A 101,346-nucleotide genomic window follows, 5' to 3' on the forward strand; every position below is an offset into this window, starting at 1 on the left:
ACGTTGCCGCTGGACCGCGATCTCTGAGCGGTTATAATATCTGCGACGGCTGCATTCTTGTCGGCTTGGTTGCCGCTGGACCGCGATCTCTGAGCGGTTATAATCAAGCGCCTGATAAAGGCGGCGAAGGATGCGTTGCCGCTGGACCGCGATCTCTGAGCGGTTATAATCGCCGCGCCCGGTGGTGGAGAGGGCGAGGGTTGCCGCTGGACCGCGATCTCTGAGCGGTTATAATGCGCGCGGAACGCCTTATCGAAGAACGCAAGTTGCCGCTGGACCGCGATCTCTGAGCGGTTATAATTCCAGCAGAAAGTGACCGAAGTGGTTGAACGTTGCCGCTGGACCGCGATCTCTGAGCGGTTATAATCGCTCCGATCAGCCTTGGGGGCGCGGGCGGGTTGCCGCTGGACCGCGATCTCTGAGCGGTTATAATTTTTTTGCCAAATCCAACCTCACCTTGTCGGTTGCCGCTGGACCGCGATCTCTGAGCGGTTATAATACATGCCCCGAAGACCGCATGGACGATACGTTGCCGCTGGACCGCGATCTCTGAGCGGTTATAATGGTAGGCCGGGTGGAATGTTGCACCAACCTGTTGCCGCTGGACCGCGATCTCTGAGCGGTTATAATACGCGGAAAGCTGATGGCTGGCAATTCGGAGTTGCCGCTGGACCGCGATCTCTGAGCGGTTATAATGCCGCCGCGCCTGCCATGCTGGAGGCTTTGGTTGCCGCTGGACCGCGATCTCTGAGCGGTTATAATTCAGTCGGGTGCGGGGAGTTCAAGACGTTGGTTGCCGCTGGACCGCGATCTCTGAGCGGTTATAATTCGAACACTTCACGGCCCACCACCGGGCGAGTTGCCGCTGGACCGCGATCTCTGAGCGGTTATAATGAAGGCCGGGCCGCACCAGATCGGCCATGAGTTGCCGCTGGACCGCGATCTCTGAGCGGTTATAATGCCGCGCGACGAATTGGGCGCGCATGAATTGTTGCCGCTGGACCGCGATCTCTGAGCGGTTATAATCTTCGGCCTCTACGGCACCCGCAGCGGCAAGTTGCCGCTGGACCGCGATCTCTGAGCGGTTATAATTGGACGCGGCCACTCAGGCTATGCGTCAAGGTTGCCGCTGGACCGCGATCTCTGAGCGGTTATAATGGCCGACTTGGTATTGCCAACGCAACGCAAGGTTGCCGCTGGACCGCGATCTCTGAGCGGTTATAATAGATCCGTCGTTATCGCATTGAAAACCAAAGCGATAACGATGGATCGGCCGCCTTCAAAACGACCCGAATCGCTAAAACAAAGCCAACTGGTCGGGATTTTTCCTTTGCCGCCTGCGCCGCTGCCCTGAAAATCGCACGATATTCTCATATTGCCGGTCCGTGAAACTGAGGATGTGAACGTCGCCATTGTCGGGAAGCTTCGCTTCGACTCGCCGCATATAGGTTTCAAACTGTTCCTTGCCGTTGCAGAAACGAGCATAGACGGAAAACTGACTTTTTTCAAAACCTTCGTCCAGCAGGAACTCGCGAAATTTGGTGGCGGCGCGAGCCTGTTCCCTGGTACCCACCGGCAGGTCGAACATCACGAAAATCCACATCAGGCGATATCCGCTCAGTTGGCTCGCGGTCACGGGAGCAGCGCGTCGAGCCCGGCCAGTTCCAGGGCAGAAGGCGGGACCGGAAGAATGATGTCGCTTGCCAGCCCGCTTTGAAACGCGCGCGCCAAGCTCTGGGCGGCGCGATTGGCGGCACCTGCCACCGTCGTCGTGCCGTCCGCCCCAGGCAGGTCGAGCGCGATCAGCCCGGCGAAGGCGCGCTTGGCTTCGGGCGTCACCCTGTCAATACCGCGCGCCGCCATCCGCACCGCCAGGCCATCGACAAGCGGCCGAAAAGGCTCGATCAGATCGTCCGCCAGGGCAAAGGCATTGGTCCGGTTGGCATGATGCACCCCGATCGAGGGATGCAGCCCCGACGCTACCACGGCGCGCGCGCACAGCGATCGCAGCACGGTATAGCCATAGTTGAGCAGCGCATTGATGTCCTCCGCATCGCGGTCACGACGAAAACTCTCGCCCATCAGCAGCGGCCAATAGCGGCGCGCGGCCTGCGCCTCGACATTGTCCGGGTCGCCCGACCCGACACGGCGCGCCAGCAGGTCGAATGCGGAGGCCGACACGCCATTGGCCTCCAAAATCGCCGCCTGCCAGCGGATCTTGGCGATGACGATCCGTCGCCATAGCTGTTTGGACAGCGGTTTGCCCGCCTCCCATTGCGCGCGGATGCGGCTATTTTGGGCATGATGCCCGTCGAGTGGCAGGCAGACGGCGACCGGCGCATGATTACTGCCACACAACAGCATGATCGCGCCCCGCTGCGCCAGCGCGACGATCAGGTTGGTGGACCAGCTTATGCCATGCGCATGGACGATCACGGCGGCGACATCGTCCAGCGGTATCCGGCCGATTTCTTCCCGATCCTGCGACACAATCAGGAAACCGCGATAGGCCGACAGATGACGGCCGTCGGTCGCAATATCGACGATCCGGTCCATGCCTGTCGCCGTGCCCGCTCAGCTCGGCTTGCGCGTCTTGCGCTGCTTCGAGCGCGCGGGAAAGCCGGGGTCGAGCACACGGCCCAACTCGTCGATCCGCACCTGGCGCGCGCGCAACGCTTTGAGCGTGTTGGGCGAGGGGTAGCTATATTTGAACGGATCGCCTTTATCGGCATCGCGTGCCTTCAGCGCCCCGCCTTCATTGGGTGGCGCGACCGCAAATTGCTTCTCGGAGAATTTCACGACACGCACCAGCTCACGTTCCGCGCCATTCCGTTCGATCGCCAGCACATCGTCGCGATGCAGGCTCAAAACCTTGCGCGCGGTGGGGTTGGCCGCGCGGATGGCGGATTGCCAGCCCGGCTGATGCGCATCGAACATGGAGACGACTTCATTCACCCACTTGCCTCCCGGCAATTCCCACACATCATATCTGTAGTTGGAATCGCCTTTATAGCCTTTGTAGATATGTCCATTTCGGTCACGAATGGGAATGACGCTCAGCGGTTCGGTCACACGCACACGGCGAACGCCGCCATAGGGATGCCATTCGCGAGTACCAAATTTGTCGATCGCCTCGCTGAAAGCCTTGCCCTCCAGCCCATCGAGATGCTGATAGAGCGCAGCTTTCAGCTCAGGGTCGCGAATACGGTCGAGATCGGCCAGCTTCTTGAAACTCGACAACGGCACGCGACGCACCACGATGCCGTTACCCTTGGCGTCGGTTTCCCCGGTAAAGCCATAGGCAGTGTCATTATGCAGCCGCCCGGCGGTCGCGTCCTTGCCCTTGGGCAGGCCCGCTTTCGACGCCGTGCCATGATCGGTACGATGGCTGACGGTAATGGCATTGACGGCCGTGCGCAGATCGTCGCGAAATCCGTCCCAGGGTTCGGGAATGATGATCCGCTCTCGCCCTTCCGCGCCTTCCTGACCGGACGCCCGCGCAATCCTGTTCAGCATCCCCCGATCCACGATCGCCACCACCACCGCGTCGATCGCATGATGGCGATGATCCAGCCTATTCTTGGCCTGATCCGCGCCGCCGCCGAAATTATGATCGGGTAACAGGTCGTTGAGGCCCAGCTTGCGCCGCACCATCTCGGTCAAGCGGCCGGGCGAAACCCAGATATGGCCGGTCCCTTCGCCCTTGTCGGGATAGAGCGTCGCCAGATATTCGCGCGACAGCCGGGCGAGATATTGGGTGTCAACCAAATGCCGAGCCTGAAACCCGCCCTCATCCTTGAACTTTTCCATCGCGTCCGGCTCGAACCGCCAGCGCTTGTTGCGTGGCAATTGCGCGGCGCGCGCGGCAATCTCTTCCCAGCGAGCCGTATGGCCCCATGCTTCATAGGGAGACCGCTTGCGCTTCTCCCGATTGGCTTCGCGCGTGCAGACGATCTTGTTGCCGTTGCTGTCGTCCAGCGTCGCGGTGAAGGGCAGGATATGATCAACCTCGACCGCGGCGGAAAACAGCATGTCGATGGAAATCTGCACACCGCTATAGATGCACCGCCGGTCCAGCACATTGGCGGGATTCAGTTCCTCCCATAATTTCAGCAAGGCCCGGTTCGCCCCGGTATCGGGCTTGCCGATCGCCAGCAGCTTTTCCGACCGTTTCTCCGCATCCAGCCGGTTGCTATTATTCTCCTTGTTGATCCGCTTCTTGTCCTCATCCGTCAGCTTCAACTCACGCGCCAGTTCGATCGCGATTTCGGCGGGCGGCCCGTAGGCGCGGATCAGCCGGTTGACGATCCGGCGCAATTGGTTGAGTCCGATATGGACGGTGGGATTGGTCAGGCGACCGACGCGCATTTCATCCGAATGGGATGGATCTCCCGTCCCCGGCATGATGTGCCGCTCCAGCGCCACGCCATAATAGGGCAATTGCGGCCGCCCATCCTCATCCTCGAAGACCTCGCCGGTGCGCCGGTCGCTATGATGGCCCAGGCCCGCCGCCATGACCGCCTCGCTATAGACCAGCACTCGGCCATCCTTCTCGCCGTCGCGCAGCGCGTCGATCAACTGGCGCGTCGCCGTCTCGCCGAACCGACCATAACCCTGCGGCAACGGCGCATTGGTGACGGCCCGTGTCTGTTCCGGCGTCAACTCGTAACGCTCGGCCAGCCAGGCGCGAAAAGCCGCATCCTCTGCATCGCTCTCGACATCGCCCAGCCGCTCGATCACCGCCCATTGTTCTTCGATCGACAGATGCACCCAGCGATTACCGAAGCGCGCTTTGCTTCCCATCACCGCCGCGACCTCATCGCCCTTCAACTCGGTGCGGTTCTCGCTCTCCTTGTTGAACCGCGCATCGGGGTCCAGTTTGAGCGTCTTGCGCAGGCTTTCGAAACTGACCTTGCTGCGATCCTTGAGCTTGAGGAACAACGTATCGCGTTCCTCGCGCGTCAACCGCTGCGCGACTTCGCCGGGCCGCACGATCATCAGCGCATTAAGTTCTTCCAGCAAGCGGCGGCGCTGGAACAAAGGATGCGCCTTGGGCAGCCGCCGGTCCCCCGCGATCAACGTACACATGCCGATCTGCGGTGCCCTTAACGGGCGCTGGTGAAAGACGATCTCGAACAGACGATTATATACGTCTTCGGTCAGTACATCGGGATGATGCGCCGCCTGTGCCTCCCAAATGGCCGCAAATTCCTCCTCCAGCAGGGCGCGGCCAGGATAAAAATCATACCCATCGCCCTTGGCGTCTTCGCCACTTTCAGGTCGCAGTCGCGTCCGCACCGGAGGAATGGCATTGGCGTCCGTTGCGCTGGCACGGCGACGGTGCAACCATTCGCCATAGGTGCGCGCGCCATTCTCGGCCATGGCCTCGCGCGCGCGATCGACGCCGATCGCGATCTTGCCCGCGTCGTCATCCGCCTTCCGATCGGCCTTCCGGTTGGATTTGAACCCCCGCCGCTGGTTGAGATGAAAGAGCGCCCGGCCCAATTCATGCAGCGACAGCGCCTCATCCAGCGCCCGCGCGCGGAGCGCATAGGGGTCGAGCGCCGCCAGCGCCTTGCGCTCACCTTCATCTTCCGGGAACAACCCGTCAGCTACGAGATATTTCAGTAAGGCCCGCTGCCGCTGCTGAAAACGATCCCGCCGCCGCCGCATCGCCCGCGCATCGCGACGGTCCACCGCGAGCGATGCGCCCGACTTGGGATCGCGGCCGTCGCTGAAAATACGGGAACCGGCAGCGAGGATGCCCTTCGGCTTACCATCGTCCAACGGATCAAGCTCGATCGCCGCCCAGCCCAGCGAATTGGCCCCAAGGTCAGCGCCCAAGCGCCAATATCTATGCCCTTTGCCTGTCATGACCATCCACCCCCAGAAGAGAAAATCCAATGGGCCAAGTTACTTGATTAAGGTCAAGGCAAATCCTGCGCCGAAATGGGTCTGTCGATCATTGTCACTATTGACGACGATGGAATCTTGTGCGACCTTAAAACCTCAGAGATCGCGGTCTGGCAGTTAACAAGTGTCAGTACGCACCAGATAAGGGCGACGCTCCGGCGTCGCCTTTTTTGTGCGCGTCACCCGTCAGCCTGCGCTGATCTTTCCACCTGCCGATCGGCAAATCGGAACACCGCATCATTGAACGCATCATTGGCGTCGCCCGCCACCATATGATGCGCACCGTCGATATGGACATAGTCGGCATGCGGCACCATTTCCATGAAAGCGCGCGCGCCTTCCTTGGTCACAATCCGGCTGCGCCCGCCCCGTATCAGCAGGGTGGGAATGGTCAGGCTCCGCGCTGCCGTCTCCAGCACGGCCGAACCTTCCGCCTGCTCATTGGTATCCATGTCCATCGTCATGAAGGCCGGGTCCCAATGCCAATACCAGCGCTCGCCCCGCTGACGCAGGTTTTTCGCCAGCCCCTGTATGCTTTGCGGCTTGTCGCGATGGGGAAGATAGGCCGATACCGCATTCGCCGCCTCCGCGATCGACGCGAAGCCTTCCGATCCGGCCTGCATGAAGGCGATCACTTCCTTCGCCCCTTCGACATTGATCGTCGCGCTAATGTCCACCAGCACCAGCGCACGGATCGCGTCGGCGTCTGCTCCAGCCACGATCATCCCGATGATGCCGCCCAGCGACGCGCCGACCAAGACCGGCGGCCGGTCCAACTGGGCCAGTACGGCGCGCAGGTCATCGGCAAAGATGGACAGGCTATAACTGCCGTCAGGCGACCAGTCGCTGTCGCCATGCCCGCGCAAATCCACGGATATGGCGCGAAAGCCGCGTCGCCCGGCCTCGGCCAGTGCCTTGCGCCAGCTTTGTCGCGTCTGCCCGCCGCCATGCAGGAAGAGGATCGGCGGGCCATCGGCGGGGCCGGTCATCTCGGCGGCCAGGCTTACATGCGCGCCCCGCAGCATCTGTGTCTCAATCGCTTTCATACCTGCCACTGTTACGCTTTTCTGATGACAGGCAAATCCACTTTTCTCGAAACGCCTACGGTGGTTGCCTGCGACAAAGCCTTTCCAATAGCTTTTCCGCAATCTTATTGATGGAGGTTAAAGACCAACATTTATATGCGACTTTCCCGCATCCGCGTCGTTGAGGGGGGTATCCGGTTGCCAATGGCGCCGGTTTTCATCTTTCAAGACGGGAACCATCATGTCCGACAACAGCCACGACATTTCGACCCTCAATGGCCTGATCGCCACCACGATCGACAGCGCCGATGGCTATACCGAAGCCGCCAAGGACAGCGAAGGCGGTCGCTTCGTGACGCTCTTCACCAGCCGCGCGGCCGAGCGCCGCGAAGTCGCCACCCGTCTGCAACAGGAAGTCGCCCGTCTTGGCGGCAATCCCGAAGATGACGGCACCATCCTCGCTGGCGCGCATCGCATGTTCCTCAACCTGAAGGCCATCGTCACCGGCCAGGATGACAAGGCGATTGTCAACGAAGTCGAAGCCGGCGAAGATCATATCAAGGCCAAGTTCGAAGATGCGCTGGGCGACATGAAGCTTTCGCCCGCCGTCCGCAGCGTGATCGAAAGCTGCTACAGCTCGGTAAAGGCCGGGCATGACCAGATGCGCGACATCAAGCATTCGATGCAGCACTAAGAAAAAAGCGGATCGGCGGGGGCAACCCCGCCGATTTTTTGTCCAGATGGGTCAGTCGGAACTTATGATCCGCGCCGCATCCACCTCTGCTAGGGTCGGCATGCGCACCAGACTGATCGCATCGCCCTCACGCGCGATCAATCCCGCCTTTTCGAAGGCGGCCAGCCAGCCTTCCATCGGCCATATCCCCCATTTCTGGCGAAACAGCCGCGCATTGCGCACGATATCGGTCAGATGTTGCAGCGGTGGATCGATCACATCATGATATTGATGAAACGCCCCGGTGCCTCCCAGGAACAGCAGCGGCAGGGCCGCCTCCCGCGCGCGAAAGCCGAAGTCGGTATCTTCCGCGCCATAGCCGGTAAAAGCCTCATCGAACCCGCCCAGTTTGACGAACTGCTCGCGTCGAATGCCGAAGATCAAAGACCAGAACAGCCCGGCATTATGTTCTTCGCGCAAGCCCGCGGCGGGAAAAGGACGAACCGGGTGCGGCTTCGCGCATTGCATCAAAACTGCCTCGTCCCACGCGCCGCGCGCGTCCTTGGGGCCAAGATAGAGCGCTTCCGCGCAGATCAGCGCATCCTGCTCCGTCAACGCTCGCGCCATCGCCGCCGTCAGGTCCCGCATCGGAATGCAATCGACATCCAGAAACAACAGCCTATCGCCCCCCGCCGCATGCGCCGCCGCATTGCGCGCTGCTGCCAGCGGCAGGCCCGGTTGATCGAGCCGTACGATATGCAGCGGAAAAGGCGTTGCCTCTACCTCGACGGGCGGATCGCTGCCCATATCGACGATCACCAGTTGGTCAGGCAGTGCCTCGCACCGCCCCAATCCCTCGATCAATTGCGCCAGATGCCCCGACCGATTCTTGACGATCGTCAGGACGCTCATTGTCATGCCGACATGCGCCACAGATCGAGCCGATATTGGTCGCGGCGTTCCGCTGTGACGACCTCCACCTGTCCCGGCAATGCGGCTCGAAACTTCTCGACCGCCTCGTTGCCGCTTTGCGGATAGTCCGTCTCGCCCGTCCAATGGACCAGCAATAGGTCTCCGCCCGGCGCGCCATGCGTACCCACCCATTCGGCGGCCCGCCGGATATCCGCATCATCCCAATAATAAATGACTTCGGACAGGATGATGAGATCGAACGGACCACCCAACGGCACTTGCGCGGGAAAGGTCATCCGGTTGAACGAGACATGATCGAACGCTGCGCAACGCTCGCGCGCGGCCAGCAACGCCGTTTCGCTGACGTCGATCGCCACCAGGGTCCGGCAATGCTCGGCCAACTGCCGCGTCAACATGCCCTTCGCGCATCCGATCTCGAATACCAGTTCATAACGACGCTCGCCCAGCGCATCGATGCTATGAGCATATTTCTCCTGCTCATAAGCGCTGGTTTCCAGCGACCAGGGATCATCTGTTCCCTGAAACATCTGCTCAAAATATTCGGGGGCCAGACTGCTTGCATACCGCGTCATGACCGTCTCCGTACATAGAGTATATCTTGCGCCGCCATGCGTCGCTGTTCGGGGGACAAGCGAAAGCCGGGGCCATATGCGGCGCTTAATTGGCTGCGATGGGCCGCCAGCGCCAAGCGTCGCTGTCCCGCAGCCATCGGGGCCGTATGGATCGCGTGCCGCGCGCGTTGATCTAGCTCGTCGGCCCAGACCAGATATTCCGCCACGACCAGACGACGCATCGCCCGCGCATGCACCGCATAGGCCAGCGCCGTCGCGGCAGCATGGTCGCAATGCGGCTCATGCCAGGCCGTGACCGCCAGCGCATCCACCCGCCAGCGGCGGCATAGGACAGCCACATAGCGCACTGTCCGCTCGAACAGCAGATCGCCAGGCCTCGCGGGAGCAGCGTCCTTCCAATCCAGATGTACGGGCTGCCGCGCTCGTCCACCCGACAACCGCTGAACTGCCCTGGCCGCTTCGCGCCGCCGTATCACCGCCAGCCGGGGGGTGGCATCATGCGACCCCGCGCCATCGGTCAGATAGACTAGGCCCGCCAACCGCCCGGCCTTGGCCGTCTGCGCGATCAGCGCGCCCGCGCCCAATGTCTCGTCGTCGGGATGCGGCGCCAGCACCAGCCAGCGCAGGTCGCGCCACTGGCGCGAAGACAGCGCAGCGGTCACCACAACAGATCCTCCGCGCCCCAGGCATCATGATCCAGCCAGGCAAGCGCCGCCTGATCCCGCGCATAATCGGGACCACCCTGGCGCAGATAGAGGCTTAGGTCCCGGCTGATCTTGTCGATCCGTTGCCCGTCCATCGCGCTGCGCGTGCCGACGATCCGCGCCGCCAGTTCCATGACATCCAGTGCCGCGCGCTCCACCACGCCGCGCGTCATCCGCGCGAAGGCCGGACCATCGCTATCGTTCCGCGCCGCGCGCAAAGCCGCCTCGCGCACCCACAGATAAGCCGTGCGCGTGGCCGCTACCGCATCGGCGAATTTCGCCCGCTGGACCGGATCGCCCCGCGCCATGTCCGACATCGCCGCGCGCGTCTCGATCAACAGCGCTTCGATGCCGCCCAGTTGCACGGCGGTAAACCGCCACGCCCCGGTGGTGAACAGCGGTTCGCGATCATAATCGCCCGGTCCGCCCAACATATCTTCGGGCGCAACCACCATCCCGGTCAGATCATACAGCCCGCTGCCGGTGGCGCGCATGCCCCGCACCCGCCATTGCGACAGATGAGCTCGCGCCGCATCGTCGGCCGCCACTACGACCAATTGCCGCGCGCCGTCCTCCGGCTGCACAGTGATGATCGCATGCGCCAGCCCTCCCGCGCCCGTGGCGAAGGATTTGGCCCCCTGCAGCTTCCGACCCACCATCTTCACACCCGGCGGCGGCTCGGTCGCCCACATGCCGTAAAAGGCCCCCACATCTAGCCTCTGGTCGAGACTATGTTTCTGCGAGGCCGTCGCGAAATGATCGAACAGGATCATCGCATTGACATGCCCCTCATAGAGCCGCCCGACGCTCAGGTCGGCGCGACCGATAATCCGCAGGACATCGAACAGGCATAGATGCCAAGCGTCCTCGTCGCCGCCAAAATCAAGCCCGCCACAAGCGACCGGCGCAAAGCAACGATGCAGGCCCGCCGCCGCCAGACATTGCATACTGTCGATCGGAAAGACCGGCGCGGCGTCATAGCGCGCCCCCAATTCCATCAGCCTTGGCGCAACAGCTTCAGCCCGCGCCGTCGGATGCGCGTCATCCGCAATAGGGGAGGGCGCAACGCTCACGCCGATGCCGCCTGTTCGCTAAGCCAGATCGCCGCCGTTCGCGCGCCTTGCGGATCGTGCAACCGCTTCCGCGCTTCCGGGGACAGTGCCTTCGCCTGCGCCAGCAAGGACGGCCATGCCGCAGCCTCCGGCCAATCCTGCAGCACCACCGCCGCGCCCAGACGCGCAAGACCACTGGCCGTGGCCTGCTGCTCACCAAAGGGCCGCGCTTCGGGCATGCAGATAAACGGCCGGTCCGCGACCAATACCGCGCCGACCAGTCCTTCTCCCGCTCCACCGATCACCACATCGGCCGCCGCGATCTCCCGCGCCGCATCCTCGACCCAACCCGCAACATCGAGATTGGCGGGGCAATCGCCCACCGGCGATACCGGCCCAATCACTAGCCATTGCAGATCCGGGCAAGCCCGCGCCGCCTGCGCCAGCCGCGCGCCATCGCCCGGCGCACCCCCGCGACCGATGACTACCAATATCCGGCCCGACGGCAACACCGCCCCCGCCACGGCAGTCGTAATGCCCGGCAGATAGCTGGTCCGCTCCCGCACCCATGTCGGTGTCGACTCCCGTTCCAGATCGGCATGAAAGGGGGCGAGCAGCGCCACCGCGCCCCGAAAAGCCTCCAGATGCGGCACATCGTTCCTCGCGCCATTCAACCGGACACAGATGGTCGGCACCGATGCCAGCCGCGCCAGCATCGCCATCTCCACCGAGACATCCACGACCATCAGCGCGGGGCGTTCGGTCGCGATCCATTGCGCCACCCGCGCCACGCGCAATCGCACGCCGTCATGGTCGATCGGCGCATAATGGAGCGCTGCGGGCCGTCCTTCGCTGCCGTCCACGCCATCGAAACGGCCCGACAGCGGCCGATCGTCGGGCAAGTCGATCCCGGCCTCGCCAACCCCGGTCCCCAGCAATATGATCGGCCAGTCACTCGCGGCGGCAATCGCCCGCGCGCGTGCCCTGTGTCCCGCACCATGATGGTGGACATAATAGCCGATCGGTCGCCGCATCATGCGCTTATCTCCAGCGCCATGTCATGCGGCATTGGCGGCAATAATGGCTCGCGTCGCGCGATCAGCGCATGACCATCCGCCCGCGCGCGCAACCGCCTGCGCCACATTGCCCGCTCGCGCCAATGGTAGAAGGCAGGCGCCATCGGCCGACCGCCTTCCTCCGCGTCCCGGTAAAGCTGCTGCATCGCGCTCGCCATGCCACCCTCCGCACGGCCATCCAGTCGCGGCGATACGGCAATATAGACGTCAGCCGGATGGGCGAGCCGCGCTCCCCGCGCCAATGCCGCCGTCACCAACGCCCAATCCTCACCCGTCGCGAGCAAGGGCACTCCACCACAGGCCTGATAAACAGAGGCACGGATCGCCAGCGAAGCGCCCGTATGATCGCCATGGCGCGGCGCAAGATCCCAGGGGAGGGGATCGATCGCATCCTCGATCGCGCGCACCGCCGCCCAATAGGCATCCCATGCCGCACGCAGCGCCGAAACGGCCGGGGGCAAGGGTTCTTCGCTATCGATATCGATCCGGCCACCCACCATGTCCGCACCCCGGTCCAGAGCTTGGGCGATATTGCGCAGCCAGTCGACCGGCGGACGACTGTCGGCATCGGTGCTGACCAGCACGCCATCCTTCGCCATCGCAATCCGCGCCAACCCGGCATCCATCGCCAATTTGCGCGCCGATCCGGCATGCGCCAGTTCCGGCGCAAAATCCGCGACAGCCACTGTGATGTCGAGAAGCGCGCCATGTTGCCGCTGCGCCCTGCCAATCACGTCCAGGCTATCGTCCGTCGTATTATTAACGCCGATCGATACCATCACCGGACCTGGCCAATCCTGCGCGGCCAGTGCGTCGAGCAGCACCGGCAACCTTTCGGCCTCGTTCCGTGCAGGCACACAGACGCAAAAATTGATCGTCGGCTCAACCATGTAGCATCGCGCGTAGCGATTCCGGCGAGGACGGCGGCACCAGATGCATGGCCGCCCGGCCATCGCGCGGCACCGGCCTGCCCAAGTCTATCTGCTGCTGATAGAGCGCCTCATAGCTTTCCACCATGCGGTTGGCGTCGCACATCTGCTCCGCCCGCGCGCGGCAGGCTCGCCGATCCAGCGCCAATGCGGCACGGCCTGCCTCCGCCAGCGACCCAACATCATCGGGCGTAGCCAGAACTCCACAACTGGAATCAAGAATTTCCGGTATCGCACCCCGCGCAAAGGCAGCCACTGGCACGCCGCAGGCCAATGCCTCGGCCACGACCAGCCCATAAGGCTCGTCCCATAAGGGCGTACACAGAAACGCGCTGGCCCCAGCCACCAACTGCGCCAATTCCCTATGCGCAAGATGGCCGACATGAATGATGTCCGAGCCCAACGCAGGTGCAATCACCGCCCGATAATAGTCCTCGTCCAGCACCGGCCCGGCTATGCGCAACGGCAAGCCGATGAGGCGCGCTGCCTCGATTGCCAGGTGCAGCCCCTTTTCCGGCACGATCCGCCCATACCAGACCAGATAGGGCGCGCTGTCGGCCTGCGCGCGAAAGACGAATTTCCGCAAGTCGATGCCGTTGAGGATGACGGCGTCGGCGGGCGCTACATGGCTCCACTGCGTCGCCACCGACTGCGACACCGCCACCAGCGCATGATTGGGCGCTTCGCACAGGCGAATGCCGCTTTCCAGCCAGCAGAAAGGCGGCGTGTGCAACGTCGTGACCATTGGCATGGGCAGGCTGTCGGCCATGGTCAGCGGCAGATAATGGAGCGCATTATTGTGAATGACGTCGAAATCGCGATCGCGCAGACTGGTCATCAGGCTCAAATAGGCATGATGCTCGCGGAAAAAGGCGATGTCGCTCGCTTCCGTCGTGCCAACGGACGTTATCGCCGTCTCCGTACAGATCGCTTCCAACCCTAGCGCAGGCTCTGACCTGGATGACGCAAAGACAGTCACGGCATGACCGCGATCCCGCAGGGACCGGGCCAGAAGATGCGTGTGCATCTCCAAACCGCCCGCAAACGGCTCCGCAATGGGATGCTTGAGATGGGCGATAATGCCAATCCGCATCAACGATATCCTTTGGACAAGAAGAGGGCCGGAGGCGAAAACGCATTCGCCCCCGGTTGATCGAAGATCGAGATCAGGCGTCGGGCACGGCGTCCAGATCCACGGTCATTTCCCGTGGCCAATGGCGCAGCCCGCGACAGGCGGTCAGCAGGCTCGTGGCGTCCTTCGCTGTAGCAAGCGGCAGGCAGCCCTCGTCCAGATCGTCGGCGATACCCGCCTTTTCGAACAAGATCTGTGCCTCTGCCGTAAGCCCCATGAACTTGCAATGGGCAAAGGCGTCGGTGACGAAGTCCTTGGCCGCCGCGTCCATGGCCAGCAACGCCGCGCCATCCGCCGAAGCGACCACCGCAACCGCATCATAGAGAACCGATGGCCCGCCGTCGATCTTCTGCTTGGCCGCAACCGCCGTGCCATCGGACAGAGTAACGCCGCCAATCTTGGGCGCAATCACCTCATAGACCGCGCCTTCCTGGTCCACCGCCTTGACCAGCGCGTCGAACATCTTGGCATCGGCGCCGTCGGTCAAAAGGATACCGAGCTTGCGGCCCTTGAAATTGTCCGGCCCGTTCTTGAGGATGCTCAGAGCATCGGACGGCGGCAAGTCCATGATCGTGGCGCGCGCCGCCTTTGCAGGCTCCGGCAGGGGTAGCCCCAAACCATCTGCAACAGTAGCCGCCAGCGTCTCGTCGATATTGCGCAGATGCGCTACCGTCCGCGAACGGATGTCGGGACGTTCGACCTTGCTCAGCTCGAACACGATCGCATCGCCTATATGCTTCTGCTCGATCGGCATCTGGCTGATATAGAATTGCCGCGCCTGGCTATAATGATCGGCAAAACTCTCCGACCGGACCCGTTGCTTGGGACCGTCCTCGACCGTGGCGACACTGACGAAACCCTTGGCCGGGTCTTCGCGCGGGCCACCCTGTTCGGCGCCCCAGCTATTGGGCTCGTAATTGGCCCGGCCCTTGGGATTGCGCATCGCCATATGCCCGTCCTGCTGGAAATGGGCCATCGGACATTTGGGCGCATTGATGGGGATATGCGTGAAGTTGGGACCACCCAGACGCTTGATCTGGGTATCGAGATAGGAGAAATTGCGACCCTGCAGAAGCGGGTCGTTGCTGAAATCGATGCCTGGCGGCACATTTTGCGTGCAGAAAGCGACCTGCTCGGTTTCGGCAAAGAAATTATCGACCACCCGGTCAAGCACCAGCCGCCCGACGATCCGCACAGGGATCAATTCTTCGGGGATCAGCTTGGTCGCGTCGAGAACATCGAAATCGAAACTGTCGGCGAACGCATCGTCGAACAACTGCACGCCCAATTCCCATTCGGGAAAATCGCCCGCATTGATCGCGTCCCACAGGTCGCGGCGATGGAAATCCGGATCCGCCCCGTTGATCTTGACCGCCTCGTTCCAGGCGACCGACTGCAAACCCTGTTTGGGCTTCCAATGGAATTTGACGAAGGTCGACTTGCCCTCGGCATCGACCAGGCGGAAAGTGTGAACGCCAAAACCCTCCATCGTACGCAGCGAGCGCGGGATCGCCCGGTCCGACATCGTCCACATCACCATATGCATGGCTTCGGGCGACAGACTGATGAAATCCCAGAAATTGTCATGGGCGGTCTGCGCCTGCGGGAAATCCCGGTCCGGCTCCGGCTTGGCGGCATGGATCAGGTCAGGGAATTTAATGGCATCCTGAATGAAAAAGACCGGGATATTGTTACCGACCAGATCCCAATTGCCTTCCTGCGTATAGAGCTTGACCGCAAAGCCGCGCACATCGCGGGCAAGGTCGGCCGATCCCTTCGATCCCGCGACGGTCGAAAAGCGCACGAAGGCAGGCACTTTCTCGCCCACGCGCTGCAGCACATCGGCGCGCGTCACATCGCTCAGCGATTCCGTCAGCTCGAAATAGCCATGCGCGCCATAGCCGCGGGCATGAACGACGCGCTCAGGGATGCGCTCATGGTCGAAGTGAAACATTTTCTCGCGAAAATGGGCGTCTTCCAGCAAGGTTGGTCCCCGCGCACCTTGCTTCAGCGAATTTTGATCGTCGGCAACCGGAATGCCTTGCGCGGTCGTCATGATGGCTACGTCACCGCCAGCACACTGATGCGTCTCGCCGCCTTCGGCCTGCGGTTCAGCATAGACATCCGACACGCCATCTGCGGGAGGCGGCGGGGGTGCCATGCGGGCCGATTGTGCCGCTACAATGCTGGACGGACGAGTGGGCTTGTCTGACTTGGCCATGAAAAATCCTTGGTTGAAAGCGCGCGGATATGCGAACGAAGGCAATGCATTGCCCGGCAGTGTTCGCGGGGAGGGGCCGTAGGAATGCCATGGCGGGAGAACCCGCGGTCAGCTTGCAAGTTGCGGCCTTCCGACAAATACTAATCTATATCATGACGATTTCGGCCCATCATCTGGATATACTCGCGCGCCGGCCCGTTCATGCCTTCAATGGCGACCGGGGCGAAGGTCGCCGTCTATATGAAGGACAATATCTTGTTCACGGATCGATTTCTGAAGGGGCGGCGGGGCGTCCATCTGGCGTTGGAGGAGCGCGCCATATTGGAAAATGCCATATCCGAGGTCCGCACTATCGACGCGCGCACCACCATCGTCAGTGCCGGTCAAACGCTGTCGAACAGCACATTGTTGATTGATGGCTTCATGTGCCGCTATCTTGATGACAAGGAAGGCATGCGCCAACTCGTCGCCGTTCAGGTGCCAGGCGACTTTGTCGACCTGCATGCCTATCCGCTTAGAACGCTTGATCATGACGTGGCGACATTGACCGCGGCGACGGTTGCGATCGTACCCCACCGGGCGCTGGACGGCATCAACGCAAACAAGCCGGAACTGACCCGCAAATTATGGTTTTCCACCTTGCTCGACGCGGCTATCCATCGCGCTTGGCTTTTCCGCCTCGGCCGGTTGGACGCGGTCGGTCGAGTGGCGCATTTCCTCAGCGAAACAAATGCCCGGCTACAGCCTGTCGGCTTGAGCGACGGCAAACGCTTCGCCTTTGGCGTTACCCAAAACGACATTGCCGAAATATGCGGCATTACCAATGTCCATGCTAATCGCGTCCTGCGCCAGTTGCGGGAGGAGGGTTTATGCGTCTTCCGCTCCTCCCTCGTCGATATTCTCGACGTTAAGGGGCTCGCAAGACGGGGGCAATTCAGCCCCGACTATCTCTATATCGATGCCGGTCCTCAACATTCATCCAATGAAAGCCATTCCTCATGAGCGCTGATCCCCCCATTGCCGGTACGCAGACGCAGCCAGGTATCGCCAGCGCCGAAGATGGACTGGTTCTGCTGGACGGCCCTGATGGTATCGCCGTGACGATGACGGCCCATGCCGCTTCGGAAACCGGCAAAAGCCTGATCGAAGCGGCTCAACGCGCCGAACATTGGCCGGAACCAGATGCATGAATATGTGCTGCATTGCAATATAATTCATAAATTTATCCCTTTTAGCTCATAAAGATAGGGGTAAATGGCTAACCATTATATTGTGCATCGCAGCAACGATATGTGCGGTTCAGGCATTATGGGGTAATGGAGGCCCCTGCCGCGCCGGAGACAATATGATGATGCGTTTAAGTTCCACCATTGCCCAACTCGCCCGTTTTCGAACGATGGCGCATGGTCATTCCGCTGATCCGGTCCCGGATCGGCTGGACGATCTGCTGGCCTTTGGTAGCAATCCCGGTGCCCTGCGCGCCAGAACCTATGTGCCTGCAAATCTCGCCAAAGATGCGGCGCTAGTCGTCGTCCTCCATGGTTGCACCCAGAATGCAGCGGGCTATGATTACGCCGCAGGCTGGTCGGAACTCGCCGACAAACAGGGCTTTGCGCTGCTTTTCCCCGAACAGCAGCGGTCGAACAACCCCAATCTCTGTTTCAACTGGTTCTCGCCCGTCGATTCCCGCCGCGATTCCGGCGAAGCGCTGTCGATCCGCCAGATGATCGACACGATGGTCGCCACCCATGGCATCGACCAAAGCCGCATCTTCGTGACCGGCCTGTCAGCGGGCGGCGCGATGACGTCAATCATGCTCGCCTGTTATCCCGAACTGTTCGCAGGCGGCGCGATCATCGCAGGCCTTCCTTTCGGTTGCGCTGCGTCAGTCAACGACGCCTTCGCCAGGATGCGCGGGGAGGGCTATCCGCCCGACGATCGCCTACCCGAACTGGTCAAGGCCGCGTCCGGCCATCAGGGACCATGGCCGACCATCTCCGTCTGGCAGGGCAGCGCCGACCAGACCGTCGCCCCCTCCAACGCGGACCGCGTCCTCGCCCAATGGCAGGCGCTGCATGGCGTCGATATTATGCCTACCGAGCAAATGATCATCGACGGCAGTCCACGCCGCACCTGGCGCGACAAAAAGGGGAGGGCGGTGATCGAGTCCTATGAGATCGTTGGCATGGGCCATGGCACGCCACTGAACACGGTCGGGCCGGACGGCCATGGCCACGCCGCGCCCTATATGCTGGAAGCCGGCATCTCCTCGACCGGCCAGATCGCACAAGCCTGGGGGCTGATGACCAAGTCCGAGATGCGCCGATCGTCCGCAATGCAAGTCGAACGCCCCCGGCCGATCAGCACACCCCCGCAACCCATGCACGCCAGAAGGCCGACCCCAAGGCCCGCGCATAAAGCGACCGGCGTCAGCGCCATCATCGAAGACGCCCTGCGCAAGGCCGGCTTGATGCGATGATTGTGTAAAGGGCCGCGCCGAAGGCAGTCCATCTGCCGCTTATGGTTGACTGTAACAGGTGTTTGGTATAGTCCTCGACTACGCCAGCAGGAGAGGCCCGATGTACAGCTATGTCCCCCCAATCGACGATTACAGCTTCCTGTTGACGCACGTCCTGCGCTTCGATGAAGCGATGGCCGAAGTCGGCAAGGACGTGGACGCCGATCTCGCCATCACCGTGCTGGAGGAGGCGGGGCGTATGTGCGCCGACCGTCTCTATCCCCTCAACCGCGAAGGCGACGAACAGGGCAGCCGCCTGGTCGAAGGTGCCGTCATCACCCCACCGGGCTTTGCCGACGCCTATCGCGAGTTCGTAGCGGCTGGCTGGCCCGCGCTCGCCGCATCGCCGGACCATGGCGGGCAGGGGCTACCCTTCATCCTCCAACTCTGGCTCGACGAAATGCTGTCGGCCACCAACCTGTCCTTCGGCCTCTTCCCCGGCCTGACGCGCGGCGCGGTGGAAGCGATCATCGCCCATGCCAGCGAAGACCTCAAAGCCGCCTATCTCGCGCCAATGGTCAGCGGCGAATGGACCGGCGCGATGGCACTGACCGAAAGCGGCGCGGGCACCGATCTTGCCCTGCTCAAGACCAAGGCCGTGCCGCTCGGCGATGGCCGCCATGCCGTGACCGGCCAGAAAATCTTCATCTCATCCGGCGACCATGATTTCGGCGGCAATATCATCCACCTCGTCCTAGCGCGCCTCCCCGACGCCCCGCCCGGCGTCAAGGGGATCAGCCTCTTCCTCGTCCCCAAATTCCTGCCCGACACCGATGGCGGCTTCACCATCCGCAACAGCATGTCGGTCGGTGCGCTCGAAAAGAAGATGGGCATTCACGCCCAGCCCACCTGCGTCATGAATTATGACGAAGCGACCGGCTGGCTGGTGGGCGAGCCGCATCGCGGCCTCGCCGCCATGTTCACGATGATGAACGCCGAACGGCTGATGGTCGGCATCCAGGGACTGGGCATTGCCGGCGCCGCCTATGGCCAGGCGGCAAGCTATGCGAAGGAACGGCTCCAGGGCCGCAGCGCCGATGGCAGCCGCAACCCGGTCGCCATCATCGAACATGCCGATGTCCGCCGCATGTTGCTCACCATCCGCGCCTTTGTCGAGGCGGGCCGCGCACTGGCGGGCTGGACCGCGCTCCAGCTCGATCGCGCCCACGCCCATCCCGATGCCGAAGAGCGCGCCAAGGCCGACGCGCTGGTCGCGCTGCTAACCCCGGTGGTCAAGGCGGCCTTCACCGATATGGGCTTTGAAAGCGCGGTGCAGGCGCAACAGGTGTTCGGCGGCCATGGCTACATCCGCGAATGGGGCATGGAACAATATGTCCGCGACGCCCGCATCGCCCAGATTTACGAAGGCACCAACGGCGTGCAGGCGATGGATCTGGTCGCGCGCAAACTGCCCCTGTCCGGCGGCGCGGTGGTCGAGGGCTTTTTTGACCTGATCGCCGCTGATCTCGACGCCACCGACCTGCCGATCGCAACCCGCACCCGCGAGGCGCTTGGCAAATTGGGCGATGTCACCGCCTCCCTGCGCGGCGCATCGGTCGATGCGTCCGGCGCGGCGGCGGTCGACTATCTGCGCCTCTTCGCGCTCGTCGCCATGGGCTGGATGTGGACCCGCATGGCCGCCGCCGCGCAGGACGACACACCGCTCCACAACGCCAAACGGTCCGTCGCCGCCTTCTTCGCGCAACGCATGCTGCCCCAGGCCGACGCCCTGGCCGCCAGCATCATGGCCGGCGAAGCCACGATCATGGCGCTGGAAGCGGACGCTTTCTAACCCGCACCCTTGCCCCGGCGTGGCCGCAACGCATCGCGCATGGCGATGTTGGAATTGATCCGCGTCACGCCGGGCAGGCGCGACAATATCTCGCTGTGGATGCGTTCATAGGCGTCCACGCTGTCCGCCTCGACGCGCAGCCAATAATCGACCGCGCCGGTCATCAAGAAACATTCGCGGATTTCCGGGCATTGCCGCACCGCATGTTCGAACCGGGCGAGATAATCCTCGGTCTGCCGATCCAGCGTCACCTGCACCACGACATTGACCAGCGGACTGTCATCGCGCCCGCCCGCGACGATCGTATAGCCGCGAATGACGCCCTGCGCTTCCAACTGCCGGATGCGCCGATGGCAGGCGGACGCAGACAGGCCGACCTCCGCCGCGATCTCGGCATTGGAGCGGCGCGCATTGAGCTTGAGCAGGCGCAGGATCGCGCGATCGGTCGTATCGAAGGAAATGGCCATATCTACGAATCCATTGCGATAATCGGCTAATATACAGCATGAAATGCAATATTCTTCGATCATTCGCCATCCCATTTCGAAGAAACGTGATCTACAGTGCCGCAAGATGAGAAGGGGAAGCGGCATGGATTTGCAGATGGCGGGCACTTTGCGCATCGACCTTGCCGCACTGGTCGCCAACTACCGGCTGATCGCCGCGCAGGTCGCCCCCGCCAGCGTCGCAGGCGTGGTCAAGGCCAATGCCTATGGCCTCGGCGCAGCCGAAGTATCGCGGGCGCTGCTCGATGCGGGCTGCCGCCATTTCTTCGTCGCCCATCTGTGCGAAGCCACCGCCTTGCGGCCCCATCTGCCGACCAACGCGACTCTCTATGTCCTCAACGGCGTGCAACCCGGCGCAGAGGCGGCTTGCGCGGCGATCGGCGCGCTCCCTGTCCTCAATTCGCTCGAACAGATTGACGGCTGGGCTGCAACGGCCCGCGCCCTGAACCGCACGCTTCCCGCGGTGATCCAGGTCGACAGCGGCATGTCGCGCCTTGGCCTCGCGCCCACCGACCTTGCGGTCTTGCGCGATCAGCCGGATCGGCTGGCAGGCATCGACCTGCGACTGATCATGACCCATCTCGCCTGTGCCGACCATCCCGAAGACAGCTTCAACCCGCATCAGCGCGCCACTTTCGATGCGATTGCCCGCCAATTCCCCGGCGTGCCCCGCTCGATCGACAATTCGGGCGGTGCCATGACGTCGGGCGTCACCCATGGCGACATCGTCCGCGCCGGGATCGCCCTTTATGGCGGCGCCCCCCATGGCCAGCCCAACCCGATGCACGCCGTCGTCGCGCTCGACGCCTATATCGTCCAGCTACGCACCGTCGAAGCCGGGGCAGGGGTCGGCTATGGCCTCACCCATTGCTGCGACCGCACCGCGCGCATCGCCACCGTCTCGGTCGGCTATGCTGATGGCTGGCCACGGCATCTGAGCAACCGGGGCTTTGCCTATATCGGTGGCGTGCGCGCGCCGATCGTCGGCCGCGTCTCGATGGACAGCCTGGCGCTCGACGTCACCGATGTCCCTGACCATCTGCTTTATCCCGCCGCGCCAGTCGAACTCATCGGCCGACACCAGTCGATTGATGATGTCGCCATGCAGGCGGACACGATTTCCTACGAGATTTTGACCCGGCTCGGCCCCCGTTACGCGCGCCGCTATCTGCCCGCGCCCGCCGCCGCCATTCAGGAGCAATAAGCCATGAAGATCGTCATTCTGGGCGGCGGCGTCGTCGGCGTCACTTCCGCCTGGTATCTGTCGCAGGCCGGCCATGAGGTGGTCGTCATCGACCGCCAAAGCGGCGTCGCGCAGGAAACCAGCTTCGCCAATGCCGGCGAAATCTCGCCCGGCTATGCCTCCCCCTGGGCTGCGCCCGGCATCCCGGCCAAGGCGCTACGCTGGCTGTTCATGCAACATGCGCCACTGATCCTGCGCCCCAATGTCGATATGGCGATGATCCGCTGGATGATTGCGATGCTCGGCAATTGCAATGCGGCCGACTATCGCATCAACAAGGGGCGGATGGTGCGCCTCGCCGAATATAGCCGCGACCAGTTGATCGCGCTGCGCGCAGCGACCGGCATCCGCTATGACGAACGCACCCAGGGCACGCTGCAACTGTTCCGCGAACAAAAGCAACTGGACGGCATCGCCAAGGATATCGAGGTGCTGCGCGCCGACAATGTCCCGTTTGAAGTCCTCGACCGCGCCGGTTGCATCGCCGCCGAACCGGGCCTCGCCGCCAGCGCTTCGCCGATCGCGGGCGGGCTTCGTTTGCCCAATGACGAAACCGGCGACTGTTTCAAATTCACCAATGCGCTCGCCGACATGGCCCGCGCGCGCGGCGTCGAATTTCTGATGGGCCGCACCATCCAGGGTCTGGCGCGCGAAGCCGGACGGATCAGCCATGTCGTCACCAATGACGGCCCCGTCACCGGCGATGCATATCTGGTCGCGATGGGCAGCTTCTCGCCGCTGCTCCTCGCCCCGCTCGGCCTGCGTCTGCCCGTCTATCCCGTAAAGGGCTATTCGATCACCGTGCCCATCGTGCGGGAAGACGCCGCGCCTGTCTCGACCCTGCTCGATGAAAGCTACAAGGTCGCGATCACGCGGCTGGGCGATCGTATCCGGGTCGGCGGCATGGCCGAACTATCGGGCTATACCAATGACTTGCCACAGGCGCGGCGCGACACGCTCGACCATAGCGTCGGCACGCTCTTCCCCGGCGCGGGCGATCTCTCGCAGGCCACTTTCTGGAGCGGGCTGCGCCCCATGACCCCCGATTCTACCCCCGTCATCGGCGCGACGCCGCTCGACAATCTGTTCCTCAACACCGGCCATGGCACGCTGGGCTGGACCATGGCCTGCGGGTCGGGCCAGGTGATCGCCGACATTATCGGCGGCCGCCCCCCGGCCATCGAAACCGCGGATCTCGGCCTCGCCCGCTACCGCCGCTGACGTTTCCAAGGAGAATATCCATGACCATTACCCGCATCGAAACCGGCCCGCGCATGAGCGAAGCGGTCATCCATGGCGACACCGTCTATCTCGCGGGCCAGGTCGGCACACCGGGCGAGAGCGTCACCAACCAAACGCAGGAAACGCTCGCCGAAATCGAGCGCTTGCTGGCGCTCGCGGGGAGCAGCAAGGCGAACATTCTGCGCGCCACCATCTGGCTTGCGGACATGGCCGATTTTGCCGAAATGAACGCCGTCTGGGACGCCTGGATCGCCGACGTCGCTGCGCCAACCCGTGCAACCGGCGAGGCGAAACTGGCCGACCCAGGCTATAAGGTCGAAATCATCATCACCGCCGCCCACGGCTGATGGACAGCGCTGTCCGACAAGGGGGCAAAATGTCGCAACCCTTGTCCGCATCGCTGTACGCCTATCGACTGGGGAGGGGGGCATGTTTCGTCCCTCGGTCGTCGGTAAACGCCTTTGTTGAACGGGATCAGATCGGCCAGTTTTCGCGCCGATAGGCCGAATCCCAGAACATCCACTCATAGCGCGTCGCCACCCGGAACGCCTGGGCCATGGCGTCCCGTACCGCTGGACTGGCCGCCTCCGCCGCGGCATCCACCAACGCCCGCACCCGATCCGTTGCTTCGCCAAATTCAGGCGCGGCATAGGTATCGATCCACGGCGCATAGGGGTTAGGGTTGACTGCTTGCGGCCGGATTGCACAGCCCACTTCCCAATAGACCCAGAAGCAGGGCAATATCCCCGCGATCAGTTCCTCATAGGTCCGCGTCGCCGCCAGGCTGGCCAGATAGCCGGTATAGCCCAGGCACGCCGGACTGGGCTCGACTGTCGCCGCCATTTCACCGCTCACGCCGAACTGCGCGAAAAAGGCCTGGTGCAGCCCTTCCTCGACCTGCACCGCCACCTTCGCGCCATCGGAAAATTCCAGCCGCCCGGCCGCACTGGGCGCACGCGCCGCCGCGATCGCCAGCACCCGCGCATATTCGGCAAGGTACAGGCTGTCCTGCAAGATATAGTGCTGGAAACTGGCAGAGGGCAGGGTGCCCGCCGCCAGTTCGGTCAGGAAAGGATGAGCCAAGATGGCTCGCCGCAACGGCGCGACCTCGTCCCATATCTCCGCACAAAAGCCCATCATCTCGTCTCCTGTCAGAACCTGACTGCAGCACTCGCCCCGAACTGGCGACCTGTATTGATCGTGAAACTGTCGAACGGCCCATTGGGACCAAGGCCCAGCAACAGGGGCAATTGCTGTTGGCCAAAGGCGGAGATTGCCCAGCGCTTGTCGAACAGATTTTTCGCCCAGATGTCGAACGTCCAAGCGCCCTGGGTCACGCCGATCCGCCCGTCGACCGATGTATAGCCCGGCGTATGGAGGATATTGTCGATCTCGAAATCCACCCGCGACACATAGGCAATGCTCAGCCGCGCATCGACCAACGCCGGTCCGGCCGGGCCCTGCCAACCGATCCCGCCATTGACCGTCCAGTCGGGCGCATTGGGCGTCCGCTTGCCGCTCATGTCGACAATAGCCGGTTCGCCCGGTTCCGGCGTCGGATTGGGGGTCAGATAGCGACCCGTGCGGCTATGCGTCCAGGCGATCCCACCATCGACGCGGAACCCAGCACCCAGCGCCACATCGCCCGATGCCTCCAGCCCATGGACATCGACCTGCGGCACCGACAGCACCACCGAATTGCCCAGGAACACCGTATTCTGGAAATTGCTGTAATCGGTGGCGAAGCCCGCGATCGATCCACGCACCCGGCCATCGCTGCTCTGTGCCTTGATGCCGACCTCGACCGACTTGGTCGTCTCGCCGGGGAACACCGCCTGCCACACGTCCGTAGCGCCGGGCAGGGGATTGAACCCGCCCGCCTTGAAACCAACCGCGCCGGTCACGTAAGCGGTCAGGTTCGCATTGGGCCGCCATGCGAGCGAAATCTTGGGCTGCCATTTGTCGAACGTCCGCGCCCGCTGCGCGACCAGCGCGCCGCTTGTCGAGCCGACCGTATCTTCCTTGCGCCGGTCGCGGTCATAGCGCAGCGCCGCGGTCAATTCGATCTGCGGCGCGATATCGTAGCTCGCCTGGGCAAAGATACCGATTTGGTTCGATCGCGTCTCGGCACGCAGCGCCTCGGCACCGAACAGCAAGGGCCCGAAATCGTCGGTCCGGTCGCGCTCCAGCCGCTGGAAAAACAGCCCGACATGCCAACGTAGCGGGCCATCGGTCATCGACGTCAGCCGCAGCTCGCTGGTCCATGCGAGAATATCAACAGGTTGAGAGATGGGCTGGATACCATCTGGAAAGAGCGGAATGCCGCCCAAGGTGATCGGCGTGTCATTGCGGAAATCCAGTTCCTCGACAAAATCCTTATGATATTCGTCATAGCCGCCGGTCCAGCTAAGGCTCAGGGTATCGCCCAGAAGTTGCTCATAAGTCGCTTGAATACCCCAATAATTACGGTCGGAACGTCCTTCGAAATCCCCGAACGGATCAGTCAGCGCTTCGCCTGCCAGCCGCCCGCCATACAAGCCAGTCACATTGCCCGACGAGATATAGGCCGCGCCGCCTTCCTCGTCGGCCCAGCTCGCGCGCAGTTTGAGTGTCGCAGTTTCGCTCAGCGCCACTGTTGCTTTTAACCGTAGGTTGCGGCTGATCTGGCCATCGACTTTCTTATCCAGGAAGCTGTTGCGGATGAACCCCTCGCTGTTGCGGTAGGAACCCGCCAGCCGCACTTGCACACGGTCGGACAGGGGCGCATTGACCACGCCATCGGCAGTCCAGCTAAGCCCGTTGCCAATCCCGACCGCTGCCTCGCCACCCCAATCCGGGCCGGGCTCATTCGTCGCCACGGCAATCGCGCCACCCGATGCCGAGCGCCCGAACAGCGCGCCCTGGGGGCCCTTCAATATCTCGACCCGCGCAACATCATAGGTGCGCAGGGTGAACAGTTCGGAGTCTGCCAGCGCCAGCCCATCGACAATATAGGCAATCGAAGGCGACTGGTTGCGATTGGTCGATACGCCGCGCACGGAAATCAGGTTGGTGCCGGGGTCCTGATCATTGACGATGAAAATGCCCGGTGTCGCGGCAATGAAATCATCGATCGTCGTCATCCTGCGAGCGCTGATGGCGGTGGAATCATAAACGGCAACCGTATCGGGCACGGCAATCGCAATTTCCTCGCGCCCGCGAGCGGTGACGATAATGCGATTATCATAGTCACTATCCGCAGCCCATACGACGTCGCTGAGAGCGATAAGGAGGGTGGTCAGACAGACAGACGATATCATGGCGTAACGATGCATAGTCCCTATTCCTCCGCCGGTATGACCCGGATCAGGTTCGCGGGTTTGCAGACGAAGCGCCCCTTGCGCCCGATCCGCCTCTCAGCCCTGACAGCGCCAGGGCACCCCGTAGGTGAATGTGCGCTCGCGCCTAAGTCGGGAAAGCACCAACGTCAAATGCTTCCGTCATGAAAGGGTAACAGATACCTCATGCGACATCGTTAATTGATAATATACATTATGTTAATAAATGAGTCGAGTGGAGAGCCCGCCAAAATACGAACCTGCAGGCGACACCGGACGGCTGGTCGTTTGTCTGGACGGTCCTGTAGACGATCATCTTGCCGCGCCCACCAATAGATCGATCGTCAAGCACGACCGCAACCCGTAGGTCCCGCAGCAAAGTCTCGCCTCTGACACTTTACCAGAGGGCAAAGTGTCACGCATGACAAAGTGCGACTCGATGGAAATTAGGGATTCACAAGGCAGTCGGGCTGTGCTTGATTCACCTTATGTTTCACGCACCCCTTCCCTCCCGCGCAGCCGGCGGCAGCGATGTGTCGCTGCTGCTCGACCAATTGTCGCATTGCTGTTCGCGTCCCCGCTATGCTTTCATGCTGCTGACATTGATCGCGGACGTGGCGCGACCCGATGGTAGCGCCGGACCACTGGTGCGGGTGGACGACAGCCTGGTGTCGTTGCGCGACTGGTTGTGCGATGCGTTGACGCCCATGGGCCATCGAGACCCCCGGCGGATGGCGCTGGTCGAACGTGTCAGGGACGAATTGCGCAAGGAAGAGCGGCTGACCGGCGACGCGGCGGCGGACGAGGCTTTGGTGCAGGATGAAGTGCGTATGCGTGTCCGCACCTCCGGCAAGACGAACCTCAGCCGCGCGGTGTCGGAACTGGTGAAGGCCGGGTTGCTCAAACGCCATTATCAGGGGTTTCGCGTCGATCATTTGAACCGCGGCGCGCAGCGACAGGCGGTCTATACCCTGACCGGACGCGCCCGCGCGCTGGTCAGCGCGCCGCCCCTGGCACGGCGTCCTGCCACCCGGCCACGGCAGGGCGATCTCTTCGCGTCCTGACCTGTGATCGTGCCGCCAGTTATGTGACAATTCCATGTCGCTACTGTCATAAAAACAGATAAGATCTGTCATCAAAGAGTCATTAAACCGCCATAGCTGGCGCCCTTGTCGAACAAGGGACAAGGCTGTGAAACAATCGAGACATATCGGCATGGGTCTGGCGGTCAGCCTGCTGGCGCTGATGCCCCAAGCCGCGCAGGCGCAAACGGTCGAGCAACTGCAAAGCCAGATCGACGAGCTGAAGGCCCAGGTGCAGGCCCTTACCGCCGCTTTGTCCACCCATCAGCCCGCCCCGGCAACCGCGTCCGCCGCCGCGCCGGTCCCGACCAGCCCTGCCCCCGCTCCCGCTCCCGCGCCACAGATGGCGAGCCTTTCAGCACCCAGCCCCGGCCCTGTCGATGCGCAGCCTGCCGAAAAGCCGAAGAAAGGCTGGTATGATCGCCTGTCGCTGCGCGGCTATACCCAGATGCGCTACAACGCCTTCCTGTCCGGCGACGATAGCGCGCCTGCCGGTGTTTCGCGCCTGCGGTCGGTCCATGACAGCGGCATTTCCGACAATGGCGGCTTTACGCTGCGCCGCGTCCGCCTCGTCCTGCAGGGCGATATTTCCGATCGCGTATCGCTTTATCTGCAACCGGACTTCGCGACCGCCGTCAGCAACCAGAGCGGGGGCGAGCGACGGGAGGGTTTCGGCCAGTTGCGCGACGCCTATGCCGACATCTTCCTCGACAAGGCCAAGAGCATCCGGTTGCGGTTCGGCCAGTCGAAGGTGCCCTATGGCTGGGAGAATATGCAATCCTCGTCCAATCGCCTGACGCTCGATCGCAGCGACGCGATCAACAGCGCCGTGCCGGGCGAACGCGACCTGGGCGTCGTGGCCTATTATACGCCGCCATCGGTTCAGAAAATCTGGGACCGGCTGGCCGATGATGGGCAAAAATTGTTCGGCAATTATGGCGCGTTCGGGCTGGGCGTTTTCAACGGGCAGGGCATTAACAAGACCGAGCAGAATAAAGACTTGATGAAGGTGGCCTTTGCGACCTGGCCGTTCGAACTGGATGGTCTGGGCGACCCCTTTGCGGGCCAGGTGTTCGAAATCGGCGGGTCGGCCATGCTCAACACCATCCAGCCCGAAATCCGCAGCGGCGGCGTCAGCGCCCTGTCCTATGACGATAATCGCGCTGGCATCCACGCCATGCTCTATCCCCAGCCGATCGGCATTCAGGCCGAATGGAATTGGGGCCGCGCGCCGCAATATGATCTGGCCAGCCAGTCGATCCGCGCCAGCAAGTTGAATGGCGGCTATGTCCAGATGATGATGCGCCTGCCGACATCGGACAGCTTCGGCCCGCTCATGCCTTATGCGCGGTGGCAACATTATCGCGGCGGCTGGAAAGCCGCGACCAACGCACCGCGTCTGGAGACGGACGAATTCGAGCTGGGCCTGGAATGGCAGCCGTGGAAGGCGCTGGAAATCACCATGGCCTATGCGCGGATGAAGCGTATCGAAGCGGATGAGCGCCGCACGGGTCGCGCCGAAGGCGATTTGATCCGTACCCAGGTCCAGTGGAATTATTGAGGCCCGACGCGCGCTGATCGACCTTTAATGCGCCTCGCTGCGCATCCGCACGACCAGCGCTTCGATCTCATTGGGTTCGAGCAGCCAGGTCCGTGTCTTGCGCCCTTCCCGATGGACGGGATGGGTCAGCAATACCCGCGCCTGCGTCTGGGCGTGGGGCTTATAGAGCGCGAAATGCGTGGCGCAGTCGCGGATCGTGCCGATCAGCGGCGGTTTGCCGTCCAGGTCGATCATCGTCGCGGGCTGGTCCCAGGGGATAGCAGCGACGCCGGGATATTTCTGTTCCATGGGGGCCGGAACACCACGGCGCGCCGCCAAAATCAAGGGGCTTATCGCAGCAGCGCCATCAGGATCGGGTCGCGGGTGGCGGCAGGGTCGCGCCGTATCTCCGCTTCCTCGCGGCCGATGGCGCGAAAGATGGCGTCGCCAATCTGGCCCGACACATTGCCCGCCAGCGCTGCATAATCGCGGCCTCCGGTGGCGGAAAGCGCAGCCGTCAGCATTTCGAACATGTCCGATCGCAGCGCGCGCGACGCGCCGGGCAGCAACGCTTCGACCACCGAACCACGCGCTTCGCGCGCCAAAAGGTCCGTCGCCGCCGTCGGCCCGCCACGCAGGACGGATACGGCATCGGCCAGGGTCATGCGCTGCACCGCATCCATCACGATCGGCGCGGCATTGTCGGCCAGGTCGACGGCGACATCGTTGAGCGCCATGCCGACCCGGTCGCGCACCGCGCGCGTGCGCAGCAGCGCCGACAGCACCGCCCCGCCCCGGTCCCCACCCAGATCAGGCGGCGTGATGCGGGTAAGTTGATCGTCATAAAAACCGCCCGGTTCGGTCAGGCGGGCAAAGGCGCGCTGGCTCGACAATTGGAGCAGGCGGCGCACCGCTTCCTCCACGGTGTAGCGCCCCATGGGTGTCGCGCAGGCGGCAAGCGGCAGCAGCGCGATTGTCGCAATCAGGCTGCGCCTGTCACAAAGGCCGGTCGGCGCTGTCCCCAATTTGTCCACCATGATGCGTCTCCCTGTTGCTGGGCTGACGCTATGACCCGAACCGCCTTGCCGGTCGCTGAACGTCAGGGGTGATCCATCACCACCACTGGTTTGACGACGGCCCCGCTTTCCGAAGCGGCGAAGGCGGCCGGAAGGTCGTCAAAGGCATAGCGCTGGATCAGTTTTTCCAGCGGCAACCGGCCGTCGCGATAATAGCCGATCAGTCGGGGAATGAAGCGCTGCGGATCGATGCCGCCCTCGACCACGCCGACGATCCGCCGCCCCATGCTCATGATTGCTGAGGGATCGATGGCGCAGCCGCCGGGCGGATAGGCACCGACCAATGCAAGCGTTCCGCGCTGCGCCAGCTTCTCCACGGCTGGGCCAAGCAAGGCCGGGACGCCGGTTGTATCGGCAATATGATCGAACACGCCGTCAACGGCACCGAGGTCATTGCCGGTTTCTGTCGCGCCCAACGTACGGGCGAGGTCCAGGCGCCTTGCATGGCGGTCAATCACAACTATCCGTCCCGCTCCAGCTATCACCGCCGCCATGACGGCCGACAGGCCGACGGCCCCAGCCCCCAGGATCGCGATCGACTGGCTAGGCGCAACGTTCAGGGTTTCCAGCACCGTTCCCGCGCCAGTCTGGATCCCGCAGCCCAAAGGCGCAAGGATATCGAGCGGCAGGTCCGGGGCGATCCGCACCACATTGTCGCGATGCGCAAACGCATGGGTCGCAAAGGCCGACTGGCCGAAGATGTTGCCGCCGATCCGCTGATCGCCGCGCCAGATGCCGCCTTCGCCTTCCTGCGTGACCCCCATGAAATTGCGCGGCACGAACTCGACACAATAGCCCGGTTGATGGTCATGGCAGGCACCACAGGCGCCGCAGCTATGGAAGCTGAGCAGCACATGGTCGCCGACTGCCACATGGTCGATAGCGGATCCAACCGCATCGACCACGCCCGCTCCTTCATGCCCCAATATGACCGGGAAGGGCGTGGGCAATGCGCCATCGCGCATCACCATGTCGGTGTGGCAGATGCCGCAGGCGTGGAGCCGAACGCGGATCTGGTCGGGACCGGGCGGGTCCATGGCCAGCGTTTCGAAGTGGAAGGGACCACCGGCTGTTTCCACCACGGCGGCCCTGATCGCGATCGGCCCCATGATCAGAAATCGAAGCCGAAGCGCAGATACCATTCGCGCGGCCGGTTATAGGTGCCAAAGATCGCACCCGCCGCGATGTTCGACCCGCCCGATGTCAGGAAGCGCTTGTCGGTCAGGTTGGTGCCGCCCACCGTTACCGACCATTTGCTATCGGGTTCGCGATAGCTGATCGAGGCGTTGACGATGTCGGTCGATACGCGCTTGAGCAGGAGGGTACGTTGCGTGTCGTTCCAGGCGCTGGACGTATAAGTCCAGTCGGCCAACATGACCAGCGACGCGCCATTGCTCAGCCTGGCTTCGTAGCGGGGGCTGAGATTGACCTTCCATTTGGGCGTCTTGGGCAGCGTTTCCCCCACCAGCGTCCCTGCCTGGAATGGATTGGCCCCGCCGACCGCCGCAGCACCCGCCGACACCGACGTATATTGGGCGTCGATATAGCCGACCGCGCCATTGATGGTCAGGCCATCGACCGGGGCCGCCACCATCTCCAACTCGAAGCCACGAATGCGCGCATCGCCGGCGTTGGCGATGGTGGGCGAGGTGCCGACCTGGATATTGAGCTGGATATCGCGATATTTGGTCGAGAAGACCGCCGCGTTGAGTTGCAAATGCCGGTCGAGCAGCGTGGACTTGATGCCCGCCTCCCAAGTGATTGCTTTCTCCTCGTTGAAGTCGGGCGCAACATTGCCCTGTGGATTGGTGAGGCGTGTGGTCCAACCGCCAGTTTTGTAGCCCTTGGACCAACTGCCATAGAGCATGACATCGTGCACTGGATGGACTTGCACACCGACCTTGGGCGAGAAATCGCTGAACTTCTTACGGTTCATGCCGGGTGTATAGACGCGGACGGGATTGTTTGGATCGGGATAGCCCAAGCCGACCTGACAAGGGATTGGTGCCAGCGGAAAAGCACCGCCAGGGAAGATATTACCATTGGCATCGGCGCAACCGAACAGCTTGTAGTTGAAACCATTCAACTCCTGCTGACCGCCCTCGAACCGCTTGCGCTCATTGGTGTAACGCCCACCGATGGTAATGCCGATCAAGTCGATCGGGCGATAGTCGATTTGGCCGAAAAAGGCGTAATTTTTGGTCGCCAGTTCATTGGGGCCATCGACCTGCACCAACCCTTCGCCAAAGGTCACATAATCATGCAGATCGCCTGCCTCCTTGAAATAATAGGCACCCAGAACATAGCGCAGCTTCTCTTCGAAGGCGTTGCCGAGCAATTGGAATTCCTGGCTGAACTGCCATTGATTCATGGTGAAGCTGAGCTGGAGGAAGTTGAGTGGCGACCCGTCCGCATCAAGCCCCGCATTCCAGTTCAATTGCCGATAGGCGGTGATCGATTTTAGCGCGAGATTGTCGCCCAGATCAAAGTCTATGACCCCGCTCAACCCCCAGCTTTGCAGATTGGAATAGCTGTTCCCGCTGGCATAGCTGCGATCGGGATTGTCGATCAGATAGCGACCGTCCCAGGGCAGGCGATCATTCGCGGGATTACCATCGACATTCGCGCCGGCGACGCCGGCCAGTTGAAACTGCGGATTAAATTGCGTGCCTGCCACGCCACACAAGGCCTGGGCATTGCGTGCGGCGATCTCTGCCCCTGTGCTGCCGATGCAGAAATTATAGAGGCCAGCGAACAGGAAGCCGGTGGTGCCGGTCGGGTCGAACGCCGTGCCGGGCAGGTTGGTCGTACCCGCGAAATTGCCAGGCACGAACTCGGTCGTGCCGATCAGCTTGTTCGCCGACGTGCCCTTGTCCTTGCTATAGTCGCCCGCGAAGGTCGCGCGCACCGCGCCACCATTGTCCCAGCGCAGCTTGCCGCGCAGGTTCCAATTGTCATTTGCGCCTTCCCGGTTTGCACTGTCATAGCCTGCGGCGGAGAAGGCGTTGAAAGACGGCGCATTGTTCGCCCGCTGGTCGGGATAGGGTAGTCGCTTGAGAAATCCATCGCGCGACTTGATACCGAAGCTAAGTGCAGAGCTGAGGCCGTCGGCGATTGGCACCGTCACAGCACCACGCACCTGAAACAGCTTGTAGCTGCCCAGCGTCACATCGCCCTTGGCTTTGAATTCGTCACCCGGATCGGCCGTCACGATCGAGATCGCGCCGCCGATCGTGTTGCGGCCGAACAGGGTGCCCTGCGGCCCCTTCAATATTTCCACCCGCTCGACATCGAGCAGATCCTGGTTCGCGCCGACCGTGCGGGCGAGATAGACGCCGTCGAGATAGATGCCCACGCCTGGATCGATGTTGAAGGCGAAATCGTCCGACCCGATGCCACGAATATAGGCGGACAGGACAGCGGTGGAACCGGAAAAGGGTGTGCCCGCGTCCAAATTGACGTTGGGAGCAATGGCGGAAAGCTGCGACACGCTACCGACGGCGCGTTCCTGCAAGGATTCAGCGGTGAAGGCCGAAATGGCGATCGGCACATCCTGCACATTTTCCGCGCGCTTCTGCGCCGTGACGACGATTTCGGCAATGCCGCCCGATTGTTCGGCATCCTGTGCCAACAGTGGTGTGCTGACCATCGCGCTCGACGCCATCAGCGCCGCGATCATCGACTTGCCCATTTTCAATCCTCCCATAATGGCCCACCTGTTCCGGCGTGTTGTCGGCCATCATAGGCGGCGGCCCCCACCGCGTCTTGGATAGGGGCGAACCGGGGATCAGGACAAAAGCGAACCACCCTGGCCGCTGCGCCACTGGCTGGGCGAGACGCCGAAATGACGGCGGAAGCAGCGGGTGAAGAAAGCGGAGTCGCTGAAACCAACGTCGAAGGCGACATCCGTGATCGTCATGCCGTCGTCACGCGCCAGCAAGGCCGCCGCCCGTTCGAGCCGCCGCGTGGTGATGAACGCGGTCGGCGTCAGGCCGACATGGCGGAAGAAGCTTTTTTGGACAGCGCGGGGGGAGAGATCGAGCGCTTCGCAGATCAGCGCCGTGCCAAGGTCTGGATTGCCCAGATGCTCCAGCGCATAATCGACCGGCGAGCGCGGCATGGCGATCGCCGGTCGATCGAACACGCTGCGTCGGCAGAGCAGCCGTGCCGCATCGGCCAGCAGCACGCCCGCATCATCGTCTAGCGCGGCGAGCTGGTCGCGTTGCGACCATAGGCCTTGCAGCACATGGGCGAGGAACAGGACATGCGGGTTGGTCGATGGCACCAGGCAGCCGTGCCAATCGCGCGCGGCGATATCATCGCCCATCATCGACACCGGCACCTGGAGGATCAGGCAGTCGTTGAACTGCGAAATGTCGATGGCATAAGGGTGGCGATCATCGGCGATGACGACGTCGCCGACCCGCGCCATGCTGCTGCGGTCGCCATGAATCATCGTCATCGATCCCCGGTGGAGCAAGTGCAACAACAAGTGCCGCTCTTCGCCTTCCGTCACGACCCGACTGACCTGCGCCCGTTCGCTGCGCGCGCGGGCAAAGCCGACACCGCCGAGCGACCAGCGCGCAAGCTCGGCCTTTATCCCTTCGGGCGCATGCGCGGTCATGCCGGGAAAGGCCTCCGCCACCACCTCGCGCCAGAAGAGCTGGCGACTCTGTGGCGGCACTAGCCGGGTGGAGAAGCGCTCGACCGCGCTCATCGACCGGCCATCATGCGGCCATATACATGGTGGATCATAGCCAACATCCTCTCCTCTTTTCGTCGCGCGCTTATCTTAGCCCGTCGAACGATCTTGCCAATCGCCGCAAAAGTATCCCAGGCATACGGATATGGCAATATGATTGAACGGTCACACCCTCTGGTTGGACCGGCGACCAACAGCGTTGCCTTTGCGAAGGCCTCGATATACTCGGACAATATGGGAACGGAGCATTTCATCGCCGTCGATTGGGGCACGACCAATCGCCGCGCCTATCGGATCGAAGAAGGCGCAGTGGTCGCGACGCACCGCGATGCGATCGGCGTGACATCGGTGCCGCCCGGCGGCTTTGCGCAGGAAGTCGATCGCCTGCGCGCGCGGCTGGGTGGCGGTTCGGTACTGCTGGCGGGCATGGTCGGGTCCAATCGCGGCTGGATCGATGCAGGCTATGTGTCCACGCCCGCGACGCTCGATATACTGGCAGCCGCGATGGCGCACCCCGCCGACGGCGTCATGATCGTGCCCGGCGTGTCGCATATCGCCGACGGCCGGGGCGACGTGATGCGGGGCGAAGAAGTGCAATTGCTCGGCGCGGTCACCGCTGACTTGGTGCCCTCCGACGCGCTGCTGTGCCAGCCCGGCACCCATTGCAAATGGGCGTGGATGCGCGATGGCGCGATCGCCGCCTTCGTCACCGCCATGACCGGCGAAATGTTCGCCCTGCTCAAGGCCCATGCCCTGATCGGACAGGATATGACGGGTCCGGTCATAGCGGGCGACGCCTTCCTGGCGGGCGTGCGCGAAGCCAAACGCGGGGATATGCTCGCCTCGCTATTCGCCATCCGTCCGGCGGGCCTGCTTGGCCTGCGCGACCGCGCCGACGCCGCGTCCTTCGCCAGCGGCCTGCTGATCGGCAGTGATTGCGCTGCCCATGCGACCGGCGGCACCGTCCATCTGTTGGCCGATCCGACGCTGGGCGCCCTCTATAACTGCGCTATCGCGGAACTGGGCGGCACCGCCGTCATGGTCGATAGCGAAGCCGCCTTTATCGCGGGTATGACCCGCCTTTGGGAGCAGATTGCATGAGCCTGGATTTCCCCACCGCCTTTGCCCGTTGCCCGCTGGTCGCCATTTTGCGCGGCGTGCGGCCGGACGAGGTCGAGCCGATCGGCGACGCGCTGGTCGAAGCGGGTTTCACCCTGATCGAAGTGCCGATGAACTCGCCGGACCCGATCGACAGCATCGCCCGGCTGGCGCGTCGTTTCGAGGGACGGGCGCTGGTCGGCGCAGGTACGGTGCTGACCGTCGAGCAGGTCGAGCAAGTGCGGCAGGCGGGGGGGCAACTCGTCATCTCGCCCAATAGCGATGTCGCCGTGATCGCTGCGACCGCGAAGGCGGGCATGATTTCGATGCCCGGCTATTTCACCCCGACCGAAGCCTTTGCCGCGATCGCGGCGGGCGCAACGGCGCTCAAGCTCTTTCCCGCCGAAGCCGCCACCCCTGCCCTGCTCAGGGCGCAGCGCGCGGTCCTGCCGAAGGATATGCCCGTGCTGATCGTCGGCGGCATCAACCCCGGCAATATGACCCCCTGGGTTCAGGCAGGAGCCAATGGGTTCGGCCTTGGCTCGGCGCTCTACAAGCCCGGCGCGACCGCTGTGCAGGTCGGCGAAGCCGCGCGTGCCTTCATCGCCGTTTGGCAGGCCTTGTCGGCCTAACGCAACCTTTCCTTACCCCTTCATGTCGATGGTGGCGATCAATCCGCCATCATCGGCATTACGCAATCGCACCGATGCCTCGAAACTCATCGCCAGCGACCGCGCGATGGTGAGGCCGATGCCTGTCCCATGCCGTCCGCCGGGTTGGCCGCTCGGCCCGCGCGTGAACGGTTCGAACATCTGGTCGAGCTGATTGGGCGCAATGCCCGGCCCCCGGTCGCGCACATGGATCAGCACCCGCCCGCCGGTCCGCGCGCAGCTTATGTCGGCACTGCCGCCATATTTGATCGCATTGTCGACCAGATTGCCGATACAGCGGGTCAGCGCATTGGGCTTCACCCGCACCGTGCCGCCGCATCCCGTGATGAACCGCACCGGCGCACCCAGTTCCTGCGCATCCTCGGCCATGCTGGCGAGCAGCGAGTCGATGTCGAGTTGCGACCATGGCTCGCGCGCTTCGGTGCTGCTGGCGAGGTCCAATCCTTCGCGCACCAAAGTCTGCATCGCCTGCAGATCCTGCAGGAGGCGCGCGCGCAACTCACCCTCCTCCATCAGTTCCAGCCGCAGGCGCATCCGTGTCATCGGCGTTTGAAGGTCATGGCTGATCGCGGCAAGCAATTGCGTGCGCTCGGCAAAACCGGCGCGGGCGCGGCGCTGCATCAGGTTGAAGGTGGAGAGCGCCGCGCGCACTTCCTCTGGCCCCCGTTCGGGAATTTCCTCCGGATCGAGCGACACGGAAAAGGCTTCGGCCGCGCGTTCCAGGCGGCGCAAAGGCTTGGATACGAAACGCGCGACCAAAATCGCCAGTCCCGCTGAGGCCACGATGATGACCATCAGGTAGAGCGGATTGTAGATGGCGGGCGGTGGCTTGGCGAGGCGAGGAAAGGTCAGGGCGAGCGCGCGCCGCTGCCCACTGGTGTCAGTGAAGCGCACGACCCAGCAATCGGGGCGCGGCGCGTCAACCAGCCCGGCCGCGCGCTCGGTCGTCCGGGTAAAATCAGGGAAGCACAGGCCAAGCGGCACCTGCCCGGCTTCGGGCAGCGAGCGCGGGCCAAGGCGGTCGGCCAGCGTTGCCTGCAGGTCGGCGTCCGGCTCGTTGATCGCCACGCCTGCGGGCGCGGGCGATGCGCCGATGATGCTATGCGTCGCCATCATCGCCTCGATCCGCGCTGGATCACGGCGCAGCCGGTCGGCGATGTCCAATGCGCTGGCCACCACCCGCTGGCGCCGCACCCGCTCGAAATCATGCCGCCGCGTCTGTTCGGCGACCATCAGCGCGATGATCGCGGCGACCGACATGCCTAAAGTCAGGATCACGAAAATCTGGCCAGTCATGGACCGGAAGAAGACCGGCACGCGGGACAAGGATCGACGGATCATGAATAATCGACCGCGCTGGCCAGCACATAGCCCTCGCCGCGCACCGTCAGGATCAGTTCGCTGCCGCCCGGCAGCACTGCCAATTTCTGCCGCAATCGGCTGATCTGCAGGTCGATCGTCCGGTCGAAGGCAGCGGTCGCGCGCCGCTCTGGCAACAAGGCCTCGCGCGCCAGCACTATGTTCGGCTCCTCGATGAAGCGACAGAGCAGGCGATATTCCGCCGATGAGAGCATCACCAGCCGCTCGTCGGGCGCGACCAGCCGCCGTTGGACGAGGTCCAGCCGCCATGGGCCGAAATGAGCGTAGCGCATCGCCTCGACGGGAGCCGCCGGTTCGCTCCGCCCGCGCCGCAGCAGGTTGCGGATGCGTACCAGCAACTCGCGCGGTTCGAACGGCTTGGTCAGATAATCGTCTGCGCCCAGTTCCAGCCCCAGCACCCGGTCGATCGCGCTGCCGCGCGCGGTCACCATGATGATCTGCACCGCAGACCCCTCAGCCCGCAATTCGCGGCACAGCGACAAGCCGTCGCCATCGGGCAGGTTGAGGTCCAGCACGATGAGGTCGACACTCTCTTCGCGCAGCGTCTGGCGCAGTTCGGTCAGGCTGCCGACACCCAGCAGCCGGTAATTTTCCTGTCGCAACTGCCCGATGATCAGATCGCGAATATCGGCATCGTCATCGACCACCAGCACCGTGGCGGCAGGAGGAAGGGGGGGATCGATCATGCCGCCTTCTATCGCGCACGCTTGGAAAAGTCTGCGCTTCTCGGTGTCCTGCTACAGGCTGATACAAACTGTTACCCGGCGGCAAGGCATGGTGACAGGAAGACGATAAGTCGCTCTACCATGTGACAGGCAATGGCGTCAGGACGAAAGCGTCGGCACCCCCTAGCCGACGCCAAGCGGAGTCCTCGCGACGTCAGCAGAACAGATCCGTCCGGCGCACGATCCCTCCCCCCTCCCCCCGTGTCCGGCTGGCCCGCCGATGACGCGAGGCTCCGCCTGGTTCACGCAAGGATCGACGCTACTCTATGCCCTCGCCTTTTCGCACCGTGCCGCTGGCGCTCTGCATATTGATCGCCGCCTGCGCCGACCCCAAGCCACCGCAAAAAGGCCCGGTCGAAGTGGGTGTCGTTACCCTGACGACGCAGAGCGTCACGGTGGCGAGCGAACTGCCGGGCCGTACCGTGTCGGCGATGATGTCGGAAGTCCGGCCCCAAGTTGCGGGCCTGATTCAGAAGCGCCTGTTCACAGAAGGCGCGATGGTGACCGCCGGGCAGCCGCTCTACCAAATTGACGAACGCCTCTATCGTGCATCGCGCGACGAAGCGCAGGCCGCGCTGGCGAGCGCGCAGGCGACGCAGATGGCGGCGCAGGCCAGAGCGCGCCGCTACACCCTGCTTGGCGACAGCGAAGCCGTCAGCGCGCAGGATCGCGACGATGTCACCGCCACCGCCCGGCAGGCCAGCGCCGCCGTGCAGCAGGCGCGCGCCAGTCTCCAAACCAGCAACGTCAACCTGCAATTCACGCTGGTCCGCGCGCCGATCAGCGGGCGTATCGGTCGCACCCTGTTCACGCCGGGCGCGCTGGTGACCGCCAGCCAGGCCGATCCGCTGACGACAATCCAGCAGCTTGATCCGATCTATGTCGATGTCACCCAGTCCAGCACCCAATTGCTCGCGCTGCGCCGATCACTGGCGTCGGGCCAGACATTACCTGCCAGCGCGACCATCCGCCTGAAACTGGAGGATGGCAGCGACTATCCGCAGGAGGGGGTGATCGCGTTCGCCGAACCGATCGTCGACGTCAATAGCGGCACGGTGACGCTGCGCGCGCGCTTCCCCAACCCCGACGGGCTGCTGATGCCCGGCATGTTCGTGCGGGTCGTCGCCCCGCAATCGGTCGTGCCCGGCGCCATCCTTGCGCCGCAGCAGGGGATCACGCGCGATCCCAAGGGCAATGCCACCGCCCTGGTGGTGAACAGCGCGAACAAGGTCGAGCGCCGCACCGTGACGGCGGGGCAGGCGATCGGCGACAAATGGTTGATCACCAAGGGGTTGAAGGCCGGCGACAGGCTGATCGTCGAAGGCACGGGCAAGGTGCAGCCCGACGATGTCGTCAAGCCTGTCGCGGCATCGAAATAAGCCATGCTCAGTCGCTATTTCATCGAACGGCCGATCTTTGCCTGGGTCATCGCGATCGGCATCATGCTGGCGGGCCTGGGGGCGATGTTTTCGCTGCCGATCGCCCAATATCCCGACATTGCGCCTCCGGGTGTCGGCATCAGCGCGACCTATCCGGGTGCGTCCGCCGACACCGTCGAGACCGCCGTTACCCAGGTCATCGAACAGCAACTGACCGGCATCGACGGGCTGATGTATTTCTCGTCTTCGTCGTCCGCCACGGGCCGGTCGCAGATCACCGTCACCTTCCAGAAGGGTACCGACCCCGACACCGCCCAGGTGCAGGTGCAGAACCGCGTGCAGCAGGCGCTCAGCCGCTTGCCCAATCCGGTGCAGCAGCAGGGATTGACCGTCACCAAGCAGCAGACCGACTTCCTGATGCTGGTCGGCCTGTATGACGAGACGGACCTGGCGACGCAGGCCGATATTTCGGACTATCTGGTCAATAATTTCCAGGATCCGATCGCGCGGATCGAAGGCATTGGCGCGACCCAGATTTTCGGATCGCAATATGCGATGCGCGTCTGGCTCGATCCTTATAAGCTCGCCGCCGTCAAGTTGATGCCCTCGGATGTGCAGAGCGCGATATCGGCGCAGAATGTCGAAGTGTCCGCCGGGCAGATCGGTGCCGACCCGGCACCCGCCGGGCAGCAGATCAACGCTACCGTTACCGCCCGATCACGGCTGGAAACCCCCGAACAATTCCGCAACATCGTCGTCAAGACGCAGCGCGACGGGTCGATCGTCCACCTGTCCGACGTGGCACGGGTGGAATTGGGCAATGAAAGCTACACCACCGCCGCGCGTCTGAACGGCCATCCCGCATCGGGCATGGCGCTGCAACTCGCGCCCGGTGCTGACGCGCTCAAGACCGCCGAACTGGTCAAGGCCAGGGTCGAGCAACTGTCGCAAAACCTGCCTCATGGCTATAAACTGGTCTATCCCCGCGATACGACGCCGTTCATCAAACTGTCCGTCAACGAAGTCATCAAGACGCTGATCGAGGCTGTCTTACTGGTCGTCGTGGTCATGTTCGTCTTCCTGCAAAGCTGGCGCGCGACCCTTATCCCCACGATCGCCGTGCCGGTGGTGCTGCTTGGCACCTTCGGCGTGCTGGCGCTGTTCGGCTATTCCATCAACACGCTGACCTTGTTCGGCATGGTGTTGTCGATCGGCCTGCTGGTCGATGACGCCATCGTTGTCGTCGAAAATGTCGAGCGGATCATGGAGGAGGAGGGGCTGTCGCCCCGCGACGCGACGATCAAGTCGATGGAGGAGATCGGCAGCGCGCTGGTCGGCATCGGCCTCGTCCTGTCCGCCGTGCTGTTACCCATGGCTTTCTTCGGCGGGTCGACCGGCGTCATCTATCGCCAATTCTCCATCACCATCGTCTCGTCCATGTTGCTCTCGGTCGTGGTCGCGCTCATTCTCTCGCCCGCGCTCTGCGCCACTTTGCTCAAACCCGTGCATGACGAACGGCGCAATCATGGCTGGGCGGGCAAGTTCAACCGCTGGTTCGATCGGCTGACCAACGGCTATATCCGTCGCACCGAGCAGATGCTGGGACGCCGCAAGCTGTTCTGGGTCGGCTATGTCGTGATCCTTGGCATTCTCGCCCTGCTGTTCGTGCGCCTCCCCTCCAGCTTCCTGCCGGTGGAGGATCAAGGCCAGGTGATGGTGCAGATGACCCTGCCCGCCGGTGCCAAGTCCAGCCGCACGACCGAAACCGCGGCGCAGGTCCAGAACTACTTTTTGAATGACGAGAAGGACAATGTCGCTTTCGCCTTCATCATGACCGGGTTCAGCTTCCAAGGGCAGGGTGAGAATGTGGCCCAGGGCTTCATCAATCTCGCGCCCTGGGATGATCGTAAAGGCGCGGTGAACAGCGCAGGTGGCATTGCCCAGCGCGCGAACAAGCAATTGTCCGCCATTCGCGACGCCAGCGTGTTGGCGATGACGCCGCCTGCCATTCGCGGCCTCGGCCAATCCAATGGGTTCACATTCGAACTGCTCAACACCGGCGGGCTCAGCCGCGCGCGTTTTCTGGAACTGCGCAACCAGTTGATCGCCGCCGCCGCGAAAGACCCGCTGCTCGCAGGCGTGCGCGCCGCCGCGCTGGAGGATACGCCGCAGCTCAAGATCGATGTGGATTCAGAAAAGCTCGCCGTCCTGGGGCTGAGTCAGAGCGACGTGGATTCGGTCCTCAGCGCCGCCTGGGGCAGTCGTTACATCAATGATTTCGTCGATCGCGGCCGGGTGAAGCGCGTCTTCATGCAGGCCGACGCCCCCTATCGTGCATTGCCGACCGATCTCGACAATTGGATGGTGCGTTCGGCTTCCACCGGCGAGATGGTGCCTTTCTCGGCCTTTGCGACCACCCGCTGGACGATGGGCCCATCCACGCTGGCACGCTTCAACGGCCAATCCTCTTACGAGTTGCAGGGCCAGGCGGCACCCGGCGCCAGTTCAGGCGAAGCGATGGACCGTATCGTCGAATTACAGCAGCAGCTTCCCGCAGGCACCAGCTATGCCTGGAGCGGCCTCTCCTATCAGGAACAATTGTCGGGCGGGCAAGCGCCGTTGCTGTACGGCCTGTCGGTGCTGGTCGTCTTCCTCTGCCTTGCCGCTTTGTATGAAAGCTGGTCGATCCCGATCGCAGTGTTGCTGGTGGTGCCGCTTGGCCTTGTCGGCGCGGTGATCGCGGTGTGGGCGCGCGGGCTGGAGAATAATATCTTCTTCCAAGTGGGCTTGCTCACCACCATGGGGCTTGCCGCCAAGAACGCCATCCTGATCGTCGAATTTGCCGAACTCGCGCATCGCCAGGGCAAAGACCCGCTGTCGGCAGCAATCGAGGCGGCCAGGCTGCGCTTCCGCCCGATCCTGATGACGTCGCTGGCCTTCATCGCGGGCGTCATTCCGCTCGCCATCGCGACCGGCGCGGGGGCGCAGAGTCGGGTCGCGATCGGCACGGCGGTCGTCGGCGGCATGTTGACCGCCACCTTGCTGGCGATCTTCTATGTCCCGCTCTTCTTCGTCACCATCGCGCGGCTCTTCGACCGCAAGGCCAAGGCCAAAGCCCCGCCGCCGAGCCCCGCCCCGGACGCGGGATTGCTCGCATGATCCGGGCGATCTTTCTGCTGACCAGCGCACTGACGCTGGCGGGGTGCAACATGGCCCCGACCTATGTCCGCCCAGCCGCGCCGGTTCCGGCGGCCCTGCCCACGGGCGAAGCCTATGCCCCGGCGCAGGCGGGCGCTGCGGGCCTGCCCTGGACGCAATTGGTCGGCGATACCAAATTGCAGACAGTCATTGAGCGCGCGCTAACCAATAATCGCGACCTGCGCGCGACGCTGGCCAATGTGCAGGCCGCCCGCGCCCAATATCGCATCCAGCGCGCGAGCCAGTTGCCCACCGTCACCGGAGACGCCAGCTCTGCCTTCGTCCGTCAAAATGATGCGCGACAGAATAGCTATAGCGCCGACATCGGCTTTGGCGCGTTCGAGATCGACCTGTTCGGGCGGCTGCGCAACCTGTCGGAATCCGCGCTGCAATCCTATCTGGCGACAGAAGAAGGCGCGCGCGCCGCCCGCATCGTGCTCATTGCCGAGACCGCCACCGCCTATGCGACGCTGGCCGCTGACCAGGAATTGCTCGCCGTCTCACGCCAGACGCTCGCCAGTGCGCAGCGCACGCTCGACCTCGTCAGTTCGCTCAACGGCGCCGGGTTGACGGGCAAGCTGGACGTCTATCAGGCGCAGACCACGGTCGAACAGGCGGATTCGGACGTCGCCGCCAATGTAACGCAAGTGGCGCAGGACCGTAATGCGCTCGACCTGCTGGCCGGTGCGCCGATCGAGGACGCGCTACTCCCGGTCTCGCTCGACAGCCTGATCGCGGGAATCGCCAAGGTGCCCGCCGGGCTGACCTCGGACATCCTGCTCCAGCGTCCTGATGTGCTACAGGCCGAACATCAGCTCATGGCCGCCAATGCGGATATCGGCGCGGCACGCGCGGCAATGTTTCCGCGGATCAGCCTGACCTCGGCGATCGGCGTTGCCAGTTCCACGCTTTCCTCGCTCTTTACCGGCGATGCCTTTGCCTGGTCGGCCGCCCCCTCGGCGAGCCTGCCGATCTTCGGCGGCCCCGTGCGCGGCAATATCGACTTTAGCAAGGCGCAGCGCGATATGATGCTGGCGCAATATGAGGGCGCGATCCAGACCGCTTTCCGTGAAGTCGCTGATGCGCTGGCCCGCGACGGGACGATCGACGCGCAACAGGCCGCCCAGCGCCGCCTGGTGATCGCCAGCCAGCGGGCCTATGCCTTGTCCGAAGACCGCTATCGCGCCGGGATCGATACCTTCCTCACGACGCTCACCAGCCAGCGCACGCTCTATGCCGCCCGCCAGTCGGCGATCGCCACCGACCTGGCGCTCGTCTCCAACCGCATCCTGCTCTATCGCGTGATCGGCGCGGATCAGTAACCTCTTCCCACGCCTCCGATTTATGATATGCTTTCTCCATAAGATAAATGGAGAGGGACCATGCTGTTATTGGCGCGGTATCTGGATTGGTTTTGTCGGCAATGTGCCGCCGGTGCGCAGGATGAACTGCGCCTCAATCAGTTGATCATCAGCGCGCGGGCACCGCAGCCGCGCAAGGATGCTGCGCCGCAGCGCCGCTGAACCCCGCTTCTTCGCCCTTGCCTCTCCGCCTTTCCCGCGCCATGGCACAGGCGATAGCGCGGCGGAGGAAAGCAGAGCCATGAGCAAGGACCGCCCGCAAGAGCTGCGCGACATTGTCGAGCGGATCGGCCAGCGGCCTGCCAATCCGATCACCCGCGCCCGTCAGATGGTGGAGCAGGAAGTGCCCGTCGCCAGGCGCGGCCCAGGCTGGGACCGGCATTGGCGCGAACTGGAAGCCTATCTCGAAGTCGGGGTCGTCTGGCGCGACCCGGCCCAAACCGCCTGCGTCGATCCTGCAGGGCCGGTGGGCGAAACGCCACCAGACAAAAAAAGGGCCGATCCGAAGACCAGCCCGTAAAAGTTTTAGGAGAGGATGCCTGAAAGGCGAGTTTCTTTTCTTCCAAATGCCGGTTTGCTGCAAGTGCGAAAGCGCCATGTGCGATTGCAAAAATTGCATCCGTAGCGCAATGCAACGCTTTCCGTAACGGAATATGCCGATATTTTACGCTTGATGGCCGGTGCTGATCGCTCAGCGAATCACAGGCTGTTTCGCATGGTGCCAAGGAGCCTTTGGCTAATGCAGATGTCCTTTTTTAACGAACTCGCCGATGTAAAAGATGGGTTATGTTCTGGGAGATGGTGTAGCTACCGCCAATAGCGGGGGTGGCCGGACGCGCGTTCACCGACAACGTGCTGTAGCCGTGGGTCGTATCGCCTTGGTCACTGCGGCAGGTGCGACACAAATTATGGGCAAATCCTTTATTTTTCTGCTCTTGTCACAAAACAAAACATTCAGACGATAAGCTATGGTTGCGCGGAGCGCCCGATTTCCAGGATAAGACTCCTGAACCACCGATTTCGGGGCTGACTGGTCTGACTGGCGTACCAGGCTAACACCATTTCCATCGGTTCCGTCGAAATGCCGGGAATATCAACGATTTCAAATGCGTCGGTCACGCAAAGCAAATCAGCTAACTTTCGGGGCATGATCGCGGCGCAATCGCTGTGACGGACGACCGATGGTAGCAGATTGAAATGCTGCACCTGTACAGCGACGGTCCCAGTCATATTGCCCCAACCATTAAGGATCCCCAGTGCCTGCACATCAACTGTGGCAAGTCCGGGATAGTAGATTGCAAAGCGCTCCGGCGTCGCGCCGCCGCGGCAACGCGCCGCTGTCGCCTTCGATGCAATCGCTACGAAATAATCCGTCGTCAGCCGCTCATGCCGCATGTTGGCAAATCGTCCGGATTCGATGATCTGCCGCGGCAGGATGAAGCAATCAACCTCGCCCGCGTGTGGTTCGAGATCGGTATGGGGAACATCAACCAGATGAAGCAAGGCATGGGGCGCGTTCTGCCTCAATTTTTCTGTGATCTCTGCGGCGATCAGATGAAAGCCATAATCGGAACTGGCAATGACCCATTTCCCACGCTCGGCTTGCGGGTCGAATCCAGTCAGCGGCAGAAGATACTCAATGCGGGCGCAGATATCCTCCACCACAGGGACAAGTTCCTGGGCCTTAATGGTCAGGACCATCTGGCGTCCTTCGCGCACGAGCAACGGATCCTCTAGAACCTGACGCAATCGCCCCAGCGCCATGCTCAGTGCAGGCTGGGTCAGGCCCAGCAAATTGGCCGCGCGCGTCAAATTTTTCTCACGGAGCAAGACCTGCAACACGGGCAGCAGGTTCAGGTTGACTGCCCTCAATGACATCGCACTCTCTCCCGATATGAAGCAATAATTGGCTTTGGAAATACCATCAACACCATTGATGATTGAATAGCCAGATTCGATTTACGGCACGACCGCCGACCTGCGAAAGCTCTTCTCGAAGATAACGGTTCAATGGAGAGCATGTCGTGCAGCATTCCTACGATGTCGGCGGTCTGACGCTGGATCAGCCATTTCGCGCGCAGCGGTTGGGGCATATCGGGCTGAGTCAAGTCGACCCGGCAGCCTGCGACAATTTTTATCGGGACGAGTTGGGTTTTCGTTCGACCGATGCGATCATGCTACCGGGTATGCCCGCTCCGGCGGGATATTTCACCGGCATTGGCACCGATCATCATACGCTTGCCAATATCGCCGCATTTCTCGAAGGCGACGCGCCGGGTTACGCGAAGGGCGTCACCGTCAACCAAATCTCGTTTCAGGTAGGCACGCTGGAGGAAGTTGCCAACGCCAACGCCTTTTTTGCGGAAGCCGACCTTGTGAACTGGCGCTTCGGGCGCGACAGCCCCGGCAGCAACTGGGCCAATTATGTGTTTGATCCCGACGGATTCCGGGTTGAAATGTACTATGGCATGGAACAGGTCGGATGGGATCGACGCAGCAAGCCGCTTCAGCTTTTTACCGCCCCCGATTATGTACCGAACTTACCCGAACCGGCAGAAATCAGCGAGGTACTGGCTGCAGAGGCGAAGCATGGCACTCTGCCGCTGGGATATCGCCCGGATGAACCAATGCCGTTCGAGCATAATCTCGGCGGGGTCATGGTGCAGCGTCCCTTTGCCGTCAACCGCATCGGCCCCGTTCATATCCTGGTCGAGGATTTGGCCGTGTCGGAACGCTTTTATACCGAAAAGGTTGGCCTTACGCGGACCGAAGAAGTCGCGTTCGAAGGCGGTCGGGCAGTGTTTCTGCGGCTTGGCACCGATCATCATGTGATCGGCCTGTTCGAACTGGGGCTGCGCGACGCGATCAAGGCTGATCCACGCACGCGCCTTGGTGCCCTCGGCATCGAGCTAGGGTCTTACCGTCAGTTGCGCGCCGCCGTCGCCTGGCTCAGCGCGCGCGGTCATGCGGTGTGGACCGACTGCCCGCAAGCGTTGCGCCCTGGCATCGAACATGCCGCATTTCTGCGCGATCCAGGTGGCCACACGCTGATGCTGTATTGCGGGATCGAGCAGATTGGCTGGTCAGGGGAGCCGCGCCCCGCCGCCGACCGCCCCGTCGTCGATCCCGACTGGCCCGAAACGCTGCGCCCCACCGACAATCGCTATTCCACCCTTACCCGCCAAGGACCGATCGCATGACCTACTGGACTCAGTTGCTCCATCACCGCTTTTCCGTCGAACAGGTCGATGTCGGGGGCATTTCCACGCGCGTGATGACCATGGGATCAGGCGAGCCGATCATCTTCCTGCACGGAATCAGCGGCCATCTGGAAGCTTTCATTCCCATGGCTCCTTATCTTGCCGATTTCTATGAACTGCATCTTATCGACATGCTCGGCCACGGTTTTACCGACAAGCCGAGCGAGCCGATTGAAATGCCTAACATGGCCGCGCACATTCTTGGCTATATGGATATGCGCGGCATCGAAAAGGCCCATATCGTCGGAATCTCGATGGGCGGGTGGCTGACTGGCTGGCTGCTGGGCCATCATCCCGAACGTTGCCTGTCCAGCATCATGATCGCTGCTGCGGGAAACCCGGCAATGGGCAAGCCGGAAATCGGCGAACTGGTTCGCCGCATCACCAGCGCGGGCGTACTCAGCGAAGATCGTCAGCAAACTGTCGAACGATTGCAGGCGGTGATGTTCAACGCCGACAGCCTGGACGATGAACTGGTCGATTCGCGTTATACAATCTACCACCTGCCCGAATTCCGGGCCAATCTCGACAATCTGCTGGCGATGACATATCCGGAGCGCTATGCGGTCAACCGCCTGACGCCGGAATCGCTGCGCGGCGTTCAACAGGAAGTCTTGTTGTGCTGGGGAGAGGACGACAAGAATAGCGGCGTTGCCGACGCTGATTTCCTGACCGACTATCTGCCCAATTCGAAACTGGTGCAGATGGCTAACACCGGCCATTGGCCGCCTTATGAACGCCCCGAAGACTTCGCCAAGCTGGCCAGAAGCTTCTTCGAACAAGGGTTGAACGCCGTTCAGGAAGGGCGCTTCTAACATGAGCCGGGATCATGACGTGGTTATCGTCGGTGCCGGCCCGGTGGGACTTGTGTTGGCGCACCTCTTGGCTCGTCAGGGGCTTGACGTGGGGGTTTTCGAAAAGTGGTACAAGCCCTATGGCTTGCCCCGCGCAGTCGGGTTGGCCCATGACTCCATGCGCGTGCTGCAGGCCACCGGCGTATTGCCCGATCTTATGGAGCATATAGAACTGCAATTTCGCAAATCGGTCGCTGAATATTTCACCGCTGATGGCGAAGTGCTGGTACGGTTCGAATTTCCTGGCGTCGATCATTCAGGTTTTCCGTCGATGGTGCCGTTCGATCAGCCGGGCTTTGAAGAAGCGATCCTTGCTGCGGCTGATGCTGAACCGCGTATAACGATCCATCGCGGCTGGGCGGCCAGTGCTTTGCGCCAGACTGCGGACCAAGCCTTTGTTAAGCTTGATCCTGTAGATGGCGAGAATCCACGCGATGGCGAAGCAATCGAAGTCGCCGCGCGCTATGTGGTGGGCTGCGATGGCGGCAACAGTACAGTCCGTCGCCTGATCGATGCGCCGATGACCGACACGGGCTTTACGTCGGAATGGATGGTCGTGGACATTCGTCCGAGCGACGAACTGGCGGCGCGTTTGCCTTTCGGTCAGTCACTCGACTGGCGACGTCCGACCACGCTGGTGCCCAGCGGTCCGGGCCGCAGGCGCTTTGAGTTCATCGCGCTGCCCGGCGAAACAGCAGAGGATCTTGGGGCACCCGAAAAGGTATGGGCCTTGCTTGCCGACTGGGACGTCACACCCAAGAACGCGGAATTGGTGAGGAGCGCGGTCTACCGCTTTCATGCGCGCTGGGCGAATGATTGGCGTCATGGCCGTGTTCTGCTGTGCGGCGATGCCGCGCACCAGACGCCGCCCTTCTTGGGTCAGGGTTTTAATTCGGGCATGCGAGACGCCATCGCGCTGGCATGGCGCCTGGCACTCGTAGAAAAAGGCGATGCGTCGCCTACCTTGCTCGACAGCTATTCGTCCGAGCGCGTGCCGCATGTGGCCACTGTCATTCAACAGGCGGTAGGTATCGGTCACATGATAAGTATTATTAATGAACAGCAAGCAATGGGCCGTGACGCACAGCTACGCGCCATGCGTGAAAATCCCCCTGAAGAGCCGTTCCTTGCTCCATGGCGGCTCGGCCCCGGCCTTGGTCGAGATGGTGATCCTGAAGTTCGCGAACTCGCTCTTCAGGCGCGCGTGTCGCGCGATGGCGTATCGGGCCTGCTCGATGACGTGATCGGTTCTGGCCGCTTCATCCTGCTTTCGCGCGGCGTAGATCCCGTGGCGACGATGTCTTCCACGACACAGGATTTGTGGCGGCGGCTCGGCGGGCAGATTGTCGTTTTCGGTGCGGAGACAGAGGATTCCGAAGGTGCCTATGAACGCTGGTTCGACAGCCTCGGTGTGGATCTCGTACTGGTAAGACCCGACTTCTATATCTTCGCGGCCGGCAAGGTGAACGAGGCCGACGCGATGGTGGTTGAACTCACGATCCAGCTTGGCCTTGCGGTGGAAGCCGCCTGAACCGTTGGGGGGATATGGCGATGATGACGCTATACGGACATTGCGGTGCTTGCTCGCAAACGATCCACATATTGTTGCACGAAGTGGAAGAGGCTTTCGCTTTCGAGCGCGTTGATCTCAGGACGCGGCTCCTGGCTGACGGCAGTCTCTTTGGTGCTGTCAGCGAACGAGGGCAGGTTCCCGCACTCGTGCTGGACGACGGCACGTTGCTGACCGAGCTTGCCGCCATCGCTCAGTTCGTGGTGGACCGACATCCCGAACGGGGACTGTTGCCTCCGCCCGGTTCGCTCGCGCGCTATCAAGCTCTTAGCTGGCTAAGCTATATCGGGACAGAATTGCACAAGGGCATCTCACCGATTATGCGGCCGGATACGCCGGATGCGTATCGCGCGGTTGCGCGAACCGCTCTCGAAGCGAAGCTGGCTTGGCTCGATCAGCAGGTACGGGGGCGGACTTTCCTTGCCGCAGATTGCTTCACCCCAGCGGATGCTTATTTGTTCGTAATATTGGGCTGGTTGCCGCTCATCGGCATAGATACAGCCACATATCCTCACCTGATGGCGTTTCGCGCATCGATTGCGACACGTCCCTCTGTGAGAGCGGCGCTGGCCGCCGAAGGGTTCTGATCTCCTGCCCGCCGGCGCGGGCGGGAGATGGCCTACTAACATGCCGCGAGGCTGTCCGCTTGATTGCGCTCTTCGCGGATCAGGCGGTTCATAAGCTTGCGCATCAGGAACGGACCCTGGTCCTGTGGCACGAAGAACATCGGCACCGCAGGATCGGTGAGGTCATGAATGGCCTGTTGCGCTTCGATCATTTCGCGATCCTCTTCGAACGCTGCCATCACAACGTCCATCCTTTGTGCCAGTTTTAAGGTCATTTCGGGGGAATCGCCGATCAGGCCAGTAGCATAATGATAGGCCGTGCGATTGCTCGAAACCGGCGTTACGGCCTGTTGCTCAATGTTCTGAACCAGCGGCTCTATGTCGGCTGGTGGCGGACCGTAGTTGCAGCGCGCTGCTGTGCCGAGCGGAAAGCGCGCGCCATGTAAAATGAAGATCCCCGGAACGTGAAAATCATAGGCGATCCAACTATCGACTTTTTGCCCTGGCGCGCCCGGCATGTCCGCTTGTTCGAACCAGCGTTCGAAGCGGATAGCGCGCGGCTGTGACGTGACACGCGGCTTCGATTGCGCCCAATATGCGCCACTTGCCTGGCGCAGGGTGGTTTCATGGACATAATCGACGTGCGAGAGGTCACACAGATTGTCATGTAGCAATCGATAATTTGCATTATATTCGATACTGTTTGAGCGCATCGGCCGATCAGGATTTCTAATGCCGAATGCTTTGGGTATCAGCATGGGATCGGCTTTTGCCGGATCGCCGGGCCAAATCCACACCCAGTCATCGCTTTCCACCACGGGATAGGTGCGAAGGCGGACATCTGGAGTCTTTTCGACAAGCGGCATGCCCATACATCGGCCATCGCCGCCAAAGGCCATGCCATGGTACATGCATACCAGGCGGTCACCATCGACACGTCCCTTTGACAGCGCAGCGTGCCGATGTGGACATCGATCTTCGGCGGCGTGGATCACGCCTGCATCGCTGCGCCAAATCACGATCGGGTGACCAACCACTACGCGACCGACTGGCGGCCCTCCTGTGGCAATCTCATGTCCCCAGCCCCAGACGTACCATGCATTTTGCAGAAACATCGCTCGATCCCCTAGCATTGTTCGAGCGTATGTATGACATACGCTCGAACAATGCTAGGGGATTTCCATGGTCGCATCCCCGCCCCGTGACGAACCCCGGCTTGTCGCCAATGTTGGTGCGTTGGCATTGTTTCGCGAACGGGTAGGCGTTTGGCTCAGTTTTACTGGCGCTGCTTACTACAAGGCCTATGCCAGCGAATTGAACAGGCGTGGTTCAAAGCCGTCCTGGGTCACGGCAATGGCGATCATAGACCAACATCCTGGCATAACGCAGAGCGAGTTGGGCCGTTATATGGCGGTCAACCGGGCCTCGGCCATGGCACTGGCCGTCGAAATGGAAGAGGCTGGCCTGGCCTGCCGGACATTACTCCCTGGCCGTAACAAGACGGCGCTCTCCCTCACGGAAAAAGGCAGGGCCTCCCTCGAAGAGGGCTGCCATATTGAAGAGAGGCTGTCACAAGCTTTGCTGAAAGATTTCACCACGGAGGAAACGAAGGCGTTCGTGCGACAGCTCAAGCTGATTGAACGCGCCTTGCAGGCTTGGGGCGATGCGCGTCCGGCCGACGCTTAAGAAGCTTTCTGCGAAAATGGCCTACTCCAAGGGTGATTGTCATCCGGTATTTGGTCGTCCGCGCCACCCTGTCTTTATGGCATAAATTTCCCTGATAGTTACTCCACGGGAAGAAATTTTCCCGCCACTGTGCGCAGTGCTGATCAAAGCGCCGTAGGGCCGGAATTATGTCGTGCCTATGTCATACATATATGAACACCTCGAAGAACCGTGCGATTTTGGCGCGATGGGGTCGCACGAGGATATTTGGTGGTGCAGCCGATATTTTGCTGCGGGCCACATTCACGACACCGCTACATATCAACGCGAAATATGCCACCGGCACTTACACCGACTGTTCCTATCAGATACCCATGCAGCCCAACACTGACTGCATCCAGTCCGGCCTCGATGCCCATTTCCTTGAGGGTGCGCGCTAGGCTATGCACTTGCCGACACGGTGGTTCAGCCTTTCGCTATGGCCGCCATAGCTCAGCCACCACATACCTATGGTCTGCGTATGGACTTCTGATCTGTTCCAAACAATTTGGCTGGTCAACCTCCCCCGCGCCTCCCCCACTGCCCCAAAGGCAAGCCGTTGCCGAGTTAGATCGAGGACGGCCAAGCGCGCAAACGTGACCATAGTCTGCATACGTTGTCCTACGATTTTTTCGGAACATAAGATGATTTTGCCTGATGAACCTGGCTTATCCTATTTTTTTGGCGTCATACGCGCTACTTTCCATAGGCGATAAGCCATTGCACATATCAGCCTTAGGGCATATAGGAGAATGATTGTAGGACAATCTGGTGGACTTTATTGTGAATCACAACGGGAAAAGTCTGGATCTGAGTGACAGGCTCAAGGCCTTCATGGCCGCCCATATCTACCCCAATGAGCAACGCTATCATCTTGAAGCCGAGCGTATGGGCCCTTGGGCGGTCTATCCTGTCGTCGAAGAATTAAAGCCGCTCGCCCGCGAGGCAGGTTTATGGAATCTGTTTCTTCCTCCCCATGATGGCCAGCCAGGTCTCAGCAACGTCGACTATGCTCCCTTGTGCGAAATCATGGGGCGTAGCCTTTTCGCGCCGGAGGTTTTTAATTGCTCGGCGCCCGATACCGGCAACATGGAAACCATCCTGCGCTATGGCACGCCCGCTCAGCGTGAACGGTGGCTAAAGCCATTGCTGGAGGGAAAGATACGTTCGGCCTTTGCCATGACAGAGCCGCTCGAAGCGTCGTCGGATGCGACCAATATCGCCAGTTCCATTGTCCGCGATGGCGACGAATATGTCATCAACGGTCGCAAATGGTATACCACCAACGCCACCAGCCCGGCGTGCGAAATCATCATCTTCATGGGCAAGAGCGATCCTGATGGTGCTGATCCCTACCGGCGCCAGTCCATGATCCTCGTGCCCCGCAAGACGCCCGGTGTCCGGGTTATCCGTCCTTTGCCGGTCTTCGGCTTTTATGCTGTGCCTGACCGTGCATCTGAAGTCGTTTTCGAAAATGTCCGCGTTCCGGCATCCAACATGCTGCTTGGCGAAGGGTGCGGCTTCGAAATCGCGCAAGGGCGGCTGGGGCCTGGCCGCATTCACCACTGCATGCGCCTCATCGGGTTGACCGAGCGTATACTCGAACGCATGTGTCGCAGGGTGGAAATGCGAACGCCCTTTGGCCGTCCGCTGGCAGAACAGACAGTCACGCTTGAACGGATCGCAGAAGCGCGCATCATGATCGATCAGGCCCGTCTGTTGACCATGAAGGCTGCGCACATGATGGATACGGTGGGCAACAAGGGGGCCAGGCGCGAAATAGCGATGATAAAGGTCGCCGCGCCGCGCATGGCGCAGACAGTGATTGACTGGGCCATCCAGATGTTTGGCGGCGGTGGTACCAGCAACGATCACCTGCTCACCGCCGCTTATGCGACGGCCCGGCTGCTGCGACTGGCCGACGGGCCGGACGAGGTACATCGCAACCAGATCGGCAGGCTTGAAATCCGCAGCCATCGCGGCACCGACCCGGCCTTTACCGGCGGTTCGGCCGATGTTCTTTCGGTGGCCGAAGCGGAACGGCGGGTCGCGGCCGGCCTGTGGCCAAAGCCTGCGGATTTCGACGCATGAATGCTCGACTCAAGGGCAAAAGGGCGCTGGTGACGGGTGCTGCCCAAGGTTTGGGTGCAGCGACCGCGAGATTATTTGCGCGCGAGGGCGCTCAGGTCTTGCTGACCGACCGCAACGGCGAGGAAGCCCGCAACCAAGCCGACATGATCGAGCGTGAGTTCGGTCCGGGCGTCGCCTTTGCCATCCGGCATGACGTAGTCAGTCAGGGCGACTGGGAGGATGCACTCGGCTATGCCCAGGAAGTGATGGGCGGCCTGTCGGTGTTGGTCAACAATGCCGGCATCGTGCTGACCGGCTCTGTCGAGGATTTCACGCTTGATCAATGGCGTCAGGGGATGTCGGTCAATGTCGACAGCGTCTTTCTGGGATGCAAACTGGCGCTGCCGCTGCTGCGCGAAAGCCAGCCCGCATCGATCGTCAACCTGTCTTCGATCGCCGGGTTGATCGCGTCGCATAACTTCGCCAATTATAATGCCTCAAAGGCGGCGGTCTGGCTGCTCAGCAAATCCGTCGCCCTCCATTGCGCACGACAAGGCTGGGACATAAGGTGCAATTCGGTACATCCCGCCTTTATCCGCACACCCATCCTTCAGGATCTGGTGGGCGACAAGGATGAAACCGCTATCATGGCAAAGCTGGCCCGGCAGGTGCCGATCGGACGTCTTGGCGAACCAGACGATGTGGCGCATGCCGTCGTCTATCTCGCTTCGGATGAAAGCCGTTTCATGACCGCTGCCGAGCTGAAGCTCGACGGCGGCATTTCAGCAATGTGAGATCAAAATGACCAACCCATTCAATCTGACTGGCCGCGGGGCCATCATAACCGGATCGTCACGGGGCATCGGACGCGCTATTGCGCATGGGCTGGCAGCCCAGGGGGCCGACGTGATCGTTTCGTCGCGCAATCAGGACGCTTGCGAGGCGGTCGCAGACGAGATCAACGCCCTGTCCGGGGGGCGCGCCACGGCGATTGCCGCCAACATTGGCGACAAGGTCGCTCTGGAAAATCTGGTTGCGCGGTCGACCGGCAGGCTGGGCGCAATCGACATTCTGGTCTGCAATGCGGCTAGCAACCCCTATTATGGTCCAATGGCGGGAATCAGCGACGACCAGTTTGAGAAGATATTGCGTAACAATGTTCTTGCCAATCACTGGCTGGCGGCGATGGTCGGTCCCCGCATGGCGGAGCGAGGCCATGGGTCGATCATCCTGATAGGGTCGATAGGCGGTTTGCGCGGATCACCCGTGATCGGTGCCTATAATATCTCCAAGGCGGCCGATTTCCAGTTGGCGCGAAATCTGGCAGTTGAATATGGCCCGGCCGGCGTCCGGGTAAACTGCATCGCGCCAGGCTTGATCCGTACCGATTTCGCCCGTGCCCTTTGGGAAGATTCGGATAATCTGGCGACGGCCCTTTCGGGAACACCCATGGGACGAATCGGCGAGCCTGACGATATCGCGGGTACGGCCGTCTTTCTGGCATCCGACGCATCGCGCTACATTACAGGGCAAGCCATTGTTGTAGATGGCGGTGCTACCGTTACTGTCGGGGGCATTTAGGGTCGGTCGAATATATGTTCTCCACAGTTTCAAGGCCACTGTCTGGCAAGGACGCGCAATGACAGGAAAGCCCATATCTACGCCTTTGGCCGAAATTGACGCCTGTGAGTCGGCTGACACGGGGCCGATATTCATCGAGGGATGGCCCACCGAAACCAGCGCCAGTGCTGCGATCGTCCGAGACGTACTGGCTGGTCTTTACGATGGCCGCTACGAACCGGGACAGAGATTGGTGGAGGCCAATCTGACTGCCATCTTCGGGATCAGTCGCGGGCCCGTTCGGGAAGCGCTCAAGGGACTCGCCGCTCTCGGAATCGTCGACATCACCCCGCAGCGCGGCGCGCAGATCAAAGTGCTTACCGTTTCTCAGGCCATCGACATACTTGTGATCGCCAGCGCGCTTCTATCTTGTGCTGCCCGTTTGGCCGCAAGCAATATCGAACAATCTGGAGCACGCGAAAGGATGCAGTCGGCACTGGACTGTGTCGCCAATTTCGCGAAGGATGACAACAGTCAGGCCTTCGCCCATGCCCGTAACCACTTCTATGCAGCCATAACGCGCATAGCGGGAAACGGTGAGCTGCGCCGGATATTGCCCAGCGCGCAGATACACATCATCCGCGTCCAGTTCAGGGCCGTCCTTCAGGCGCATGACACAACACGCCTGGTCGATTACAAGCGTATCACAGATGCGGTGCTCGCCGGAGATGCCACAGCAGCCGAATCCGCGATGCGCCTACATCTTAATCGACCTATTGCCAGCCTTGTTGCCTATCGGGCCAAAATTGTCGCAGAAAATTCGTGACGGCCTCCCAGAGAGCATGCTGCTGCAAGCAAGGCGGTTGATCGTTCCGCCCTGATTGCCAATCAGGCACTCGTCCATGGTCATGGCAGCTTGTCAATGATTGCATTTCAATGCATGGCAAACCAATAATGAGACGCGCTCAGTGCGCTGCGGGAGATGGGCAATGGACAGCGGCACCGATCGGGTAAGAATGGAAATCGACGGGGCGGTTGCTACGATAAAGTTGGTTCGCAGCGGACGGCTTAACGCCTTTGATAGAGATATGCACCTTGCGCTCGCGGGTGAACTCGATGCCGTTGCTAGCAATGCCGATGTGAAAGTCCTCATCCTCACTGGAGAGGGACGGGCTTTCAGTTCGGGACAGGACTTGCAGGAGCGCGCTGCCGCCTTCGCTGACGGAGATATGCCCGACATCCACGGTTCGCTGGAAACTTTCTACAACCCGCTTATCACCCGACTGACGAACCTGTCGATCCCGGTGATCGCTGCCGTCAATGGCATGGCGTTCGGGGCCGGGGCCGCTGTCGCCATTGCCTGCGACATCACGATCGCCGCGCAATCCGCGCGGTTTCAGTTCGGCTTCGTCAACGTTGGCCTGGGCCCGGATAGCGGGGCAAGCTGGACATTGCCCAGGCTTGTGGGGCTGCAACGGGCGATGGATCTGGCGCTTTCCGGCCGCGCGATCGACGCGCGCGAGGCTGAGCGCATCGGCCTTGTTGCACGCTGTGTCGATGATGCGCAACTGATGGCCGAAGCCGGGGTACTGGCGCGGCAACTTGCTGAAAAATCAGCGCCCGCCCTTCTGGCAATAAAGGCGCGCTTGCGTGGCGCGGCCGTTACCGATCTTGTCGATGCACTTGCGGCCGAGCGGGACGCACAGGTCGAACTCGGCCAAACGCCTGAATATCGCGAAGCCGTTTTGCGCTTCGCAGCGCGCAGCCGCAGCTAGCCTCAACCAAGGGATGCAACGACCATGGACGATATCCTTAGGCCCTGCGCCTGTGTAGCCGATAATCTGCGCGCCGGACCGCGCGGCAAAACTGAAATGCTGACAGGGGGCTGACGATGGGGGAAGTGGCAAGCTGGAATGTGACGGATGGCGTGGCCGTGCTCACGATTGAAAATCCGCCGGTCAACGCCGTTTCGGCGGCGGTCCGCAGCGCGCTCATTGACGCAATCGCGCGCGCGGATGCCGATGAAAATGTTTGCGCGCTGGTCATTGCCTGTGCCGGGCGCACCTTTTTCGCAGGGGCTGATCTCAAGGAGTTCGGCCAGCCACCTGTGCCGCCATTTCTTACCGAAGTGGTGGACGGCATAGAGGCATCGACCAAGCCGGTCGTCGCGGCGATCCATGGGGCAGCGCTGGGCGGTGGGCTTGAGATAGCGATGGGATGCCATTACCGCGTCGCAGCACCCGATGCCAAGCTGGGCCTGCCGGAGGTCAAGCTGGCGCTCATGCCCGGCGCGCGCGGTACACAACATCTGCCGCGGTTGGTGGGGGTCGAGAAGGCGCTCGAAATCATCGCTCTTGGCGATTCTATTTCCGCCGTGGTGGCAAAAGCGATTGGCCTTGTGGACGAGCTGACGGATGGCGATCTGGTTGAAGCGGCGGTGGCCCTTGCCCATCGAGAGATGGGCAAATCGCCTCGTCGCACGCGCGATCAAGTGGCAGTGCCCGTCCCCGACGCGATCTATGAGGCCTTTGCGGCGAAATATGCCCGCAAATTTCGCGGGCTGGATGCGCCCCCGGTGATCATCGCCTCAGTCCGCGCGGCCACGCAATTGCCGTTCGACGAAGGTGCCCGGCGCGAGCGCGACGCATTCCTCAAATTGCGGGACGGGCCCCAGCATGCGGCCATGCGCCACGTCTTCTTTGCCGAGCGCGAGGCAGCAAAGGTGCCGGGGCTGGAGGGCGTCGAACCGCGCAAGATCGACAGCGCAGGGGTCATCGGCGCAGGCACGATGGGGTCCGGCATCGCCGTCACCCTGTTGTCGGCAGGGATTGAAGTGATCTTGTTCGAGCGCGAGGCCGCCGCGCTCGAACGTGGAGTAGCTCGCATCCGGGAAGTGATAGAAGGCAATGTCCGTTCCGGGCGGATGGACCGCGCCAACGGCGATGCGGCGCTGGCTTCGCTGCGGCAGACGCTGGTGATGGCAGACCTTGCAAATGTGGATGTGATCGTCGAGGCCGCTTTCGAGACGATGGAAGTCAAGCAGGCGATCTTCATCGAGCTGGATCGTGTGATGCGCCCCGGCGCGGTGCTGGCCAGCAATACATCCTATCTCGACATTGATGACATTGCCGCTGCCACGACACGTCCTCAGGACGTGGTTGGCCTGCATTTCTTCTCACCTGCGAACATCATGAAGCTGCTTGAGGTGGTGCGCGGCGCGAAAACCGCGCCGGACGTGCTGGCCACGGCGCTTGCACTCGCCAGGCGGATCGGCAAGGTCGCGGTGGTATCGGGCAATGCCTGGGGTTTCATCGGCAACCGGATGCTGGCAGTGCGCCGCCGCGAGGCGGAGGCTATGGTGGTTGAGGGTGCTTCACCTGAGCAGGTCGACCATGTCCTCGAAGCGTTCGGCTTTCCGATGGGACCGCTCAAGGTTGGCGACCTTTCGGGCCTTGATCTTGGATGGTCGATCGAGATGTCGACGGGATCCACCATCCGCGAACGTTTGTGCGAGGCCGGGCGCCGGGGACAGAAAACCGGCAAGGGCTTCTACGATTATGACGATGCCCGCCAACCCGTGCCTTCTCCTCAAGCGGAGGCAATTATTGCCCGGTTCGCTCAGGATGAGGGCATCGTTCGCCGGGCGTTCGACGACACCGAGATACTCGACCGCCTGCTCTGGCCGATGGTTGACGAGGGTGCCCGCATCCTTGCCGAAGGCATCGCGGCGCGAGCTTCGGATATCGATGTGGTATGGCTCAACGGCTATGGCTGGCCGGTGTGGACCGGCGGCCCGATATTCCATGCCCGGCAGACCGGGATAGACGAAGTTTGCCGCCGATTGGAACGATTGGGCCGGCAACCGTCCGATGCACTGAGAAAAATCCGACTATGACGTTTTCAACCCGACGTCATTAGCTTAAAAGCCGTCGTCGCCAGTGTGATTTAGCGAATACCGGCTATGATCGCGATCAAGGAAATTTTTTGAGAACCTATAATTCCGAACTTCGCGCGCAAGCTGTTCAGCGATCGCGGGAACGGGCCATACAGGCGTTCATCGCCCTGTCCGGGGAAATGACCTTGGAGGAGATTACGCTTGATCGGGTTGCCCAAGCCACTGGCGTAACGGTGCGCACGCTATTGCGCCACTTTGAGGGTAAGGAGCATCTTGTCCGTGAAGCGCACGACACTATTCTGCGATCCATTGATCAAAGGCTGATTGAGGACACGCCCGGATCACAAAGCTTCGTTGGGCGGATCGTCCAGTATATGGAGCAGATCGGCGATTACCTCGTTCGCTTTGAAAATGAAGCATCGAATTACCCGTCACTCCTGCCCGACCTGGAGCGAGGGCGGGAAATGCGCCGTGCGGCGTTGCGAACGATGCTCGATGCTCATATTCAATGCGATCCTGATGTGCGCGAACGCACCTTGCTGGCGCTTTACGTCGTGATTGACGTGTACGCTTGGCGCATTGTGCGCCGCGATGCTGGTTTGGACACTGAAGAGACAGAATTCTTGTTGAAGGAAATGGTCAACGCCGTCCTACGGCATTTTCCATATCTGCCATCTCGTAAGGCAGGTTAGCAGTCGATTTGAGCGATTTCCAGTCGTGCCATCGTGACGCGCTCTCCTGAATTGTGATCGATTCTGCGGAAAACCCGCCGCTAAGGTTTCGGTCGGCGAGTACTACCGGCCGGGCACCACCTTGTTATCCGCCCTGTTTGCGCAACTCAGCAGCATAGATGTGCGGGGCGCCGTCCATGTTGGAGCGGAAGATCATCCATTTGCCGTCGGGGGTGAAGGTGATGTTGGGTTCCAGCCGATAGTCATGCTTGCGCATGTCCACGATCTTTTCGACCCCGAACGTGCCCGGCGCGATCAGGTCGGCGGCGTTGTCCGCGTGAATGCCGGCGACATCGGGTATGGCGCGTGGGGTGAAGAGGTAGAGATATTTGCCATCGGGCGCATGGGCGACCATCTCGCTATCGCCGCCATCGCCTGAAAAATGGCGCATGTCGGGCGCCTGATTATAATGGACCGACCACTGGTTGCGATCGACATGATACCATTGCCGCCGTCCGGTGGCGATCTCATAGCCCGCCAGCCAGAAGACTTCGCCGCGCGGCGTCTGCAGATCATACCAGATCCAGGCGCCATCGGGTGAGAAGAACTCATGGCCTGCAATTTCCATGTTCATGATCCGCTTGTGGATCAACTGTTTGCCACTGCCATCGGTGCGGATCGTCCAGATCCTGTCGACCTTGTGCCACGGCCCTTCATGGCAATACATGATGAGACCCGGATCGGTCGGCGAAAATTGGATATGGTTGAGCCAATCCGTCGAGGCGACGACGACCTTCCGCTCGCCCGTGCGAATATCGATGGTGAATATCTCCATCGGGATTTTCGCTTCCAGCCGCTCGTTCAGGCGCACTTCCTTCGCCTCGGCAAAGCTGAGCGGCTGTCCGTCCGGTCCATTGGCGGCATAATGGGCCTGGCCGAAGGTCTGCTTGATCTCCGGCGTCCCGGCCTTTTGCGTGCCGTCGGGTTGAAGCGGCTTGTCGCTGGCGGCCCATTGGCCAAGCAGCAGCGTCTCGTCGGCATTGATCGACCCTATCGAACCGCCATCGACCGTCGCGATTTTGCGGGTCTTGCCGCTGTCGATATCCGCCACGAAGATGGTGGTGCCCCCCGCCCCGTCATCGCGTTTACGGCTGGCATAATAGGCCGTGCGGGTCTTGCGCCCGGTGAACAGCAGTTGCAGATCCTTGCCCTTGACCAGCGGCTTGATGGTCCAGTCGGCCAGCGTCATCACGGCTATGCCGTCGGGCGTCGATATCACCATCTTGTCGCCCTGGGGCGTGTAGCTGTTCTGATGGAAATAGAGGCTGGCGCTGCCCGGCTGGTCGGTCAGGCGGAGGACACGGTGGCCGGTCGTCTGGTCGATCCATTCGGCGGCGGGCTTTGCCTGCACGGCCCCGGCGAGGCCAACCGCCGCCATCGCGGCCCATCCGATCATCGCTTTGCGCATCCTCAATTCCTCTTTTCTGCGGCAGCCCATTCCAGTGCATCGGGAATGAGTGCCAGATTCTGGATCGCCGCCAATCCCCATTGCGATGCGGCGTTAGTGGAGACCCCCGGCCACTCGACGGTCGGGCCGACGAAATCGGGGCCGCTATGCGCGACCCGCGGATCGCCATCCGACAGCCCCAACCCGGCCTCGCCCCCCAAAAACTCCCGCGCGGCGCGTGTCGATAGTGCGGCATCGCCGGCTTCCCGCGCGACATAGGCCGTCAGGCGGGAATGTCCTTCCTTCAGGTTCCGCTTGCCGAAGGGCAGAGAAAAATGGGCTTCCCATTCCTGCGGCGAGGCATTGAACCAGCGGCAATAGTCCAGCCATGCCGCCCGATAGCGCGGCACATCGATCAGTTGGAGCAATTCAGCATTCACTTCAAACGCCCCGAATACGGCGTTGAGATGCGAGATGGATATGGCGTCTCCCGGCCCGATGAAGCGCCCGGATTTGAGATCATAGGGGGCGCTGCCCGCCAGCCAGCCATATTTCAATCGCCCGATACTATCCATGCCAGCGATCAGCCGCTCCCGCCACCGCACGTCGCCCGTCCGTTCCCATTCCGTCAGCCAGGCCGCCGCGAGCGATCCCCAGACGGTGCCGAAGCTGAAATCCACGACGCCTTCGGGGAGGGTCTTGCGCTCGGCACCGGGCACCTTGCGGCCGATCTCGACATGGGTCAGCGCCTGGTCCGAGGGAACCAAAGCGCGCATCAGGTCGCCCACCCGTTCATCGCCGGTCAGATAATAGAAGATGCGACGATAGGCCGCATTGCTGACACGCGGCTGTTTGGAGCTGTCGCTCCAATGCTGGACGCCGTGCCGCGTACCCAGGCCCGCAAAGCGGCCAAGATGATAGACATCGACCTCGCCGGTATGGCGGGTCATCGCTTCGGCGAGGCGGAATGCGCGCGCCCGGCCGCTGCGCAGCACATCATACCAAAGCCACAGGTCGGGCGACAATTCGCTATTGGCCCAGGCATAGCCGCCGATATCATAGCGCCAGACGTGCCGGTCCTCGTCATAGGTGTGCATGACGTCACCATGGTTCCAGAAACCATACCAGCCGCGCCGGTCGACTTCATCGGCATAGAAATCGACCAGATTGACCAGTTGGTCCTCAATCCGCGCCTTTATTGGGCTGAAGCGGTCGGGCAGGCTCCAAATGCCCAGCACGTCGGCGGCATGGATGCGTTCGGGCGTCACCATCAGTTGCGGCGGCGTCGCATTGGCCTGCGCCATCGTCGCGAGATGTGCCGCGTCGGGCGTTGCCGCGCAGGCCCAGAGGGTCAGTTCACTCGTGCGGGCCGCGCCGGTCGCGCTATCCCAGCCAGGTTCATAATCCTCATAGGTGATGTCCAGCCCTTCATTCTGGGCGGCATAGGCTTCCATGCCCATGACGTCCCTATAGGGGCGCATATCCATCGGCTGTGCGTTGGGGGACCAGAGCCAGGCGGTGAGCGACGCCTGGTCCGTGTCGGCTCCGCGAATGTCGATCTGTGCGGGATGCCGCTGCCAGAAATAGCGCGCCGCGATCGCGACGCCGCCGGTGGGCGATCCGACATAGCCCAGGCCCTGCGAGCGCGTTCCCGATGTCGCATCAATCCACGCCTGCCCGGCCTTGGTCCGCTTGGCGATGGCAAAGCCGTCAGCGGATAGCTGGCTCAGCGTGAAATCGCCCCAGGTCGGGATACGATCGAGCAGGGTTCGGACCGCAGGCGCCATGTCGTCCATGGCCACGGCTTGCCCCGCAATCTGCGCCTTGCGCGCGGCCGTACCTGGATCGCGGCGAAGGCCCGTCAGCGGCCGGACCGCCTCGCTGAACAATCCGTCCGCGCCCGTGCTGATCCGCACATGACGGTCGTGCGGGGCAGCATTCATCGGCACCTGCGCCCGCAGGCCGAGGCCGCTGATGAAGTCCCTGGCCGGATCGCCGTCGAAGATGAAGCTATGCACGACGCGCAGATGATCGGCGCCCGCGTAGGCATAAAGGCGCAGGACGAACGACAACCAGGCGCGACCCTGCCCCTCATGCATCCCTTCCAGTTTCACGACGGCGCGCACCGGCCCTTTCTGTTCGACCGTCGCCTTGTCGATCCTGCCGGTGAAATGGCTGCGCCCACCGCCTTGCGGTGCGCTGTCCACGCTGGCGATCAGCGCCAGCGATTCCATGACGGTCCGCTGGCCTGATTTTGCCGACTGGATGATCGCCTTGCCCGACGTACCGATCGTCCACTGGACCGAGCCGACCGTGATCACGATCCGGTCGGCGGTTTCGCGCAACAAGACCGGCGCTGGAGGAGCGACGGGCTTGCCCTGGACCACCGTCATGCTTGCAGACGGGGTATTTCCGGCTGGCAGCGCATGGGCGGTCCATTTGAGCGATCCATCCGGCCAGGTGGCCAAGGGCCAATGCTGCGACGGCAGAGCCTTGCCCTCGGCGTCCTTGACCGACAGAGCGGTTCCGGCGCGCAATGCCCCTTGCGGCCATGGCACGCCAAAGGTCTGGCCAAGCGAAAGCGGGGGCGCGGCATCGTCGATCCAGCGCACGGGTGTCGACGGCAAGCTGCCGCCGCGCCCGCTCGCGGCCCGTGCAGCGGCAGGCAGGAGCGCCGAAGCGCCGGTCAGCAAGCCAAGCCTCAGGCTGTCGCGGCGGCTGACTATGATCCCGGTCTTCATCGGCGTCGCTCCTTTTGTCAGCCATGGGTGATGGTCAGGTTGCGGACCTGAATGTGGCTCTGCGTGGTCCGCAGCCCAAAATGACCACGGCGATAGGGGGCGGGGTCGTCCATCTCGAACAAGGGCGCGCGATCACGCTCGACCGCGATATGATGGCCGTCGGCGATCAGACCAATGGCGAACCAGGCGTTCGGTGTCAGCATGTCCGCCTTTGCCAGTCGGTCATGGTGGGGCAGCAATGGTCGTTCCCCCACCCGGCCGACATAGCGGCGCATCCGCGTCGTGCTGTTGCGGTTGCCGCCGATGCCGACATAATAGGTTTTCAGCCTATCATAATCCTCGAACGCGCCACTGCGCCGCCGCCCCAGCACCGACCCATCGGGCACGGCAGGGTCGGTCGCCATCCAGAAAGCGTTGACATCGCTGACCGCGTCATGGGGTCCGCCGTGCGCCACGGCGCGGACCTCATAGCGGATCGCGACAGGGGCCATGAGGGCGGGCAGAAACCAGAGCGTGATCCCGGCGGGGGCGTCGATGTCCAAAATGCCATCCCGTGCCGAGACGCGGGCATCACCGATCGCTTCCATCCGCCATTGCTTGAGACCGCTTCGAAAATCATCGCCCGAAACGGTGCGTCCGCCATCCGCGCGTGCGGCGACTGGTGCCAGCATCAGCGACATCAGCATCGTGCGGCGGTTGAACATGGCGCTATTCCCGGTTCAGGCTGAACGAAGAAATGCTGCGGGATCGGGAGAAGGGGGATATCCCGCAGCAAGAGCCGTGGTCCAGAAGGGGAACCACGGGGGAGCGGATCAGAGCTTGAACCGAATGCCGCCATAGACACGACGCCCGAAGGTTTCGATGATCGTACGGCGATAGATGCTATTGGCATTCTCCTTGCGCGTGGCATCGAGCAGATTGACGCCTTCCAGGAACAGCGAGACATCCTTCATCAGATTGAGGTTGAGCGACGCATCGAGCTGGCCATAGGCTTCACCAAATTCCGGGTTGTTGCCACGCCCGACCGCCGTGATCAGATATTTCGACCGCCAATTATAGGCACCACGGATGCTGAAGACATCATCCTCATAATAGGCCGAAATATTGTAGCTTTTGCGGGACAGGCCCTGGAACGGCAGGGAATCGCCGGTGAAAAAGTCCGTGCCTTCATAGCCGCTATCCTTCGAGTAAGTGAAGTTCGCGATGACGCCCATATGTTTGACCACGGGCACATTGATGAAATCGAACGCGACCTGTGCGCCCGCTTCGATGCCGTTGATCGTCACCTTCTGCGTCCCGTTGCTGGGCACCGTGATCGCGTATGTGACACCATTGGCGTCCGTGAACGGCTCCGTCGTATTCTGGATGAAGGAGCTGATTTCCTTGCGGAAATAGGTGACCGACGCAAAGCTGGTCTTGTTGATATAATATTCCAGACCCGCATCATATTGGCGTGCCCGGAACGGCTGGAGCGCGGGATTGCCGCGTGAGCCCGACAGGCCCACGACATCCAGTGTGAACCGCGGAGCAAGCTGCTGTGGCAGGGGGCGCGCCATCACTTCGCTGGCGGTCAAACGCGCCATCAGCGTGTTCGGGATCAGTTCGGCTTTCAGGTTTATGGATGGCAGGAACTCGGTGTTCTTGCTGTCATAGGCGACGGGGCTGATCAGCGCGGGCTGACCGCCTGGCTGCGCGGTCCGCAGGAAACCGGACGTATCGACCTGCGTATTGACGACACGCGCACCGGCTACGCCGCTGACCGCTACCGATCCGACATCAAAGGCGAATGAAGCCTGGGCATAGCCAGCGATGTTGCGCTCGCCGACTTCCCATGTGTCGGTGAAGACCTGGCAAGTGCCGTCCGCATTGGCGGGGCAGCCGCCGGGCGCGAACGGGTCGGGCACTCCGACCGCATCCGCCACCGCCTGGGTCATGTTCAGCCAGCCGGTATATCCGCCATCGAAGCCCAGATTGCCAGTGTTGAAGAAGGGTGACGTGCCAAGGCCCGCATTGCCCGCCACGATCGCGCTGATCTGGTTCTGCACCGCAGGATTGCTAAAGCCGTTCAGCGTCGTCGTCCGGCTGTAGAAGCGGCTCTTGACGGTCAGGTCGCGATATTGGCCACCCACCTTGATCGACGTGAGGAAGCCGGTGTCGAACATATATTCGGCGTCGAGCTTCGCCATTTTTTCCGCCTGATCGTCATAACGCGGGCGACGCAGCACGGTCAATTGGTTGATCCCGGCGATCGTGGTCGGATCATTGGGCAAAATGATCTGGGGCGCTTGCTGGGGATTGTCATAATCGACGATCAGGCGGGACATACCAGTCACGGCCGCGGTCGCATTAATCTCATTATTATAGGCCTGCGCCTTGGAATAAGAAATTTTGGGGCTGAGCTTCAGGTTGCCGCTGGTCCAGTCCGCACCCACCGCGAGATTATAGGTGGTGCGCCGGATGTCGCCCAATATGTTGCGATAGGATACGCCCAATTGGCTGGTCTGCGCCAAGGCGGGATTGTTGATCATCTCAAGATGGGTGACGGTATTGTCCGGCCCGATGACGGTATTGGCGACATCAACCAATCCACCACTGGTCCCTGTCTGCAGGAATTGCGATGTGACCGACTGGTTGGACCGGGTCCAGTTGCCCTCCACATAGGCGGTCAGATCGTCGCTCGGCCGCCATTCCAATATGCCGTTCAGCGCATTGCGCCGTGTTTCGAGGCGGTTGATGACGTAACGGGGAATGTCGGGGAAGAAATCGGCCGCGCCGTCATTGTTCAAATCATAAGCCTGCAAGCCCGGCGTCGTCGGGTCGCTGTCCAACCGAACCCAGCCGGTGGTGCGCGCCTGATGGCTTTCCACATTGCGGTTTTCGAATGTGCCCGACACCAACACGCCAAGTTTGCCGTCGGCAAATGTGTCGCTGGCAATCAGGGCGATGCGCGGGTCCATATAATCGGCAATGTCGGAATAAATGGCCTGGGCCGATCCCGCGACATAGGTTTTGCCGCCATTGTCGAACGGGCGCCGGGTAATGACGCGCACGGTGCCACCGACGCCGCCTTCCGTCATGTCCGCCGTGGCGGACTTGACGACTTCCAGCCGGTTGACGAATTCGGAGGGCAGGTCGCGGAAATCGACATCGCGGCCGCCGCCTACCGTGGTGGACAGAGCGGTCGTGCCATTGATTTCGACGCGATTGAGCGACGGGTCCGCACCGCGGATGGTCACGCCAGCGCCTTCGCCATCGGCGCGCGAAATCTGCACGCCGGTCACACGCTGAAGCGCCTCGCCGATATTCTTGTCGGGGAATTTGCCGATATCTTCGGCCGAAATCGCGTCCAGCACCTGCGGCGCATTGCGCTTGGCATTTAGCGCACCCTGTAGACTGCTACGAATGCCCGTGACGATGATGTCGCTATCGCTCGCCCCGGCTTGGGTAGTAGACACTCCCCCATCCTGCTGCTGTGCGCTCGCTGTCCCGGCAGAAAGCAGAAAAACTGCCACGGCAGCGCTCGACACCAAGGCGCCGCTTCTGGAAAACCTCATTAACCATCCTCCCCAAAAATCAATGCACGCAAATGCTTGTATATTGAGCCAATGGGCGGCTTGACCCGCCGCCTCGTTCACCACAAACTCACATTGTTCCATATATTGGACGTCAGTATCTATATATGGATATTTTTGAGAGGGTAAAATTTGCGGCAAAGCGAGCCATAGGCAAGGCAAAGCGTTTAACGGCGCGATCAGGCCATTCCGGCCGACCCATGTGGACGAGCCAGCCGGCCAGCGGATTAGTGGGATTTTATTATGATGATTGGTGCAGAGGTCGGGGCGGTCCTGGCCCTGACCGATCTTCAATCTGCCGGCGCCTGTTATGGCCGCATCTTTAATCCGCAAACGGCCCGCGACCGCCACAAAGTGCTATCTTGATCCTGCCAGGGATAACCACGAAGCAGGCTTGATAGGCAGCAGGTTCCGTGTGTCAAACGGGTTTCCCGTAGCGAGTTGGATAACCGCAATACCCGATATCGACTATTCGTCTTCGGTACCCTCAATGGCGCGCAAAAGCCCGCGATGGGTACGGTATCGAAGGGCTTGAGCTAGAAAGCAGGGCCAACCGCTGCTGGGTTGGGACATCAGCCCAGGGCGGAGCCGTTCCAAAGTTCCGGACGCCGATGGCAATGCCATGCAGCCACATCAGCCACAGCACATATTCGTACGGCGACCCAATATGTATTTTGCAGTACGCTGAACGAATTCAGCCGGTCCGTCTGGTTGCGATACATGGTGTGACATATCCCACAAGAATCGCTAGACCAGCTATTCCAGCATAGTTGTACGCAGTTTGCCGATATCGGCGTCGGTCAATCCAAGCATCTGCTTCATAAAGCTTTCCGAGCTACCATATTGGGCATCAATATAAGTGAAAAACTGGCCCAAATGTGACGCGCCGCTGGGTGTGTAAAGCGGTTCGGCGATCGTCCTTTGCTTCTCATCCTTCGAAAAATAATATTTCAGGATTGGATTGTTGGGATGATCGGCTGGATCGACCTTGGGCATTTCCCACTGCGGACGACGCAGCGCTGTGGACATATGATAATCCATCAGGATCGTTTCACGATCAACACCCAACATATCATAGAGCAAGGCGGTCGCCATGCCGGTACGATCCTGCCCGGCCGAACAATGATAGAGGACCGCGCCTTCATTGGCATTGATCCGTTGATACAAGGCGCGCAATTGCGGGATCAGCAGTTTTTCCATGCCGTGATAGACATTTTCGCCATTGCCCTTGCCGAAATTGGCCATCAGCGGCTTGAGGGAATAATCATTCGAAATGAACAGTGCGCCCGTGCGGTCGTCTACCAGATCGGGCGCAACCTCCCGTTCCTCCAGCGACCGCAGATCTACCACAGACCCGACGCCCAGTTGATTGATCAGGCTATAATCTGCCTCGCTCAGCAACGGCATCGCACCGGAACGGAAGGCCTTGCCCCAGCGCACGGTGCGCCCGTCCTTGGTGACATAGCCGCCGATGTCGCGAAAATTGCTACCCTGTTCCAACGGCAGGACCCGCTCGGCGACCACGGTGACGTCACCCTTGCCGTCCTGAAGCAGGACATAGCGGCGTTGGTCGGCAGGCATCGCAAGCGTGATCTTGCCGTCCTTGCCTGAGGCTTTGATCCTGTCCGCGCCGACGCGCTGGTCGTCGGCATCAAGGACGCTGTCCTGGCTGATCCAGATCGCCACCGGCTTGGTATCGCCCCGATCCAGTATGACGGTGGCCGCATCTGAACGGCTAAGCGTCGCCGCTTCCCGTCCCAGTGCAGGGCTGGCGGCCGATGCTGCAAGAAGCAGCGCGGTGACAAGGGTGGTGCGCATCGGTCCGGTCTCCGTCAAAAGCTGAAGCGAACGCCGAACAGGTAGCGCGAACCGATCTGCTCGACTTCGGTCGGCGTCGCGGTCGTGCCCTGATAAGCGATATATTTCTCATCGGTCAGGTTCGCGAGGTCCGCGAACAGTGTCAGATTTTCATTGAGGGCATAGCGCAGCGAAACGTCGAGATTTTCATAGCCCTTGCGATACTCGCCGCTGCCAAAGCCGCCCAATGTATCGAGCCAGTTGGACCGCCACTGATAGCTGACCCGCGCCGAGACGCCGTATTTCTCGTAGAAGAGCGACGCATTGGCGATGCGCTTGGACATGCCCTGGAAGGCGATATTCTGCTCGGTTGGCGTGTCGAAGCTACCATCCAGCAGCGTAACATTGCCCTGGAAGCCGAAGCCGTCGAGCGCGCCGGGCAGGAAGTCGAACTGCTTGAGCAGGTTGAACTCGACGCCGTAGAGCTTGCCTTTTTCGCCATTATAGGTGCCGCTCAGCAGATAGGCTGATCGGTCCACGCCACCAAAGTCATAGAAGTCGCTACCGACTGGTGCCTGGCTCTGGTACAGCACATCGTCTACCCAGCGATGGAAGGCCGCGATCGACACCATGCCGTTGCCGGGCAGATAATATTCGATGCTGGCGTCCGCGCCCCAGGTATATTCGGGCCGCAGCGCCGGATTGCCACCGCTGATCGTGCCGGGGCTATTGGTATCGTTGATGGAAGCCCCCACCCGGATCGCGCCATAAGCCGGGCGCGATATGCCACGTTGGCCTGCCAAGCGCAGGACCAGATTGTCGGTCGCGGCATATTTGATGTTGAGGCTGGGGAAAAAGTCGGTCTTGCTGAACGTGTAAGCCAATGGTGTACCGACGCCGCCGGCGATCACGGTGCCGCGATTGTCCATCAGATAGCGTTCCATCCGCACGCCGCCTACCGCAGTCAGTGCGCCGCTTTCAACCTTGCCCATGACATAGGCGGCCAAGGTGCGCTCGCGCTGCGAGTAGCGGTCGCTGTCAGGAATATCGAGTGCAGGGTTGTAAAGACCTGCAGCCGTCAACTTGTCGAGCAGGCTCAGCGCATCGTCGCGCATGGCGACATTGTCGACATAGTTGAGCGTGACGCCCAGTGGGAAGCGCGTATCCCATGGCTTGTTCGTCACATAGTTGTTGACGTTGAAAGGCTGCCCCACTGCGGAACCCATCGCGCCGAGATAGGCCAGGTTCGAGAAGGAGAAATTATTGCCCGCAATATCACGATCGGCATAGAGGCCGCCTGCAGACAAGAACAGGTCGCCCATTTCCTTGGATAGGTCGAACTTGGCGGTATAGCTGTTGGACACCGTCTTCTGTCGTGCCGCTATCATATAGGCACCACTCGCCGACAGGCTCGCCTGATTGAACGGGCCGTTGACGGTGACGATCGGGAAGTTGGGATCGCTATTGTCGTAGCTGAGCGACAAATTGTTCGCTCCACTGGTCGACGCCTGGATCAATGGCAGGAATGTGTTGTTGTCCGTGCGGGTATAGTTGAACTTGAACGATGCATTCAGACCGTCGTCGGTGGCATAATCACCGCCGACCGTCGCGATATAGTTGCGATTGCGATATTCACCGAAGTTGAAGCTGCCGCGCAGCGGTACGCCGGTCAACGTGCCGCTATCCTGCGTCCGAGTGCCGCCGGTGGCGCGATCCAGGCGAAACTCATATTGATTGCGCTGCTCATTATCGTTGAATTCGGAAAAGATCGCCTTGGCATAAAGGCGCTGGCCTTCTTCGGGACTATATTCGACCCCGCCGAATAAGCCGTTATTCCAGCGTTCTATCTCATATTGCCGAATGTCGAACTCGGTCGGCCCCTTGTCGTCATAAGCACCGACTTCGCGATTGTCGGTCAACTGCTTGCGGCGATAATGCGACCCGCCGACCACGACCCCGAACACGTCGTTTGACCAGGATAGACGCATTGACGCCTGCCGCTGTTCGCCCTTGCCCAGGTCCATAAAGCCATAGCCCGCGTCGCCAGTCACATGCAGCCCCTTGCGATCCATCGGCGAATAGGTGCGCAGGTCGATGGTGGCGACGATCGCGTCGGCCTGAAGATCGCTGGTCAGTGATTTGTTGATGACCATTTGCGACAGCAGCACGGCGGGGATGGCGTCGAAGCGGAAAGCGCGGGTGTCGCCGCCTTCGTCCACGCCCACCATCGGGATGCCGTCGATGCTCACCGAGGTCCAGCGATTGGGCGCACCGCGCACCTGGATATAGCGTTCCTGGCCCTGGTCGCGTTGTACTGCGACGGCGGGCAGGCGCGACAGGGCGGCCGCCGCATTCTGATCGGGGAAGCGTCCCACGGCGTCCGACGCGGCGACGTCGGACAGGTTCACGGCGGCCCGCTTGAGCGCGATCGAATCTTGCTGGGCCGACAGGATAGACCCTGTGACGATGATCGTGCCTTCCCCGTCTGGCGCTTCGGCCATCGGCGGTGCGTCCTGTGCGGCGAGAGCGGACGGGACGAAGGCGAGTATGCCGCAAAGAGCGGTGGTGCGTAGAAGCAGGCTGCAAGGCAGTTTCATGATCGGGTCCCCCAGATGGCGTGCCGCCCCGCTAGAACGATTGTATGTAACTATTGTGACGTGTGTTTGCAGCACAAAAACGCCTGTACGGGGCGCCGCAGGCCTCGCTCCGGGAGCCGGCTCTTGCTATGATCCTCTTTTTATTGCCACGCGAATAACCGGACCATCATGCTTAAAACTCAGAAAATAACGTCAGATAACAGGCTGATAGATGCCGTGTTGGAGCAGTGGGAAGTATATGGATATGAAGGCGTGTCTGCACGTCAGTTGTCCACCATCGCGTCTGTTCCGCCCTCTTCAATCTATCATCACTTTGGCTCTCTGGAACAGTTGTTGGTATTGGCGCAGGAGCATGCTCAGGCGCTGACACGCCATTGGTGCAACGATCGAATCGAACAGTTGGCGGGCATGCCATGCGACCCTCGCGCTTTTCCCGCCTTCTTTGCGGCTTGCGTGGACGATTGGGTATATCGTGAGCGCCGTCTGGCATTTGCCTGGCGGGAAGGGCAATTGCTGCGCGCCAGCAGCCCATCGGGACGCGCGCTCCAGCAGCAGTGGGAAAAACTCTGGTCCGACTTCTGGCATGCCGCAACGGCGCGCTTTGGCTTGGAAAGAGGCGCGGGTGTCGCATATCGTCTGTTCGAAAATGAATCCTCCCTCCATATGATCGACTGGCGTCGATCGGTGGACCGCGCCGGGCTGGATGAGTTCGCACAAGGCGTTGGCGCATGGTTGATAGGCAAGCCTGTGCCACCGTCTCCCTGGCGCGATTTCGCGCGTGCCGCAGCGCTCGAAGCGCTGCCGACCGAGCCGGATCATGACAGCACCACCGCCAGCATCGTGACGGCGGCCTCCGCCCTGATCGAAGAGGCAGGCGCGGTGGGACTGACCCATCGTGCGGTGGCGGACCGTGCGGGCCTCACACTCGGCACTGTATCGCACAAGGTTCGTACCAAGGCCGAACTCGTTCAGATCGGCTATGGCGGCCTCTACATCAAGTCCGTGTCCCGGTTGCGCGCGCAGACATCCATCCTGCCGTCCGGCGATGCGACAGTGGGCGGCATTGCAAGCTTTCTGGCGGAGAATACAGGTAGCCGTGGCATCGACGCCCTGCATCTCGCGGTTGCGCGGGATCCGGCGCTGCGCCAGTTCGGGCTTCAACTTCGCTATCTGCGCGGCAGCACGTCCCGATCGCTGCTTCAGAGGCTACTGCCGAATCGGCCTGCGCCGGGCCATCTGGAACCAGCCCTGTTATCGAGCTTCCTGTCTTCGCTAACACGGCGTTACGCAGGCTGGATGGCGGAGGAGGCGCGTGCGCCGATCCAGGCGGAGTTGGAAGAACTGCTCACAATGCTCTGATCCTGGCGCGCATCACGGCAGCTTCACGAAGCTGTCACGGACGCGCTGTAGCGGCCGGGCATGCAAGACGGTCTTCCTTCCGGCATAGACCCGCAGAACCGTCCAGCCGACGCGCACATCAGCCGCGTTCGGCTCGCTGCCTTTTCCTTGCCCGTGCTGCTTTTTCAAGCGATCGAAATGGCGTGGCGCGCCTATCTGCCCCGCTTCCTGACCCTGGATATCGGGATCGCGTTGGGCACCGTCGGCGCAATCCTGCTGGGTGCCAGGCTTCTGGACGCAGTTGCGGACCCTTTGATAGGCTGGATGAGCGATACGCTGCACACGCCCATGGGCAGACGCAAACCGTGGATGGCATTGGGGGCCGCTCTCGTCCCGGCAGGGGCGCTGCTTTTGTTTCTTGCACCACCCGGCGCTGGACTGACGCAAATTATAGCGGCCAGCCTGCTGCTGCATCTGGGCTATTCCTTCATCATCACGCCCCATGGCGGTTGGGGGCTGGAACTGTCGGGCGACAAGCATCAGCGCACCCGCATCATGGGCGCCAAAGTGTGGTTTGGATTGCTGGGTTCGCTTGGATTGCTGGCTGTGATGGCACTGATGGAACGCGGCTTTGCCGTTCCCCGTGTCAGCCAGATGGCGATGCTGGGTTGGGCCATTGCGCTATTGGCACCAATTACCGTTGCAGCGGTGATCCTGCAGTTTAGGGAGCCAGACGAGTTGGGCGGGTCATCGAAGGCAGAAAGCCCGCTAGTCTTGCTCATCTCGATCCTGCGCGCGCGGGAAATGCGTACGATCCTGGCGCTATATATGCTGACCGGCATCATCGATGCGGCGGCGGCGAGCAGCTTCCTGTTCCTGGCCGAGGATGCGTTGCGATTGAACCGTTGGGGTGCTGCATTGCTGCTGGTCCAGCCGGTCATTGCGTTGGGCACGTTGCCGGTCTGGAGTTGGGTAAGCGCTCGGCTCGGTCGACGAAAAACGTTGATGATCGCTTATGGCTGGCAGGGACTAACTGCACCCCTCCTCTTTCTCATCCCGGAAGGTCAGCCTGTTATATTCGCGCTTTTTATAGCCACCCGCGCGTTGGGATGGGGGGTCGATTATATGCTGCTGCGCGCGATGGTGGCCGACCTTGCTGACGGACGTTTGCGCGATATCGGGCGGCTCGGCGGCATATATTATGGCATAAGCAGTGTAACGCTAAAGATCGCCATGGGCCTGGGCGGCGGCGGTGCGTTGTGGATGATGAAAATGATGACCAGCGCATCAGCTATGCCACCTGCCCAGGCTGTGCGCCTCGCCTATGCTATGCCTGCAGTAATCCTGATGCCGATCGCACTCATATTATTGAACATGCCTGGGCGCTGGCTGGCAAGATTCAACCGCCCCATACCGCACAATATGCGAGAAAAACTTTCAAACTATTCTTAGCATCGGTCTGCTGTGAAAAGAGGTTTTGCAATCAGGATGCGCTTTCGAGTGACAGAAATTCAGCGGACTCGTTCACGCCGACGTCGATGAGGCCGAGCCGCATAACGACGCCAGCATTATTCCCACGACCTCACAGGGTCCTCCAGATTTTACGATGCCTGATTGAAAATAGCCAACTGATCGGCGAAGGCACGTTGGAAAGCGGGCCGTTCCTCGCCACGGGCGATATAAGCGGACAATGTGGGATAGTCAGTCAGCAGACCGGATGTCGTCAATCGACGAAGCACATTGATCATGAGCAAGTCGCCCGCGCTGAACGAGCCATCCAGCCACGCAACATCCGCCAAACGCTGTGACAGGGCGTCCAGGCGACCATGAACCTGATCGTCCAGCATCTCCAAGCGTTCGCTATGCCAAGGCTTGTCGCGTTCCGTAAGCATGGCCATTTCGCGATGGATGATCGGGGGTTCGACCGTGCTCAACGCCGCGAACATCCAGTTGATCGCCCGCGCCCGCGCGCCTTCGTCCTCCGGTAAAAGTCCGACATGCCGCTGCGCGATATGGAAAATGATTGCGCCGGATTCAAACAGCGCCAGATCGCCTTCCTCATAGGTCGGAATTTGTCCGAACGGGTGCAGCGCCCGATGCTGAGCTTCCTTCAACTGACCAAATGAGAGAAGGCGAACGCCATAGGGCTGACCTACTTCCTCCAGCGCCCAGCGGACGCCCATGTCCCGCGCCAGACCTCGTCCGCGATCAGGCGATCGGGCAAAAGCGGTAATGGTGATGGGCATGGTGAAGCTCCCGCTATCTGCCATGGTCTGGCACACGGCAATGGACGTAGACTTCACCTGTCGCATCGGACATGCAAGAGTGTCTCGACATTTTCGTCCACCGCCAAACCCTGACCCGAAAAGGCCAGCCATGACAGCAGCGTCCCCGCAGACCGATCAGCCCTGGTGGAAAGGGGCGGTGATCTACCAGATTTATCCGCGCAGCTTTCAGGACAGCAATCATGACGGCGTGGGTGACCTGAACGGCATCACCCAGCGGCTGGAGCATGTTGCCAAATTGGGCGTGGATGCAATCTGGATATCGCCTTTCTTCACCTCGCCGATGCGCGATTTCGGCTATGATATCGCTGATTATTGCGACGTTGATCCGATCTTCGGCACGCTCGCCGATTTCGACGCGCTTATCGCCCGCGCCCATGCGCTGGGCCTCAAAGTCACGATCGATCAGGTCTATGCGCATAGCTCCGACCTACATGACTGGTTCGCGCAGAGCCGCGCCGACCGCAGCAATAGCAAGGCCGATTGGTATGTCTGGGCCGATCCCAAGTCCGACGGCACCCCACCCAATAATTGGCAGTCGGTATTCGGCGGCCCGGCCTGGACCTGGGACGCGCGGCGCGGCCAATATTATATGCACCAATTCCTGGCCAGCCAGCCCCAGCTCAACGTCCATAGCCCGGTGGTGCAGGATGCGCTGCTGGACGTCATGCGTTTCTGGCTGGATCGCGGGGTGGACGGCTTCCGCCTCGATGCGCTCAACCACGCGATGCACGATCCCGATTTCCGCGACAATCCTCCCGCCCCCGACGATGGCAGCCCCCGCACCCGCCCCTTTGATTTCCAGATCAAGCGCTACAGCCAGTCACATCCGAACATTGTCCGCTTCGCTGAACGCATCCGGGTTTTATGTGACGACTATGGCGCAATTTTCACCGTTGCCGAAGTGGGTGGCGCTTTGGCCGAACAGGAGATGAAGGAATTTACGGCAGGCGATCATCGGCTCAACAGCGCTTATGGCTTCACCTTCCTCTACGCCCCGGCCCTAACCCCAGCGCTGGTGGCGGATACAGTTGATCGCTGGCCAGACGAGCCTGGCATGGGCTGGCCCAGTTGGGCTTTCGAGAATCACGACGCGCCGCGCGCGCTGTCGCGCTGGTGCGCGGCCGAAGATCGGCCTGCCTTTGCGCGCATGAAGATGGCGCTGCTCGTCGCGCTGCGTGGCAACGCCATCCTCTATCAGGGCGAAGAACTGGGCATCACCCAGGTCGACATCCCGTTCGAGCGATTGCAGGATCCCGAAGCCATCGCCAATTGGCCGCTCACCCTCTCGCGCGATGGTGCGCGCACGCCGTTGCCCTGGTCGACCACGGCTGCGCAAGCAGGGTTTTCCAGTATCGAGCCCTGGTTGCCCCATGGCGACGATCATCTTGCGCTCGCCGTAGATGCACAAGAAGCAGATACGGACTCGTTGCTCAATTTCACCCGCATCATGCTGGCGCAGCGCAAGATCTATCCTGCGCTGCGTTATGGAGCGCTAGCCATTCTGGTGGCCGACGCCGCCTGCCTGGTGTTTAGACGGACCAGCGGTGACCAGTCGCTGCTGTGCGTCTTCAACCTGTCGAACGCGCCGATCGCCTGGCCAGATACCGTCAGCGGATCAGGCCGCGTCGTGATCACTATCAATGGCGCGACGCGGGAGAGTCTACCGCCCTATGCCGCTATTCTGATCGAACCGTGAGGCTCAGGCAGCCGTTACCTTACAGCGCTTCCACGATCGTCACATTGGCAACGCCGCCGCCCTCGCACATCGTCTGCAAGCCATAGCGCTTGCCCTGTGCGCGCAGCGCATGGATCAGCGTGGTCATCAGCTTGGTGCCGCTGGCACCCAGCGGATGACCAAGCGCGATCGCGCCACCGTTGACGTTGAGTTTCGCCGGGTCCGCGCCGATCGCCTTGAGCCACGCCATCGGGATCGCGGCAAAGGCTTCGTTGACCTCGAACAGGTCGATATCATCGAGGCTGAGGCCCGACCGCTCGAACGCGCGGCGGGTCGCCGGAATCGGCTCTTCCAGCATGATCACCGGGTCGCCGGCCGTCACCGTCAGATTGACGATGCGCGCAATGGGCTTGAGGTTGAAGCGCTTGATCGCCGCCTCGCTCGCCACCAGCACGCCCGAAGCGCCATCGGTCATCTGGCTGGCATTGGCCGCGGTGATCGTGCCGCCCTCCTCCAGCGTCTTGACGCTGGCCATCGCCTCCATCGTGCCGCCGCGGCGCACACCGTCATCGGTATCGAACAGGCCTTCTGGCGTTTCCACGCCGACGATCTCGCCCTTAAACGCACCACTGTCGATCGCAGCCGCCGCCTTGGCATGGCTGGCCAGCGCAAAAGCGTCCATATCCTCGCGGGTGAAGCCATATTTGTTGGCGATCATCTGCGCGCCATGAAACTGGCTGAACTCGGCGACGCCATAGCGGTTCTGGATGCTCTTGGGCCATGGCCCGATGCCGACACCGGCGGCGGCGTGAAGCTGATAGTTGGAGCCCATCGGCACCCGCGTCATGCTTTCCGCGCCCGCGGCAATCACCAGATCCTGCGTGCCGGACATGATCGCCTGCGCCGCGAAATGCAGCGCCTGTTGCGAGGAACCGCATTGACGGTCGATCGTCACGGCGGGCACGCTGTCGGGCAGCTTCGACGCCAGCACCAGATTGCGGCCAAAGGCAAAGGCCTGCTCGCCTGCCTGGCTGACGCAGCCGACGATGACATCTTCGATCGCAGCGGGATCGACACCCGTGCGATCGACCAGCGCATTGAGGATGGTCGCGCCAAGATCGGCGGGATGTACGTCGATCAGGCCGCCCTTGCGGGCGCGGCCACCGGCGGTGCGGACGGCTTCTACGATATAGGCGTCGGCCATGGTCTCAAACTCCCCTGAAATTGGCGGGGCGTTTTGCAAGCAATGCGCTCAGCCCCTCTTCACTTTCCCGTCCCGCGCCAGCCGCCGCCATGCTCCGCAATTCGCGGTCAAGCTGCGTCTCCAACCCGGTCTCGAAACTGTCGGCCAGCAGCGCGCGGCTGGCGGCCAGCGCCGCCATCGGCGCATCGGCCAGCGCGGTGGCGACGCGCAGGCCTTCGTCGGCCAGCGCTTCGTCATCGACGATCCGTGTGACCAGGCCGATCGCCTCGGCCTCGTCCGCCTTGATCCGGCGGTTGGTCAGGATGATGTCCTGCGCCTTGCGCAACCCCACCAGACGCGGTAGCAACCAGCTAAGGCCACCATCCGGCGTCAGGCCGATCGCGCCATAAGCGGCGGTAAAATGCGCCGACCGCGCACCGATCACGACGTCACCCAGCATCGCCAGGCTGAAACCTGCACCGGCAGCGGGACCATTGACCAATGTGACCAGCGGCTTGGGCGCGCGCGCCAGCCGCGCAACGGCGGCATGAAAGGTCGCGATCAACTCGCTCAGCACTTCCGATCGCTTGTCGCCAGCGCCTGCCAGCAATTGCACATCGCCGCCTGCGCAGAATAGCCGCCCATTGCCGGTCAGGACGATACAGCGGATCGCCGCGTCGGTCTGGCAGCGGATCGCCGCTGCCAGCAACGCGCGCGCCAGCGGCAGGGTGATGGCATTGCCCGCCTCCGGCCGATCGAGCGTGATCCGCCCGATGCCATCCTCGACCGAAAAGGCGATCCCGTCCATCAGCGCGGCGCCATGCGGATTGCGCCGTCCAGTCGGATGACTTCGCCGTTCAGCATCGGGTTGCGGATGATGGACTCCACCAGTTGCGCATATTCGGCCGGTTTGCCCAGGCGACTGGGATGCGGCACCTGCGCGCCCAGCGCGTCCTGCACATGCTGCGGGAAGGCTTCGAGCATCGGCGTCAGGAAAATACCCGGCGCGATCGTCATGACACGGATCTTATGCTGCGCCAGATCGCGCGCGATCGGCAGGGTCATGCCGACGACGCCGCCCTTCGACGCGCTATAGGCGGCCTGCCCGATCTGCCCGTCATAGGCCGCCACTGATGCGGTGTTGACGATGACGCCGCGCTCGCCGTCAATCTCTTCCGCAGCGGCCAGCCGTGCGGAAAATTTGGAGATGACATTGAAGGTGCCGATCAGGTTGACGGTCACTGTCTTCGCAAACGTATCGAGCGGATGCGGTATGTTCTCCTTGCCGACCGTCTTGACCGCAGGCGCGATCCCCGCGCAGTTGACCAGGATGCGCGCGACGCCATGCGTGGCTTGCGCCGTGTCCAGACCGGCGGCGACGCTGGCATCATCGGCGACATTGACCGACACATAGACCCCGCCCAGTTCCGCCGCGACCGCTTGGCCCGCTTCTTCGTTCAGGTCGAAGATCGCAACCTTCGCGCCATGCGCCGCCAGCATCGTCGCGGTCGCCCGGCCAAGCCCCGAAGCGCCGCCCGTGACAATGGCCGCCAAACCCTTGATATCCATAACATCCAACCCCTAAACTATCAGACCAGCTCGATCGCCATCGCCGTCGCTTCGCCACCGCCGATGCACAGGCTGGCAACGCCGCGCTTCAGCCCGCGCGTTTCCAGCGCGCCGATCAACGTCGCAACGATGCGCGCGCCCGATGCGCCGATCGGATGGCCAAGCGCGGTCGCGCCACCATTGACGTTCAGCTTCTCCGCCGGAATGCCCAATTCCTTGGCGGCGATCATCGCGACGACGGCAAAGGCTTCGTTGACCTCGAATAGATCGACATCGTCCACCGACCAGCCTGCCTTTTCCAGCAGCTTGCGCATCGCCGGAACCGGGGCCGTGGTGAATTTCGATGGCTCATGGGCGTGCCCGGCGGTCGCGACCACACGGGCGACGACCTTCATCCCCTGCTTGTCCGCGACGCTCTGGCGCGTCATCACCAGCGCGGCTGCGCCATCGGAAATGGACGAGGCGTTGGCCGCCGTGATCGTGCCATCCTTGACGAAGGCGGGCTTGAGGCCGGGAATCTTGTCCGGCCGTGCCTTGCCCGGCTGTTCGTCGGTGTCGACGATCGTGTCGCCGCCCCGGCCCTTGACTGTCACCGGCGTAATCTCACGCACGAAAGCGCCGCTGCCGATCGCCGCATTGGCGCGTTCGAGCGAGCGGATGGCATAACCATCCTGATCCTGCCGCGTGAACTGATAGTCACGCACGGCTTCCTCGGCGAACACACCCATCGCCTTGCCCGGCTCATAGGCATCTTCCAGCCCGTCCATCATCATCGTGTCGATGATCCGGTCATGGCCAATCCGCGCGCCGCCACGATGCTTGGGCAGGGCATAGGGGGCATTGGTCATGCTCTCCATGCCGCCCGCGATCACCACATCGACTGCGCCCGACGCCAGCGCTTCATGCGCCATGATCGCGGCCTGCATCCCAGAACCGCACATTTTGTTGACGGTGGTAGCTTCCGTATTGAGGCCAAGACCTGCACCCAAAGCCGCCTGCCGCGCCGGCGCCTGCCCCAGGCCCGCAGGCAGCACGCAACCCATATAGATGCGATCGACCGCATCGACGGACACGCCCGCGCGCTCGACCGCCGCCTTGACGGCGGCCGCACCGAGGTCGGTAGCCTTGAGCGCAGACAATGCCCCTTGAAAACCGCCCATGGGTGTGCGCGCATAGCTGGCGATAACTACCGGATCGTTCTGCATATCAATTCCTCTCAAAGGCCGCGCGCCATGACGTTCACTGGATATCCGATATGCTCTCGCAAATCCGGCACCCCCACCCACCACGACAGGTTATAGCAACGTCCTATCGCGAATGGCCGCCCAGATGGCATTCAGCACAAAACCCATTCGTCTTCTATATACTCATCGGTATATTGATTATCCGCAGGTTTCTTGTCAAGACGGTCCGTAATTCCACATCCTCCCCCGGCGGGGGAGGTGGCAGGGCGCAGCCCTGACGGAGGGGTGTCAAGCTCTCGATAGGGTGACACCCCTCCACCATCGGCTACGCCGACGGTCCCCTCCCACTTCAGGGGAGGATGCGGAACAGACAGTCGATCAGACCCAAGGATAATATGGCACCCCGTCTCGCTTCTGCCGCCCCCTCCCCCTTCCGATCGCGCGAAGAGCGCGAGCGTGACCGCGAGGAAAAGCGCGAAGCCGTGCTGCGCGCGGCGGTGCGGATGTTCAACGCGCGCGGTTTCCACGCAACCTCGCTCGATGACGTCGCCGCGAGCCTGGGGATCAGCAAGCCGACCATCTATCATTATCTGGGCAATAAGGAGCAGGTGCTGATCGAATGCGTGACGCGCGGGCTGGAATTGCTCAGCGCCGCTGCCGACACCGCCCGCGCGCAACCCGGCGATGGCCTTGCCCGACTGCGCAGCGTCCTGCGCAGCTATGCCCTGGTGATGATGGACGATTTCGGTCGATGCGTGGTACGCACTGGCGACGAATTTCTCTCTCCCGAAGGCGCAGCGCTGTTTCGGGCGCGCAAGCGGGCGATCGACCTGTCGATCCGGGCGCTGATTGAGGACGGGATCGCCGATGGCTCGATCGCGCCGGTCGATGTGCGGATGACGGCCTTCACGCTGGCGGGTGCGCTCAACTGGCCGGGCCGTTGGCATGCGCCGGACGGGCTATTGTCCCCCAGCGAAATCGCCGACGCGATGGTTGACATATTGATCGGCGGCCTCGCCCCGCGCGCCTGATCAGTCCGCCAACACGCCACGCGCTGCAGCCACGATCGGCGGGGGCGACGCTGCCAGCGTTTCGGACGTCGTGGCATAGAGCAGCCCGATGGTGCGCGTCTGGTCGAACCCCGCGAGCCGGGGCCGGGCCACGTCGGGCGCAGCATAGCTGGTCGGCATCAGCGTGATCCCCACCCCCGCCGCCACCATCTGCATCACCCGTTCGTCATTGACCGACCGATAGGCGAAATGCGGCCGCACGCCGCGTTCGGTGAAGAAGCGGCTCGTATCCGACAGCGCCTCGCAATGGCGGCGCACGATCATCACATCCTCGTTCAGCGTCTCGGCCGCGACCGATGCCTGCCCGGCGGCTGCGTGGTCCAGCGGAACGGCCAGCGCATAGCCTTCCTCGCGCAACGGCTCTTCCAGAAAGCGGTCGCTGCCCCGTCCCACCAACGTCAGCGCACAGTCGATCCGCCCGCGCGCAACATGGCCCAGCAATTCGCGTTCGGTCCCTTCCACCAGCTCCAACCGTGCATCGGGGTCGATGCCGCGCGCCGCGCGCGTGATCGCCGCTATGGTCGCACCGGGCAGGCTGCGGATCACCCCCATCCGCGTCAACGGTCCCTGCGCCGCGCCCGCCAACACCTGCTGCGCCAGGTTGAACTCGCCCTCGATCCGTCGCGCATGGGCCAGCAGGCGCGATCCCGCCTGCGTCAGCTCCACCCGATGCCCGGACCGCAGGAACAACGGCCCACCCAGCGCCCGCTCCAGCTTGGCAATCCCCACCGACAGCGTCGGCTGCGCCACATTGCAATGCCCCGCCGCGCGCGAAAAATTGCCATGGTCGACCACGGCGAGGAAATAGCGGAGCTGATAGCGTTCGATCATAGACGTCATCTATGACACTATGCCAATTCTTTCAATTTTGAATTGGCGGCTGGTTCCGTTAGTCTTGGTGCAAATAGGAGAGGTCAATGAGCAATTTCGATTTCGCCCTGGGTGAAACCGCCGACATGATCCGCGAAAGCACGGCGCGCTTCGCCGCTGACAAGATCGCGCCGCTGGCCGCGGAAATCGACGCCAAGGACTGGTTCCCCCGCGCCCTGTGGCCGCAAATGGGCGCGCTTGGCCTGCACGGCATCACGGTCGAGGAAGAATGGGGCGGCCTTGGCCTCGGCTATCTCGACCATGTCGTGGCGCAAGAGGAAGTCGCGCGCGCCTCCGCGTCCATCGGCCTGTCCTATGGTGCCCACTCCAACCTCTGCGTCAACCAGATCCGCCGCTGGGGCAGCGACGCGCAAAAGGCGAAATATCTCCCCAAGCTGATCTCCGGCGAGCATGTCGGCAGCCTTGCCATGTCCGAAGCGGGCGCTGGCTCGGACGTCGTGTCGATGACGCTGAAGGCGGAAAAACGCGGCGATCGCTATATCCTCAACGGCACCAAGTTCTGGATCACCAACGCCCCCTATGCCGACACGCTGGTCGTCTACGCCCGCACCGGCGAAGGCAGCCAAGGCCTCACGACCTTCCTCATCGAAAAGGGGATGAAGGGCTTTTCCATCGGCCAGAAGATCGACAAGATGGGCATGCGCGGCAGCCCGACCGCCGAACTGATCTTCGACGATTGCGAAGTGCCGGAAGAGAATATCATGGGCGCGCTCAATGGCGGCGTCGGCATCTTGATGTCCGGCCTGGATTATGAGCGCACCGTGCTGGCGGGCATACAGTTGGGCATCATGCAGGCCTGCCTCGACACCGTCCTCCCCTATGTCCGCGACCGCAAGCAATTTGGCAAACCCATTGGTGCCTTCCAACTGATGCAGGCCAAGATCGCCGACATGTATGTCGCGCTCAACAGTGCGCGCGCCTATGTCTATGCGGTTGCCAAGGCCTGCGACGCAGGGCGCACCACCCGCTTCGACGCGGCGGGCGCGATCCTGCTGGCATCGGAAAATGCGGTGAAGGTCGCGCTGGAAGCGGTGCAGGCCTTGGGCGGCGCGGGCTATACCAAGGACTGGCCGGTCGAACGCTATCTGCGCGATGCCAAGCTGCTCGACATCGGCGCTGGCACCAACGAAATCCGCCGCATGTTGATCGGCCGCGAGGTTATCGGCGCATGACCGCTCCCATCCTCGACACCAAAATCCTGCGCGATAGCGAAGCCTTCCGCGCCAATGTCGCGTACAACCGCGCCTTGGCTGAAGAATTGCGCACCAAGGTCGCCGCAGCAGCACAAGGCGGGTCCGCCAGCGCGCGCGACAAGCACACCGCGCGCGGCAAACTCCTGCCCCGCGACCGCGTCGAGCGCCTGCTCGATCCCGGCTCGCCCTTCCTGGAAATCGGCCAGCTTGCCGCCAACGGTCTCTATGGCGACGAAGTCCCCGGCGCAGGCCTGATCGCAGGCATCGGCCGCGTCGCCGGTCGTCAGGTCATGATCGGCTGCAACGACGCCACGGTAAAGGGCGGCACCTATTATCCCGTCACCGTGAAAAAGCATCTGCGCGCGCAGGAAATCGCGCTCGAAAACCGCCTGCCCTGCATCTATCTGGTCGATAGCGGCGGCGCGAACCTTCCCAATCAGGCGGAAGTGTTCCCCGACCGCGACCATTTCGGCCGCATCTTCTATAATCAGGCCAACCTGTCGGCGCAGGGCATCCCCCAGATCGCCTGCGTCATGGGCAGTTGCACGGCGGGCGGCGCCTATGTCCCCGCCATGTCCGACGAGACCGTCATCGTCCGCAACCAGGCCACAATCTTCCTGGCCGGCCCGCCGCTGGTGCAGGCAGCAACCGGCGAAGTCATCACGGCCGAAGATCTGGGCGGCGGCGACCTGCATGGCCGCAAGTCGGGCGTGGTCGATCATGTCGCCGACAGCGACGATCATGCGCTGACCATCGTCCGCGACATCGTCTCGACCCTGCAACCCGATCGCACGCCGGACCTGAACCTGCGCGAACCGCGCCCGCCCAAATATGATGCGAGCGACCTCTATGGCATTATCCCCGACGATGTCCGCGCGCCCTATGACGTGCGCGAAATCGTCGCGCGCATCGTCGACGGCAGCGAGTTTCACGAATTCAAGGCGCTGTACGGCACCACGCTCGTCTGCGGCTTCGCCCATATCTGGGGCATGCCCGTTGCCATCCTGGCAAACAATGGCGTGCTATTCAGCGAAAGCGCGCAAAAGGGCGCGCATTTCATCGAACTCGCCTGCCAGCGCCGCATACCACTTCTGTTCCTCCAGAATATCTCCGGCTTCATGGTCGGCGGCAAATATGAGGCGGAGGGGATCGCCAAGCACGGCGCCAAACTCGTCACCGCCGTCGCCACCGCGCAGGTGCCCAAAATCACCGTCCTGATCGGCGGCAGTTTCGGCGCGGGCAATTACGGCATGTGCGGCCGCGCCTACCAACCCCGCTTCCTCTTCACCTGGCCCAACGCCCGCATAAGCGTGATGGGCGGCGAACAGGCCGCGTCCGTGCTCGCCACCGTCCACCGCGATGCAGCCAAATGGACGCCGGAGGAAGCCGAAGCCTTCAAAGCCCCCGTCCGCCAGAAATATGAGGAAGAAGGCAACCCCTATTACGCCACCGCCCGCCTGTGGGACGATGGCGTCATCGACCCGGCGCAAACGCGGGACGTGCTGGGGTTGGCATTTGCCGCAGCGTTGAATGCGCCGGTGCCGGACCGGGCGCAATTCGGCGTGTTTCGGATGTGATGGGGGTGGGCACCGAGGACAACGCCATACCTCCCCGGAACGGGGAGGGGGACAGCCCGAAGGGTGGTGGAGGCGCGCAAGCCTCGTTTCTGGCACACCAATTTGCTCAGCACTTTCGCCATGCTGAACTTGTTTCAGCATCCATCGGGCCGCAAAGGCGGAAGCCCGATCGACGGCGCAAGGTCCGCCCAATGCGGATTATCGCTCTCGATCAGGTCGGATGTCACACCGATGTAAAGCGTCCCGTAGGACGCGCTACTCAGAATATAGACGCGCGGTTGCTTTTCCATCGCAGCACCGAGCCTGCCGCCAAATGGATGCTGAAACAAGTTCAGCATGACGGATTGGGAGATCCCTGTGCTTAAATCCCTCCTCATCGCCAATCGCGGCGAAATCGCCTGCCGCATCATCCGCACCGCGCGCGCCATCGGCATCCGCACCGTCGCCGTCTATTCCGACGCCGACGCGAACGCCCTCCACGTCCGCTCCGCTGACGAAGCCGTCCATATCGGCCCGTCCCCGGCGCGCGAATCCTACCTTATGGGCGACCGCATCATCGCCGCCGCCCAGCAAACCGGCGCGCAGGCGATCCACCCCGGCTACGGCTTCCTGTCTGAAAATGCCGAGTTCGCCCAGGCCGTCATCGACGCAGGCCTCATCTGGGTTGGCCCCAACCCGTCCTCCATCACCGCCATGGGCCTGAAAGACGCCGCCAAGCAATTGATGCAGGATGCGGGCGTCCCCACCACGCCCGGCTATCTCGGCGCGGACCAGTCGCCCGCCCATCTCGCGGCGCAGGCTGACGCCATCGGCTACCCCGTCCTCATCAAGGCCGTAGCGGGCGGCGGCGGCAAGGGGATGCGCAAGGTCGATGCCGCGCAAGACTTCGCCGACGCGCTCGCCTCCTGCCAGCGCGAGGCCGCGTCCAGCTTCGGCAACGATCATGTCCTGCTCGAAAAATGGGTCACCAACCCGCGCCATATCGAGGTGCAGGTGTTCGGCGACACCCATGGCAATGTCGTCCACCTGTTCGAACGCGACTGCTCGCTCCAGCGCCGCCACCAGAAGGTGATCGAGGAAGCCCCCGCGCCCGGCATGACGGAGTCAACCCGCGCCGTCATTTGCGCGGCGGCCGTCCGGGCGGCGAAGGCGGTCGATTATGTCGGCGCGGGCACGATCGAGTTTATCGCCGATGGATCAGCAGGCTATATCAAGCCGGATCGCGTCTGGTTCATGGAAATGAACACTCGGCTTCAGGTCGAACATCCGGTGACCGAGGAAATCACCGGCGTCGATCTGGTCGAATGGCAGCTCCGCGTGGCATCGGGCGAACCCTTGCCCAAAAAGCAGCATGAACTATCGATCAACGGTCACGCAATCGAAGCACGGCTCTATGCGGAAGATCCAGCCAAAGGCTTTCTGCCGTCGATCGGAACGCTGGAACAATTCGAACTCGACGCCAATGTGCGGATCGAAAAGGGCGTCGATCAAGGCGCGACGATTTCACCTTATTATGACCCGATGATCGCCAAGATGATCTCGCACGGGCGGGACCGGGAAGAGGCACGGGAAATTCTGGCCTATGCGCTCAACGGCAGCGTCATTTGGCCGGTGCGAACCAATGCCGCATTTCTGATCAACGCGCTCGACCATCCTGATTTCATTGCGGGAACGATGGATACCGGCCTCATCGAACGGGCGGGCGAAACGCTTATTCCTCCGCTTATGCCATCGGACGAAGCCCTATCCGATGCAGCGCAGCGCTATGCGCGTCAGGCGCTGGCGGGGTTCAGACTGAACGCACCGCCGCAGCAGGACATCATGCTCTCGGTCAATGGGCAGCCGGTTCCCGTCCATATGCCGATCCACGACTATGTCGATCAGCATGCGCTCGCCGGGCAAAAAGACGATCCATCTTCATCCTGGCTGACCGATAGCGGACAAACCTGGCGGATCGAGCCGATGCGCGCGTCATCCTTGGGAGGCGCCGTCGCCTCTGACGGCGCGATCCTCTCTCCCATGCCCGGCCGCATCATCGCGGTCGCGGTCGCGGTGGGCGACGCGGTGGTCAAGGGCCAGAAGCTCCTGACACTCGAAGCCATGAAGATGGAACATAGCCTCATCGCCCCGTTCGATGGCACCGTTGCCGAACTGAACGCCGCCGAGGGCGGACAGGTGAGCGAGGGTGTGTTGTTGGCCAAGATCGCCAAAGCTGCTTAGCCGCTGTCCTACATCCCGCCTTTCGGGCTATGATGCGGACCGTCGCCGCTGTTTGAAATATTCAGTCCCCAGCGTGGCATATAATGTCAAAAACTGCGGGAAATATGCGAAGTTAAGGGAAAAACATGGCCGGGCGCTTTTACGATCAGTGGACCATCGGCGACACGATCACCCATGATATCCGCCGCACGGTGACGGAGACCGACAATCTCCTGTTCACGACGATGACGCATAATCCCCAGCCGCTGCATCTCGACGCCGAGTTCGCCAAGGCCAGCGAGTTCGGCCAGATCCTCGTCAACGGCACCTTCACCTTCGCGCTGATGATCGGGCTGTCGGTGGGCGACACGACGCTGGGCACGCTGGTCGCGAACCTTGGTTATGACAAGTTGGTGATGCCAAAGCCCGTCTTCATCGGCGACACGCTGCGCTGCGAATCCGAAGTGACGGACCTCAAGCCCAGCAAATCGCGACCCGGCGCAGGCATCGTCACCTTCACCCACCGCCTGCGCAACCAGCGCGACGAGATCGTCTGCCAATGCCTGCGCATGGCCCTGCTCCAGGGGAGCGGCGCAGCGGCGTAAGAAAATGGCGTGCAGGGCAGCCAAAAGGAATAATTTGTTCCAAAGCTGGCCCCTGCGCTGTAGAGGGGCCGCCTCAAAGCCCTGAAGGACCGCCATCATGCCTGCCTATCGTTCACGCACCACCACCCACGGCCGCAACATGGCGGGCGCGCGCGGCCTGTGGCGCGCGACGGGGATGAAGGACGAGGATTTCGGCAAGCCGATCATCGCTGTGGTCAACAGCTTCACCCAGTTCGTACCCGGCCATGTCCACCTCAAGGACTTGGGCCAGCTCGTCGCACGCGAGATCGAGGCGGCGGGCGGCGTCGCCAAGGAATTCAACACCATCGCAGTCGATGACGGCATCGCCATGGGCCATGGCGGGATGCTCTATTCGCTGCCCAGCCGCGACCTGATCGCCGACAGCGTCGAATATATGGTTAATGCCCATTGTGCCGACGCGATGGTCTGCATCTCCAATTGCGACAAGATCACGCCCGGCATGTTGATGGCCGCGATGCGCCTCAACATCCCCGCCGTGTTCGTATCCGGCGGCCCGATGGAAGCGGGCAAGGTCGTGATGCGCGGCAAGGAGGTCGCGCTCGACCTGGTCGACGCGATGGTCGTCGCCGCCGACGAAAGCTATACCGACGAGGAAGTCCAGACCATCGAACGCTCCGCCTGCCCCACCTGCGGCAGTTGTTCGGGCATGTTCACCGCCAATTCGATGAACTGCCTGACCGAAGCGCTGGGCCTCTCGCTGCCGGGCAATGGTTCGACGCTCGCCACCCATTCGGATCGCGAGCGGCTGTTCCGCGAGGCGGGGCATGTCATCGTCGATCTCGCCAAGCGCTATTATGAGCAGGACGACAAAAGCGCCCTGCCCCGTACCATCGCCAGCTTCGCCGCGTTCGAAAATGCGATGAGCCTCGACATCGCCATGGGCGGCTCCACCAACACCGTTCTTCACCTCCTCGCCGCCGCGCATGAAGGCGGGGTCGATTTCACCATGGCCGATATCGACCGCCTGTCGCGCCGCGTCCCCTGCCTGTGCAAGGTCGCGCCCGCCAAGCAGGACGTGCATATGGAGGATGTCCATCGCGCGGGCGGCATCATGGCGATCCTGGGCGAACTGGAACGCGCCGGGCTGGTCGATACGTCGCTCCCCACCGTCCACGCCCCGACCATGGCGGCGGCGCTCGCCCGCTGGGACATTGGCCGCACCAATAGCGAGGAAGTGCGCAACTTCTTCCGCGCGGCCCCCGGTGGCGTCCCCACCCAGACTGCGTTCAGCCAGTCGGCGCGTTGGGAGGAACTCGACACCGACCGCGAAAAGGGCGTGATCCGCTCGGCGGAGCATCCCTTCTCCAAGGACGGCGGCCTCGCGGTTCTCTACGGCAACCTCGCGCCCGAAGGCTGTATCGTCAAGACCGCAGGCGTCGATGACTCGATCCTGACCTTCCACGGCACCGCGCGCGTCTATGAAAGCCAGGATGCCTCGGTCGTCGGAATTCTCGGCAATGAGGTCAAGGCTGGCGACGTCGTCGTCATCCGCTATGAAGGGCCAAAGGGCGGCCCCGGCATGCAGGAAATGCTCTATCCGACTAGCTATCTGAAATCCAAGGGGCTGGGCAAGGAATGCGCGCTCATCACCGATGGGCGCTTTTCAGGTGGCACTTCGGGCCTGTCGATCGGCCATGTCTCGCCGGAAGCCGCTGAAGGCGGGCTGATCGCCCTCGTCCAGACCGGCGACCCGATCGTCATCGATATTCCCAACCGCGTCATCAAGCTGGACCTGGACGACGCCGTGCTGGCCGAACGTCGCGCGGAAATGGAGAAGATGGGCGTCAAGGCCTGGAAGCCCTTTGGCCGCAAGCGCGCCGTGTCCCCGGCCTTGCGCGCCTATGCCGCGATGACGACCAACGCCGCCAAGGGCGCGGTGCGCGACGTCAGCCAGATCGAGAAATAAGCGCCATGCTGAACGGCGTTCATCATATCGCGATCATCGGGTCGGACTATGCGCGCTCGCGCCGTTTCTATGTCGAGGTGCTGGGCCTGCCGGTGCTGCATGAGGTCTATCGCGAAGCGCGCGATAGCTGGAAGTGCGATCTCGATGCGGGCAATGCGCGGATCGAACTCTTCTCCTTCCCCGCGCCGCCGCCCCGCCCTTCCCGCCCCGAAGCTTGCGGCCTGCGCCACCTCTCTTTCATAGTGGGCGACATCGACGCCGAAGTCGCGCGCCTCGCGACGCATGACGTGACGTGCGAGCCGATCCGCGTGGACGAATATACAGGGCAGCGCTTCACCTTCTTCAGCGACCCGGACGGTCTGCCTCTGGAACTATACGAGGAAGGCTGACCCTTGCCGATCTTGCGCATCGCGCTTTTGTCTGACTTAATAGCGGTCGAAGCAGGGGGCAGGTGCAATGAACGATAGTGGCGATCCATTTGCGGCCCTGCATGCGCGCAGCCACCCGCTGCGCGGTTCGCTCTCGCGGGAAATGCATGTCCGCAAGATGCCCCGGCTCCAGGCGCCCGCGCGGGTCGTGCAGTTCGTGCTGCTGGTCGACGACGCGGACGTCGACGACAGCCTGACGATCATGCGCAGCTTGCTCGCTCCCCATGATGTGCCGTTCGATCCGACCGTCCGTTTCCTCAATTGCCGGATCGGTACGCTCGGTTTCACCTGGGAACGGCATAGCGAGTTCATGACCTACAGCTTCCTGGCCGCCGGTGGCGGGTCGCTCTTCGACCTCTCCCCCTTCGCGCAGGCCGCCCTGTGGATCGGCGCGCTGCCCGGCCGGGTGATCCGCTCGACCCAGATTGCGGTGATCGCCGATGCGCCTGATGGGGCGACCATCGCCACCCATTTTGCTCAGGACGACCTCATCATCTCCGATGTCGCCGATGGCCAGGCGCGCATCTGGAGCGACTTTCGCCTCCATGCCGATGGCTTTGGCCGCCTGCTCGTTCAGGATAAGGGATTGCAGGGGGCGGAATTAGCGCAACTGGTCCAGCGGCTGCAGGAATTGGGCAATTATCGCAAGATCGCTCTGCTCGGCCTTCCCGAAGCGCAGGCCGCAACCCCGCTGCTCACTGGCCTCGAACAGCGATTGACCGCCATCACCGGCCGCGTCGCCGAGCCGGATGCCGACGCCGATGCGGTGCTGGAGGCGCTGTCTGCGCTGGCGGCCGAACTGGCGCAGATCGTCGCGCGCACCCGCTATCGCATGAGCGCGACGCAGGCCTATGCCGCCATCTGCCGCGACCGCATCCGCGCCCTGGAGGTAGCCCCAGTGCGGGGCTATGGCTCGCTCGATGATTTCACCGAACGGCGGCTGCTCCCTGCGATGCGCACCTGCGACGCCTTCACCCGGCGGCTGGAGGATCTGTCGCAACGCACCGCCTGGACCAGCGCGATGCTGCGCACGCGAGTCGACACCGCGCTTGCCCGGCGCAACCGCGATCTGCTGGCATCGATGGATCGGCGCACCGGGCTGCAACTGCGCTTGCAGCATACGGTCGAAGGGCTGTCGGTGGTGGCGGTCAGCTATTATACGCTGGGGCTGTGGCATTATCTCAAGGAAGCGCTGGAGCATCAGGGCGCGCATCTGCCCGGCTGGATCGACATCGCGTTGATCCCCGCCATCATACTGGCCGTCTGGCTCGGCATCCGCCAGCTCAAGAAGGTGAAGCGACCCGCACCCAACAGCCACTAACCCGCGTTCAACGCGGGCGGCAGTTCACGCCGCAGCAGCGCGACCAAGGCCGTGACCTTGGGCGAGAGATGCCGACGTTGGGGATAGACCGCCCAAATGGCTTCATCCCGCGGCCGAATATCGGCCAACACCAATTGCAGCGCCCCGCTTCGCAAATGGGGCAGCACGTAAAATTCGGGCAATTGGCAGATCCCCATACCCTGGACTGCGGCGTCCAATATTGCCCGACCACTATTGATCTGCAATCGTCCGGTGGGGCGATGGAGCCGATCGCGGCCCTCTTCGCAGAAGTGCCAAGTCGTTGCCGATCCCAACAGACATTGATGGGCGTCCAGATCTTCGACCGTCCTGGGTCGGCCGACCGCGTCGAGATAGCCAGGCGCAGCGCAGGTGCAGAGCGAGCGCGACGCTATGCGCGTGCGGATCATCTGCGAATCCGCCATTTCGCCGGTTCGGATGGCCAGATCGAAACCGTCCGCCACCAGATCGACGAGGCGATTGGTCAGTTCCATCGTGATACTGAGCTTTGGATAGGCGGCGGCGTAGCGGCTGACGATCGGCGCGACGAATAATTCGCCAAGAGCCGTCGAACAGGTGATGCGCAACTGCCCTTGTGGTTCGCCTGTTGCGCTAACCGAGGTGATTGCTTCTTCCCGGTCCGCGATCAACCGTTCGCAATGGTTCAGGAAGGTCCGGCCGGTATCGGTCAGCGTCACTCGCCGCGTGGTACGGTGGAACAGCGGTGCGTCGAGCCGCTTCTCCAATCGCGCAACGGCGCGACTGCAATGGGTTACGGAACAGCCGAGCTTTGCCGCCGCGCCGGAAAAGGAGCTGGCATTCGCTACTGCCACAAATTCGTCGATCCCCGACCATCTATCCGTCATTATAACCATAGGGTTGTAAACTTTTGCCAAAACACGTCTTTATCACATCCGTTGCCGGGCGCTAGAAGGCCGCCAACTGGATAGGGAGTGCCATATGAAGACCCGCGCCGCCGTCGCTTTTGAAGCCAAGCAGCCGCTTGAAATCGTCGAACTCGATCTGGAAGGGCCGAAGGCGGGCGAGGTGCTGGTGGAAATCATGGCGACGGGCATCTGCCATACCGACGCCTATACGCTCGATGGCTTCGATAGCGAGGGCATCTTCCCGTCCGTGCTGGGCCATGAAGGCGCGGGCATCGTGCGCGAAGTCGGTGCGGGCGTCACCAGCGTCAAGCCGGGCGACCATGTCATCCCGCTCTACACCCCTGAATGCCGCCAATGCAAAAGCTGCCTGTCGGGCAAGACCAACCTGTGTACAGCGATCCGCGCGACGCAGGGCAAAGGGCTGATGCCCGACGGCACGACCCGCTTTTCCTACAAGGGCCAGCCCATCTACCATTATATGGGCTGTTCGACCTTTTCCAACTTCACCGTTCTGCCGGAGATTGCGGTCGCCAAGATCCGCGAGGATGCACCGTTCGACAAGAGCTGTTATATCGGCTGCGGTGTCACGACGGGCGTCGGCGCGGTAGTTAACACCGCCAAGGTTCGCGTGGGCGACAACGTCATCGTCTTCGGCCTGGGTGGCATCGGCCTGAACGTGCTGCAGGGCGCGCGTATGGTGGGGGCCGACAAGATCATCGGCGTCGATATCAATCCCGACCGGGAGGCATGGGGCAAGCGCTTTGGCATGACCCATTTCGTCAACCCCAAGGAGATTGAGGGCGATATCGTCCAGCATCTGGTGGCCCTGACCGACGGCGGGGCGGACCATACGTTCGACTGCACCGGCAACACGACAGTCATGCGCCAGGCGCTGGAGGCATGCCATCGCGGTTGGGGTGTGTCGACCGTCATCGGCGTCGCGGAAGCGGGCAAGGAAATCAGCACCCGTCCGTTCCAGTTGGTGACCGGCCGGGTCTGGCAGGGCAGCGCCTTTGGCGGGGCGAAGGGCCGCACGGACGTCCCAAAGATCGTCGACTGGTATATGAATGGCAAGATCGAGATCGACCCGATGATTACCCATGTCCTAAGCCTCGAAGAGATCAACAAGGGCTTCGACCTGATGCATGCTGGGACAAGCATCCGCAGCGTCGTCATTTTCTGATATTTTGAGCGAGGAGTACCCTATGTCCATTTTCACCCATGCCTGCGTTGGCGCCAACGATATCGCCGCATCCAAGGCTTTTTACGACGCGGCCCTCGGCGCGCTCGGCATCGATAATCTGGGCGCGATGGGCGACAAGGCATTTCTCTATGGCAAGGGCACGCCCGAATTTCTGGTGCTGACCCCGGCCAATGGCGAACCGGCCTGCCATGCCAATGGCGGTACGCTGGGCTTTGCCGCCGCCACCCGCGCGCAAGTCCGCGCCTTCCATGAAGCAGGCCTTGCCAATGGCGGCACCTGCGAAGGCGCACCTGGCCCCCGCAGCTTCACGCCTACAGCCTATGCCGCCTATCTGCGCGATCCGGCGGGTAACAAGATCTGCGCCTATTGTTTCGCGGACGGCGAATAAAAGGGATGGACGGCATGGAGACGGTTTCAACCAATCGCGCCTTTGGCGGGGTGCAGGGTGTCTATCGCCATGCCTCCACCACATGCGGCACGGACATGACCTTCTCGGTCTATGTGCCACCGCATGTGCAGGGCACGACATTGCCGGTGGTCTGGTATCTGTCGGGCCTGACTTGCACCCATGCCAATGTCACGGAAAAGGGCGAATATCGCCGCCTCTGCGCTGAACTGGGCCTGATCTTCGTCGCGCCCGATACGTCGCCGCGCGGCGAAGGTGTGGCCGATGATCCCGATGGTGCCTATGATTTTGGCTTGGGTGCGGGCTTCTATGTCGATGCGACGCAGCAGCCCTTCGCGCACCATTATCGCATGTGGTCCTATGTGACCGAAGAACTGCCCGCGCTGGTTGCGGCGGCATTCCCCGCCGACATGACGCGCCAGTCGATCATGGGCCATTCCATGGGCGGCCATGGCGCGCTGACCATCGGGCTTACCTTCCCCGATCGGTTCAAGGCCGTGTCCGCCTTCGCCCCGATCGTCGCACCCTCGCAAGTCCCTTGGGGCCGGAAGGCGTTGGGTGGCTATCTCGGCGATGATCGCGCGGCCTGGCGTCATCATGATGCGGTGGCGCTGATCGAGGATGGCGCACGGATCGCCGACCTGTTGGTGGACCAGGGAGAGGCCGATCCCTTCCTTGCCGAACAGCTTCGCCCCAACCTGCTGGACGCTGCTTGCAAGGCAGCGGGCATCCCGCTGACGCTGCGGCTCCAGCCCGGCTATGATCATAGCTATTATACCATCTCGACCTTCATGGAGGATCATCTGCGCTGGCATGGCGCCCGCCTCTGACCGATGGAGCGCTTTACGGTCATGCCCCGTCCCGTGTAAGGGCAAGGGCATGACCCAAGCCAATCCCCTGCTCGACAGCCGCCTGCATCCTCAGTTCGGCGCCATCCATCCCGACCATGTTCTGCCCGCCGTGGAAAGTGCGATCGCCACCCATCGCGCCGCCATGGCCCAGTGCGCCAAGGCGTCTGGCTTTGCCGCCGTCTTCCTGGCCAAGGAAAGCGCCGACGCTGCCCTCTCGCGCATATGGGGCACCGTCGATCATCTGATCGGCGTGACCAACAGCCCCGAACTGCGTGCCGCCCATGGTGAAGCCGAGCCGCTGATCCACAGCTATTTTGCCGAGGTCGGACAGGACCGGCCGCTCTATGACGCGCTCGCCGCGATCCCGACCGAGGGATTGGACGACGCGCAAGCCCGCGCGTTGGCGCTGACGCTGCGCGGCTTCGAATTGTCGGGCGTCAGCCTCGACGGGGAGGATCGCGCCGCCTTTGCCGCGAACAGCGTCGAACAGGGGCGATTAGCGACCGCGTTCGCCAATGCGGTGATGGATGCGACCGAAGCCTGGACGCTCCACCTGACCGACGGCACGCGCCTGGCGGGTGTGCCGCAAAGCGATCAAGACGCGATGGCACGCGCCGCGCAGGCGAAGGGGCTGGAAGGCTGGCTCGTTGATCTTCACGCGCCGTCGGTACGCGCGATTACCGCTTTTGCGCAGGATCGCGACCTGCGCCGCACCGTCTACGAAGCCTATGGCACCCGCGCCTCCGACCAGGGGCCGCAGGCGGGCCAGTTCGACAATGGCGACCGGATCGCGCAATTGCTGGCCTTGCGGCAGGATGCCGCGCGTTTGCTGGGCCATAGTGATGCGGTAGCTTTATCGCTGTCGACCAAGATGGCGCGCGATGGGGCTGAGGTGGATGCTTTCCTCGTCGACCTGGCGCAGCGGGCGCGACCGCGGGCGCAAGAGGAACTGGCCGAACTGACCGCCTTCGCCCGCGATCATCTCGGCATCGCAACCATCGAGCCATGGGACGTGGCCTATGTGACCGAGCATATGCGCCGCGCGGTGCATGCGGTGGACGAAGCGGAAATCCGCGCGCACCTGCCGCTGGCGCGCGTGCTTGATGGATTGTTCGCCTTGGTCACCGACCTGTTCGAACTGGAAATCCGCGCCGCCGATGGCGAAGCGCCGGTGTGGCATCCCGATGTGCGCTATTTCACGTTGCACCGGGCGGGCGAGGACGCGCCCGTCGCCGCGCTCTATTGCGATATGTTCGCTCGTGCGGGCAAGCGGGGCGGTGCGTGGATGGATGTGTGCCGTCCCCGTCTGCGCGAAGCCGACCGGGAGCAGATGCCGATCGCCTATCTGGTCTGCAATTTCGCCAGCGGCGGCGCGGACCGTCCGGCGCATCTTACCCATTCGGATATGGTCACGCTGTTCCACGAAATGGGGCATTGCCTGCATCATCTGCTGACGCAGGTGGACCTGCCTTCGATCGGCGGCATATCGGGCGTCGAATGGGATGCGGTGGAACTGCCGAGCCAGTTTCTGGAGAATTTCGCCTGGGAACCCGCCATGCTGCGCCGGGTGTCGGCGCATGAGACGGGCGGCGCGCCTTTGGACGAGGCGATGATCGGCCGGATGCTCGCAGCCCGCCGCTTCATGGGGGCGCTGGCGCTGTTGCGGCAGGTGGAGTTCGCGCTGTTCGATCTGCGTCTGCATCTGGCGGCGGCGCAGGCTGATGGTCCCTCGGCGCAGGAAGTGCTGCAGGCGGTACGGCAGGAAGTAGCCGTCATCCATCCACCGGAATGGCATCGCTTCGCCCATGGCTTCAGCCATATCTTCGCGGGCGGCTATGCGGCGGGCTATTACAGCTATTTGTGGGCCGAACGCCTGTCCGCCGATGCTTTCGAAGCCTTTGCGGATGAGCGCGCCGACCGCGCTGCCTTGGGTGGCCTGTTCCGCGACCATGTGCTGGCGCGCGGCGGATCGCGGCCTGCGCTCGACAATTTCGTCGGCTTCCGGGGCCGCGAGCCGGATTCGGCCGCGTTGCTGCGGGCGCTGGGCTTGGCCGCATGAGCGGTGGGGTGTCGCGGGACTGGCTGGCCGAAGCAATACGGCGGATCGAGGCGGATTATAACCGTTCCGCCGACACCCACCTTATCCGCCTGCCCTTGCCGCGACACCCCGGCATCACCCTGTATCTAAAAGATGAAAGCTCGCACCCGACCGGCAGCCTCAAGCATCGGCTTGCGCGCTCGCTGTTCCTCTATGCGCTGTGCAATGAATGGATCGGGCCGCGGACGACGGTGATTGAGGCCTCCTCCGGCTCGACCGCCGTGTCCGAAGCCTATTTCGCTAAGATGCTGGGGCTGCGCTTTATCGCCGTGGTGCCCGCCTCCACCGCCGCGCCCAAGCTCGATGCGATCCGCTTTCACGGCGGCGAGATCCATGCCGTCGATGATCCCCGCACCGTCTATGCCACCGCCCAACGACTGGCGCGCGAAACGGGCGGCCATTATCTCGATCAGTTCACTTATGCCGAGCGGGCGACCGATTGGCGCGGTAATAATAATATCGCGCAGAGCATCTTCACCCAAATGGCGCAGGAAGAATATCCCATCCCTAGCTGGATCGTCTGTGGCGCGGGGACGGGCGGCACATCGGCGACGATCGGCCGCTTCATCCGCCACGAACGGCATGCGACGCGCCTGTGCGTCGCCGACCCCGTCAACTCGGTCTTTCACCGCCATCATGCCGACCCGTCGGTCACGACCCTCCCCGAAGGTTGCGCCGCGCGGATCGAGGGGATCGGGCGGCCCCGCGTCGAGCCGAGCTTCATCCCCTCGGTGATCGACCGGATGATCGCGGTGGAGGATGGGCAGTCGATCGGCGCGATGCATGCGCTGGCCGGAATATTGGGCCGTCGCGTCGGCGGATCGACCGGCACCAATATCTGGGTCTGCATGGAGATCGCCGATGACATGGCGCGAGCCGGTGAACAGGGGAGTATCGTCACCTTGCTGTGCGACAGTGGCGATCGCTATGGCTGCACCTATTATGATGCGGACTGGACGAGCGCGCACGGCATCGACTGGCAGGCTGATGCGGCCAGCATTGCCGCGCGGATGACGGAATAGAGGCAGGCCGAGCGTCGATCGATGCGACAGGAGCATTGCCGTTGTCGCTGGGTTGCCCGATAAGGCGATATGACAGACTCATTACAGAGTGGCCCCGGCGCGCTCGACCGCATACAACAGAATTTTCTTGCCAAGGCCGAACGACGACTGCTGACCTGGCTATGCAGCCGGATGCCGAGTTGGGTCACGCCCGACCGCCTGACCTTCGCCGGGGTGATCGGCGCGGTGATGACCTTTGCCGGCTATGTGGCCAGCAATTGGGGTGCGGCCTGGCTGATCCTCGCCATTATTGGCTATGTCGTCCAATGGTTCGGGGATTCGATGGATGGCAGCCTGGCGCGGTTCCGGCGGATCGAGCGGCCATCCTATGGCTATTTCATCGACCATAGCTGCGACGGTCTGGTCACGCTGCTGATCCTGGCTGGCATAGGGCTTAGCCCCTTCGTCACGATGGACGTGGCGATGGTAGCCCTGGCGGGTTATCTGCTGTTGTCGATCCACGCCTATCTTTCCGCCCGCGTGCTGGGCGAGTTCAAACTCTCCTATCTGTCGGCCGGGCCGACCGAATTGCGGCTGATGCTGATCGGCCTGACCATCATGATGATGGCGCTTGGCTATGGGCCGGGCCTGTTCGGCCGCTGGTCGGGCTTCGACATTTTCGTCGGCGCGGTGGGCGGCCTGCTGATCATCCTGTTCATCGGCCAGACGCTGATCACCGGGCGGCGGTTGGCGCATAAGGATGCGGGGCTGCTTTAAGCGCGGTCGGCGTCGGGCTGCCGGTCGGGATGGGCCTGGGCGATGGACGCGAGGCTCGACAGGCGAGTGCCGATCGCACGGATCAGCGGGAAGGGCTGCACATCGACGCCAAAGCGATGGGCACCATAGAGTTGCGGTAGCAGGAAACAGTCGGCGAGGCCGGGTGTATTGCCGAAGGTGAAGTCGCCGCCGTGGCGGGCAATCTGTTCCTCCAGCGCGGCGAAGCCTTCGCTAATCCAGTGAGCGATCCAGGCGGTGATCTGATCTGGGG

The 101,346-nt window shown here is 62.2% G+C and carries 86 protein-coding genes, 1 CRISPR repeat array and 1 riboswitch; of the genes, 47 read left to right on the forward strand and 39 right to left on the reverse strand.

The window, feature by feature from the left end; all coding sequences use genetic code 11:
• Positions 1-2: 2 nt before the first annotated feature.
• A CRISPR array of direct repeats spans positions 3-1,225; the repeat unit is 36 nt; unit sequence GTTGCCGCTGGACCGCGATCTCTGAGCGGTTATAAT.
• Positions 1,226-1,297: 72 nt separating this feature from the next.
• From cas2 to V2I08_RS09295, 4 genes are all read right to left on the reverse strand, one after another.
• The gene (gene cas2 / locus V2I08_RS09280) at positions 1,298-1,603 is read right to left on the reverse strand and encodes a CRISPR-associated endonuclease Cas2 (RefSeq protein ID WP_349634904.1); all 306 of its coding nucleotides are present in this window, start codon (positions 1,601-1,603) and stop codon (positions 1,298-1,300) included.
• 29 nt (positions 1,604-1,632) lie between these two features.
• Positions 1,633-2,556, reverse strand: coding sequence for a type II CRISPR-associated endonuclease Cas1 (gene cas1, locus V2I08_RS09285; protein ID WP_349634830.1), 924 nt, complete (start codon positions 2,554-2,556; stop codon positions 1,633-1,635).
• Positions 2,557-2,574: 18 nt separating this feature from the next.
• A complete protein-coding gene (cas9, locus tag V2I08_RS09290; RefSeq protein ID WP_349634831.1) occupies positions 2,575-5,874 on the reverse strand; it encodes a type II CRISPR RNA-guided endonuclease Cas9 in 3,300 nt (1,099 codons plus the stop codon).
• Between the two features lie 218 nt (positions 5,875-6,092).
• A complete protein-coding gene (locus tag V2I08_RS09295; RefSeq protein ID WP_349634832.1) occupies positions 6,093-6,959 on the reverse strand; it encodes an alpha/beta hydrolase in 867 nt (288 codons plus the stop codon).
• 220 nt (positions 6,960-7,179) lie between these two features.
• Between V2I08_RS09295 and V2I08_RS09300 the strand changes: the two genes are divergently transcribed.
• A complete protein-coding gene (locus V2I08_RS09300; RefSeq protein ID WP_349634833.1) occupies positions 7,180-7,632 on the forward strand; it encodes a PA2169 family four-helix-bundle protein in 453 nt (150 codons plus the stop codon).
• 51 nt (positions 7,633-7,683) lie between these two features.
• Here the strand turns inward: V2I08_RS09300 and V2I08_RS09305 are convergent, their stop codons facing one another.
• The 8 genes from V2I08_RS09305 to V2I08_RS09340 form a co-directional block, all read right to left on the reverse strand.
• A complete protein-coding gene (locus tag V2I08_RS09305; RefSeq protein WP_349634834.1) occupies positions 7,684-8,529 on the reverse strand; it encodes a glycosyltransferase in 846 nt (281 codons plus the stop codon).
• Positions 8,526-9,116 (reverse strand): SAM-dependent methyltransferase, encoded by a 591-nt coding sequence (locus V2I08_RS09310; RefSeq protein ID WP_349634835.1) that lies wholly within the window; start codon positions 9,114-9,116, stop codon positions 8,526-8,528. The genes V2I08_RS09305 and V2I08_RS09310 overlap by 4 nt, the downstream gene beginning before the upstream one ends.
• A complete protein-coding gene (locus V2I08_RS09315; protein ID WP_349634836.1) occupies positions 9,113-9,778 on the reverse strand; it encodes a PIG-L family deacetylase in 666 nt (221 codons plus the stop codon). Before V2I08_RS09315 ends, V2I08_RS09310 begins: the two co-directional genes overlap by 4 nt.
• The gene (locus V2I08_RS09320; RefSeq protein WP_349634837.1) at positions 9,775-10,893 is read right to left on the reverse strand and encodes an acyl-CoA dehydrogenase family protein; all 1,119 of its coding nucleotides are present in this window, start codon (positions 10,891-10,893) and stop codon (positions 9,775-9,777) included. Before V2I08_RS09320 ends, V2I08_RS09315 begins: the two co-directional genes overlap by 4 nt.
• Positions 10,890-11,909: a glycosyltransferase gene (locus V2I08_RS09325; protein WP_349634838.1), complete on the reverse strand. Its 1,020-nt coding sequence runs from the start codon at positions 11,907-11,909 to the stop codon at positions 10,890-10,892. Before V2I08_RS09325 ends, V2I08_RS09320 begins: the two co-directional genes overlap by 4 nt.
• Positions 11,906-12,838: a glycosyltransferase gene (locus tag V2I08_RS09330; RefSeq protein WP_349634839.1), complete on the reverse strand. Its 933-nt coding sequence runs from the start codon at positions 12,836-12,838 to the stop codon at positions 11,906-11,908. Before V2I08_RS09330 ends, V2I08_RS09325 begins: the two co-directional genes overlap by 4 nt.
• Positions 12,831-13,970: a glycosyltransferase family 4 protein gene (locus V2I08_RS09335; RefSeq protein ID WP_349634840.1), complete on the reverse strand. Its 1,140-nt coding sequence runs from the start codon at positions 13,968-13,970 to the stop codon at positions 12,831-12,833. Before V2I08_RS09335 ends, V2I08_RS09330 begins: the two co-directional genes overlap by 8 nt.
• A gap of 73 nt (positions 13,971-14,043) precedes the next feature.
• Positions 14,044-16,170, reverse strand: coding sequence for a catalase (locus tag V2I08_RS09340; protein ID WP_349634905.1), 2,127 nt, complete (start codon positions 16,168-16,170; stop codon positions 14,044-14,046).
• Between the two features lie 270 nt (positions 16,171-16,440).
• On the opposite strand from V2I08_RS09340, the gene V2I08_RS09345 reads away from it, so the two are divergent.
• The 4 genes from V2I08_RS09345 (at position 16,441) to V2I08_RS09360 (ending at position 20,540) form a co-directional block, all read left to right on the forward strand.
• On the forward strand, positions 16,441-17,232 hold the full coding sequence (locus tag V2I08_RS09345) for a Crp/Fnr family transcriptional regulator (RefSeq protein ID WP_349634841.1): 792 nt from the start codon (positions 16,441-16,443) through the stop codon (positions 17,230-17,232).
• Positions 17,229-17,420 carry an uL15m family ribosomal protein gene (locus V2I08_RS09350; protein WP_310227512.1) on the forward strand — a complete coding sequence of 64 codons (192 nt, stop codon included), beginning with the start codon at positions 17,229-17,231 and terminating at the stop codon, positions 17,418-17,420. The genes V2I08_RS09345 and V2I08_RS09350 overlap by 4 nt, the downstream gene beginning before the upstream one ends.
• A 155-nt stretch (positions 17,421-17,575) precedes the next feature.
• The gene (locus tag V2I08_RS09355; RefSeq protein ID WP_349634842.1) at positions 17,576-18,709 is read left to right on the forward strand and encodes a PHB depolymerase family esterase; all 1,134 of its coding nucleotides are present in this window, start codon (positions 17,576-17,578) and stop codon (positions 18,707-18,709) included.
• 100 nt (positions 18,710-18,809) lie between these two features.
• A complete protein-coding gene (locus V2I08_RS09360; RefSeq protein WP_349634843.1) occupies positions 18,810-20,540 on the forward strand; it encodes an acyl-CoA dehydrogenase C-terminal domain-containing protein in 1,731 nt (576 codons plus the stop codon).
• Here V2I08_RS09360 and V2I08_RS09365 read toward each other — a convergent pair.
• Entirely contained in the window at positions 20,537-21,007 is a 471-nt protein-coding gene (locus tag V2I08_RS09365; RefSeq protein ID WP_349634844.1) for an Lrp/AsnC family transcriptional regulator, read from the reverse strand. The two genes, V2I08_RS09360 and V2I08_RS09365, sit on opposite strands and share 4 nt — an antisense overlap.
• Positions 21,008-21,131: 124 nt before the next feature.
• Here V2I08_RS09365 and alr point away from each other — a divergent pair, with 124 nt between their 5' ends.
• From alr to V2I08_RS09380, 3 genes are read left to right on the forward strand one after another with little or no spacing between them, the layout of a single operon-like run.
• Positions 21,132-22,250 (forward strand): alanine racemase, encoded by a 1,119-nt coding sequence (gene alr / locus V2I08_RS09370; protein WP_349634845.1) that lies wholly within the window; start codon positions 21,132-21,134, stop codon positions 22,248-22,250.
• 3 nt (positions 22,251-22,253) lie between these two features.
• Positions 22,254-23,510: a D-amino acid dehydrogenase gene (locus V2I08_RS09375; RefSeq protein ID WP_349634846.1), complete on the forward strand. Its 1,257-nt coding sequence runs from the start codon at positions 22,254-22,256 to the stop codon at positions 23,508-23,510.
• A 20-nt stretch (positions 23,511-23,530) separates the two neighbouring features.
• Complete coding sequence (locus V2I08_RS09380) at positions 23,531-23,878, forward strand: RidA family protein (protein WP_349634847.1); 348 nt, start codon at positions 23,531-23,533, stop codon at positions 23,876-23,878.
• A 127-nt stretch (positions 23,879-24,005) separates the two neighbouring features.
• Here the strand turns inward: V2I08_RS09380 and tenA are convergent, their stop codons facing one another.
• Positions 24,006-24,671, reverse strand: a complete 666-nt coding sequence (gene tenA / locus V2I08_RS09385) for a thiaminase II (protein WP_349634848.1) — start codon at positions 24,669-24,671, stop codon at positions 24,006-24,008.
• Positions 24,672-24,682: 11 nt separating this feature from the next.
• Positions 24,683-26,845, reverse strand: coding sequence for a TonB-dependent receptor (locus tag V2I08_RS09390; protein WP_349634849.1), 2,163 nt, complete (start codon positions 26,843-26,845; stop codon positions 24,683-24,685).
• A riboswitch (TPP riboswitch) is annotated at positions 26,837-26,964 on the reverse strand. (Overlaps the previous gene by 9 nt.)
• Positions 26,965-27,336: 372 nt before the next feature.
• Here V2I08_RS09390 and V2I08_RS09395 point away from each other — a divergent pair.
• Positions 27,337-27,912, forward strand: coding sequence for a hypothetical protein (locus V2I08_RS09395; RefSeq protein WP_349634850.1), 576 nt, complete (start codon positions 27,337-27,339; stop codon positions 27,910-27,912).
• A gap of 151 nt (positions 27,913-28,063) precedes the next feature.
• Positions 28,064-29,491: a porin gene (locus V2I08_RS09400; protein ID WP_349634906.1), complete on the forward strand. Its 1,428-nt coding sequence runs from the start codon at positions 28,064-28,066 to the stop codon at positions 29,489-29,491.
• A 24-nt stretch (positions 29,492-29,515) separates the two neighbouring features.
• On the opposite strand, the gene V2I08_RS09405 is transcribed toward V2I08_RS09400, so the two are convergent.
• The 5 genes from V2I08_RS09405 to V2I08_RS09425 form a co-directional block, all read right to left on the reverse strand.
• A complete protein-coding gene (locus tag V2I08_RS09405; protein WP_043153409.1) occupies positions 29,516-29,779 on the reverse strand; it encodes a hypothetical protein in 264 nt (87 codons plus the stop codon).
• 41 nt (positions 29,780-29,820) lie between these two features.
• Entirely contained in the window at positions 29,821-30,507 is a 687-nt protein-coding gene (locus V2I08_RS09410) for a DUF4197 domain-containing protein (RefSeq protein WP_349634851.1), read from the reverse strand.
• A gap of 62 nt (positions 30,508-30,569) precedes the next feature.
• Positions 30,570-31,655: an NAD(P)-dependent alcohol dehydrogenase gene (locus V2I08_RS09415; RefSeq protein ID WP_349634852.1), complete on the reverse strand. Its 1,086-nt coding sequence runs from the start codon at positions 31,653-31,655 to the stop codon at positions 30,570-30,572.
• A 2-nt stretch (positions 31,656-31,657) separates the two neighbouring features.
• On the reverse strand, positions 31,658-34,252 hold the full coding sequence (locus V2I08_RS09420) for a TonB-dependent receptor domain-containing protein (RefSeq protein WP_349634853.1): 2,595 nt from the start codon (positions 34,250-34,252) through the stop codon (positions 31,658-31,660).
• Between the two features lie 81 nt (positions 34,253-34,333).
• Positions 34,334-35,263 carry a helix-turn-helix transcriptional regulator gene (locus tag V2I08_RS09425; protein WP_349634854.1) on the reverse strand — a complete coding sequence of 310 codons (930 nt, stop codon included), beginning with the start codon at positions 35,261-35,263 and terminating at the stop codon, positions 34,334-34,336.
• A gap of 219 nt (positions 35,264-35,482) precedes the next feature.
• On the opposite strand from V2I08_RS09425, the gene V2I08_RS09430 reads away from it, so the two are divergent.
• Both V2I08_RS09430 and V2I08_RS09435 read left to right on the forward strand, forming a co-directional pair.
• Positions 35,483-36,349 (forward strand): 2-dehydro-3-deoxygalactonokinase, encoded by an 867-nt coding sequence (locus tag V2I08_RS09430; RefSeq protein ID WP_349634907.1) that lies wholly within the window; start codon positions 35,483-35,485, stop codon positions 36,347-36,349.
• Positions 36,346-36,978, forward strand: a complete 633-nt coding sequence (locus tag V2I08_RS09435; RefSeq protein ID WP_349634855.1) for a 2-dehydro-3-deoxy-6-phosphogalactonate aldolase — start codon at positions 36,346-36,348, stop codon at positions 36,976-36,978. The genes V2I08_RS09430 and V2I08_RS09435 overlap by 4 nt, the downstream gene beginning before the upstream one ends.
• A gap of 12 nt (positions 36,979-36,990) precedes the next feature.
• Here the strand turns inward: V2I08_RS09435 and V2I08_RS09440 are convergent, their stop codons facing one another.
• Positions 36,991-38,358 carry an ATP-binding protein gene (locus V2I08_RS09440; RefSeq protein ID WP_349634856.1) on the reverse strand — a complete coding sequence of 456 codons (1,368 nt, stop codon included), beginning with the start codon at positions 38,356-38,358 and terminating at the stop codon, positions 36,991-36,993.
• Positions 38,355-39,083, reverse strand: coding sequence for a response regulator transcription factor (locus tag V2I08_RS09445; protein ID WP_349634857.1), 729 nt, complete (start codon positions 39,081-39,083; stop codon positions 38,355-38,357). Before V2I08_RS09445 ends, V2I08_RS09440 begins: the two co-directional genes overlap by 4 nt.
• Before the next feature lie 305 nt (positions 39,084-39,388).
• On the opposite strand from V2I08_RS09445, the gene V2I08_RS09450 reads away from it, so the two are divergent.
• The 5 genes from V2I08_RS09450 to V2I08_RS09470 all read left to right on the forward strand — a co-directional run bounded on the left by V2I08_RS09450 (position 39,389) and on the right by V2I08_RS09470 (position 45,580).
• The gene (locus V2I08_RS09450; protein ID WP_349634858.1) at positions 39,389-40,501 is read left to right on the forward strand and encodes an efflux RND transporter periplasmic adaptor subunit; all 1,113 of its coding nucleotides are present in this window, start codon (positions 39,389-39,391) and stop codon (positions 40,499-40,501) included.
• A 3-nt stretch (positions 40,502-40,504) separates the two neighbouring features.
• Complete coding sequence (locus V2I08_RS09455; RefSeq protein ID WP_349634859.1) at positions 40,505-43,660, forward strand: efflux RND transporter permease subunit; 3,156 nt, start codon at positions 40,505-40,507, stop codon at positions 43,658-43,660.
• Positions 43,657-45,021: an efflux transporter outer membrane subunit gene (locus tag V2I08_RS09460; protein ID WP_349634860.1), complete on the forward strand. Its 1,365-nt coding sequence runs from the start codon at positions 43,657-43,659 to the stop codon at positions 45,019-45,021. The genes V2I08_RS09455 and V2I08_RS09460 overlap by 4 nt, the downstream gene beginning before the upstream one ends.
• Positions 45,022-45,081: 60 nt before the next feature.
• A complete protein-coding gene (locus V2I08_RS09465; protein ID WP_176482763.1) occupies positions 45,082-45,222 on the forward strand; it encodes a hypothetical protein in 141 nt (46 codons plus the stop codon).
• A gap of 79 nt (positions 45,223-45,301) precedes the next feature.
• Complete coding sequence (locus V2I08_RS09470) at positions 45,302-45,580, forward strand: hypothetical protein (RefSeq protein ID WP_349634861.1); 279 nt, start codon at positions 45,302-45,304, stop codon at positions 45,578-45,580.
• 446 nt (positions 45,581-46,026) lie between these two features.
• Here V2I08_RS09470 and V2I08_RS09475 read toward each other — a convergent pair whose 3' ends face one another.
• Entirely contained in the window at positions 46,027-46,938 is a 912-nt protein-coding gene (locus tag V2I08_RS09475; protein WP_349634862.1) for a LysR family transcriptional regulator, read from the reverse strand.
• A gap of 146 nt (positions 46,939-47,084) precedes the next feature.
• Here V2I08_RS09475 and V2I08_RS09480 point away from each other — a divergent pair, with 146 nt between their 5' ends.
• From V2I08_RS09480 to gstA, 4 genes are read left to right on the forward strand one after another with little or no spacing between them, the layout of a single operon-like run.
• Complete coding sequence (locus tag V2I08_RS09480) at positions 47,085-48,260, forward strand: VOC family protein (RefSeq protein WP_349634863.1); 1,176 nt, start codon at positions 47,085-47,087, stop codon at positions 48,258-48,260.
• Positions 48,257-49,135, forward strand: coding sequence for an alpha/beta hydrolase (locus V2I08_RS09485; protein WP_349634864.1), 879 nt, complete (start codon positions 48,257-48,259; stop codon positions 49,133-49,135). The genes V2I08_RS09480 and V2I08_RS09485 overlap by 4 nt, the downstream gene beginning before the upstream one ends.
• Before the next feature lies 1 nt (position 49,136).
• The gene (locus V2I08_RS09490; RefSeq protein ID WP_349634865.1) at positions 49,137-50,705 is read left to right on the forward strand and encodes a bifunctional 3-(3-hydroxy-phenyl)propionate/3-hydroxycinnamic acid hydroxylase; all 1,569 of its coding nucleotides are present in this window, start codon (positions 49,137-49,139) and stop codon (positions 50,703-50,705) included.
• A gap of 14 nt (positions 50,706-50,719) precedes the next feature.
• Positions 50,720-51,331, forward strand: a complete 612-nt coding sequence (gstA, locus tag V2I08_RS09495) for a glutathione transferase GstA (protein ID WP_349634866.1) — start codon at positions 50,720-50,722, stop codon at positions 51,329-51,331.
• A 35-nt stretch (positions 51,332-51,366) separates the two neighbouring features.
• Here the strand turns inward: gstA and V2I08_RS09500 are convergent, their stop codons facing one another.
• Positions 51,367-52,443, reverse strand: coding sequence for an aromatic ring-hydroxylating dioxygenase subunit alpha (locus V2I08_RS09500; RefSeq protein ID WP_349634867.1), 1,077 nt, complete (start codon positions 52,441-52,443; stop codon positions 51,367-51,369).
• 49 nt (positions 52,444-52,492) lie between these two features.
• Here V2I08_RS09500 and V2I08_RS09505 point away from each other — a divergent pair, with 49 nt between their 5' ends.
• The 9 genes from V2I08_RS09505 to V2I08_RS09545 all read left to right on the forward strand — a co-directional run bounded on the left by V2I08_RS09505 (position 52,493) and on the right by V2I08_RS09545 (position 61,231).
• A complete protein-coding gene (locus tag V2I08_RS09505; RefSeq protein WP_349634868.1) occupies positions 52,493-52,996 on the forward strand; it encodes a MarR family transcriptional regulator in 504 nt (167 codons plus the stop codon).
• A 191-nt stretch (positions 52,997-53,187) separates the two neighbouring features.
• On the forward strand, positions 53,188-53,415 hold the full coding sequence (locus tag V2I08_RS09510) for a hypothetical protein (RefSeq protein ID WP_349634869.1): 228 nt from the start codon (positions 53,188-53,190) through the stop codon (positions 53,413-53,415).
• A 382-nt stretch (positions 53,416-53,797) separates the two neighbouring features.
• Positions 53,798-55,105: an acyl-CoA dehydrogenase family protein gene (locus V2I08_RS09515; protein ID WP_349634870.1), complete on the forward strand. Its 1,308-nt coding sequence runs from the start codon at positions 53,798-53,800 to the stop codon at positions 55,103-55,105.
• The gene (locus V2I08_RS09520; protein ID WP_349634871.1) at positions 55,102-55,878 is read left to right on the forward strand and encodes an SDR family oxidoreductase; all 777 of its coding nucleotides are present in this window, start codon (positions 55,102-55,104) and stop codon (positions 55,876-55,878) included. Before V2I08_RS09515 ends, V2I08_RS09520 begins: the two co-directional genes overlap by 4 nt.
• Positions 55,879-55,885: 7 nt before the next feature.
• Complete coding sequence (locus V2I08_RS09525; protein ID WP_349634872.1) at positions 55,886-56,665, forward strand: SDR family oxidoreductase; 780 nt, start codon at positions 55,886-55,888, stop codon at positions 56,663-56,665.
• A gap of 85 nt (positions 56,666-56,750) precedes the next feature.
• Positions 56,751-57,470 carry a GntR family transcriptional regulator gene (locus V2I08_RS09530; RefSeq protein WP_349634873.1) on the forward strand — a complete coding sequence of 240 codons (720 nt, stop codon included), beginning with the start codon at positions 56,751-56,753 and terminating at the stop codon, positions 57,468-57,470.
• A 190-nt stretch (positions 57,471-57,660) separates the two neighbouring features.
• The gene (locus tag V2I08_RS09535; RefSeq protein ID WP_349634908.1) at positions 57,661-58,419 is read left to right on the forward strand and encodes an enoyl-CoA hydratase-related protein; all 759 of its coding nucleotides are present in this window, start codon (positions 57,661-57,663) and stop codon (positions 58,417-58,419) included.
• Positions 58,420-58,535: 116 nt separating this feature from the next.
• Positions 58,536-60,539 carry a 3-hydroxyacyl-CoA dehydrogenase NAD-binding domain-containing protein gene (locus V2I08_RS09540; protein ID WP_349634874.1) on the forward strand — a complete coding sequence of 668 codons (2,004 nt, stop codon included), beginning with the start codon at positions 58,536-58,538 and terminating at the stop codon, positions 60,537-60,539.
• Between the two features lie 89 nt (positions 60,540-60,628).
• Complete coding sequence (locus V2I08_RS09545) at positions 60,629-61,231, forward strand: TetR/AcrR family transcriptional regulator (protein WP_349634875.1); 603 nt, start codon at positions 60,629-60,631, stop codon at positions 61,229-61,231.
• Between the two features lie 124 nt (positions 61,232-61,355).
• On the opposite strand, the gene V2I08_RS09550 is transcribed toward V2I08_RS09545, so the two are convergent.
• The 6 genes from V2I08_RS09550 to V2I08_RS09575 form a co-directional block, all read right to left on the reverse strand.
• Positions 61,356-62,678: an oligogalacturonate lyase family protein gene (locus tag V2I08_RS09550; protein ID WP_405053635.1), complete on the reverse strand. Its 1,323-nt coding sequence runs from the start codon at positions 62,676-62,678 to the stop codon at positions 61,356-61,358.
• 2 nt (positions 62,679-62,680) lie between these two features.
• Positions 62,681-65,398 carry a Tat pathway signal sequence domain protein gene (locus tag V2I08_RS09555; RefSeq protein WP_349634876.1) on the reverse strand — a complete coding sequence of 906 codons (2,718 nt, stop codon included), beginning with the start codon at positions 65,396-65,398 and terminating at the stop codon, positions 62,681-62,683.
• Positions 65,399-65,415: 17 nt separating this feature from the next.
• Complete coding sequence (locus V2I08_RS09560) at positions 65,416-66,102, reverse strand: DUF6250 domain-containing protein (RefSeq protein ID WP_349634877.1); 687 nt, start codon at positions 66,100-66,102, stop codon at positions 65,416-65,418.
• 108 nt (positions 66,103-66,210) lie between these two features.
• A complete protein-coding gene (locus tag V2I08_RS09565; RefSeq protein WP_349634878.1) occupies positions 66,211-68,853 on the reverse strand; it encodes a TonB-dependent receptor in 2,643 nt (880 codons plus the stop codon).
• An 873-nt stretch (positions 68,854-69,726) separates the two neighbouring features.
• Positions 69,727-70,788 (reverse strand): tyrosine-protein phosphatase, encoded by a 1,062-nt coding sequence (locus tag V2I08_RS09570; protein ID WP_349634879.1) that lies wholly within the window; start codon positions 70,786-70,788, stop codon positions 69,727-69,729.
• Between the two features lie 14 nt (positions 70,789-70,802).
• Positions 70,803-73,268, reverse strand: coding sequence for a TonB-dependent receptor (locus tag V2I08_RS09575; RefSeq protein ID WP_405053636.1), 2,466 nt, complete (start codon positions 73,266-73,268; stop codon positions 70,803-70,805).
• A 264-nt stretch (positions 73,269-73,532) separates the two neighbouring features.
• Here V2I08_RS09575 and V2I08_RS09580 point away from each other — a divergent pair, with 264 nt between their 5' ends.
• Both V2I08_RS09580 and V2I08_RS09585 read left to right on the forward strand, forming a co-directional pair.
• Positions 73,533-74,723 (forward strand): TetR/AcrR family transcriptional regulator, encoded by a 1,191-nt coding sequence (locus V2I08_RS09580; RefSeq protein WP_349634881.1) that lies wholly within the window; start codon positions 73,533-73,535, stop codon positions 74,721-74,723.
• Between the two features lie 60 nt (positions 74,724-74,783).
• Positions 74,784-76,154, forward strand: a complete 1,371-nt coding sequence (locus V2I08_RS09585) for an MFS transporter (RefSeq protein WP_349634882.1) — start codon at positions 74,784-74,786, stop codon at positions 76,152-76,154.
• 149 nt (positions 76,155-76,303) lie between these two features.
• Here V2I08_RS09585 and V2I08_RS09590 read toward each other — a convergent pair whose 3' ends face one another.
• Positions 76,304-76,972 carry a glutathione S-transferase family protein gene (locus tag V2I08_RS09590; RefSeq protein WP_349634883.1) on the reverse strand — a complete coding sequence of 223 codons (669 nt, stop codon included), beginning with the start codon at positions 76,970-76,972 and terminating at the stop codon, positions 76,304-76,306.
• Positions 76,973-77,078: 106 nt separating this feature from the next.
• Here V2I08_RS09590 and V2I08_RS09595 point away from each other — a divergent pair, with 106 nt between their 5' ends.
• On the forward strand, positions 77,079-78,686 hold the full coding sequence (locus V2I08_RS09595) for an alpha-glucosidase (protein ID WP_349634884.1): 1,608 nt from the start codon (positions 77,079-77,081) through the stop codon (positions 78,684-78,686).
• 19 nt (positions 78,687-78,705) lie between these two features.
• Here V2I08_RS09595 and V2I08_RS09600 read toward each other — a convergent pair whose 3' ends face one another.
• The 4 genes from V2I08_RS09600 to V2I08_RS09615 are packed head-to-tail and all read right to left on the reverse strand — an operon-like array spanning position 78,706 to position 82,622.
• Positions 78,706-79,869: an acetyl-CoA C-acetyltransferase gene (locus V2I08_RS09600; RefSeq protein WP_349634885.1), complete on the reverse strand. Its 1,164-nt coding sequence runs from the start codon at positions 79,867-79,869 to the stop codon at positions 78,706-78,708.
• Positions 79,870-79,873: 4 nt separating this feature from the next.
• Positions 79,874-80,656, reverse strand: a complete 783-nt coding sequence (locus V2I08_RS09605; RefSeq protein WP_349634886.1) for an enoyl-CoA hydratase/isomerase family protein — start codon at positions 80,654-80,656, stop codon at positions 79,874-79,876.
• A complete protein-coding gene (locus V2I08_RS09610; protein WP_349634887.1) occupies positions 80,656-81,417 on the reverse strand; it encodes a 3-hydroxyacyl-CoA dehydrogenase in 762 nt (253 codons plus the stop codon). Before V2I08_RS09610 ends, V2I08_RS09605 begins: the two co-directional genes overlap by 1 nt.
• Positions 81,418-81,437: 20 nt before the next feature.
• Complete coding sequence (locus V2I08_RS09615; RefSeq protein WP_349634888.1) at positions 81,438-82,622, reverse strand: acetyl-CoA C-acyltransferase; 1,185 nt, start codon at positions 82,620-82,622, stop codon at positions 81,438-81,440.
• Between the two features lie 374 nt (positions 82,623-82,996).
• On the opposite strand from V2I08_RS09615, the gene V2I08_RS09620 reads away from it, so the two are divergent.
• Entirely contained in the window at positions 82,997-83,632 is a 636-nt protein-coding gene (locus tag V2I08_RS09620) for a TetR/AcrR family transcriptional regulator (protein ID WP_349634889.1), read from the forward strand.
• Here the strand turns inward: V2I08_RS09620 and V2I08_RS09625 are convergent, their stop codons facing one another.
• A complete protein-coding gene (locus tag V2I08_RS09625) occupies positions 83,633-84,502 on the reverse strand; it encodes a LysR family transcriptional regulator (protein ID WP_349634890.1) in 870 nt (289 codons plus the stop codon).
• An 86-nt stretch (positions 84,503-84,588) separates the two neighbouring features.
• Between V2I08_RS09625 and V2I08_RS09630 the strand changes: the two genes are divergently transcribed.
• Entirely contained in the window at positions 84,589-85,734 is a 1,146-nt protein-coding gene (locus V2I08_RS09630) for an isovaleryl-CoA dehydrogenase (protein ID WP_349634891.1), read from the forward strand.
• A complete protein-coding gene (locus V2I08_RS09635) occupies positions 85,731-87,332 on the forward strand; it encodes a carboxyl transferase domain-containing protein (protein WP_349634892.1) in 1,602 nt (533 codons plus the stop codon). Before V2I08_RS09630 ends, V2I08_RS09635 begins: the two co-directional genes overlap by 4 nt.
• Positions 87,333-87,466: 134 nt before the next feature.
• Here V2I08_RS09635 and V2I08_RS09640 read toward each other — a convergent pair whose 3' ends face one another.
• Positions 87,467-87,670: a hypothetical protein gene (locus V2I08_RS09640; protein ID WP_349634893.1), complete on the reverse strand. Its 204-nt coding sequence runs from the start codon at positions 87,668-87,670 to the stop codon at positions 87,467-87,469.
• A 19-nt stretch (positions 87,671-87,689) separates the two neighbouring features.
• Here V2I08_RS09640 and V2I08_RS09645 point away from each other — a divergent pair, with 19 nt between their 5' ends.
• The 5 genes from V2I08_RS09645 (at position 87,690) to V2I08_RS09665 (ending at position 93,833) form a co-directional block, all read left to right on the forward strand.
• Positions 87,690-89,552: an acetyl/propionyl/methylcrotonyl-CoA carboxylase subunit alpha gene (locus tag V2I08_RS09645; RefSeq protein ID WP_349634894.1), complete on the forward strand. Its 1,863-nt coding sequence runs from the start codon at positions 87,690-87,692 to the stop codon at positions 89,550-89,552.
• Between the two features lie 125 nt (positions 89,553-89,677).
• Positions 89,678-90,136 carry a MaoC family dehydratase gene (locus tag V2I08_RS09650; protein ID WP_349634895.1) on the forward strand — a complete coding sequence of 153 codons (459 nt, stop codon included), beginning with the start codon at positions 89,678-89,680 and terminating at the stop codon, positions 90,134-90,136.
• Between the two features lie 97 nt (positions 90,137-90,233).
• The gene (gene ilvD, locus V2I08_RS09655; RefSeq protein ID WP_349634896.1) at positions 90,234-92,084 is read left to right on the forward strand and encodes a dihydroxy-acid dehydratase; all 1,851 of its coding nucleotides are present in this window, start codon (positions 90,234-90,236) and stop codon (positions 92,082-92,084) included.
• Positions 92,085-92,092: 8 nt separating this feature from the next.
• Positions 92,093-92,473 carry a VOC family protein gene (locus tag V2I08_RS09660; RefSeq protein WP_349634910.1) on the forward strand — a complete coding sequence of 127 codons (381 nt, stop codon included), beginning with the start codon at positions 92,093-92,095 and terminating at the stop codon, positions 92,471-92,473.
• Between the two features lie 67 nt (positions 92,474-92,540).
• On the forward strand, positions 92,541-93,833 hold the full coding sequence (locus tag V2I08_RS09665; RefSeq protein WP_349634897.1) for a DUF3422 domain-containing protein: 1,293 nt from the start codon (positions 92,541-92,543) through the stop codon (positions 93,831-93,833).
• Here the strand turns inward: V2I08_RS09665 and V2I08_RS09670 are convergent.
• Positions 93,830-94,717, reverse strand: coding sequence for a LysR family transcriptional regulator (locus tag V2I08_RS09670; RefSeq protein ID WP_349634898.1), 888 nt, complete (start codon positions 94,715-94,717; stop codon positions 93,830-93,832). The genes V2I08_RS09665 and V2I08_RS09670 overlap by 4 nt on opposite strands.
• A gap of 94 nt (positions 94,718-94,811) precedes the next feature.
• On the opposite strand from V2I08_RS09670, the gene V2I08_RS09675 reads away from it, so the two are divergent.
• From V2I08_RS09675 to V2I08_RS09700, 6 genes are all read left to right on the forward strand, one after another.
• Entirely contained in the window at positions 94,812-95,921 is a 1,110-nt protein-coding gene (locus tag V2I08_RS09675; RefSeq protein WP_349634899.1) for an S-(hydroxymethyl)glutathione dehydrogenase/class III alcohol dehydrogenase, read from the forward strand.
• A 22-nt stretch (positions 95,922-95,943) separates the two neighbouring features.
• Positions 95,944-96,330, forward strand: a complete 387-nt coding sequence (locus V2I08_RS09680) for a VOC family protein (protein WP_349634900.1) — start codon at positions 95,944-95,946, stop codon at positions 96,328-96,330.
• A 14-nt stretch (positions 96,331-96,344) separates the two neighbouring features.
• Entirely contained in the window at positions 96,345-97,178 is an 834-nt protein-coding gene (gene fghA / locus V2I08_RS09685; protein WP_349634901.1) for an S-formylglutathione hydrolase, read from the forward strand.
• A 49-nt stretch (positions 97,179-97,227) separates the two neighbouring features.
• Positions 97,228-99,258: a M3 family metallopeptidase gene (locus tag V2I08_RS09690; protein ID WP_349634902.1), complete on the forward strand. Its 2,031-nt coding sequence runs from the start codon at positions 97,228-97,230 to the stop codon at positions 99,256-99,258.
• Positions 99,255-100,319, forward strand: coding sequence for a PLP-dependent cysteine synthase family protein (locus V2I08_RS09695; protein WP_310222269.1), 1,065 nt, complete (start codon positions 99,255-99,257; stop codon positions 100,317-100,319). Before V2I08_RS09690 ends, V2I08_RS09695 begins: the two co-directional genes overlap by 4 nt.
• A gap of 69 nt (positions 100,320-100,388) precedes the next feature.
• Positions 100,389-101,075 (forward strand): CDP-alcohol phosphatidyltransferase family protein, encoded by a 687-nt coding sequence (locus V2I08_RS09700; RefSeq protein ID WP_310222270.1) that lies wholly within the window; start codon positions 100,389-100,391, stop codon positions 101,073-101,075.
• Here V2I08_RS09700 and V2I08_RS09705 read toward each other — a convergent pair.
• Positions 101,072-101,346, reverse strand: a 275-nt coding sequence (locus V2I08_RS09705) for a glutathione S-transferase C-terminal domain-containing protein (RefSeq protein WP_349634903.1), incomplete at its 5' end; no start/stop codon positions are given. The two genes, V2I08_RS09700 and V2I08_RS09705, sit on opposite strands and share 4 nt — an antisense overlap.

Origin of the sequence: Sphingobium sp. MK2 (assembly GCF_040170545.1) — a bacterium.
GTDB lineage: Bacteria > Pseudomonadota > Alphaproteobacteria > Sphingomonadales > Sphingomonadaceae > Sphingobium.

Excerpts from the sequence above, each read along its gene's own strand:
- cas2 (WP_349634904.1), bottom strand. The coding sequence starts at position 1,603 with ATGTGGATTTTCGTGATGTTCGACCTGCCGGTGGGTACCAGGGAACAG.
- cas1 (WP_349634830.1), bottom strand. The coding sequence starts at position 2,556 with ATGGACCGGATCGTCGATATTGCGACCGACGGCCGTCATCTGTCGGCC.
- cas9 (WP_349634831.1), bottom strand. The coding sequence starts at position 5,874 with ATGACAGGCAAAGGGCATAGATATTGGCGCTTGGGCGCTGACCTTGGG.
- V2I08_RS09295 (WP_349634832.1), bottom strand. The coding sequence starts at position 6,959 with ATGAAAGCGATTGAGACACAGATGCTGCGGGGCGCGCATGTAAGCCTG.
- V2I08_RS09300 (WP_349634833.1), top strand. The coding sequence starts at position 7,180 with ATGTCCGACAACAGCCACGACATTTCGACCCTCAATGGCCTGATCGCC.
- V2I08_RS09305 (WP_349634834.1), bottom strand. The coding sequence starts at position 8,529 with ATGACAATGAGCGTCCTGACGATCGTCAAGAATCGGTCGGGGCATCTG.
- V2I08_RS09310 (WP_349634835.1), bottom strand. The coding sequence starts at position 9,116 with ATGACGCGGTATGCAAGCAGTCTGGCCCCCGAATATTTTGAGCAGATG.
- V2I08_RS09325 (WP_349634838.1), bottom strand. The coding sequence starts at position 11,909 with ATGATGCGGCGACCGATCGGCTATTATGTCCACCATCATGGTGCGGGA.
- V2I08_RS09330 (WP_349634839.1), bottom strand. The coding sequence starts at position 12,838 with ATGGTTGAGCCGACGATCAATTTTTGCGTCTGTGTGCCTGCACGGAAC.
- V2I08_RS09335 (WP_349634840.1), bottom strand. The coding sequence starts at position 13,970 with ATGCGGATTGGCATTATCGCCCATCTCAAGCATCCCATTGCGGAGCCG.
- V2I08_RS09340 (WP_349634905.1), bottom strand. The coding sequence starts at position 16,170 with ATGGCACCCCCGCCGCCTCCCGCAGATGGCGTGTCGGATGTCTATGCT.
- V2I08_RS09345 (WP_349634841.1), top strand. The coding sequence starts at position 16,441 with ATGGCGACCGGGGCGAAGGTCGCCGTCTATATGAAGGACAATATCTTG.
- V2I08_RS09350 (WP_310227512.1), top strand. The coding sequence starts at position 17,229 with ATGAGCGCTGATCCCCCCATTGCCGGTACGCAGACGCAGCCAGGTATC.
- V2I08_RS09355 (WP_349634842.1), top strand. The coding sequence starts at position 17,576 with ATGATGATGCGTTTAAGTTCCACCATTGCCCAACTCGCCCGTTTTCGA.
- V2I08_RS09360 (WP_349634843.1), top strand. The coding sequence starts at position 18,810 with ATGTACAGCTATGTCCCCCCAATCGACGATTACAGCTTCCTGTTGACG.
- V2I08_RS09365 (WP_349634844.1), bottom strand. The coding sequence starts at position 21,007 with ATGGCCATTTCCTTCGATACGACCGATCGCGCGATCCTGCGCCTGCTC.
- alr (WP_349634845.1), top strand. The coding sequence starts at position 21,132 with ATGGATTTGCAGATGGCGGGCACTTTGCGCATCGACCTTGCCGCACTG.
- V2I08_RS09375 (WP_349634846.1), top strand. The coding sequence starts at position 22,254 with ATGAAGATCGTCATTCTGGGCGGCGGCGTCGTCGGCGTCACTTCCGCC.
- V2I08_RS09380 (WP_349634847.1), top strand. The coding sequence starts at position 23,531 with ATGACCATTACCCGCATCGAAACCGGCCCGCGCATGAGCGAAGCGGTC.
- tenA (WP_349634848.1), bottom strand. The coding sequence starts at position 24,671 with ATGATGGGCTTTTGTGCGGAGATATGGGACGAGGTCGCGCCGTTGCGG.
- V2I08_RS09390 (WP_349634849.1), bottom strand. The coding sequence starts at position 26,845 with ATGCATCGTTACGCCATGATATCGTCTGTCTGTCTGACCACCCTCCTT.
- V2I08_RS09395 (WP_349634850.1), top strand. The coding sequence starts at position 27,337 with ATGTTTCACGCACCCCTTCCCTCCCGCGCAGCCGGCGGCAGCGATGTG.
- V2I08_RS09400 (WP_349634906.1), top strand. The coding sequence starts at position 28,064 with ATGGGTCTGGCGGTCAGCCTGCTGGCGCTGATGCCCCAAGCCGCGCAG.
- V2I08_RS09405 (WP_043153409.1), bottom strand. The coding sequence starts at position 29,779 with ATGGAACAGAAATATCCCGGCGTCGCTGCTATCCCCTGGGACCAGCCC.
- V2I08_RS09410 (WP_349634851.1), bottom strand. The coding sequence starts at position 30,507 with ATGGTGGACAAATTGGGGACAGCGCCGACCGGCCTTTGTGACAGGCGC.
- V2I08_RS09415 (WP_349634852.1), bottom strand. The coding sequence starts at position 31,655 with ATGGGGCCGATCGCGATCAGGGCCGCCGTGGTGGAAACAGCCGGTGGT.
- V2I08_RS09420 (WP_349634853.1), bottom strand. The coding sequence starts at position 34,252 with ATGGGAGGATTGAAAATGGGCAAGTCGATGATCGCGGCGCTGATGGCG.
- V2I08_RS09425 (WP_349634854.1), bottom strand. The coding sequence starts at position 35,263 with ATGAGCGCGGTCGAGCGCTTCTCCACCCGGCTAGTGCCGCCACAGAGT.
- V2I08_RS09430 (WP_349634907.1), top strand. The coding sequence starts at position 35,483 with ATGGGAACGGAGCATTTCATCGCCGTCGATTGGGGCACGACCAATCGC.
- V2I08_RS09435 (WP_349634855.1), top strand. The coding sequence starts at position 36,346 with ATGAGCCTGGATTTCCCCACCGCCTTTGCCCGTTGCCCGCTGGTCGCC.
- V2I08_RS09440 (WP_349634856.1), bottom strand. The coding sequence starts at position 38,358 with ATGATCCGTCGATCCTTGTCCCGCGTGCCGGTCTTCTTCCGGTCCATG.
- V2I08_RS09445 (WP_349634857.1), bottom strand. The coding sequence starts at position 39,083 with ATGATCGATCCCCCCCTTCCTCCTGCCGCCACGGTGCTGGTGGTCGAT.
- V2I08_RS09450 (WP_349634858.1), top strand. The coding sequence starts at position 39,389 with ATGCCCTCGCCTTTTCGCACCGTGCCGCTGGCGCTCTGCATATTGATC.
- V2I08_RS09455 (WP_349634859.1), top strand. The coding sequence starts at position 40,505 with ATGCTCAGTCGCTATTTCATCGAACGGCCGATCTTTGCCTGGGTCATC.
- V2I08_RS09460 (WP_349634860.1), top strand. The coding sequence starts at position 43,657 with ATGATCCGGGCGATCTTTCTGCTGACCAGCGCACTGACGCTGGCGGGG.
- V2I08_RS09465 (WP_176482763.1), top strand. The coding sequence starts at position 45,082 with ATGCTGTTATTGGCGCGGTATCTGGATTGGTTTTGTCGGCAATGTGCC.
- V2I08_RS09470 (WP_349634861.1), top strand. The coding sequence starts at position 45,302 with ATGAGCAAGGACCGCCCGCAAGAGCTGCGCGACATTGTCGAGCGGATC.
- V2I08_RS09475 (WP_349634862.1), bottom strand. The coding sequence starts at position 46,938 with ATGTCATTGAGGGCAGTCAACCTGAACCTGCTGCCCGTGTTGCAGGTC.
- V2I08_RS09485 (WP_349634864.1), top strand. The coding sequence starts at position 48,257 with ATGACCTACTGGACTCAGTTGCTCCATCACCGCTTTTCCGTCGAACAG.
- V2I08_RS09490 (WP_349634865.1), top strand. The coding sequence starts at position 49,137 with ATGAGCCGGGATCATGACGTGGTTATCGTCGGTGCCGGCCCGGTGGGA.
- gstA (WP_349634866.1), top strand. The coding sequence starts at position 50,720 with ATGGCGATGATGACGCTATACGGACATTGCGGTGCTTGCTCGCAAACG.
- V2I08_RS09500 (WP_349634867.1), bottom strand. The coding sequence starts at position 52,443 with ATGCTAGGGGATCGAGCGATGTTTCTGCAAAATGCATGGTACGTCTGG.
- V2I08_RS09505 (WP_349634868.1), top strand. The coding sequence starts at position 52,493 with ATGGTCGCATCCCCGCCCCGTGACGAACCCCGGCTTGTCGCCAATGTT.
- V2I08_RS09510 (WP_349634869.1), top strand. The coding sequence starts at position 53,188 with ATGAACACCTCGAAGAACCGTGCGATTTTGGCGCGATGGGGTCGCACG.
- V2I08_RS09520 (WP_349634871.1), top strand. The coding sequence starts at position 55,102 with ATGAATGCTCGACTCAAGGGCAAAAGGGCGCTGGTGACGGGTGCTGCC.
- V2I08_RS09525 (WP_349634872.1), top strand. The coding sequence starts at position 55,886 with ATGACCAACCCATTCAATCTGACTGGCCGCGGGGCCATCATAACCGGA.
- V2I08_RS09535 (WP_349634908.1), top strand. The coding sequence starts at position 57,661 with ATGGAAATCGACGGGGCGGTTGCTACGATAAAGTTGGTTCGCAGCGGA.
- V2I08_RS09540 (WP_349634874.1), top strand. The coding sequence starts at position 58,536 with ATGGGGGAAGTGGCAAGCTGGAATGTGACGGATGGCGTGGCCGTGCTC.
- V2I08_RS09550 (WP_405053635.1), bottom strand. The coding sequence starts at position 62,678 with ATGCGCAAAGCGATGATCGGATGGGCCGCGATGGCGGCGGTTGGCCTC.
- V2I08_RS09555 (WP_349634876.1), bottom strand. The coding sequence starts at position 65,398 with ATGAAGACCGGGATCATAGTCAGCCGCCGCGACAGCCTGAGGCTTGGC.
- V2I08_RS09560 (WP_349634877.1), bottom strand. The coding sequence starts at position 66,102 with ATGTTCAACCGCCGCACGATGCTGATGTCGCTGATGCTGGCACCAGTC.
- V2I08_RS09570 (WP_349634879.1), bottom strand. The coding sequence starts at position 70,788 with ATGCGCACCACCCTTGTCACCGCGCTGCTTCTTGCAGCATCGGCCGCC.
- V2I08_RS09575 (WP_405053636.1), bottom strand. The coding sequence starts at position 73,268 with ATGGCCGAAGCGCCAGACGGGGAAGGCACGATCATCGTCACAGGGTCT.
- V2I08_RS09580 (WP_349634881.1), top strand. The coding sequence starts at position 73,533 with ATGCTTAAAACTCAGAAAATAACGTCAGATAACAGGCTGATAGATGCC.
- V2I08_RS09585 (WP_349634882.1), top strand. The coding sequence starts at position 74,784 with ATGCAAGACGGTCTTCCTTCCGGCATAGACCCGCAGAACCGTCCAGCC.
- V2I08_RS09590 (WP_349634883.1), bottom strand. The coding sequence starts at position 76,972 with ATGGCAGATAGCGGGAGCTTCACCATGCCCATCACCATTACCGCTTTT.
- V2I08_RS09595 (WP_349634884.1), top strand. The coding sequence starts at position 77,079 with ATGACAGCAGCGTCCCCGCAGACCGATCAGCCCTGGTGGAAAGGGGCG.
- V2I08_RS09600 (WP_349634885.1), bottom strand. The coding sequence starts at position 79,869 with ATGGCCGACGCCTATATCGTAGAAGCCGTCCGCACCGCCGGTGGCCGC.
- V2I08_RS09605 (WP_349634886.1), bottom strand. The coding sequence starts at position 80,656 with ATGGACGGGATCGCCTTTTCGGTCGAGGATGGCATCGGGCGGATCACG.
- V2I08_RS09610 (WP_349634887.1), bottom strand. The coding sequence starts at position 81,417 with ATGGATATCAAGGGTTTGGCGGCCATTGTCACGGGCGGCGCTTCGGGG.
- V2I08_RS09615 (WP_349634888.1), bottom strand. The coding sequence starts at position 82,622 with ATGCAGAACGATCCGGTAGTTATCGCCAGCTATGCGCGCACACCCATG.
- V2I08_RS09620 (WP_349634889.1), top strand. The coding sequence starts at position 82,997 with ATGGCACCCCGTCTCGCTTCTGCCGCCCCCTCCCCCTTCCGATCGCGC.
- V2I08_RS09625 (WP_349634890.1), bottom strand. The coding sequence starts at position 84,502 with ATGATCGAACGCTATCAGCTCCGCTATTTCCTCGCCGTGGTCGACCAT.
- V2I08_RS09630 (WP_349634891.1), top strand. The coding sequence starts at position 84,589 with ATGAGCAATTTCGATTTCGCCCTGGGTGAAACCGCCGACATGATCCGC.
- V2I08_RS09635 (WP_349634892.1), top strand. The coding sequence starts at position 85,731 with ATGACCGCTCCCATCCTCGACACCAAAATCCTGCGCGATAGCGAAGCC.
- V2I08_RS09640 (WP_349634893.1), bottom strand. The coding sequence starts at position 87,670 with ATGCTGAACTTGTTTCAGCATCCATTTGGCGGCAGGCTCGGTGCTGCG.
- V2I08_RS09650 (WP_349634895.1), top strand. The coding sequence starts at position 89,678 with ATGGCCGGGCGCTTTTACGATCAGTGGACCATCGGCGACACGATCACC.
- ilvD (WP_349634896.1), top strand. The coding sequence starts at position 90,234 with ATGCCTGCCTATCGTTCACGCACCACCACCCACGGCCGCAACATGGCG.
- V2I08_RS09665 (WP_349634897.1), top strand. The coding sequence starts at position 92,541 with ATGAACGATAGTGGCGATCCATTTGCGGCCCTGCATGCGCGCAGCCAC.
- V2I08_RS09670 (WP_349634898.1), bottom strand. The coding sequence starts at position 94,717 with ATGACGGATAGATGGTCGGGGATCGACGAATTTGTGGCAGTAGCGAAT.
- V2I08_RS09675 (WP_349634899.1), top strand. The coding sequence starts at position 94,812 with ATGAAGACCCGCGCCGCCGTCGCTTTTGAAGCCAAGCAGCCGCTTGAA.
- V2I08_RS09680 (WP_349634900.1), top strand. The coding sequence starts at position 95,944 with ATGTCCATTTTCACCCATGCCTGCGTTGGCGCCAACGATATCGCCGCA.
- fghA (WP_349634901.1), top strand. The coding sequence starts at position 96,345 with ATGGAGACGGTTTCAACCAATCGCGCCTTTGGCGGGGTGCAGGGTGTC.
- V2I08_RS09690 (WP_349634902.1), top strand. The coding sequence starts at position 97,228 with ATGACCCAAGCCAATCCCCTGCTCGACAGCCGCCTGCATCCTCAGTTC.
- V2I08_RS09695 (WP_310222269.1), top strand. The coding sequence starts at position 99,255 with ATGAGCGGTGGGGTGTCGCGGGACTGGCTGGCCGAAGCAATACGGCGG.
- V2I08_RS09700 (WP_310222270.1), top strand. The coding sequence starts at position 100,389 with ATGACAGACTCATTACAGAGTGGCCCCGGCGCGCTCGACCGCATACAA.